Below are 110,098 nucleotides of genomic sequence, written 5' to 3'. Positions count from 1 at the left end.
CTCGGCGGGCATGCCGTCGTCACCGGTTCGCGCCTCGTCCGCTGGCCCTCGGCGGCGGCGCTCCTCGCCGATGTCGCGGCAGGGACGGTGTTGGAAGACCGAAGCGAAGAGTGGCGGCACCTGTCGCTCGGACGCCGTGAGGAGACGCTCACGCGGTTGCGAGCCTTCCTGTCACGGTGTCCGACGTGTGGGGAGCCCCTTTCGCGGGGAACGAAGAGCGTCGGTTCCTGCTGTCAGCCGTCCCGAACCGTCTTCTCGGCGGTCTGTGACCGCTGTGATTCCCACATCGTCGAAATCGACGTCCCGGAAACGGAGCGGGCAGACGTGACGGCGAAACGATGAAGCCACCGAACGACATCGTCGGGTATGCTATTGGGACGTTCCGGTGGTCGTCGTACCGCCGTTTCCACCGTTCCCGCCGCCTTTGACCACGATTTTCCCGTTCGACGACGAGTAGTTCTCGGCGAAGTACGCGGACATGTTCTTCGACGCGGTGAACGTCACCGTCTGCGAGGTGTTCTTCTTCAACAGGAAGTCCGAACGCAGTATCGCCGGACCGTTCGGGTAGTTGGACGTGAGTACGAGGTTCGGACGGTTCGCCGCCCGCGAGTACGACGCCATATTCGTCCACTCGATGGCGTAGCGCTGGCCCTGCTGGAGGCGCAACGTCGGATTCGTTTTACCCTTGATTCCCGAGGACTGGCCCTTCCACTTTCCGTTTTTGAACCCGAGTTGGAACGTCTTCGACGGACTCCCCTGGGTCGTCTGTGTCGTACTGGATTGGGTCGTTCCGTTCCCGCCGCCCGTGCTGATGCCGCCGCGCATCTCGACGGGGTGGACCTCACAGTAGTACTCGTTCGTGTTCTGCTTCGGCGTGAACCGAACGGTCTGTGTCGCACCCTGTTGACTCATAATGGGCGAGCGAACCACCGTGCTTCCGTAATCCCCCGTCTGCGGATTGCCGTCCCCGCTCATGGCGATGAAGTTGTGGTCGAACCCGTCCCAGTTTATCCAGATGACCTCGTAGGGTTGCCCCGCCTGCAGGTTCAGGGTGGGATTCAATTCGTTCTTTATCGATTCGGGTTCGATTCCGACCCATCCGGTGGACTGCCCGCCCAACTTTATCTGTTTCGCGGGTTTCTGCGACCCGCCGTTCCCTTGCGACTGTGTCGTCGTGTTTTCGGACGTGGTGCTGGTACCACCACTCCCTCCGCCCCCACCGCCGCTCGTACCGACCTTCCCCTTCATCGTGGTCGGATGCACGGTACAGAGGTACGTCGCCATGTTCTGCTTCGCCGTGAACGTGACCGACTGCGTCTTCCCCCGCGTGTTCATTATCTTCGTCTTGACCAACTGTTTCCCGCCCTTGTCCCGAATCACGAAGTCGTGTGGCTGGCCGTCGAGGTTCTTCCAGACGACGGTGTACTTCTTGCCCGATTCGAGTGGCAGCGTCGGGTTCTTCTGTCCCTTGATGGAGTTCGGGGCCATCCCTTGCCACCCGGATACCTTTCCGCCGAGACGAATCGTCGTCCCGCCGCCCTGCGCGAGCGTCCCCGTGAGTCCGGCGAGCGTCCCGCCCGCCACGGTTCGTTTGAGGACGGAACGACGCGACACCCCGTCGTTCCCGCCCGATTGCCTGTCCGTCCGTCGTGTTCGTGCGTTCTCGTTGTTCGAGGTGAATCCCATCCGAACTCACTTCCCCTTCATGGCGAAAACGGCAACCGTGCTGCCACGGCGGCCGTGACGGAGCCACCCGCTTCCGCCGACCTGCACGGCGATGTACTGTTTTTTCGTTCCCGGGTCGTACCAACCGCTCGGCGAGGAGCAGATGGGCGCACCCAACTGCATCTGCCAGAGTCGGTCGCCCGACTTCCCGTCGTAAGCGACGAAGTTCCCCTTCTGCGTCCCGAGGAACGTCAACCCGCTGGCAGTCGTCATCGACCCGCCCCAAATGTAGTTGTCGTCCTCTATCCACTCGCGCCAGACGCGTTTTCCCGTCCGCGGGTTCACCGCGACGATGGCGCTCGTCTTGCCGTTCCAACCGTCGGGTTCGTTCACGTGCGGCCAGTCGTGGAACTGTCCGCCGAAGTAGCCGCCACCCGGACTGTACTCCTGATGTTCCCACCAAATCTCCTGTGGCGTGTTCTGCTGTTTCATGTAGACGAGGCCGGTTTTCGGGCTGTAGGACGGCGGCTGCCAATCGTTGCCGCCCTGTGCTCCGGGGACGAACGAAATTCCCTGCTCGCCCACGTGCGGCACCTGTTTGAACGTGTTCAGGTGCTGGACGGTCGGTTCGCTTCGCTTCAACAGTTTGCCGTTCGTGGCGTCGAGCGTCTGCAACCATCCCGTCTTGCCGGGGCTGACGACGATGTCCTGCTTTTTCCCCTCGACCTGCTGGTCCCGGATGAGGATTTTCGGCGAGGAGGAGTCGTAGTCCCACGTGTCGTGCGGACTCTCCTGATAGTTCCACTTCGGTTTCCCGTTGTTGGCGTCGAGCGCTAACGTCCCGACGCTGAAACGGTTCGGGCCGGGACGCACCGCCCCGTCGAAGTCCGGGCCGGGGTTGCCGACCGGCGAGAAAATCACGTCGTTTTTCGTGTCGATGGTTCGGGACATCCACGTCGTCGTCGCCCCCTGTTTCCAACTGTCGCCGACCCACTGGTCTTTCGGTCGCGTCTCGGTCTTCCAGAGCTGTTTTCCGCTGTTGACGTCGAGCGCGGTGACGAATCCGCGAACGCCGTACTCGCCGCCCGCGCTACCCGTGATTACCTTCCCCTTGTACGGGGTCGGTGCCCACGTCGCGGAGTAGCCGTCCTGCCACTTGCCCGTGGACGTGTACCACTTCTGCTCGCCGGTGTAGCGGTCCAACGCCACGACGCCCGAGTCGAGCGTGGTCATGAACAGCGTATCGTTCAAGATACCGAATCCGCGGTTGTTCGTGTCACAGCAGAGGATGAGTCCGTCGGGGTTCGCGTACGTGTAGCTCCACAGCACCTCCCCCGTGCGGGCGTTGATGGCCTTCCCGTGGTCCGGCCCGTTCGTCTGGTACATGATGGGCGGGTCGCCCGGAACGATCAGCGGTGTCCCTTCCATGCTGTCGGCGACGCCCGTCTCGACCAGATACTCGATTTCCAGGTTTTTCACGTTGTCAGGCGTGATGACGTTCGCCGTGGAGTGGCGCTGTTGTTCGTACCCACCTCCGTAGGTCAACCAACTGGTCTGGTCGGTCGTCGTCTCGTTCAGCATCTCCTGTGTGACCTGCTTTTTCGGGATTTGGTTTACGTCGTACTGCTGAGTGATGGACTGACTCGGTGTCCCTTGCAGTTGATACCCCTCCTCGATTTCTTTCAGTTCGTGATTCTGTGCCGCTTTCACGGCGTCGTCGTTCTCTATCCGTGTCATCGTGCTTCCTCCCACGAGTGCGGTGCGCGCATCTCCTCCGTGATGCGGAACACCTCGTTGTTCAAATCCTCCTGTCCGACGATCATCGCGGCCGTTCCGGCCGTCAGCGCCGCGGTCAACTGGCTGTCGGTTACGCTCCCATCGGTCACGCCGTGGGCGGCAGTCGTCAGCAGGTGGAACCCGCCGAGCATCGTCTTCACGTTCCAGATGCCGTCGTCCAACATCTCATCCGTGAGGAGGACCTCGTTCTGCCAGAGGTGCGTGTCCATGTCGTCTATCCACAACAGCGACCCCTCCGCCGCCCGGTGTTGCAACGGCGCGACGTGTTCGACGTTGAACTCGACACCTTCGGGGATGTCCTTCGTTGGCATCCACAGCGCCAACCGCCCGGTGTTGTTCACCACGTTCATCGTCAGCGCGGTTTTCTCCCGCTCGCTGAATCCGAGGTCGGACAGCGCGTTCGAAAGCAGTTCCGTCTGAATCAGTTCGCTCGCGACGTTCTCGATGTGGTTCTCGCTGAACGCCGGGAGATGTGACTCGACGCTCTCGTAAAAGCCGACGTCGACGAGGTGGTCGTTGACCGTCCACGCCGGTGCCGCGAGGTCCCGATAGAGACGCTCGTTCTCGCCGGGAATCCCCGCTGCCCGAACGTCTTCGAGGGCCTCCATCGCCGTGCCGATTCCTCCGAGTCCGCTTCCCAACAGGTCGGCGTCGAGTTCGCCGCTCACGTCCTCACGAATCGCATGCCCCATCGTGGACAGTTCCTCGGCCGGGTTTCCGTGTAACTCATCTCGAATCCCGTCGAGCGTGAGTTCGCTCCCCACGGCGGCAGCACTGGTGAGACCCAGTACCCGTAAAAACTGTCGTCGCTCCTCGTCGTCTATCTCCGGTGCATAGTTTGTCATCTCGTGTTCTCCCCCCGTCCGGGACGGCCGTCCCCCTGTCCCGGTACCGAAAATCGGTCGGGTTATTTGTTAACATTTGGATGGAAATCGCGCGACGGGTCAGTAAGATGTGAATCCGGTAGCTGGAATACCAACTCCAAAAACGGAAACGTCATCCCGAAAACCGTATCCCGAACGTAGCTGATAAAAATGGTTTCGTGAATCCTTTATAAGTAAACCGCTTCGAACGCGTTCCATGGCTGACCGATGGAAAACCATCGACAGTCGTTTCATGATTCGACCCGTCCAATCGTGATATCGATGTGACTTATAAATGAACTGGAAAAACCTTATGAAACTGTCCGTCGTTGGTCCCGTTCCACATGGTGGGGGAGAAAAAAATGGGCAGACGAGAAGCGATGCAACTGATGGCGACCGGACTCGGCCTCGGCGTTTCCGGGACCGCGGGCGGAACGCCCGGGAAAAAGGAAAACGCCGTTCGCGTCATGCTGAATTGGAAAGCCAACGCGACCCAAGCGGGCTACTTCGTCGCCAAGCGAAGGGGGTTCTACGACGAACAGGGGGTGACGGTTCGGGAGTTCGTCCCGGGACAAGGTGGAACCTTCGCGGCAAAACAGGTCGGGTTGAAACGACACGCGTTCGGCCTGAGCGACGCCGCATCCGTCCTCACGGCGCGAGGGAAGGGTCTACCCGTTCGTTCCTTCGGCACCAGCCAACAGCGAAGCGACGGCGTCGTCTACACGGTCGAAAAGGCCTTCGACGGGACGCTGAACCGACCCAAGCAACTGAAGGGAAAGACCGTCGCGGTCCCGAAGGATTCGCCGATGACGACGCTGACGAAGGCGGTGTTGAAACGCGCCGGGGTCCTCGACAGCGTGGAGTTCCTCGGCGTCGCGCCCGAACAGCAGACGCCGATGTTGCTGTCGGGTAACGCCGACGCCGCGGTGGCCATATTCGACTCGCCGACCGCACTCCGGCGGAAGGGCTACGACGCCTCGGCGATTCGACTCGCTGACTACATGCCCACCGTCGGACGAACGGTCGTTTCGCGCCCGGAATTCGCCCAGCGAAACCCCGAAACGGTCCGCGGATTCCTCCGGGCGACGGCGAGAGGATGGGCGTGGGCCGCTAACAACCCCGAGAAGGCGATGGACGTGATGGTCGCGGCGAAACCGAGTCTGAAACAGGAACGGGGGATGGGCGTGTTCAAAATCAAGTACACGACGGAGAATCTCATCGCGGCCGGGAAGCGAACGCGCTGGGGCTGGCAACACCCCAAATCGTGGCGTACCGTCAGCAACGCGCTGTTCGAGACGGGCGTCGTGCCGAAGACCGACGTGGGTGCGGCGTGGACGAACAGGTATCTCGATACCGACTACAGATACGTCGGCGACTACGCCGCTCAAATCGTGGCCGACCGGTAGCCCGATGGAGTTCAGCCAAACCGCAGAATCGGAGTCCGATACGAACCCGAACGCTGACTCCGAACCTGAACGGCCGGAAATCTCCGCTACCCTCCCGCTTCGGAGTCGCTCCGGTCCACTGGCGGCTCTCACGGGAAGCGTCTTCCTCGTGCTCCTCTCGTGGCAGGCCGCCGTCGCCGTGTCGAACGTTCCGACGGTCATCCTCCCGTCTCCGGGCGAGATTTGGGCTACTGCCAGCACCAATGCCGGGTCGATGTATCCGCACTTCGTCTACACTGGCACGGAAGCGTTAGCGGGATGGACCGTCGGCGTAGGGAGCGGTATCCTTCTCGCCACGACGATGGCGGCGTCCGCGCGGCTTCGAGCCGTCCTCTATCCGACGCTCCTCGCGGTTCGAATCGTTCCAGTGGTGGTGTTCGCGCCGTTGTTCATCCTCGCTTTCGGCGCGACTGTCACCACGCGCGTCGGCATCGCGGCCCTGCTGACGTTTTTCCCGGTGACGGTCACCACCCTCGACGGACTCCGCTCGGTGCCGAAGCGACACCTCGACCTCGGCCGTCTCGTCGGCGCGTCACGGTGGCGATTGTTGGTTTCCGTCCGCCTTCCACACGCGCTCCCGGAACTGTTCACGGGTATCAAAATCGCCACGCCACTCGCCGTCGAAGGCGTCCTCATCGCGGAGTTTCTGGCCGCGACGCGCGGCGTCGGATTCGAACTGCTGGAAACGGCTAGACTGCTTCAGACGCCCCTCCTGTTCGCGTACTTGGGGGTTCTCGTTGCCGGGACGCTCGTCCTGTTCGGTGCCGTCGGAGCGGGAGAACGGTCGGTCGCACCGACGGGAGAGACGGGTTCGCTCGGCGAGTCCTTCGTCACGGGACGTCCAGTCGGCGAACTAGGCCAGGAGGCGCTTCCCGGCGCGTTCGTCGCGCTGCTCGGCATTCTCGTCGTATGGCAGGTCGCGGCAGCGGTCCTCCCGAACGCCTCGGTGTTCCTGCCCCCGCCGAGCGACGTGCTCACGACGCTCCTCTCGTCCCCCGGCCTGTTCGTCGCCGCCGGCTATGCGACCGCCAAAAAGCTTCTCGTCGGGTGGCTCCTCGGCGCGGGGGTCGGCATCGCACTCGGCGTCTGTATCCGCTTCGTGCCGTGGCTCCGAACCGTCCTGTACCCGTATCTGGTCGGCGTTCGCGTTATGCCCCAAATAGCGGTCGCACCGCTCCTGCTCGTCTGGTTCGGCGTCTCGTTCGAAGCGGCGGCCGTCGTGGTCGCGCTCTCCACGTTCTTTTCACTCGCCGTCGGTACCGTGGACGGACTCGCCGCCACGCCGAACGAACACGTCGAACTCCTCCGGTCGGTCGACGCGCCCCGTTGGCGGGAGGTGCTGTTCGTCCGGTTCAGACACGCCGTGCCGTCCCTGTTCGCCGGCGTCAAACTCTCGGTCGTTACGGCGCTCGTCGGCACGGTCATCGCGGAGTGGTTCGTCGCCGAGCGCGGGTTGGGCGTACTCGTCCTCCAGGGGATGTCGGACTTCGCGCCCGAACTGACCTTCGCGGCGGCGGTCTGCTTGTTCGCCCTCGGCGGTGTCGTCTTCGGCGTCGCGGCCGCGCTCCAGCGATACGTCTCGTGGTGACGTGGCGACGGACAGGGGCCGCCGGGAACGGGGAACAGAGTTTTACCGTCGGTCATTGCACGTCTTGTGGATGCGGGTCCGGGAGTTTCCGGTGTTAGGGGAGGACGACCGACCGGTCATCGACCGACTGACGGGTGGGCTCGGGGAGCCGTCGGCGACGGTACTCGCGTATCTGTTGCTCCGGAACGAGGAGTTCTCGACCGAAGCGGCGTCCCTACTCGCGATTCGGGTCGGAACCGGTTTGAACCGCAAGGCCGTCCGGGACGCGCTCTCGAGACTGGAAAACCGGGAGTTGGTCGAGACGGCGACGGTTCGTGACGAGACGCCCGGCCGCCCGCCGACGGTGTGGCGGACGCCCCGAAACGTACGGGACACGGTCGAAGCGGTGTACGAACGCCACGCTCGAGGTTTGATTGGCCGAGCGCGGCACTTCTCCGATTCGGACACGCCCACGTCCACCACCGCTGTCTCCCCGGGATACCCGACGAACGCCGACGTTTCGCTGGCGCTGAACTGGCGACCCAACGGGCTTCACGCGCCGCTTTTCGTCGCCGAGAAAAGTGACGCGTACGAGGAACGCGGTCTCTCGCTTCGATTCGACGTCAACCGAGGGTCGCGGAACGCACTCGATGCGCTCCTCTCGGGCGAGGCCGACATCGCCGTCAGCGGTGCGGCGACGGTCCTCCGGGCGAGAGCGAACGGGGAACCGGTCGTCCCCATCGCGTTACTGTTCCAACACGCAATGACGGCACTCTACGGCCTCGAATCGGCGTTCGACGGCCCGTTCGAACGCGTGGACCAACTGCGAGGCTTGCGAATCGGTACGCCGCCCACTTCGGAGACGGACCTCCTCGGACGGCTGTTCCTCTCGCAAGCGGGCGTGCTTACCGACGTCGAACTCGTCGAACTCCGCGGCGAGGAGCGCGACGCCCTGTTGTCCGGTACCGTGGACGTCGTCACGGGGTCGTTTTCCGACCCTCGCCACCTGCGTTCGGACGGCATTCCGGTCGAGTCGATACTGGTCGCAGAACAGTTCCCCCTTCCCGGTCCCGCGCTGGTCACGACGGCCCGGAACCTCTCCGAACGCGAATCGGAACTCGTCGCTTTCCTCGCCGGAACGACCGACGGGTGGACGGCCGCGAGGACGAATCCGACGCACGTCCGTGATGCTATCGCGGAGCGAAACGAGAAAGCGAGGGACGGCGAGGGCGACGGGAACGAACTCGGCGCTGACCGCGAACGTCACACCTTCGAGGAGGCCGTCGCGGAGTTCGGTATCACCGACACGGTTCGGAAGCGGGGGTGGGGCCGGAGTCGAATGGAGGGGTGGGACCGACTGGAAACCGCACTCGAACGAGTGGGTCTCCTCTCACCCGAGGAGTTCGAACGGTGATCGACCTGAGCAACGTGTCCGTCTCGTTCGGGGCCATCGACGCGCTGAGGGATATCGATATGCACGTCGAGGAGGGAGAGTTCGTCACCGTCATCGGGCCGTCAGGGTGCGGGAAGACGACCCTCCTCCGAACCGTCGGTGGTCTTCGAACGCCGACACGCGGGCGGGTTCGATTGGACGGGCGCCCGCCAGACGAGGCCAGAAGCGAGGGGGAGGTCGGCGTCGTCTTCCAGCAACACACCCTGTTGCCGTGGAAAACCGCCGTCGAAAACGTCGTCTTCCTCCGCCAAATGGCGGGGAAACCCCCTGATTCCGACGGCGCGCGGGAACTCCTCTCGACAGTCGGACTCGACGGGTTCGAGGACCGCCGTCCCGCGGCACTCTCGGGTGGGATGAAACAGCGGGTGGCTATCGCCCGCGCGCTTCACCTCGGTGCGAACGTGTTGTTGATGGACGAACCGTTCGGCGAACTCGACGAACTCACCCGCGACGAAATCAGTCTCGAAGTCCTCGAACTCTGGCGGCGGGAGCGAAAGACGGTGTTGTTCGTCACCCACAGCGTCCCCGAAGCGGTGTTGCTCGGGGACAGATGCATCGTTATGGATGACGACCCCGGAACGGTTCGTGCGACGTTCGACATCGACCTGCCCCGTCCTCGCGACGGGACGACCTTCGAAACCGACGACTATCAGCGCTCCGTCGCGGCCATCCGTCGGTCGCTTCACGGCCGGTAGCTCAGCGTACCGAAAGGTCGCCGTCCGATTTCGCCTCCGTGAACTCCACTTCGATTTCGAGCTCGCTCTCCCGCCCCCCGGTGAACTCCACTTCGACCTCGATTGGTTCGTCGTATTCGAAGGGGATTTCCCACTCGCTCGTCGAAACCGTGAGGCGTGTGTCGTCCGCGATTTGGTCCGCGAGTTCGTGGAGGAACGTCGCGGTCTGTTCGCGGGACAGTTGGACTTCCCGCTCGAAAAACCCGTCCGTCACCCTCGACCGTTCCGAACTACTGCTCGTGGGAAGTTCGACGTCGTCGCCCATACGACGTCCTCGACGGGTAGGTCATTAAGTCATCGTGCCCGACACGACCCGACCTCGTGGCGTACTTCTTTGACGACCGCTGTCGTATTCCGTGTGATGTCACTGCTCGACATGCTCGGGAGCAAGCCGCGACTCGAGATCCTTCGCCGTCTCTCGCGCGAACCGATGTACGTCTCCGAACTCGCCGAGGAGGTCGGGATGGACGGAAAGACGGCCGTCCATCACCTGACGGCACTGGAGGAGGCGGACCTCATCGAACCGTACCGGCGGGGGAACCGCAAGTACTACCGACTGACCAAGGTCGTTACCCTCCGTGCCGCACCACAACCCGAGCGGACGTTCATCGTCCAAGCCACCGACGTCGACGACGGAACGGCATAGACACCGTCGCACGATCGATTCACCACTTCGGGAGTCGATTACGGAGACCGAGAGAGAGATTTTATTTACCCGAGCGTTGCATCGTACGAAGTGACAGACGAATACGACGCCGTCGTGTACGACCTCGACGGAACGTTAGTTCGACTCGCCGTGGATTGGGCCGCCGCCGCGGAACCCATCAAACCGATACTTCGGGACCACGGGGCCGGTGGGGACGCGGATGCGGACGACGCCCTCGACCTACTACCCGTCGCGGAGTCGCTGGGCGTCGAAGCGAAGATAGAACCGCACCTCGCGGCGGCCGAACGCGTGGGTGCCAGGGGGTCCGAACGACTACCGCTGTTGGACGAGTTGGCCGACGCCAGCCTCCCCGTCGGCATCTGCTCGCTCAACTGCGAGGACGCGTGTCGCCTCGCGCTGGACGCCCACGGCGTTCCGAACGCGACGGACGTCGTCGTCGGCAGGGATTCCGTCGAGGAGCGAAAACCGCATCCGCAACCGCTGCTCACCGCGGTCAGAGAACTCGGTGCGACGCCCGAGCGTACCCTCTTCGTCGGTGATTCGGACAGCGACGCGGTCACAGCGGAGAGGGCCGGAACCGCGTTCCGGCGAGTATAATAGCGACAACACGGGGAACTGGTTCTCCCCCGACTTCGGAACAGTTCGTCTCCGTCTCACCGTAGTACCCGTGATGGTATCGCGACATAGGATATACACCTCTGCTGGTCGACACGAACCGTTCTCGAACTCGACGGTACACGTCTCTTCTATCGCAGCGTTCGGAACACCGGAGATGCGGTTCGACGGTTAAAGTGAAGATACCCGGTTTCGTTCGGAGCGTCTGTTGGTGCGTCTCGGATGAGGATACGAGGCTGGAAGGCGTGGATGACACGACGGTTCGGAACGCTTTCCATCGGCATCCAAAGGTTCCCGAGAATCGACTGTGATTCTCAACTCCTTCGGGACGGAATTCACTCCGGAATCTACCGCCACTTCCTTCGGGAACTGTTGTCGCCTCCAGTGAGAAACGGCCACGAGACACCACCAATCGTGACGGGAAAAGTGAATAAACAGGTGTTCCTATCGGCTGCCCCTCACTAATAGTTGGAAAAACAACCATTACGTCTCTTGCTCTCTCAAAATATTATCGTCTTTCGTATGACCAAAATGGGCAGTAGTACAGTCCCACTAAACGAGATATTGTTCCCATTAGCCACGATATGGGGTGCTATATCTGAAGATAAGTTCGCTTATCACTCTCTGTGGGACAAGTTAATGTACTCGGAGTGTGACGGAAAACTATGACCGACGAGGGGACGGAACGAACGGTCGTCAAAACGTACATTCCGAGATACCAGAAGGACGAGTGGCAGGCCCACGCCGACGAACTCGATATGAGCCAAAGTGAGTTCGTCAGGGCCATGGTACAGGCCGGCCGACGGGGGTTCGAGACGAACCCCGTGGAGGACCATTCTAGGGGGTCGAACCCTGGGGGGAACGACCTCGAAACACGGTTGCTCGAAATCCTCGCTCGGGAGGACAATTTGTCGTGGGACGAACTGATCGAGCGACTCGCCGGGAACTTCGAGGACCGGTTGGACGACGTGTTGAACGACCTCCAATCGAGAAATCGAGTTCAGTACAGCGGCCGCCACGGCGGATACGTCCTCGTCGGAGGTGTCGATGGCGACGAGTAGCCCCGCTAATCCAAATCCGGACGACCCGGTGGGGTACTTCCTTCAGGACCTCCTCTACCACGGGAAGAGCGAACGCACTCGCGGCGCGTACGAACGCGTGTTGCGACGGTTCGAGACGTTCCTTTCCGACCCCGACCGAAACCCGTCGGGCCGAAGCGTTACGCCGGGAGAGGCGACCCAACGGGATTGCATGGCGTGGATTCACACCCTCCGCGGAAACAATGCCGAAAGTACGATAGCGACCTACGCATCCTACCTCCACCGATTTTACGCCTATATGACGCAGGTCGGCGCGTTCGAATCCAACCCGATGGCACTCGTGGTCGAGGAGATGCACGAATCCATCGACAAGGACCCGACCCGCCGCGAAATTTCTATCGAGGACATGCGCGGGTTCGTGGGGGGAATCACCCACCCGCTAGAGCGCGCCGTCGTTTGCACGCTGTTGAAGACGGGGATGCGTGTCGGTGAGGTGAGCAACCTCGATTTACGGGACGTGAACCTCGCAGACGAGGACGTTCGGTCGGCGTACACCCTCGGAACGCGCCCGCGACTCGACGGCCGCCCGGATTCCATCTTCGTCGCCACCGACGCGGTGCGGGGACAGGCGATTAACGGCGAAGAGCGTACCGCCTCGAACAAGCGAAAGCGCGACACCGTCGTTCCGGTGGACGACGAACTTCGGCGAGTACTCGTCCGGTGGTTGGCGATTCGACCGGACTCACCCTCTCCCGCGGAACCGTTGTTCGTCAGTACGAGCGGCGATTGGGGGCAACGACTTACGCCGAAGATGATTCGAAACGTGGTCGAGCGCCACGCTCGCGACGCCGGGTGGTATCGGACCGGCGGCGGCGCGGAGGAGAACGTCACACCCCACTATTTCCGGCACTTCTTCACGACGCACCTCCGCGACAGGACCGGGGACCGGGGTATCGTAAAATATCTCCGTGGTGACGTGGCGAGCGACATCATCGACACCTATACGCACAACTGGGGCGACAGGGTGCGGGAAGTGTACGAGGAGAACATCTACTCGCTGCTGTAGCCGCGAAGCGGTCGGCAACGGGTGGTGATTGTGTCGGGAACGCTTCTCGACGGCGATTTTCTCACTTATCGGTTAGAAACGCTCATCGCCTGTCGTGCTGTTGCATCGTCGGGTAAAACCGGGTGTTCTAACCGAGTTGACCCACATGAGATGTCTGATTGAATTCATATAAGATTATTGGGACGGCCCATTTCGAACTGATAAATCACATCTCGCTATATAGAACTGTGGCGAGATTCCCGGAGATTTCGGAGAGTGTTTTTCAGCACGAGACCTCTCGGTCTATGCTTCCCGCAAAAATCGTCGGTCCGTGAAAGCGGACCTATTCGCTCCCGGTGGCGCGTTCGAACTTCCGCGAGGCGACCATTCCGAGGGCGATACCCAAACCGAGGACGACGAAGCGAGGCGGTCCTCGCCGCGGCTGCCGTCCGTACTGTTCTCCCGATTCCCTTCGACCGCATTCGGTGCCATCCAACTTCGACTGAATGGGGCATGATGTTCGAGCCATCGAGTAAACGAACGGGTCGGCACTCCCTCAAGATTCGTTCGAACATGTTCACCCCGGCGGAATCCGGGGGTTTCGTCAGTTGGTTCGATACGTCCCACGAAAACGTCAACCCGACTCGGCGAAGAACTCCTTTATCACCGTCTCCTCGGCGCGGTGGAGAACGACGCTCAGCGTCGATTTACTCACGTCCAACTCGTCTGCCAACTCCGTGAGTGAACACCGCCTCGGCGTGTCGTAGTACCCTCCTCCGATGGCTCGGGTGATGAACCGATGCTGACGGTCGGTGAGGAGGTCCTCGGGGTCGGCCGACTGTCGAATCCAGTCGATGACGAAGGTGAAACCGCTGCGTTCGAGTTCGTCCTTGAACTGGGAGAGGCGCTCGTGTGTGGTCGTGAGTTCACAGACCATCCAGCCGTCTTCGAGTGTGTAGGGAAACTGCGGTAAGTTCCCGGAAGCGAAGACGGCGCGGTACGCCGACGGAACGAACGGCAACTGAAACTGGAGCAAGACGGTCCGTTCGTCGCGGTGTATCACCTCGGAGAACATCTCGACCGGAACGTCGTCGAAGATGCGAACGACCTTTTCCGGGTCCGTCGTCGTGGCCTCCAACACGACGACCAACCCGTCCTCTCCCGGATACGCGCTGAGGATTCGAAGCCCATCGTTCGGATGCTCGACCGAGTGGTTGAACGGCCCACCGGGCACGCTCATCGGCGGCTTGAACTTCACTCGTGCGCGGGGCATACGTCCCCTTCGCTGGCGGCGCATATCGGTGTGGCTACGAACATGTTCGAGCGAAAAGCGACGGTTCTCCAAGAGCTACTGCTGTCGAATCTCCGCTCGCTGGCCCTTCTCTATCGGCGCACCGACCGTGTTTCCCCACTCGACCCACGACCCGTAGTAGTTGCGAACGGCGTCGTAGCCGAGGAGTTCGTGGAGGACGAACCACGTCAGAGCGGAGCGCTCCCCGATACGGCAGTAGGTGATAACTTCCTCGGTTCCGTCGATGCCTCCGTCTTCGTAGATGGTTCGAAGGTCCTCTTTAGGTCTGAAACGACCCTCGTCATCGACGACTTGGCTCCACGGGATGTTGACCGCGCCGGGGATGTGGCCGCCGCGTTGGACCCCCTCGTTCCATCCGGGCGGCGCGAGGATTTCACCCCGGTACTCCTCCGGCGTTCGAACGTCGATGAGCGAGGCGTCTCGCGGTATCGCGTCCAGCACGTCCGGTTGGTCGGCGCGGATGCTCGCGTCCGGGTCCGCCGCGTCGTACGACTGTTCCGTGAACTGTGGCACGTCGTCCGTCATCGGTACGTCGCGGCCCAACCAGCTTTCGCGCCCGCCGTTCAGCAATCGCACGTCGTCGTGCCCGTAGTACGTGAGGAGCCAGTAGGCGTAGGCGGCGAACCAGTTCATCATGTCCCCGTAGAGGACGACGGTGGATTTCTCGGTGACGCCGTGCCCGCCGAGCAGCGCCTCGAAATCGCCCTTCGTCGGTACGTCGAACGTCGTGGAATCCTGTAGTTCGGTCTTCCAATCCACTTTCGTCGCACCCGGAACGTGGCCCTCGTCGTAGTTGCTCGGGTCGATATCGACTTCCAAGAGCCGAAACGAGGGGTCGTCGCGTCGAAACTCGTCGAGCCGGTCGACCACCCAGCCGACGGAAACCAGCGCGTCGGTGGTTTCGTTGGTCATCGTGCTACGTTGTGGTGGGAACCGCATTAATCCCATGCCGTCCCCGACCGTTCATTCGAGCCACCGATTGCCCTCGTCGCCGCCGACGTAACGGTGAGCGAGTTGCGCTTCGGCCTGTCGAAGCCGATAGGAGAGCGTCGAGCGGGGGACGTCGAGGTCCGCGGCGATTTCGTCCAGCGTCGCCTCGCGCGGCGTCTCGTAGTAGCCCGCTTCGATGGACGCGCGGAGCGCCGCTTCCTGTTCTTCCGGCATGGCGACGGTCGCAATCGAGTCCTGTCGCCACCCGCTCGCGTCGCGGAGGTGCCCCATCCGAAACGTGAGGCCGGTCCCGAGTCGCGCCCCGAGGTCGTCGTAGAAGACGCCGACGTTCTCGTCCGAGCGCATTAGGACGCGCCACCAGTGGGTGGACTCCCGCCGCCGCGTCTCGAATATCAACCCCGTCGGGAGGTGTTTTCCCGCCAGCGTGTGGACCGACTCACAGCCGCGGATGTCCGTCAGATAGGTGTAGAGGACGAGTTCGTTCGAGGACCGTTCGAGAACGTCGTGGTAGCGGGTAGCATCGCAGTTTCGCTCGGTTACCGACTCGCCGCAACACGAATCGTCGAATCGAACCGCCTCGATGCGGTCGAGTGCGGACTGTGGCCCGGAGATGCGCTCGATGCGCCAGAACCGGTCCTCGGTCACGAACCCATCGAGCGAGTGGGCGACGGCGGACGGGTGGTCGATGAAGACGTCCGTGACGGGGTCGGCCCCTTCCTCGTACTCGATGGCGAACGTGAACTCCCGCATTCACCCCGATGAGGTCGGCCCTCGGGCAAAAAGACTGCCATTGGTGGGTCGTCGAACCGCGGTCAGAACAGCGCCTGTACGACGACCAGCATCGCCGTGGCCACGACGAGGAGGGCGAGAAGGACGACGAGTATCGGCTCGTAGCCCGTCGAACGGAGTTCGTCGAGTCGCGTTTCCAGACCCAATCCAGCGAACGCGAGGAGGAACGCCCAGTCGGAGGCGTTCGAGAGGGAGGTTATCTGTGCCTCCGAGAGGAGGCCGAGGTTGGCGACGAGGAGGACGGCTACAAACCCGAGGACGAACTTCGGAAACGTGTTCCAGAGGAATCGCCAGTCGCTGGGCGCTTCCGCGGCGGTTCTATCGCTTCCGTTGATTTCGTTATCCCCGTCGGTTCGTGACGGTTCGCCGGTACGGCGGGCGTAGTACAACGCGTAGGCGATGGCCGCGAGTCCGATCATCGAGTTCCGGGTGAGCTTCACGAGGAGCGCCCACTCCCCGGCGGTCTTCGAGAACGTGAACCCGGCGGCGGTCACGGGTCCGGTGCTGAACATGGTCAGTCCGGCCCATATTCCGAAGACGGTGTTCGAAAGTCCGAGCGCGTGACCCACGAGCGGGTAGACGAAGAGGGTGGTCGAGTCGAACAGGAGGACCGTCGCCGCCGCGTACGCGACGTGCGTCTCGTCCACGTCGATGCTCTCGGCGATGGCGACGACGGCGGACACGCCACAGATTCCCGACCCGGCAGCTAACAGGGACCCGGTCTCCTCGTGAATCGAGAAGACCACCCGGGCGAGGAGTTCGACCGCTAAAATCGTCGTCGCGACGGTCACGACGACGAGGAGCAGAATCGTCGGCCCGGCGGCGACGATGCGGTCGAGGGCGACGCTCGCCCCCATGACGACGATTCCGGCTTCGAGCCAGACCTTGTGGGTCTCGACGCCGGGTCGCGCCCAGTCGGGAACCCCGTAGACGTTGCCGATGAGCAACCCGAGGAGTATCGTCACGATGAGGTAGTTGAGTCCCACGGCCGACGCGACGAGACGGGCGAGGAGGCCGACTCCGAGGAGAACCGCGAGCCCCGGAACGAACGTCCGTCGCATCGTCACCACGGAATCGAGACGCCGAGCGAGACGGCGAGCAGGAGCACTAATCCGAGACAGACCGCCTGCCAGTCGTTTTCGAGGTTCGTCCACCACCGCAACAGGGTTTCGGAGGGAGGAACGGTATCGCTCACAGTGGACGATACTCCGGACGGAACCGAGATACGAATTCGGTTGGCGCACGACAACTTTGTCGCACGCCAACTTTCGGGAGTGGAAAATCCTCCCCCGATTTCGGAACGGACGAGGGAGAATCCGTGGTCGTTCGGCTTCGTTCACCGAGAAAATTCGTCACGGAAAACATATTACGGGGCTTCCGAAACAGTGGTCGCATGCCCGGCGCACGCATCGACGGCGACGAGCGAATCACGCTCAGAACGGTGGAAGAGGAGGACGTGCCGTTCGTCCAGCGCGAGGCGACGAACCCGAAAATCCGCTACCCGATGGGGAAACCGCTCAGGACTCGTGGAGAGGTCGAGGAATTCCTGGAAGAGGAAAACGCGGACCGATTTCTCGTCTGCCTCGACGGGGACGATGCCGGTCCGGATTCTCCGGAAGAGGGAGACACGCGACGAATCGGGTGCGTGGGTGTCGAGGACGCGGCGTGGAAACGCCCGGAACTCGTCTACTAGTTGGTTCCCGAAGAACACGGAAACGGTTACGGCAAAGCGGCCGTCTCGTTGGTCATCGATTACGCGTTTCGGACGTACGACGCTCCCGCCATCGGTGCCGGAGCCTTCGCGTTCAACGACGCGTCCCGCGGTCTGCTCGAATCGCTCGGGTTCGCCGAGGAAGGCCGCCGCCGCAAGTTCATGTTCATCGACGGAAAACACCGCGACATCGTTCAGTACGGCCTGCTCCGCGAGGAGTGGCGAACTGGAGAACGCGCGTAGCGACTACTATTCCGCCTTCGGCGGTCGTTCGTGCCACCAGAATCCATCGACCGGTTCGAACGCGGTTCGTTTCCGACCGGTTCGGAACCGCTCCGCGTGAAGAATTTCGGTTCCGTTCTCCGCGCCCTCGGGGAACGGCCAGCGCTGACTGTCGTGTCCGATTCCGTCGTACGACATCCCTGCATACAGCGGGTTGACGCGCGTGAGTTCGTCGAAGATGTCACTCGGTCGGTCGTATTCGAATCGAGCGTCGGTGATTCGGCGACCGATTTCGACGAGGATGTCGCGGTCGTGTCGAACCCCGTCCGGCGGTGCGGTCATCGGACGCATCCGCTGGACCTGTCGGTCGAGGTTCGTCACCGTACCACTCTTTTCGGCCCACAGGCTCGCGGGAAGCACTACATCGGCGTGTTCGACCGTTTCGGTCGGGAACGCCTCCTGAACGAGCAGGAAGTCGAGCGATTCGAGCGACCGGGCGACCGCCTGTGTCTCCCGCTTGCTCACCGCGGGGTTCTCGCCGATGACGTACGCGCCGTGAATCGAATCGCCGAACGCTCGAACCGCGTCGAGTTCCGAAAGGCCAGGGTCGGACGGTAGAGGCGTTCCCCACTCCTCGGCGACGGCTGACCGTGCGTCGGAGTCCGACACGGGTCGGAAGCCCGGTAGTGTCGATGGACGACAGCCGACGTCGTTCGCGCCCTGTTCGTTCGTGAGGCCGCGAAGGAGGTTCATCCCCGTTCCGCGCTTGCCGATGTTGCCCGTCACGAGGAGGAGGTCGATGAGCGCGTCCGCCGTCGCGGTTCCCCGGTGGTCGTCCTCCTCTGCCCCCGTCCCTGCGATGACGGCGGCCCGGTCTGCGCTGCCGAAGGCTTCGGCGACGCCGCGAACCGTTTCTGCATCGATGCCGATTCGGTCGGCACACGCCTCGGCGGAAAGGCCTTCGAGCGACTCCGCGAACGCATCGAAGTTCGTCGTCCGCTCGGCCACGAACTCCTCGTCCACTAACTCCATGCCGAGGAGTTCGGCGACGACGGCTTTCACGAACAGCGCGTCGGTGCCGGGGGCCGGTGCAACGTGGAGGTCGGCGAGTCGCGTGGTCTCGTTCTCCCCCGGGTCGGTCTGAATCAGCGTCGCGCCGTCGTTGACCGCCGGGCGAACGTACGAGTTGAACGCGATAGGCTGCTGTTTGGCCGGGTTCGCACCGACGACGAGAAAGATGTCCGCCTCGGAAAGGTCGGAAAGCGTGTTGGTCATGCCCGGCGAACCCAACCGTTCGACCATCGCCTTGACCACCGACCCGTGACAGATTCGAGCGCGGTTGTCGACGTTGTTCGTTCCGACGACGCGAGCGAGTTTCTGGAGGAGGTAGTTCTCCTCGTTGGTACAGCGCGGCGCGCCGAGGAACGCGAGCGCGTCCGGTCCGTGAGCGTCGAGGATGCGCTCGAACTCGGCTTCGATGCGGGAAAACGCCGCCTCCCACGTCGTGGACACGAGTTCGCCGCGCTCTCGAATCAACGGTTGTGTCAAGCGATTTTCGGCGTCTAACCCGTCGAACGCTTGAATCCCGTTTCGACAGAGCCGTCCCTCGGTGTTGACGGGTGCGCCGTCACGCCCGACCGCTCCGTCGCGTCGCTCGCTGTACCGAAGCCGACAGCCCACCGAACAGCACGGACAGACGCTTTCGACGGTTTCGTCGGGCGCTTCTCTTCGGCTCATCCCTTCGGAACGTTGCCCTTGAGGACGTTGTAGGTGACGCCCAACCCGGCGAGGGCCATGATGATGAGCAGGGTGAACAGCGCGTTCGGAACGACGGTTTTCGTCCGGAAGAGGTTGCTTCCGCACTCCGGGCAGGTGATGCTCATCGTCTCGAACTGCGCCCCGCAGACGGTACACTCGTGAACGTCGTGTTCACGGTCGCTTTGGACGCCGACGAGGCCGTTGTCGATGCCGAGCAGTCGTTTGACGGCGTACGAGCGGTTCATACTGATCCCGTGTGCTGTTCGCTGATGTGGTCGCGGAGTTCGTCCTCGGTGTCGAACGTTTCGTGACAGAACTGACACTCGTTGTCGGATGCGGTTGGATTGTCTGGCATGGTGTGATGGAATGTGGTCGATTTTACTCAGTCGTCGTCATCCGCAGCGACTTTTCGTTCCTCCGTTCGTTCGTCGCCCCCCGTCGGGAGGACCCGAACGTCGGTGACTTTGTACTCCGGAACGTGCGCCTGTGGGTCGAGGTGTTCCTCGTCCGTGAGTTTGTTGGCGACGTCTCCTCCTAAGTAGTGCATCGGAACGAAGACGTCCTCTCTGCCCGGTCGCTCGGTGATCTGTGCGATGGCCGTAATCGAGTTCTTCCGGGAGGTGATTTCGACCTCCTGTTCGTCGATGATTCCGAGTTCGTCCGCGGTGTCGGGATGGATTTCGACGAACAACTCGTCCGTGTAGGAGCGGATTCCCGGTTCCCGGTTGGTCATCGTCCCGGTGTGATACTGGTAGAGGACGCGACCGGTCGTCATCGCCAACGGGAACGCCTCGTCGTCCATGTCCGACTCGACCGGACCGGAGACGGTGGTCGGGAACATGTGGGCCTTCCCGTCCTCCGTGTTGAACTCCTCCATGTAGAGGTGGGGCGTCCCCGGATGGTCCTCGTCCCAGCAGGGCCACGGGATGCTCCCCTCGGTTTCGAGGCGTTCGTGGGTGATGCCGCCGTAAATCGGCGTGAGGTCGTTGATTTCGTCCATTATCTCGCTCGGGTTCCGGAATCCCCAGTCGTAGCCGAACCGTTCGGCCAGTTCCTGCGTGATGACCCAGTCGGGTTTCGCGTTTCCGGGCGGGTCGATGGCCCGCTTGACGAGTTGGACGTGGCGCGTCGAACTCGTGAACGTCCCGTTCGTCTCGACGGGAGCGTTCGCGGGGAGGACCACGTCCGCGTACTTCGCGGATTCGGTGAGGAAGATGTCCTGTACCGCGAGGAACTCCAAGTCGTCGAGGATTTCCTCGGCGTGGCTGACGTTCGGTTCCGAGTACACCACGTTCTCGCCTTGGATGAACATCCCCCGAATCTCGCCGCGGTCGGCGGCGAGGAACTGTTCGGTGATGGTGTGGCCCTCCTCGTCCGGGAGGTGGTCCACGTCGTAGGCCTCCTCGAACTTCTCGCGCGCGTCCTCGTTCGTCACCTTCTGATAGCCGGGGAAGTTACCCGGAACTGGCCCCATGTCGCCGCCGCCACCTTGCACGTTGTTCTGGCCGCGGAACGGTGCCAGACCGGACTTTTCGGTTCCGACGTGACCCGTCACGAGTGCGAGGTTCGCCATCGAGATGATGTTCTCCGTCCCGTGGCTGTGTTCGGTCAACCCGAGCGTCCAGCAGAACGTACACGAATCCGCTTCGGCGATGGTTTCCGCCGCGCGTTTCAGTTCCTCCGGTGGGACACCCGTCTTCTCCTCGACGAACTCCGGCGTGAACTTTTCCAAACCCTCCTTTACGTCCTCGAACCCGACGGTTCGCTCCTCGATGAACTCCTCGTCGTGGAGGTCGTTCTCGATGATGTGCCGGGTCAGTCCGTTTATCCAAACGGTGTCGTACCCCGGTTTGATGCGGGAGTACTGCGTGGCGAACTGCGCGATTTGGACCTTCCGCGGGTCGAAGACGAACATGTCCGCGTCGTTGTCCTTGACGTTCTGTTTGATGCGGGTCGCCAATACGGGGTGAGCCTCCGTCGTGTTCGACCCCGTGATGAGATAGCAGTCCGTGTTTTCGAGGGCGTCGGTGCCGACAGACCCGGCACCGAATCCGACCGTTTGGGACAGTCCCGAGACCGTGGGCGAGTGACAGAGTCGGTTGCAGTTGTCGATGTTGTTCGTTCCGAGCACCTCCCGGGCGAACCGCTGCATCAGGTAGTTCGCCTCGTTCGACGTCTTGGACGAGGAAACGAGACTCAATCCGTTTCGTCCGTGTTCGTCCTGAACCTCCTTGAGTCCCTCCGCGACGCGGTCGAGTGCTTCGTCCCACGACGCTTCCCTGAACTCGCCGTCCTCCTTGACGAGCGGTTGTGTAAGCCTGTCGTCGCTGTTCGCGTATTTATAGCCGAACTTCCCCTTCACACACGTTGAAATGCCGTTTATCGGCGCTTTCTCGGGGTTGGGGCGCACGCCGAGGACTTCGCCGTCCTTCGAGTAGATGTCGAATCGGCACCCGACCGCACAGTAGCCACACGTCGTGTCGGTGACGTCGACCTCGCTGAGTCGGTAGTCGCTCAAGGCGTCCGCCATGTCGAACAGGCGACCCTCGGACATGGTGTTCGCGGCGACGCTCTCGGCGACGTGTTCGACGGGTTCGAACGCCCCGCTTTCCCCGACTTTCTTGCCCGCGGTTTGGGCCTGTTCTTTCGCCCGTGCCATGAATCCCGCGACTCCTTCTTTTTCGGTGCCGTCCTCGGCACCTTTCGTTCCCGGTGTTTCGTCAGTCATCGTCGGATTTCGCACCTCCTTTGCGGCCCTTTCGGCGTTCTTTCATCGGCGTCATCTGCCGAGGTTGATGCTCGTAGTCCTCGCCGATCGCCTTGCCGATGCTGTTGTGTTGGTTGAATCCGGGCACCGGTATCGTGGCGATGTCGGTCATGTTCTGTTCGACGAGCGCACCCGTCGGACAGACCGTCGCGCAGTGACCACAGGAGACGCAGGTCGATTCCATCATCGTCTCCGCGCCGTTCTGGAAGCCGATACGCGTCTCGCCCGCGTTGCCTTCCATGCGCAGGACTCCCTCGACCTGTACGTCGTTACAAGCCTCGACGCACCGGTTGCAGAGGATGCACTTGTTGCGGTCTATCTGGATGAACGGCGAGGACTCGTCGATGGGTTCGTACTCGTCTCGGTCGTCGAAGACGCCGTATCGCGGTTCCACGACGTCGTTTTCGATGGAGACGTCCTGTAGGTCACAGCGACCGTTCTTCCCGCAAGTGGTACACCTGAGGTTGTGGTCCGAGAGGAGGAGGTCCAAGTTCACGTCCCGAGCGTTCGCGGCCTCCTCCGCGTCCGTACTGATGGACATTCCGTCCTCCGCCGGGAAACTACAGGACGGGACGATACCGTGTTCCTCGGTTTCGACCATGCACGTCCTGCACTCGCTTCGGGGACCGATTCGCTCGTCCTCGTCGTACGAACAGAGCGCCGGGACGTAGCCCTCCGTCTCCACCTGTTCGACCGCATCGAGGAGCGTCGCCCCTTTCTCCACCGATACCGTCTCTCCATCGACAGTGATGGCGGCGTTGTCTGCCGACCCCACGTCGGGGTCGTTCGCCGTCCCCGTGTCGATGTAATCGTTCAACGGAAGGTCGGGACCACCCTCGTCGCGTGAGTCCTCCCAAATCGGGTCGGTACTCATCTCTGCCTCGGTTTGGGGGCCTCTATGGCCGTTTTCTTATTACAAATCGTGCGACGACGCATTGAATAACACACCGCATACGCGTATCACGAGATTCCACTTAGTCCTGCTGGCTGATCTGGTCATTTCCCCAACACCACCGACGCCGAACGGGCAACGACGTTATATCCCAGAAGGCCGAGTTCGTAATCCATGCCTGTCGTCCGATACCCCGTATCCGTGGGAGGTGTGGACGGATGACCGACGAATCGACCGGCACCGGGCCACGGTCCGTCGAACGCGAGAAGTTGGAAGCGGACCCCGGCGTGTTCGACTGGCCGTACGACGTCGAGGAGACGAGCGTCTGGCCGTTCGTCTGTGCGTCCGGCGTCGGAACGATGTATCTCGGTGCGGCCATCATCATGCTGACGTTCGGGAACGACGCGCTCCTTCCGCGTTGGCCCGGTTTGATACTCTTTCTCGCCGGGATGGGTGGGTTCGTGACCGGACTCTTCGGCTGGGTGTATCAGGGGTTCATCTACCGATACTGGTTCCGCGGGACCGACCGCCACGACACCATGACGCTCCGGACGGCGATGGTGTTGTTCCTCCTCACCGAAGTCGGCACCTTCGGCGGCGGGTTCACCTACTACTTCTACATCCGCGCTAACCCGTGGCCTCGGGGAACCGTCCCCGAACTGTTGAGTCCGGTTCTCCTCATCAACACGGTCCTCCTCGTGACGAGCAGCGTGACGATGCATTACGCCCACCGGGCGATTCAGGAGGAACGTCACGAGCGGTTCGTTCGACTGCTCGGTATCACGGTCCTCCTCGGGGCGACGTTCATCGCGGGACAGGTGTACGAGTACCACGACTTCATCGTCGAGAAGGGGTACACGATTTCGAGCGGTATCTTCGCGAGCGGCTTTTTCGGCCTGACCGGACTGCACGGCCTCCACGTCACGCTCGGCGTCCTGTTGCTGACCATCGTCCTCGTTCGCGGCTGGTTGTTGGACCAGTACTCCACGGACCGAATGACCTCGATAAGCACCGTCTCGATGTATTGGCACTTCGTGGACGCCGTTTGGCTCGTCCTCGTCACGGCCCTCTACATCGGTGCCTCGCTCGACGTGCCGAAGTAGGTGCCCTCGTCCGCCGCCAATAGGCTATTTACGAACCACGATGAACGTCCTGTGGAGCCGTTCACATGCTCGGATTGACCCGCGAGCAGCTATCGGACAGCGTGCCAAACGTCGTTCCGTTGACCATCATCATCGCACTGACTGCCCTCTTCATCGCGTACAACCCGTGGGGGTGGGGGGATTGGTTTCTGATAACCGAAATCTTCGGTCTCCATCTCGTCCCGCTGGTCGTACTCGGGCCGGTGACGTACGTCCTCGTCAAACTCGTCAGCGAGTCCACCGACGGCGAGTCGGAAACCGCGGAGCAGATGAAAAAGTGGTTCGCCGCGGAGTCGGCGGAGTCCGAAGAGGGAAGCGAGGAGTCCGAGGAGAAACACGACACGGGGGTACCGGCGAGTCGTTGAGGGGGCGTACAGTGTTAATACTTCGTACAGAGGACGGAACCGGTCATCTGCACGGAGTAGTACGGGCAGATGTAGGTCGTCATCTCTTGGCTCGACTCGAACGTCATCGACACCGTTTCACCCTTCCTCGAGGATACGGCGGACTCTTCGAGCGTGTCTTCCATGCTGTTCTCGATGACGAGTTTGTGTCGGACGCCGTCGAGGTTTTCGAACTGGACGCGGATGGATTTGCCCGGACGGAACTTGAGTTCGGGGTTCAACTCGCCGTTTATCTCTTCGGGTGCGATGCCACGCCATCCGGTCATCTTCGCACCGAGTGTGTACTCTTCGTGGGAGAACGCACCCGAGGCAGGATTTTCCGGCGTGTTGAAGTTGAAGCACCCGGCGAGGGAGGAAAGCGTCGCGGCCGAACCGCCGCCAACGAGTCTGAGCATTTTCCGTCTGCTCGTCGATGTGGGCCGAACCATTGTGAGCGGTACTTCCGCGAGATGCAAAAGGACTGTGGCGGTGTGGTTCCATCGAAGACGGCCGGTCGGAAGGCGAAGGTATGATTAGCCTCGATACCGTCGGTGTGGCAACGGGAAGCATGGGGCGGAAAATCGCACCGAAAATGGATACGAACCACCGATGCACAGGATAGTACGCGCGACCGGTTCCGGAATGATAGCAACGACAGTGATGATATTCGCGCTGCTCATCATCGACGTAGAAACGCGGTCGAAACTCTCGCTGTTCGAAGCCCTCGCTCGATTCTTCGGCGTTTCCGGTCACGTCGGCTTGGGCGTCATCTTGTTCCTCGTCTTCGGCATTCTCGTTTGGCCGGTCGTCTTCGTCTACGTCAACGGGTATCTCCCGCCCGAAAACGACCCCGCGGTGAAGGGGATGCTGTTCGCAACCGTTCTCTGGGTTGCCTTCATCCTCATCGGGAGCGCACAGATGGACGTCATCTTGGTGTTGTTCTATTTGGTCGTGACCCTCCTCGCACATCTCGCGTACGGGTTCACGTTGGGACTGCTGTACGGATGGACCGAACCGACACCGACCGCTCGACCCGCGAACAGCGGTGTGTGAGTTCGATTCCATCCACGCCGACGGCGAGCGAAATCGCTTGCATCAACGTCGTCATCGCTTCCACCAATCGCTCTCATGTGGTAATTCATACCTGTCCCCTAACCTCGCAACAAACTTTATGTGCTCAGTTCAGGTCACTAGGCACGTGATTTTCATGGCATTCGAAACCACTACCGGGGGAATGACGCGGTGACGAGCGTCCCGTTGATACTCGTCGTCGTGGCCCTCGCCGGGGGAACGACGGTGTTCCTCCGCCGTTTTTGGACTGGTTCACGCGGAGCGCGTGCGGACGGTGGAAGCGTCGTAACCGAATCGGAGGTGGACATACCGAACGTCTCGGACCTCCTCAAGTGGCTGTTGACCATCAATCACCGTCGAATCGGCGTTCTGTATCTCATCTTCGGAACCGTCGCGGGGTTGTGGGGGGCTACCGACGCGATGATGATGCGGACGGAACTGCTGAACCCCGAAGCGACCGTGTGGACGGTCGAAACGTACAACGCCCTCTTCACGACGCACGGGTTGACGATGCTGCTGTTGTTCGTCACGCCGGTTTTCACGGGTATCGGGAACTACTTCATCCCCATCCTCATCGGTGCCGACGACATGGCGTTTCCCCGGTTGAACGCCATCGCGTTCTGGTTGCTCCCTCCCTCGTTGCTCCTCGTCCGACTGGGTCTCACGTCCGAAATCGTCGGGCGACTGTTTCACATCGTCGGTATGGACCTCGGATTTCTCTTCGCGATTCGACCGCCGGAACTCGGGTGGACGCTGTACCCGCCGCTTTCCACGATGACGAACAACCCCGAGACGGACATCCTCCTCCTCGGGATTCACCTGTCCGGTATCGCGACCACGTTGGCCGCCATCAATTTCATTATCACCATCCTGCTCGAACGGGACGACGACGTCCCGTGGGCGCACGTCGATATCTTCTCGTGGGGCATCCTCACGATGAGCGGCATCATCCTGTTCGCGTTCCCGTTGCTTGGGAGCGCCGTCATCATGCTGCTACTCGACCGGAACTTCGGAACAACATTCTTCTCGGTACAAAGCGGCGGGCCAATTCTGTGGCAACACTTATTCTGGTTCTTCGGTCATCCCGAGGTGTACATCATCGTCCTTCCGGGACTCACGCTCGTCAGTCTCATCCTCCCCAAGTTCTCGGGGCGGAAGGTGTTCGGCTTTCGCTACATGGTGTACACGACGTTAGCCATCGGCGTCCTCTCGTTCGGCGTCTGGGCCCACCACATGTTCGCCACGGGCATCGACCCGCGCCTTCGGATGTCCTTCATGATAGTCTCCGTCGCCATCGCGATACCGAGTTCGATAAAGACGTTCAACTGGATCGCGACCATGTGGAACGGAAACATCCGCTTCACGGCACCGATGTTGTTCTGCATCGGCGGCGTCAGTACGTTCATCGTCGGCGGGATTACCGGCGTGTTCCTCGCGTCGATACCGGTGGACCTCCTCATGCACGACACGTGGTACGTCGTCGGTCACTTCCACCTCGTCATCATGGGCCTCATCATCTTCGCGATGTTCGCGGGAAGCGACTACTGGTTCCCGATTCTCACCGGCAAGATGTACAACGAACGACTGGCGCTCGTCCACGTCGTATTGACGTTCGTCGGCGTCTGGACGACGTTCTTCCCGATGTTGTTATTGGGTGCGTTCGGGTTGCCGCGGCGATACGCGACGTATCCTCCCGAGTTCACGTTCCTCCAACAGGTCGCGACGGTCGGCGCGTACATCATCGGACTCGGCGTCATCGTCTGGCTCTGGAACATGGTCCAGTCGTACCGGATGGGCGACCGGGTTCGTGATGCCGACGTGTGGGACTTGAAGGAGACGGACCAGTTCTCGCGAGAGTGGCAGTGGTTCGAAAAGCGATTGGAGGAACGGGAGGGAGAACGATGAGACGGACTCGACTGTGGGGTTTCCTTCCGATTCCGCTGGTGGTCGCCGTGGTTTCCGTCTTCGCGCCCGCCGCGGAGTACAACTCCGCCACCGAAAGACTGCTCCGTAGCCTCCATCACGAACTGCTCTGGGTCGCGGTTCCGCTCGCCGTTATCGTCGAGGCCGCGCTGTTCTACGCGATGATAAAGTTCCACGACAACGACGACCCGAAGCCGACCAAACAGAACCGCCGCCTCGAAATCACGTGGACCATCGCGACCGCCGTCGTCTTGCTGTTCGTCGGTGCGTCGTCGTACATGGTGCTCGCTAGTCCGATGGTTTCGACCCAACCCGGACAGAGCCACGTGGGAAGCGATGCCGTCGACGTTCACATCGTCGGGCAGAACTGGTTCTGGAGGTTCGAATACCCCGACAGCAACGTGACGACGACGAACACGCTCGTCCTTCCCGCGAACCGAACGGTGTTCTTTACCATCACCTCGAAGGACGTCGTTCACTCCGTTCACATCCCCGCACTTGGAATCAAGGAGGACGCGTTTCCCGGCCGGACGAACACGTACAGAACCCATCTCACCGACACTGGAACCTATCGTCTCTACTGCGCCGAGTTCTGCGGAACGGGCCACTCGAAGATGCTGGCGACGGTCAAAGTCGTCAGCCCGGAGCGATACCAGCAGTGGCTCCGCAAGCAGAAACGCGACGCTTCCGGGAGTTCCGGTAACGCGTCCTCGAAGAACGCCACCACGGGTTCAGCGTGAAGACGGCGAGCGAGTACGACTTTCGGTTGAACTATCCGATGGAGGATATATTTTCAGGGGAGAATTTGTGCACACAAAGCATTTACCGAACAGCTATGTCGGTAGGGTATGGTCCGACAGTCCCTCCCCCGCCGTCGCGTCCTCGCACTCACCGGTAGCGCCCTCCTCGGTGGCTGTCTCGGTTCGACACCGGAGGGGACCGACCCCTCGGAATCGACGACGGACGACGAAAGCGATGCCCCGATGACGAACGGCCCACCCGCGGCCGAAGGGTCGTGGGCACAACTCGGCCGGGACGCGGGCCACGACGGCTACAATCCGTCGGTCCCCTCGACCTGCTCCGATGTCCGGTGGACGGTGGAGACGGAAGGGCCGTTGACGACACCGACGGTCGCCAACGACACCGTGTACGTCACGCGCGGTAATTTGACCGGCGGGGCTCCCGAAGCAACGCTCGAAGCGTACGATTTGTCCTCGGGCGACCCGAAGTGGTCCGTCTCGCTGGACACGACGTACGTCTTTCACGCGCCGCTTTCGGACCTCCGTCCCGTCTATCACGACGGAAACCTCTACCTCAACGTGGACGAAGCGTTCGTCGTCATCGACGCGGAAACACGGCGAACGCGGTGGAAAACCTCGTCGTTCGACGGGTTCATCAACGACCCGCCGGTCGTGACCGACGACGCCGTCTACGGGGCCGGGCGAAAGGGCCTCGTCTGCTTCGAACACGACGGGAGCAAACGGTGGGAGTTCGAACCGGACGGTCGCATGTCTCACCCGTCGTTTCCGGCGGTGCTAGGCGATACCGTCTACACGGCGGTCAACGGCGAACTGTTCGCGCTGGATACGGAGACCGGGTCGGTGTCGTGGCGAAAATCGGACGGTGACTTCATATCCGCCGTCGTCGCGACGGAGAACGAAGTGATTCAGTCCGGGCGCACGGTTCGCGTGTTCGACCCGGACGGAACCGAGCGTTGGCAGGAAAAGGGTGCGGAAAAGGCCAGCATTCGCCCCGCCCTCGACGAGGAGACCGTGTACTGTGCGGACCTCAACGGCAACGTCCTCGCGCGGGAATTAGACTCCGGCGACCTGCGATGGGAACGAAACCTTCCCGAGCGGGAATGGGCGCAGGGAACGATTCCAACCGTGACGGACGGGGCCGTGAACCTCCTCCGAACGGGCGAGGAGAACACCACGGTGTACTCGCTCGCCGCGGCGGACGGGAAGACGAACTGGAAGATATCGAAGAAGGGGAATCGCGCTCGCGGACCGATTCCGGCACGCGAGACGGTCGTCTTCACCACCGAGTACACGCCACCGAGTCAGCGCGAATCGAAAACCGTCTCGGAAGGGTTAGACACGACCAGCCAACTCCGGGCCTTCGATGTCTGAACCGTCCCGTATTCGTGCGGCTCCGACCCGAGCAAATGACGTTCAGGCTCCTCGAAACTCCTCGTAATCGCCAATATCGCCGGTTTAACGTAGAACGTTCCGGATAAACCGACGGTAGGATATGATTGGTAAACTGAAACGTCTGTGCCCTTTATCAGCGAGTCCGGCATAGACCGGAGGCGAGGTAGCAATGACCGAAAGTGACACACAAGAACACGTCGAATCGAAAGACCGACGCTCGTTCATGAAGAAAGGTGCACTCGCGACGGGTGCGCTCGCATTGGGATTGGGGAGCGCCGGAAGCGCTTCGGCGCAGTCCAGCAACGTACTGGTCTACACCTACGACTACCACCCGGACGTCGAGTTCCGAGTCGTCAACACGTTGGAAGCAGCGACGACGGTTCGCCTGCTCGAACGACCCGGCGGCGGCAACGTGCCGGAGATCAGCCAGCCGGACAACTACAACGGCTACATCATCCGCTACTTGCTCGGCGGGAGCAACGGCGGACAGGGTCAGATAACCACCTTCATGTTCAAACAAGGTGGCCAGTCCCTGAGCCAGGGCGACACGCGGCGGTTCAGCGGTAATGCGTCCATCTTCAGCAGCGAACTCAACCTGCTTAGCACCAACATCGGTAGCGGTAGTGGTGGCGGAAATACGACGACCAGCGGCGGCAATTCGTCGGCGTAATCCCCCCATCCCACAACATCGTTTTTAGTACGAGCGCGTCGGAAATCGACACTTCTCGAATTTTTGTAAAACAGGGTCGTCAGTCGCCGATTGCGCCCGGAAACCCCGTTTCCGTCCGATCTCACACCATCGTAGTACTCACTGCCCGCTCGTTCAACATCCGCTTCCAGCGTGGAATACGCGGAACACGTCCGAATCTCTCAGTGACTTCGTCGTTCACAGGTACGTTGACGTTCTCCGTACGCAGGACGAGTCCGTCGTACCCCATCGGGTCGATGCTGAACGACGCCGCGACGTTACGTCTCACCGATTCTGTAACGCGTCTCGACCGGCGAACGTTCGGAGCGAAAGAGCGCGAAGTGAACGGCGAGCGCAACCGCGAGCAAGCCGAAGTTCCAGATAGGCGAATCGTAGTAGATGACGTCGATGATTATCGGCTTGGTGTACACCGGCCAGAGTGGCGACAACGGCGGGGCGATGTCGGGTGCCGAGAGGAGATCGGCGAACAGGTGGCTCATGCCGCCGGTCAGAAATCCGGCGGTGGCGAACACGAACACGGTTTCCTCAGCGATACTGTCGCTCCGTATCCACCGACTCGCTTCGAAGTGGGACGTGAGGAGGCGCGCCGCGACTGCACCGGCCACGACGCTGGCTACGGTGACGAACAACACCGTGTGCGTCACGCCGTGGTGGTGAACGGTCGAGAACACGTGTCGAAGCACGAGGTCCGTGTCGGGTAGCATCGCAGTCACGAGGGTGAACGCCGCGAACGCGAGACTTCCGCGCCGTCCCCACAACAGCCACGCGGGAGCGGCGAACAACAGTGCCATCGCGAGATGTCCGCTGACGTCGACCATACTCACACAACGGATGGTCGGTCGCTTATACGTTCTTGCCGAGAAACACGTCCGAAACGGGTGCCACGCTCTGCTGGCGAGCCGGCGAAGCGGGGTTAGGCTCGCGTTTCGTGGAGCACAGCTACTGCGGCGGTGGAAAATCGAACTAGTTACGCATCCGTTTGTACCGCTCGCTGAGGACTAACGGGAGGAAGAACCCGACGACCAACAGGACGAGCACCGAGAGCGGCCGGTTGTGAAACACTCGATTCGCGAGAATGGCAGAGACGACCGCGAGAATGACGGTGAGAACGGTTATCTTCGGTGCGAACTCCATTCGTTTCGCAGTAGATCGTCCGAAGGCATATAATTTCTCACGAACGTTCGAAAAATATGGTCGATATTCGTCTGAAACGCACGCCTACTACCACCGCTGGTCGTCCGGGATGGTCACGGGAGGACGAGTGTCGAAACCGGACACGAATTCGAGACCGGCGAGCGCGACTCTCCGGCGAATCGTCACCGATCACTTCCCGTCTTCGGCCGGTTCCACCTGCTTTCCGGTCTCTTTGGGAATGACGCGCTGTTGGGCGTCCTCCCACTCCCGGTCGAGTTCTCGCCCGTCGAACAACCGGTCGAGGAAGACGGCGAGTCCGGCGACCTCGGAGTGGGGTTGATTGGTCACGCCGACGTTCCAGTCCGCCGCCTCGTACACGTCGAACGGGACCTTCTCCGCGCCGACGACGACGAGGAGGGGTTCGTCGGCGTGTGCGTCCCGAACGTCCCCTTCCACGTCCTGTACGCGCTCGCCGTACATCGTGAGGTGGACGACGTTTCCCTCCCAGTTTCGGATAAGCGCCTTTTGACTGCCGGATAGTTCGACCTCGAACGGGCCACCGAAGCGGTCGGTGATGTCGCGAATGGTCTCCTGTGACTGGGCGGCGTTGTCGGGAAGGACGACGCGGTCCGCACCGAGCGCGCGGGCCGTGAGTCCGACGTGCGTGGTCATCCGTTCGTCGCGTCCGGGTCGGTGGCCGAGACGAACGACCGTGACCGACGGTTCGTCGTGCATACGTGTCGATGTCGTCCGGACGGGTTAGGAGGTTTCGAATCGCGGATTCCAGCGATACCGGAACACACTTGCCGGAAACCCGCACAGATTGGTGCATGCAACTCTCCGGTAAACGAGTTCTCGTAACCGGCGGTGCCGGTTTGGTTGGTTCCCAGATGGTCGACGACCTCGTCGCGAACAACGAGGTGGTAGTCGCGGACGACCTCTCCAACGGAATCGAGTCCTCGATTTCCGACGACGCCGAGTTCGTGCAGGCCGACTTGACCGACGAATCGACGGTCGCGGAGGTCATCGACGACTCCTTCGACGCCGTCTTCCACTTCGCGGCGGCGGACAAGTACGTCAACACCGACGACCCGCGACCGCAGTTCGAGGAGAACGGCGAGATGACGTACAACATCCTCGAACGTATGGACGAGGTCGGGGTGACGAACTTCGTCTTCACCTCCTCCTCCACGGTATACGGCGAGGCCCCGCGACCGACACCCGAGGATTACGCGCCGCTAGAACCCATCAGCATCTACGGCGCGGCGAAACTCTCCGAAGAGGCCCTCCTCTCGACGTTCGCTCACTCCTACGATTTCACCGTGTGGAACTTCCGTTTCGCCAACATCGTCGGCCCGCGGTTCGGCGCGGGCGTCGTCCCGGATTTCGTGGAGAAGTTGGACGAAAACCCCGACGTGCTGACCATCCTCGGCAACGGGCTTCAGGAGAAGTCCTACATGCACGTCACCGAGTGCACCGAAGCTATTCGCTACGTCGTCGAGAACGCCGACGATGCGATGAACACGTACAACCTCGGTACGCGGACGACCACCTCGGTCAACGCCATCGCCGACATCGTGGCCGACGTGATGGACCTCGACCCCGAGTACGAGTACACCGGCGGCGACCGCGGTTGGACCGGTGACGTCCCGAAGATGCGCCTCTCCATCGAAAAACTGTCCGCGCTCGGGTGGACGCCCGCACAGAGCAGCGACGAGGCGGTTCGGACGGCGGCCGAACAACTGTACGATAGACTCGACTGACCGACTTCGGTCGAATCGCGGTTCCGAAACTCAAATCGAAAAATCAGTTCTCGCTTCCACGTCCTCTTCCACGATTTCGAGCGTCGCGACGACGGTGTACTGGCCCGGACGCGGGTCCGGCCACGCTCCCTTGAACGTCTTTTCCACGTCCAGGTCGAACGATTCGGACTGTAGCGCCTGCGTGTACATCCGCCCGTCGCTCGCGCGCCAGATTTCGGCGTCGTCTTCGAGGACGGCGAAATCCGCCTTGAGTCCGCTCCTGAACGTCACGTTTCTCGACTCCGCGTCCGGGTTTCGAACCGTCAGTTCGAACTCGACCGTTCCGTCCGTCGTCGCCGTCACGTCGCTTTCCAGCGTCATTATTTTCTTTTCCCCGCCCTGCCTCGAAAAGGTTGCCCTCCCCCCGTGGCAATCAGTTGTCGCTGGAGTCGAGGCCGAGCGACGCCGCCACGTCGAGGAGACCCGACCCGCTCTCGTTGCTCGCCAGACCGATGTCCTCCGCCGTGCTCGTCAACTGACTGCGGGCACCGGAGTTCGAGTACCCCTGTGCCATCAACTGTCCTGCGGCACCCGCGACGTGCGGGCAGGCCATCGACGTCCCCGAAAGCGTGTTGTACGTCTCGTCGGGGTAGGTGGAGTAGATGCTGCTGCCGGGCGCGGCGATTTCGACTTCGGGGCCGGTGCTGGAGAAGTACGAGAGGCCGTCCGAGTCGTTCGTCGACCCGACTGCCATGACTTCGGAATAGGCCGCCGGGTAGCCCACACAATCGGTACACGGTCCCGAGTTACCCGCCGCTGCGACGAGGAACACGCCGTTGTTCACGGCGTACTGACATGCGTCCTGAAGCGCCGCCGAACCGGACGACCCACCGAGGCTCATACTGCCGACGTCCCACCCTTGGTCCGCGACGTACTCGATTCCGGCCGCGATGTCGGAGAACGACCCGCTTCCCTCCGAGTTGAGGACCTTCACCGCGTGGAGCGTGATGTTCGGGCCGACGCCGACGACGCCCTGCGCGTTGTCGTTCGCCGCCGCGATACCGGCACAGTGGGTACCGTGGCCGTTGTCGTCGTCCCAGCTCTGTTGGCACTCGCCGGACGAACACGAAACCGCATACGCACCTGTTCCGAGGTAGTCCTGCAAGTCGGGATGGTCGGAGTCGATACCGGTGTCGATTATCGCCACGTCCGCCCCGCCGCCGAGGTAGCCGCTCGAATGTGCCACTTCGGCGTCCACGCGGTCGATTCCCCACGGGAGGTCTTCGGCTAACGCGTGCATCGTCCCGTTCTCCTCCACGTAGCGGATGTTCGGGTTCTTTTCGAGCGCCGTCGCCGCGCGCTTTCGGACGCGCATCGTCATCGCGTCGAACTCGAACTCCCGAATTACGTCCTCGGCAGCGTCGCGGGCCATCGCACGGCCGTGCTCGCTGTTGAACCCGACGTTTACCTCCACTTTATCCGTCGGTTCCGCCGAGGCCAGTCCCGAGACGGCGAGACCCGCCGTCGCTCCGCCGGTCGCCTTGAGTACGTTACGTCGTGACACGCCACTTTCGTTGAGTCGCATTGCTTGTGAAAAAATAGCATGGGCTACCTTAAATTTTTTTCTTATTGAAAAGAATAATAATATCTCTCTCGTATATGGAATAATATTTGAAAAGGCCTCTCTTCCTCAGTTATCGCTGGAATCGATGCCGACCGCCGCGGCGACGTCGACGAGGCCGTAGCCCTGTTCGTCTCCGGCCAATCCGATGTCTTCTGCGGTGTCACGCAACCGCTGCCGTGCGCCCGTGTTGGAGTATCCCGCGCCCATCACCTGCGCTGCCGCTCCGGAAACGTGTGCGGTGGCCATCGACGTCCCCGAGAGCGTCTCGTACGTGTCGTTCCAGTACGTCGATTCGACTTGCACGCCGGGTGCGGCGAGTTCGATTTCGGGACCCGTACTCGAAAAGCTGGCAAGGCCGTCGTTCTCGTTCGTCGCGCTGACCGCGATGACTTCCGACGCCGAGGCCGGATAGCCGACACAGCCGTCCTCTCCGCACGGTCCGGAACCGCCCGCCGCACCGACGAGGAGGCAGCCGTTGTCGTACGCGTACCGGATTGCAGCTTCGACGGTCGAGGAACTAGACGACCCACCGAGGCTCAGGTTGATGACGTCGTGACCTTGATCCGCCGCCCACTCGATACCTGCCGCGATGTCGGAGTAGGACCCCGACCCGTAGCTGTTCAACACTTTCACGGCGTGAAGTGTCGCTTCGGGAGCGACGCCGACGACGCCTTGCGTGTCGTTTACAGCCCCGATGACGCCAGCGACGTGCGTGCCGTGACCGTTGTCGTCGCTCCACGAACTGCCGACGACCGTCTTCCCCGTTCCGAGATTCGCCTGCAGGTTGGGGTGGTCCGCGTCGATGCCGGTATCGACGACGGCCACGTCCACGCCCGTGCCGGTGTCGCCGTGTTCTATCGCCACGTCGGCGTCGATACGGTCGATGCCGTGGGGAACGTCCTGAAGAAGGGCGTGCATCCTTCCGTTCTCCTCGACGTAGGCCACTCCCGCCGCGGATTCGAGCGCGGGAATCGCCTCCTCCGGTACGCGAATCGTCGCCGCGTCGATTCCCGAAAACTCCCGAACCACGTGACTCGCCGATTCGAGGGCCATCCGCCGACCGACGTGACTTTCGAATCCGACGTTCACCTCTCGAAAGTCGCCCGTTCCGGCGGCGACACCGCTCGCACCGACCCCGACGATGGATGCACCGGTCGTTTTCAACACGCTTCGTCGCGTCGTGTTCCGTATTTCTTTCGCCATCACCATACATAGAAAACACACCATCATAATATTTACTAATAATTGTTCGGAATAATATCGGACGGATTTGGAATGAGCGATTGGTAGTATCTCTCCGCGGTGTCGTCGAAAAAAGCGAAAATACCGTCGTCTGCACGTCGTTCTGACGTCGGTTTCTCAGTTGTCGCTGGAATCGAGGCCGAGCGCCGCGGCGACGTCGAGGAGGCCGCTGCCCTGTTCGTTGCTCGGGAGGCCGAGGTCCTCGGCCGTATCGAGGAGTCGGCTTTCCGCGTCACGGGCCGAGTAACCCTGTGCGATGAGCTGACCGGCGGCACCGGCGACGTGCGGCGTCGCCATCGACGTGCCGGAGTAGGTGTCGTAGCCACCGGGGACGGTCGAATAGATGTCCGTACCGGGCGCGATGATGTTGACTTCGGGACCCTGGCTGGAGAACGAGGACTGCTCGTCGTTGCTGTTCGAGGATGCGACCGTGATGGTCTCCTCGTACGCCGCCGGGTAGCCGACGCAGTCGGTACACTGGCCGTCGTTACCCGCCGCCGCCACGAGGACGACGCCCGCGTCGTAGGCGTACTGAATCGCGTCGTGAAGCGCCTGCGAACCGGACGACCCGCCGAGGCTCATGCTGCCGACGTCCCACCCTTGGTCCGCGACGTACTCGACACCCGCCGCGATGTCGGAGAACGTTCCGCTGCCGGAGCAGTCGAGAACCTTCACCGCGTGGAGCGTCGCTTGCGTCGAGACGCCGACGACGCCCTGACTGTTGTCTACGCCGTTCGCGATACCGGCGCAGTGAGTGCCGTGGTTGTTGTCGTCGGACCACGAATCGTTGCAGGAGTTGCTGTTACCGTAGAAGATACAACTCCCGGTGTATCCCCCGCTACCACAGGAGACGAACGACTTTCCTGCGCCGACGTTCGCCTGCAGGTCTGGGTGGTCGTCGTCGATACCCGTGTCGATGATGGCGATGTCGGCACCCGCGCCCGTATCACCATTGTCGTGTGCGACGTCGGCGTCCACGCGGTCGACGCCCCACGGCGTCGTCTGGGCGAGCGCTTCCATCGTCCCGTTCTCCTCCACGTAGCGGATGTTCGGGTTCTTTTCGAGCGCCGTCGCCGCGCGCTTCGGCACGCGAATCGTCATCGCGTCGATGGAGTTGAACTCCCGGACGATGTCGTCCGCGCTGCTTCGAGCCATCGCTCGCCCACGTGCGCTGTTGAATCCGACGTTCACCTCCACTTTGTCCGTCGGTTCCGCCGAGGCCAGACCGGTTGCACTGGCCGCTGCGAGCGAGCCGCCAGTTAGTTTGAGAATGTTACGCCGTGATACGCCATTGGCTTTCCTTGCCATACCAATTGTTAGATGATAACATAGGATTAAAAGATTATCTATTCTACGTAATATAAGTAATATCTATAATGGGATTAAATTACTACTAAAAAGAATGAATATATGGTACTACTGAAGAGTACCGTTCAGTTGTCGCTCGAGTCGAGACCGAGTGCCGCCGCCACGTCGAGGAGACCCGCACCGGTTTCGTTGCTCGAAAGGCCGAGGTCCTCCGCCGTCTGCGTGAGCGTGTCGCGTGCTTGCGCGTTCGATGCGCCGTTGGCCATCAACTGCCCTGCAGCACCGGCGACGTGCGGACAGGCCATCGACGTTCCCGAAAGCGTATCGTAGCCACCGGGAACGGTCGAGTAGATGCTACTGCCGGGCGCGGCGATTTCGACCTCGGGGCCGGTACTGGAGAAGTACGAGAGGCCGTCCGAGTCGTTCGTCGACCCGACCGCCATGACTTCGGAATAGGCCGCCGGGTAGCCCACACAATCGGTACACGGTCCCGAGTTGCCCGCCGCCGCGACGAGGAATACACCGTTGTTCACCGCATATTGACACGCATCCTGGAGCGTGGCGGAGCCCGATGACCCGCCGAGGCTCATGCTGCCGACGTCCCACCCTTGGTCCGCGACGTACTCGATTCCGGCCGCGATGTCGGAGTAGGTACCACTTCCGCGGGAGTTGAGGACCTTCACCGCATGGAGCGTCGCTTGCGTCGAGACGCCGATAACTCCCTGGCTGTTGTCCACGGCATCCGCGATACCGGCACAGTGGGTGCCGTGTTCGTTGTCGTCATCCCAGTCGTTGCGGCATTTCTTCTTTCCACCGCGGCAACTGACGAAGGCTTGGCCGGTTCCGACGTTCGCTTGCAGGTCCGGATGGTCGGAGTCGATGCCAGTGTCGATGATGGCGATGTCGGCACCCGCGCCCGTGTCACCGTTGTCGTGTGCGACGTCGGCGTCCACGCGGTCGATTCCCCACGGGAGGTCTTCGGCTAACGCGTGCATCGTTCCGTTCTCCTCCACGTAGCGGATGTTCGGGTTCTTTTCCAATGCCGTCGCCGCCCGCTTCGGCACGCGAATCGTCATCGCGTCGATGGAGTTGAACTCCCGGACGATGTCGTCCGCGCTGCTCCGGGTCATCGCTCGCCCACGTGCGCTGTTGAACCCGACGTTCACCTCCACTTTGTCCGTCGGTGCCGCGGAAGCTAGCCCAGTCGCACCGGTTGCCACCAGTGAACCGCCGGTCAGTTTGAGAATGTTACGTCGTGATACGCCATTGACTTTCCTTGGCATGCAATTACAACAAATAATCATGCAGTAATATATTTTTCTATTGTAATATCGAATAAAATGCCGCCGCAACGCTAATGCAGTTTGCGTCCACCGCCCCGGCACCGACTTATGCCCCGGACTGGCCGTTCTCCTCGATGTACCGTATTTCGGAATGACCGTCGAGTTCCGACCACTTCGCACGCGAAATCCGAACCGTCACCACATCGAGCGACTCGAACTCCCGAACGACGTCGATTGCGGCATCCAGCGCCGCTTGCTTGCCGTCCCTGCCATCGTATCCGATATTGACTTCGACGGTGTCCCGTTCGCAGTCCCCCACGTCATGATTCGACACACCACACAACTCGTCTCGCGGGTTATTAATAGGTTCACATTACTTTCAAATATTCAAATATTATATTGTTTTAATATCTTATACAAACAAATCCAAAATGCGACACACTCTGCAGTTCCGTCGAACGACACGCCTTTTACCCGGTACGACCCAACTAGACCCGTGCAAATCGTCGGGTACGAGACCGGTGCAGGTTCGGAGGAACGACCAGCGTTGCTGGTAGACGATGGCGGTTCCCTCTCGCGCGAAACGCTTCGACGTGGCGACGAACTCGAATACACGCTCGGCGACAGACACTGTGCGGGAACGTTCGACGGGTCGACGCATATCGCGTGCCCCCGACCCGACGCGCCATACTGCGACGTTCACACTCACACGTGGGTGTGCGCCCGCTGTACCGGCACGTGTCTCAAGGACGAGATGGACTGTTACGAGGACCACGCCATCTACCTCGCGGCGTTCGCGCCGCGGACGTTCAAGGTCGGCGTCACGCGCGATTGGCGACTTCACACCCGACTTCGGGAGCAGGGTGCGGACCATGCCGCACACCTCAAAACAGTGAAGAACGGCCGAATCGCCCGCGAACTGGAGGCGGAAATCGCGGAGACGTTCACCGACCGCGTTCGTGTCCCGACCAAGATTCGAACGCTCGACCGATCGGTGGACGACGCGGCGTGGCAGGACGCACTATCCCAGTTCGACCCGCTCGATACCTTCGAGTTCGATTACGGATTCGAACTCGAGTCGGCACCCGTCCACGAAACCCTCGCCAGCGGCACGGTCCTCGGGACGCAAGGCCGCGTCCTCGTCCTCGAACGCGGCGGGACGGCCTACGCCACCGACATGCGCGACCTCGTCGGCTACGAACTCGAACGCGGTGCGACCGACCGAAACCTGCAGGCCAGCCTCGGCACCTTTTAGGCCGGAGACTTCCCACTTTCGGTGTGGCAGACGTGACCCTCTCGTTCGAGAACGGTACCCTCCGCGTCGAGAGCGAGCACGACGTTCCGTTCGCCGAATCCGACCCTCGCTCGAAGACGCTCCGTGCCCCCGCCTACCGTTACGCCGCTATCCGTGACTTCTGCGACGAACACGGGATGTCCGTGGCCGATAGCGTCCTCGACGTGCCGGACCTGCCGCCGCTTTACTCCGCGTACGAACTCCGGGAGTACCAGCGGGACGCGCTCGACGCGTGGGAAACCGCGGGGCAGCGCGGCGTCCTCGAACTCCCCACGGGGAGCGGAAAGACGGTCATCGGCGTGAAGGCCATCGAACGCTGTCAGGCGGCGGCCCTCGTCGTCGTCCCGACCATCGACCTGCTCGAACAGTGGCGACGAGTCCTCGAAACCGAGTTCGACGTGCCAATCGGTCAACTCGGCGGCGGCGAACAGAACGTCGAAGGGTTGACCGTCTCGACGTACGATTCGGCGTATCTCCGGGCCGACGACATCGGCGACCGGTTCGGTCTCGCGATTTTCGACGAGGTTCACCATCTCGGCGGCGAAGGCTACCGCGAAATCGCTCGACTCCTCGCCGCTCCCGCGAGAATGGGACTGACCGCGACGTTCGAGCGACCTGACGGTGCCCACGAAGTCGTGAGCGAACTCGTCGGGGAGAAGGTCTTCGACGTTCACGTTGACGAACTTGCGGGAACCCATCTCGCCCCCTACGACGTGAAGCGAATGACCGTCGAACTCACGCCCGAGGAGCGAGAACGATACGAGGCGGCCCAAGGCGTGTTCACGGATTACCTCGCCCATTCCTCCATCCAAATGCGGAGCGGCAGCGATTATCAGGGACTCGTCAAACGCTCGGGGAGCGACCCGAAGGCCCGCGAAGCCCTGCTCGCGAAACAGCGGGCACGCGACATCATGATGAACAGCGAGGGGAAAGTGGCGCTCCTCGCGGACCTCCTCGACACCCATCGTGACGACCGGATACTCGTCTTCACCGCGCACAACGACCTCGTCTATCGCCTCTCCGAACGGTTTCTCATCCCCGCCATCACCCACCGAACGTCGGTACCCGAGCGACGGGAGATTCTGGACCGTTTCCGCCGCGGCGAGTACTCCCGCGTCATCACCTCGAACGTCTTGGACGAAGGGGTAGACGTTCCCGACGCCAACGTCGCTATCGTCCTCTCCGGGAGCGGGAGCGAACGCGAGTTCACCCAGCGCCTCGGGCGAATCCTCCGGGCGAAAGACGACGGCGGACGCGCACTCCTCTACGAAGTCGTCACCGAGGAGACGGCGGAAGTCCGCGTCGCAAATCGACGTCGGTAGTTCCCCCCAATCGCTCGTCGATTCGTTCTATCGTTCCCCGGGCACTGTTTTCTCACTGATCTACCGATATCGTTTTCTCCGTATTCACGATAGTTTGTTTCTTTTTTATACTATCTACTGTATCTCTGTTTTTGATAGTATAGTGGTAGTACTCAATATACCCGGCCGCATTCACTCGAACGGGGACGCCCACTTCCCTCTGACATGGCTCTTGGGGCGTCCCCGTTCGACGTTTCAACCAGGAGGCCGACGATGACCGACCTATCCACCACTTCGACCGAGGAGTACGAACTACTGACCGCGAAACAGAAGGAGCGACAGGGGAACACCGAGACGGCGACCATACAGGACGTTCGTGTAACCCGAGTGCAGGTCAACCTCTCGCTCAGCTTCGACTGGACGGCCGACTCGACCCGACTCGTGTACGATTTGGACGACGAGCGGGACGTGCGCAAACTCGAAGCGTTGGCCGACGAACACGGCTTCGATTTCGCACAGGTCGGCCACCTCGAGGGCCTCACGGTGCCCGTTCGGTACACGAGTCAGGGATGGGTTCCGACGACGTACCTCGCGTACACCGAGGGCGAAGGCACCATCCCGGAGACGTTCCGAACGGAACTCGAACTGTTCAGTCGGGAAATCGCGCGGACGCCGGATTCTCTCGGCCGGTTCACCTCGTGGCTCAAATCCCTCTCCACGAAACAGCTCATCATCGGCGTCATCATCGTGAAGAAACTGCTGATAGTCGCCATCCTCGTCGGGATGGTGCTGTAGTTACACCAAGTTGATGCTGATGGATGATTTGTTCGCGTTATCGTACTTCTCGTACGTCACCTCGAACGGGACGTGAACGTCCTTCGATTCGTTTCCGGGAACGGATATTTTCGGTTCCATTTCGTGAACGGCGCCGTCAGTGGTGGCCGTCACTTTCAGCGTGGCGGACTGCTTCTTGCTCCCGTGATTTTGTACCGTGACGACGACCACGAGATTACCGTTTTCACCCTCTTTTGGTCGTATTTTGATGCTTTCCAGATCTCCTGATCGTTTCTTATCGCCGTCGTCGGTGTTACCGCCGCGCCCACCGAGGATGGCGGCACAACCGCTGGTCGCCGCGAGGGAGGCGACGAGGCCGAACTGTTGGAGGGCATCTCGTCTTCGCATACTCGGTACCGATTCGAGCGGTCGGAATGAATCTTCTCATTCCGTCGGCTTTTGTACACTGCACGTGTAGTGTCAGGTGTGCTTACGAAAGACCTGCTCCGGGTGTCCCGCGCCGGAGGAGGGTACCACCCGCAGTTCGCCGACCGTTCCCAGCGGCCGCTCGCAGCACGCGTCCTCGGAACGTATCAGGGTCACGTCGGCGAACCGTTCGGGCAACTCCAGTCCGCCCTTTCCGAACTCGAAACCGACGCGCCCGACTTCAAACTCGTCCGCGGGTTCGCCAAACTCCTCGACCGCGAAGCGACGTTCGAAACGGAGGCCGCCATCCCGCCGGACCGCGCACGAACCGCCGCCTTCGAGGCGGCCGAAGCGGTCGGCGTCGTCACCGAAGCGGAACGGGAAACCGCCCTCCTGCGGGCGGCAGACCGCCTCGCTTCGACGCCGGACGACGTCGCGGAGTCGCTGTACGCCGACCTCGAAGAGCGACAACCCCTCGTCTCCTTCGACTCGCGGTGGGACCCGGACGAACTCGTCTCCCAGTACAACCTGTCGCTCGCCCAAACGGCGCTGTTCGACGCGACGGAACTCCGCGTTCGGAGTTCCGACCCGCGAGCGCTCGTCTCGGCCGTCAAGCGACTTCGGTTGATGTACGAAATCCACGAGACGGACGACGGACGCGAAGTCATCGTCACCGGCCCGGACGCGCTGTTTCGCTCGACACGACGGTACGGGACACGCTTTGCGAGACTGCTCCGAACCGTCGTCAAAGCCGACGATTGGCGACTCGTCGCCACCATCGACGACCATGGAACCGAACGCGAGTTGGTTCTTACCGATGAGGACCCGATTCGACCGCCGGGAACGGAGCCCATCGCGGACGTGTCGTTCGACAGCGAAGTGGAGCGGTCGTTCGCGACCCGGTTCGAGGCCCTCGATTTGGACTGGGACCTCGTGCGCGAACCCGAACCCTTGGCGGCGGGCGCGCGAGTGATGATACCCGACTTCGCCTTCGACTATCGACACGCCGACTTTCGGGTGTTCTTCGAAATCATGGGCTTCTGGACGCCCGAGTACGTCGAAAAGAAACTCGCCCAATTGGATTCCGTCTCCGACGTGCAACTACTCGTCGCCGTCGACGAAAGCCTCGGCGTCGGCGAGGAGATAACCGCCCGCGACCATCGCGCGATTCCGTACTCCGGGTCGATTCGGCTCAAGGACGTTCGGGACGCCCTCCGACGGTACGAGGAAGAACTCGTCGCGGAAAGCGTCGCGGCGCTACCGGACGAACTCGTTCCCGACACGGACGTGATTTCGCTGGCCGACCTCGCCGTGGCACACGGCGTGAGCGAGGAAGCGCTGAAAGGTGCGTCCTTCCCCGAGCATCGGCGGGTCGGAAGGACGTTGATTCGTCCTCCCGTCCTCGACGCCATCGACGACGAAATGGAGGACGGAATGGCCTATTCGGCGGCGAAGTCCGTCCTCGAAGAACGCGGTATCGAGGACGACAGCGCCCTCCTCTCTGAACTGGGCTACGCCGTCGAGTGGGAGGGGTTGAGCGGCGGCGTGATTCGGACACGGGACGGAGAGTAGAAAGTTCGGCCGTTTCAGAGGTCCCGCTGTCGTCCCTGCGGGACGAGCGACTGCAGTTCGCCGTGGAGGAACAGTCCAACGCCGAGCGGTTCGACTCCTCCCGCGATTTCGTGTGCGGCGATGAGGTAGCCCCAATCGCCCTCCCACTCGATTTCTTGGTCCTCGCCACGGGCGAACCGCCGGGCCTGTTCGTGGTCGAGTTCGACGACGTTCTTCGTCGCGTGCCGACCGAACCGCTGGGCCGCGTTCGTCGTCGGTTTCCAGTGTCGCTGTCGCGTGCGGAGGAACGTCATCCCGAGCGCTTCGATGTGAACGGGGGACTCCAAATCGCCGTCCAGTATCCAGATTTTACCCTTCCCTTTCTCCCAGAAGGACGCTCCCTCGAACGTCTCCGGTGGAATTCCGAACCGGTCTTCCCACCAGTCGAGTACTTCCCTCCTGCTCGCGCGTCCCGAAACCTCGCGGTCGTCTTCGGTGTCCGGCAGACGGTCGAACCGCTGGCCGTCGTTCGTCGTCAGTTCGTCCCCACCGTTGTCGCCATCCTCGCTCATCGACCTACCTCCAGTTTCGCGCAGAAGAACCCGCCCGTGTCGTTGTGGTGCGGATAGAATCGCTTCGCTTTTCGAATGCTCTCGTCGAACTCGTCGCCCTTCCACTCGGTCAGTCCCGGTTCCGACTGAAGGCCGATGTCGTACTCGATTAGGCGGCAGTCCTCACGGGAGAGAACGTAATCGAGGACCGCCTCGTTCTCCTCCGGTGCGAACGTGCAGGTGGAGTACACCACGGTTCCACCGTCCCGCGTTGCCTGCACCGCGCGGCGAAGGATTCCCTTCTGAACGCCGGCGACGCCCTCGATGTGGTCCAAACCCCAATCGTCCAACGCGGTCGGGTTCTTCCGAATCGTCCCCTCACAGGAGCACGGCACGTCCACGAGCGCCGCGTCGAACGCGGAGAGACCGAACGGTTTGAGCGAGAAGTTCCGGGCGTCCTGATTCGTCACCGCGGCGCAGGTGATGCCCAGACGTTCCGTGTTGAACCGGAGCGCCGAGAGGCGACCGAGGTTGCTGTCGTTCGCCACGACGAGTCCCGTGTCGTCCATTAGCGCCGCAAGTTGCGTCGTCTTGCTCCCCGGCGCGGCACAGGCGTCCAACACGCGTTCGCCGGGTTCCGGGTCGAGCACGAACGCCGGAATCGAGGAAACCTCCTCCTGTCCGTGCGTCCACCCGTGAAACGAGGGCCACGTGTTGCCGGGTTTCCCCTCGATTTCCAGCACGTTCTCGTTCCACTCGCGCGGCGTCCACTCGACGTTCCCCTCGTCGAACGCCCGCGTCACCTGCTCTCGGGTCGCTTTGATGCGGTTTACCCTGACGACAGAGGGAAGCGGGCGCTCGCACGCCGCGAGAAACGCCTCGAAATCGTCGAGGATGGGTTCGTAACGCTCCAGTGCGTCCATTGCTCGAGTATGCGGGGGAGAGGTGTTTGTGGGTTTCGGAGCGCCGCCGAGGGTCGCCCTCGTTTTTAAGACGTATCCGTCCGAAACCGATGGTATGACCGACATCGCCGTGGTCGCGGATGACATCGAACTCGACGAACCGACGTTGGTCGAAGGGCTCCCCGGACTCGGGTTGGTCGGTAAAATCGCCACCGACCACCTCATCGAGCGATTCGACATGACCTACTACGCGGCGGTGGACTGCAAGGGCATCCCCCAAATCGCGGTGTACGAGGACGGCGACCGGGATTTGCTCCCGCCGGTTCGACTGTACGCTGACGAGGAGCGCGATTTGGTCGCGCTGCGAAGCGACGTTCCCATCTCGGCGGACGCCGCACCCCAGTTCGCGAACTGCGTCACCGCGTGGGTCGAATCGAACGACGCGACGCCGCTCTACCTCAGCGGCCTTCCCCACCAGAAACAGGCCGAGACCGTCCCCGAACTCTACGGCACTGCCACGGGCGACTTGGGACAACTGCTCGACGAGTACGACATCGACTCGCCAAGGGAAACGGGGGCGGTCAGCGGCCCGACCGGCGCGCTCCTCCACCGGGCCAGCAGAACCGGCGTTGGCGCTATCGGCCTCATCGTCCAGTCCGACCCGCAGTTTCCCGACCCCGCCGCGGCCAAGGTCCTCCTCGAAGACGGCATCGACCCCATCGCCGGTATCGACGTGAACACCGACGAGTTAGTCGAGAGTGCCGAGGAAATCCGCCAGCAGAAAGAGCAGTTCGCTCAGCGGATGCAGGAAACCGAAGAGGCGGAGAGTTCACAGGCGAAACCGCTCCGGATGTTCCAATAGCACCTTTTTCTGCACCAAAAACCTCCTCCCTCGCTTCGTTCCACTCCGCTCGGTCGTCGGCCCGGAAAATCGGAGATTTTCCGGCGAATGTGCTAGCGACCGACGATTGTATCGATTGCTCGTTTTTGCCAATCGTGTAACTGCACCGGTTCGACGGTTGCATCGGCGGGGAATAACCGATGTTTATATCGAGTCGAAGAGAACGGACGAAATACACGATTCGAATGAGTAACGTAATCCTGCGGTTGTACGGTCACGCGGCCCTGTTTGCAGGCGTCGTCGGGGTCGGATTTGCGGTGATGGTGCTGACGGTCAATCCGACCAAGCTTGTCACGTGGAGTGCCGGATTGGTCTGTCTCCTGCTAGTTGTTCTCGGTGTCCGGACGATACAGGCAGCTTAGACGCCACTGTCGGATTTTTGCTTTTGTCGTTTTCGGTATCGTAGCCGACGCCGGTTAGTTTCGAGGCAAAAATTCGTCGTTGGGGGACCGCCCGGGTGCGCTTCAGATTCCGCTGTAATCCTTCGGAATCGCGGTTCCGGCGGTGACGTTCTGGCCGTCGGCACCGGGAATCGACGCGTGGCCGCTACTGGTCTCGATTTCGAAGTGGAGGTGCGGGCCGGTCGAGTTCCCGTCCTCCCCCATGCCGCCGATATAGTCGCCCTGACTCACCGCCTGGCCGTCCGAGACGGCGGTGCTGTTGAGGTGGCCGTACTCGGACTGGTAGCCGCCGCCGTGGTTGATGTAGATGTACGTTCCGTAGCCGCCGGGGTCTTCGGCCGTATAGGCCGTCCCGCCGTGGGCGGCGTAAATCGGCTCTCCGATGTTACCGTTGGCCCCGATGTCCACGCCGTAGTGGTAGCCGCCGTCGCGCGGACCGTACGGCGACGTGATGTACCCCGTAATCGGCCACACGAAGTCCGAACCGCTGCCGCCACCGGACGTGGACTGGAGGTACCGCTCGACGGACCAGCCCCAGACGTTCCGGTCGAGCCAATGGACACCCCACCACGTGTAACCGCCCTTGTCCGTCGGTCCGTTCATGATTTCGCCGACCTCGCCGTCGTTCACGGTGGCGACGACGGGTTGGTCGGTTCCGGGTTGTTCGCGCGTGTTCAGCGCCGTGGTCGCTGCAACGCGCTCGCCGACCCGGTCAGTACCGCCGTTCCGGTGAGGGCCGTCGCGGTGGTACCGAGCGACTTCAGGACCGATCGCCGTCCAAATTTGCGTGACATAGCAGCTCTAGTAACCCTGTGCAGGGAATTAAATTTTACTAATTTCTATAAGAATAATATATTGTGCTATAGAGTCATGTGCATTCGAGCTTTAGAACCACCTTCACCGTCCCGTCGGTCGGTTCGGTCGATACGAAATGCAACCACGACGCTTTTGGGTGCGAACCGCTTTCCCCAAATCATGAGCGACACGGACGACGTTGATTTGGACCAGTTCTTCCGCGACGTGGACAAGGTGTACTCCGAGTACGACAACGGCTACATGGACGCCGACGCGGCACTTTCGGTCATCGACGACCACCTCGAAGCGCTCCGGGGACAGGTCGAGTAATCGAAGCGAAGAATTATCCTCCCCCGTTGCGTGCGTTCGGGCGTATGACCGGCTTTTCGGACAGGGTCGAACACGTATCGATAAGCGGCATTCGGAAAGTGTTCGAAGCCGCAGGTGAGGACGCTATCAATCTCGGACTCGGGCAACCGGACTTTCCGACACCGGACCACGCACGGGAAGCGGCGCTCGAAGCCATCGAATCGGGTGCGACGGACGCGTACACGTCGAACAAGGGAATTTCCCAACTTCGGGAGGCCATCAGCGCGAAGCACGACCGGGACAACGACCTCGTGGTCCCGTCGGAGAACATCATCGCCACGGCGGGCGGGAGCGAAGCCCTCCACATCGCCCTCGAAGCGCACGTCTGCGCGGGCGAGGAGGTCATCTTTCCCGACCCCGGGTTCGTCGCCTACGACGCCCTGACGCACCTCGCAGGCGGGACGCCGAAACCGGTTCCCCTCCGCGAGGACCTGACGCTCGACCCGGCGACTGTCGAGGAGAACATCACCGAGAACACTGCCGCCTTCGTCGTCAACAGCCCCGGGAACCCGACCGGCGCGGTGTCGGGCGAGGAGGACATGCGCGAGTTCGCTCGTATCGCCGACGAACACGACGTGCTCTGCATCTCCGACGAGGTGTACGAACACATCGTCTTCGAGGGGGAACACTACTCGCCGATGCAGTTCGCCGAGACGGACAACGTGGTCGTCGTCAACGCCTGCTCGAAGACGTACTCGATGACCGGCTGGCGACTCGGGTGGGTCGCCGGAAGCGAGCGCAGAATCGAGCGCATGCTCCGCGTCCACCAGTACGTGCAGGCCTGTGCGAGCGCCCCGGCGCAGTTCGCCGCGTTGGGTGCTCTCTCCGGCTCACAGGACCCCGTGGACGAGATGGTCGAATCGTTCGAGGAGCGCCGCGACGTGCTCCTCGACGGTCTCGCGGACATCGGTCTCGAAACGCCGACGCCACAGGGCGCGTTCTACGCCATGCCGAAGGTCCCTGAAGGGTTCGTGGACGAGGTTATCGAACGCGGCGTCGTCGTCGTCCCCGGCGAGGCATTCGGCGAACACGGTACAGGTTACGCTCGCATCTCCTACGCGACGAACATCGAGGAACTCGAAGCGGCGCTCGAAATCATGGGCGAGGCGGCCGACGCGGTTCGCTGAATTTTTCCGATTTTTCGCGGCCTGAGACTTTATCATGGGCGACGTTGTGGGTCGATTCGATGCCCATCGCACGCCGCGGTTCCGGCGTGGTCCCCGCAGCACGTGCAGTCACATCGCAAGTACATCCGGTGTTCATGCTCCCTCCCGTCGCCGCATCGTGGTTCGGGAGCATGTTGGCCGGACAGTTCTCGCTCGTGACGGGGCTACTCCACATGGTCGCCATCTTCGCCGCCGTCTACACGGCCCACGTCAAGGACGGGTACGTCGATTTCTACGTCCGAGGTGAGGACGACGACCACCCGCTCACCGAACGCGGGTGTAAACTCCTGCTCGTCGCCGCCGCCGCACTCTTCGCTGCCTGTCTCGCGGGACTGTGGCTCACCGTCGGTATCGGCGCGGTCCTCATCACCCTCCCGACGTGGTTCATCGGCTACCTGCACGCGCCGCAACTCGATACGAACCCCGTCAGCACGACCACCGGTTATCCGCTCGGTATCGCGCTCTCCATCCTCGGCGGTTACTACGTCCAGACGGGGACCCTCTCGCTCGTTTCCCTCGCGTTCGCGTTCGTCTTCCTCGTCCTCCTCTCGGGTGTGAAAGTCATCGACGACGCACAGGACTACGACTACGACCGCTCCATCTCGAAGCGGACCGTCGCCGTCGCGCTCGGCCAATCCCGCGCCCGGACGGCGGCCTACGGTCTCATTCTGACCGCGCTCCTCTGCGTGCTCGGACTTTCGGTGGCGCAGGTGTTTCCGCCGAGTTCCGCCGTCGCGGTTCTGGCGTTCGGCGTCGTTGCCGCAATCGCGTACCGAAGCGGGCCGGAACTCGCCACCATGTTGCTCATTCGCGGGTCCTACGTCTTCCTCGCGCTGTTGCTGACGGCGGTGTGGTTCCGGCCGCTGTCGTGATTAGTACCAACTCGGGCGACCAGCGGGCCGTATCCACGGCACCCGATACGTCCTACTGACTCACGAACGTCTCCATTTGCACCGTATCCATATCAGAAATGTCCATCTCCAAATCGGACATTTATCTGAAATAACGCTTACGCCCCCGCTCCCCGTTTTGTAATCGTATACGTGACTGACCGACCAGTAGCTGAAGACAAAGCCTACGCCTATATCACTCGCAGCGCCGCTCATACCCGACAACTCCTCGTGTTCGAACACGCCAATCAAGACGCAGGTGTGCAAGTACCGAAGGGAACCATCGAGGACGGAGAGGACCCCCACGATGCCGTCATCCGGGAGGTCAAGGAGGAGAGCGGCCTGACCGAATTCGAGGCCGTTCGACCGCTTTCTACCGACGTATGGAACCACCACGAAAAGCCGAAGGCGTATCGTCGCCACTTTTTCCACCTCGTGGCCGACGAGACGCGCGACGAGTGGCGACACACGGTCACCGGAAACGGCGATGACAACGGCGTCATCTACAGTTACTTTTGGGTCCCTCCTGGCTCGTGTTCGCTTGCACGAGACATGGACGACTACATCGGGCGGATTGTGGACTGATTCGGTCGAATCCGCGAGTGGTCACGAGTCGAGCGACTGGCACCGGTCAATCCACCGCGTTTTGAAAGCTTCATTTGTAATGACGTGTCCCACGAGGTCGGAGATCGCCGTGATACCCTCGTCTCGACACCACGAGACACATAGTTCGTATTTCGACACCGAAATCCCGTCAGTATCGCGGACGACGCGGAGTTCCTCCGCGCCGGAGAGGTGGGCGACGAAGGCGCGCGTGTGTCCGTCCGTGAGCGTCCACCTGTCGTCGAATTTCCGCACGGGAAGCGGGTCGTAGTTCGGCGCGTCGAAGTCGAACCACCCAGTCACGAGCGAGAGTTTCGCCCCATCGAGGTACAACTGACTGGGCTGGACCGCGGTCAGCGGGAGGGTGAAGGGTTCCGTCATGGACACATATCAACGCTTATCCACGAAAATACCGTGGGTGAAACCATGCCCGAACTGACCCACGACGATGCCGTCGTCAACGGTGTGCGTCTCCACTATGTCGAAAGCGGGAATGGCCCGCTCGTCCTCCTGCTTCACGGTTTCCCGGAGTTCTGGTACTCGTGGCGCGAACAGATTCCCGCACTCGCGGCGGAAGGATACCACGTCGTCGCACCCGACATGCGCGGCTACAACGCCTCCGAGAAACCACACGGCGTCGACGCCTACCGAACCGACGAGTTGGTCGCCGACGTGACCGGCCTTATCGACCACTTCGGCGAGGAGAACGCCCAAGTCGTCGGCCACGACTGGGGCGGTGCGGTCGCGTGGCAGGTCGGAATCGAACGCCCCGAGCGCGTCGACAAACTCGCAGTACTGAACGCACCCCATCCGGCACGATTCCGTGAGGAACTCCGAACGCCGTCGCAACTCAAACGCTCGTGGTACATGTTCTTCTTCCAACTGCCGTGGCTCCCCGAACGGTTCCTCTCTGCCCGCGGGTACGAGTCCATCGAGAACATTTTCAGGGACAGCGCGAAGAATCCGGAGGCGTTCGGCGAGGAAGACGTTCGGCGCTACGTCGAGGCGGCCGCACAACCCGGCGCGTTGACCGGTTCCATCAACTACTACCGGGCGTTGTTCCGGGAGAACGTCCCGGCGGAACTTCGGTCCGTCCTCCGTGGGGATGAGGGGTCCTTCGACGTGTCCGTCCCGACCATGCTGATTTGGGGAACGGAGGATTTCGCACTCGGCAACGAACTGACCGAGGGGTTGGACCGGTGGGTTCCAGACCTTCGAATCGAACGGCTGTCCGACGCTAGCCACTGGGTACAAAACGACAGACCGGAACGGGTGAACGAACTGTTGGCCGACTTCCTCGAAGAATAAGCACGTAGCTTTTTAGCGTCGTCGAACCGATACACCGCCGATGCTGCTCGTACTGGAAAACGAGGTGAACTCGGACTATCGCTATTTCGTCCGCTCGATGGAGTCGTTTCTCCCGGACCACGAGGTGTACGATTACGTCGCGGCGGACGAACCGCCGTCACTCTCGAACGTCGATGGCGTCATCGTCGCCGGGAGCACGGCGGGCGTGTACGAGCGGGACGAGAACCCGTGGATGGACGACGAGGCGGCGCTCGTTCGCGAACTCGTCGAGCGGGAGGTTCCGACGCTGGGCGTCTGCTTCGGTCATCAGTTGGTTAACTACGCGCTCGGTGGTTCCGTCGAACATCGCGGTCTGAGGAACGAACTCGTCCGCGCCGACTTGGCGAACGACCCGCTCTTCGACGGCGTTTCGCCGGTCGTTCCGGCGGTCCACGGCGACCACGTGGTCGAACTCGGCGACGGGATGGAACCCATCGGTTCGACGGCGTACAACGAGTACTTCGCCACCCGACACCGGGAGATGCCGCTGTGGACGACGCAGTTTCATCCCGAATTCACGGACGAACTGCACCCGCAAATCGCGGCGGACTTCGGGTGGGAGGAGAACGGACTGTCCTTCGATGACGTGAACGGGGAGCGGGTTTTCGAGAACTTCGTCGAACTCGTGGACGGGTCGTGACGAACGCTATTCTCACTCTTGTCGCTTTCTGGCCGCCGCGCGCGCCGCCGGTTCGTGGTCCTTGTGCCAAACCGGGACGTCGTTGATGTCCCAGTACCGAACGTCCTCGCCCTCGTGTGACACCCGGAGTTCGCCGCCCGTGACGGAACAGAGGTAGGAGTGCCGAACGAGACAATGTGGACCGTGTTCTCCGGGCGTTCTCGTGTAAATACCGGCCAACTCGTCCACTTCGACCGTCAGACCCATCTCCTCACGGGTTTCCCGCACGGCGGTTTCCGCCGGGGATTCGTTGGGGTCGGTGTACCCGCACGGAAAACACCACGTCCCGTCGTCGGTTCGTTTCTGGAGCAGGAGTCGTCCGTCGGAATCGAAGATAACGGCCTCCGCACACACCTTCGGGGTGACGTATCCGACCTCCTCGGCGAAGCGCCCTCGAACTTCCTCCGGCGGCAGGTCGTACGACCGGCCGTACCACTCGCTCACGAGGGTCTGGATTCGCTCGTAGCGCTCCTCGTCGTACGGGTCGTCGGCGTATTCGAGGCCGACCTGTGCCATGATTCGGAGTTCGTCGAGGAGGGCGGTGAAGTCGTCTTCCGCGGCGTTAGACATCGAACCCTCCGGCGCGAGCGCGATTTCGTGCCATACTCATCGTATGAAAGAAACCGGATCGATATCAATCAATGGGTGGCGAGCGGGGTCGAAACCGGAAACGGGGACGTGAGGAAGTGAGCAAGTGAGGAAATACAACGGGTAGACGAACGGCTCACTTCGCGGTGCTGACGATTTTTATCACGTCGCCCTCTTCGAGTTCGTAATCGTCGCTGATGTCGCGCTTCGATTTGGCGTTCACGGCGTGGAGGTAGCCGTCGCCGATGTCGCTGTGGACCGCGTAGGCGAGGTCACGCGGTGTGGAACCGCGTTGGAGGAGAAACGCGTCCGGAAGGACGTTTTCCTGCCCGTCCGTCCACTTCGATTCGTTCTGGACGGGGTAGGCCGTGATGCGGTCGAGGAGGTCGTAGGCTGCGGCGTCCAAGCTTTGCTGAACCCCGGTGCCGCCCCACTCCTGCATAACGTCCCGAATCCGTTCCAGTCCAGCCCGCTGTTGGTCGCTCAGGTCGTCGATTACCTCGAAGTCGTCGTCGCCGGGGTCGTAGTCCACCACGCCCGCCTCGACGCCCTGTCGGAGCGCGAGTTCCCCTTCCGCCGTCGCCGGGATGACCATCTTCCCCGTCTCGTGGAGTCGCTCGATGTTCTCCTCCGGCGCGACGTCGGCCTTGTTCGCCACGAGGATGATGGGCTTCGTCCGGGCGCGGATGTCGCGGGCCAACTCCTCGCGGTTCCCGTCCGTCCACTCCTGCGGGTTGCCCGGATAGTCGAGTCCGCGGAGGCTCGTCGTCACGTCGTGTTCCGTCGCGCCGAACCCCGTCAGCATGTCCGCGAGCGCCTCGTCGATGTCGAATCCGGGCGAGCGGGACTGGCGAACGATGCCCTCCCAGTTACGGTCGATGATGCCGGTCAGCCACTGGTCCATCTCCTCCTCGATGAAATCCACTTCCTCCACCGGGTCGTAGCTCCCGACTTCGACGGGTTCGCCCTCCTCGTTCGTCCCACCGGAGGCGTCCACGACGTTGACGATTGCGTCGGCGTTGGTCAGCGCGTCGAGGAACTGGTTGCCCAACCCCCTGCCCTCGTGTGCTCCCGGCACGAGTCCGGCCACGTCCAGCAGTTCGATGGGGACGTAGCGCTTCCCGTCGTGGCAGTTGTCGTTCCCGCAGCGCTCGTCGCGTTCGAGGCAGGGGCAGTCAGTGCGGACGTAGCTCACGCCGCGATTGGCGTCGATGGTCGTGAACGGGTAGTTCGCCACGTCAACGTCGGCCATCGTGGCGGCCTTGTAGAAGGTGGACTTCCCGGCGTTCGGTTTGCCCGCGAGCGCGATAGAAATCATGTTCGTCCATACCATGGAAACCCGGAATTGTCTTTCGGTTTTTCCGACGAGGATACGTGCTTTGAGTCGAGTGACGGGGTGGGACAGGAGTCGGATTTTGATTTTGGATGTTCTGTGGTAGCAGTGACAGAGGATCGAACTTCGAACGCTCCCGCTCGCTACGACGTGATACTGGCTTTTAGAACGTCGAAACTGCCGGGGTGTTGTCTTCGAAAGCCCTCGCCACGCTCGCGGTCTCCGGAAGACGTTCCGGCTCACATCCGTTCGCGGGCATGCGACTTCCGTGGTCACACTCACTCCCGTTCGCGTGACCGCCGGTGCAGGATATTCTGGACGCTCCGCAACGTCGGCCAGAATAGGTGCCTACACAGCAACCACGTGAACGCGAGCGGGCGACCCCTTTCGGTCCACCCACACACCGCACCGCGACAGCCACGCCCTCCCCAACCGATTCGCTTCGCTCATCCCTCGCGTGATAGCCAAACAGACCCTCGGCATGACGCCTCGGGCCTGCTGACGCACGCGCCGAGGACGTATGGTCAATTTCGATTAGACCAACTTTCGGCCGTGGCGTGCGCTGACGGTGGATGACCGGAGGAGCGAAACGGGGGAGGGTGTGGACGGTGCGGTCGTGTGCCGCCAGTATTCGCCCACGAAAATACCCCAGAGGTTCCAGTTCAGCGGAGACGAACGCACCGGAATGGAGTGACTTCTCCGACGAGAACGCCGACTTTCTGCTACTTTCCATCCGGCCGCAACAGGCTATATCGACCGTGGCGTAGGGCGCGTGCCATGCCAGCAGTGAAAGTCATCAAAGTGCTCGGAATCTCCGAGGAGTCGTGGGAGGACGCGGCCAAAGAGGCGTTCGGGAAGGCGAGCGAGACGGTCGAAGACATCTCGGGAATCGAAGTCGAAAGCTGGACGGCGAACGTCGAGGACGGGGAAATCAAGGAGTACCACGCGACGGTGGAGATGGCGTTCCCGGTTCACGGGATGGAGTAGATAGCAGAAGAAAGCGACTACTCGTCGGCGAACGCGCCCGCGACCAGCATGGGGACGACGAGGGTGGCTTCGGCCTCGACCTGCACGTAGTTTTTCGCTTCCTGCTTGATTTTGCCCCACGAGACGGCTTCGTGCGGCGGAGCACCGGAGAGCGACCCGTCGCCCTCCATGCCCGTCGAAACGTAGACGGCGTAGTCCGCACCGCCGCGGAAGAGGTTGGTCATGATGGCGTGGTGCTTGGGGACGCCGCCGCCGAGGACGATGAGGCCGGTCTTGTCCGCCAACAGGCCCTGCTCGATGAGGGTGTCGTAGTCGTCCACGATTTCGATGCCGATGTCCGAGTCGTAGCCCTGTCGGTAGTAATAGAGGAAGTTGCCGACCTCCGCGTCGGTCAGCGCGGGACAGAAGATGGGGATGTCGTTGTCCGCGGCGTTGGAGAGGATGGAATCCTCGTCGTCCAGCGTCTCGCCGAGTTCGCGCGAGAACTCCATCGGCGTGCGGACCTTCTCCTCGGCGAAGAAGTCCTCGAAGAAGTCGTTCAGGTAGGACTCCAACCAGACGTAGCGGTCGGAGGGAACGAAGATGTTGCCGAGGCGGTTGATGCCGCGCTCGCGCATCTCGGCTTCGTCCACGTCCCACTCGCCCATCTTGAACGGCTTTTCGGTCTTGATGACGTCCTCGGTTATCGACCCGGAGGTGGTGATCATCACGTCGACGAGGTCCTCGCGGGTGAGGTAGGCGAGCGTCTCCCGCAGACCGGACGAGACGATGTTCGAAGTGAAGGTGAGGTATATCTCCGCGCCCTCCTCGCGCATCGCCCGAATCAGTTCGACCGCCTCGTAGAGGTGGGTCGCCTGAAACCCGGTCGTCTCGTACGACGACAGCATGTCGAAGAAGTCGAAGTCGCCCCTGAAGTCGTAGCCGGCAACGTCCTCGGAACCGAGGGCTTCCTCGCTCCCGGGAACGACGTGGTCGTGGCTTTCGTCACTCATGGTCCGTTCTCATCACCGAGCGAAAATGAGTCTTCAGTTTCGTCCACCGATTTGCTAGGTGCTAGCAGACGCATTCACTACGTGTTTTCAGGTGACGTGCCGTCCGAGTGACGAGGACGGCGAAGGTTCGGGAACCATCGATAGTGACCCATCGAAAGCGCCTCTCGAAGACTGTTGAAAAAAGCAAGCGGCCGATGCTGTCCCGGTGTCTCTGAACCCCGCGATGACCGTCGTTCGTCGTCCCGCCTACAACTTGACGGCCATCATCACTTCGTCCACGTACTCGCCGTCTATCTTGTAGTGGTTCTTCCGCACGGCCTCGGTTTCCCAACCGTGTGCTTCGAGGAAGTCGATGGCGTTTCCGTTGGTCGACGGCGCGCTCTGGTACACCTTTTCGTAGCCGTTTGCGCCCGCCCACTCCAATCCGCGTTCGAGGAGGTGGCTGCCGATACCGTGGCCCTGATACTCGTCCAGCACGCCGACGGTCAACTCGGCGGTGTGGCTGAGTTTGTCGAGTTCGGGCGCGTTGAGGTGGACCCACCCGACCACTTCGTCGCCGACGGTTGCGACGAAGAACATCCGCGATTCGAGGTCGTTGTGGCGGAGCAGGGCGTCCTGATGGTCGATTTCGTCGGCGACGGTTTCCGCGACGATGTACGACCCCTCTTGGGCGACTTGCCGAATCGCACCGATGATTCCCGAGAGGTCTTCCTGTCGCGCGGGTCGGATGATGAACTCCACGTCGTCGACGTCGAATTCCTCCTCCGCGCCCGTTTCGAGCGCGACGGAGAGCGTCTCCTCGTCCTCCGAAAGGTAGCCATCCCGGCGGAGGATGGCGACGTGATGTCGGAACCCGCTGGGGTCGATGCGGAGCGAGTCCTGCACATCGTTTACGTTCGCTGTTCCATGGCGCTCGACGTACTCGTAGATTCGGCGGCGGTCGTCGTGGCCAAACTCCAGTTTCTCGGAGAACTCCATGCACTCTGTTACCATCTATCTGTACTTATTATTAACGATGGATTTGACACCCCGCTGGGAGTTTCCGATGCCGTCCGGCGAATCATCCGCCGAATTCGCCGCGCGATACTTGTAGCATGGTGTCGTGCTATCTCTCTGGGGGAATCATGGATTACAGCGATTTCATCGGACAGGTACAACACCGACTCCAGTTGGGCAAACAGGGGCAAGCGGTTCGAGCGATTCGCGCCACGCTGACCACGCTCGGGGAACGATTGCAGGAAGGGGAGGCGAAAGACCTCGCGGGGCCGCTCCCGATGGAAATCGACTGGTATCTCCTGCAGGCCGATTCGGGCCAGCGATTTCACTTCGACGAGTTCGTCTCCCGGGTGGCTGAACGTGAGAGCATCGACGGGGGGGACGCGCTCTTTCACGCGAAGGGTGTACTGTCGCTCGTCGCCGAGGTCATTCCGGAGGGCGAGTTCGAGCAGATACGCGGGCAACTCCCCGAGGAGTACGACCCGCTCTTCGAACTCGTCGGAAACGAAGACGCGTTCGGCTAGGACCCCGCCCGCCGCGTTTTCCGGTCGGGAACGCAGGTCAGCAACTGCACGGTGTCGTGCAGGTCGTGGGTCTTTATGACGAGTTCCGCGACTTCGCGCACCGTGAAGTCCGTCTCGATTTCGTAGCCGTAACAGCGCGCGTACAGCGCCAACCAGTCGTTGAGTGCCCGTTCCATCCGTTCCATCTCGTCCGCGTCGAACCGCACGAACTCGCCGGTTCGCCCGTCGATGTACACGGAAACGACGTCTCCCACACCCTCACGGAGGTACGACACCGCCATCTCCTCATCCGACGGGTCGGCGGGGGCGTCGAACGATTCGCGTTCGTCCCGCGCCCGCTCGGCGAGTTCCGCGATACGCTCGCGGTACTCGCTCATCCTTCGCGGAACTCGACACCCTTACCGCCGCGGGGATGCTCCCACTCCGTATCGGCGACGAGCGCACACGTCCCACACTCGACGCAGGGTTGCGTGTCGAGGCTGACGATTTTCTCCTCGTGGCTGTTCTCCTGTACCGTCTCCTCGCGGTAACAGCCGCCGCCGAAGTCCTTCGCGCTGACCGGGCAGGCCGTAACTGCTGCGCCGCTGGCCTCGTAGGAGTTGTCGCGCAGTCTGATGTGCGGGTTGCCCACGTCGGTATCGTAGGTCAGGTCGCCGATACGGTCGGCGAGGCTCTTGGGTTCGACCTCGTTTTCGTCCGTGATTTCGGTTCCCAACTCCTCCGCGATGACCGTCGGCAGCGTGACGTACGGCGTCCGCGTGTCTGGAATCATCGAGGAGAGGTACGGCGAACCGTACAGGCGTTCGAGTTGCCCCGACATCACGCCGGAACTGAGTACCGCTCGGCCGAGCGACGAGGAGAGGACGTTGTCCACGAGTTCGCTCATCCGGTCGTTCTCGGCGATGCCGCGAGTCGCGCGGTACTGGCTGGGACGGAGTTTGCCCATCACACCCTCGTCTTCGAGTTTCTTCTCGTAGAGTCGTCCCGCCTTCTCGGGGTCGCCGCGCATCCGCGCCTCCGCGAAGGCTTCGGCTGCCAGCGCTCCGGCGGTCACGGCGTGGTTCATTCCCTTGATGATGGGACCTTGTGCCTGCATCTGTCCACCGGCGTCGCCGACGAGGACGAGTCGCCCGCGGTGCGGTGCCGGGTGGGCGACTTTCTTCGAGTCGGGGACGAGCTTCGCGGAGTACTCCACCTCGTCGTAGTGGCCGTTCAACCACTGGGCGAGAAGCGGATGGGTGAGCAGGTTGTCGAGCAGTTTATGCGGTTCGGCTTCCTCCGCGACGAGGCTGTCGAGGTGGAAGACGGACCCGATGGAGAGCGTCCCGTCGTTCGTGTAGAGGAAGCCACCGCCGCGAACCTCGTCGAACAGGTCGCCCGAGAAGAGGTGTGCCGCACCCGTGTCCGGACCGACGTCGAATCGCTCGTCGATGACGTCCTCGGGCATGTCGATGACGGCCTTGACGCCTTGGAACCACTCCTCCGGTTCGTCCCAGTCCATCAGTCCGGCCTGGCGTGCGAGTTCGCTGTTCACGCCGTCTGCCGCGACGATGAAGTCGGCTTTTATTGGGTCGAGTTCGTCGCAAGTGACGCCGACTATCTTTCCGCGTTCGCGGAGCAGGCCGTTCACCCGAACGCCGGTCAGCAGGCCGCCGCCCGTCTCGTGGGTCATCTCGTGGACCTGCTCGGCCAGCCACGAATCCATCTCCCGTCGGAGAACCGCGTCACACCACTCCGTGTCGTGCTCGTGGAGTCGGGTGATGTCGAACGATTTCACCTTGTTGCCCGCCACGTTGTGGATGTTGTAGTCCGTAATCGGCCGTTCCGTCGCCTCCTCGCGGAAGTCGGGGAACAGCGAGTCGATGGTGTAGGGTGACGTCTCCTCGGCGTAGATGAGGCCGCCGGAGACGTTTTTCGACCCGGCCTCGACACCGCGTTCGAGGACGAGCGTTTCGATTCCGTTGCGTGCGAGCGTCGCGGCGGCGGCGGCCCCACCGGGTCCGGCACCGACCACGACGGCTTCGTAGTGTTCGTATTCCTCGCTCATCGTTCAGTCATCGTCCTCCGCTACGACCGCGTCCAGTTCGCCCGCCCGTACCGCGTCCGTCAGGCGGGGAAGCACGTCGAACATGTCCCCTTCGATGAAGAAGTCGCTGAAGTCACGGATGTCCGCGTCCGTGTCGGTGTTGATGGCGATGATGGTGTCCGACTCGTCCATCCCCACCTTGTGCTGAATCGCGCCGCTGATACCCGCCGCGATGTACAACGGTGGTGCGACCACCTGTCCCGTTTCGCCGATCTGACGCTCCTCGGAGACGTACCGCTCGACGTGTCCTTCGACGCTGTAGGAGGCCGTCACCACGCCGCGGGACAACCCGAGGTCGGCGTCCTCGAAGGCGTCCACGAGGTCCAGCGCGAGTTCGATTCCCTCCGTCGGGTCGTCGCCGATGCCGCGCCCGATTGAGACGATGACTTCCCGTCCGGTCAAATCGACGCCGGTGTCGAGCGTGTCCCACTCGGTGACTTCCACGCGAAACCAGTCGTCCGGGAGGTCGATGTCGTGGGAGACGACCTCGCCTTCGCGGTCCCCGTCGGGTTCCATCGCGTCGAAACTCCCCGGAATCACCGAACAGCCTTGCGGGTGGAACTCCCGGTCCGGGTTGTCGATACAGAGGATGGTCGAGTATTCGAACCCGGAGAAGTCCGGGCGTTGCATGTGCAGGATGCGCTCGAACTCGATTTTTTCGCCGGGTTCGCCGGTCTTCACCGGGTTCGAGATGAGTTCGTCCGTGATGGTCAGGCCGGAACAGTCGCTCGCCAGTCCCGAGTCGAGTTCGCCTTGTACCTGCGCGGAGAGGTCCCGCCCGTTGTTCGTCGCCGGGAAGAGGAAGTATCGCGGCTTGTCGTAGTCCTTCCAGTCGGACGTCGTTCGCGCCATGTCCGCCACGATTTCGGTGTACGGCTTGTGGCGGAACCGTTCTAATCGGTCGTCGTCGTGATAGACCGCCACGTCCGCGCCGAGGGTGATGCATTCCGCCGCGAGTTCTTCCATGTCGTCGCCGACGAGGACCGCGACGACCCGTTCGTCGTCGCCGTAGTCCTCGGCGTAGCCGTCCATCAACTCGCGGGCCTTGCCGAGCATCTCCTTCGATACGTCGAGAAGTTCGCCGTCCTGCGTCTCGCAGTACACCCACATGTCGCGGTAGACGCCGTTTTCGAGCGCCCGGACGTGCTTTTTATCCGCGGTTGCCTCCCCTTCGTCGGGGCTTTCCACGTCCTCTTCCGTCGCCTCGTACTCGCCTTCGGTTTCGGTGTCGTCGGTTGCTTCGTCGGACCCCTCCGCCACCTCGTCGATTCGTGCCTGAATCACCTCCTTGGCCGTCTTTCGGTCCTTCCCTTCCTCCTCCGCCGAAAGGAAGTCGGACAGTTCTCCGGGGTCCTCGATGGTTCGTACGTCGTCCTCTATCTCCTCGACGGTTCGGTCGCCGGGGTTTGTGTCCGTCATGGTCAGTCACCCGCCGCGAAAGGTCGCATCGTTTCGAGCACCTCGGTCATCGCTTCCTCGTCGTCCAACGTCGCCATCGTGGCTTCGCGCTCGGCCGGAGCCTTCGGAATCGGGTCAACCGAGGAGACGATGGTCGGCGACCCGTCCAGCCCGATGTACTCGGAGTCGAGGTTCAGGTCCTCGTGGTCCCACGTCGTGAGGAACTCCTCGTACTCTTCGGCGCGCTCTTCCGTCTCGGATTGCAGTTGTTTTCGCCGGAGTCGGTGTGAGGCCTTCCGATAACTCGCTTCGTACTCGGGGTCGGTGACGATGAACGCCGGGAGCGGGGATTCGACCGTCTCGATTTCGTCCACGTCGCCCTCCACCAATCGCTTGGCGCGGACCGTACCTTCGTCCTCGTCCACGTCCATGGCGATGACGTGCGTGATGACGGGGTAATCGAGACACCACGCCGTCTGCGGACCGGTCTGGCCAGTCTCGCCGTCCGCCGTTTTGAATCCCGCGAGCACGAGGTCCGGTCGACCTATCTTCTCGATACCGGCGGAGAGGGTTATCGCCGTCGCCCACGTGTCGGCGGCGGCCATCTCGCGGTCGGAGAGCAGGTAGAGGTCGTCGGTGTACGTCTCCATCGCCTCGCCCAATACGTCTGCGTAGCCGGGCGGTCCCATGCTCATCGCGCTCACCTGCCCGCCGTGTTTCACCTTCGTCTGGAGGGCGGCGTTCAGTGCGAACCGGTCGTTCGGGTTCATCACCGTCGGGGTTCTCCCACGTTCGAGGTGGCCGTCTTCGTCGAAGGACACCTGCCCCTCGCGGAAGTCCGGGACGCCCTTGGTCAACACGACCGAGTGCATCGGTACCTCCTCCCGTGAGTGTTTTTAGTTTGCATACGTCAATCGTTACCAATACCGTCTGTCGTTATTATACTGTCGGAGGTATAACAATTATCTGACATACGGCTTCGATTCAATCGGCTGTTGATGGCTATCGCTCGGCGGTCGTCTCCACGAAAAGGTATCATTACTCAGGCTTGTGGTGCGGGTCCGTCGGACCCGCTTCGGTCCCGATGGGTCGTCTCGACGGCCTCCGAGGCGTCCTCGTCGTCGCTTTCGTCTTCGTCCACTTCTTCATCGGTCGATTTCCGCGTGTCGGCACGTACCATCGTCATCTCGCCGCGGGCGCGCATGGTCCCGTCGGCGGTGGCGTTCTCGTGAAATTCGAGGTCGGTACAGGAAACGTCGCCGAGTACCTCCGCGCCGTCTTCGAGGACGACGGTACCGTTGCGCGTCGTCACGTCGCCGTGAATCCGCGTTCGGTCGCCGACCACGATGTCGCCGCGCGCACGGAGGCTTCCGAACAACTCGTCGTCCGCGCCGACGACTATCTCCTCCGCGCGGATGTTGCCGTGGAGCCGACAGCCGTCGCCCACCGTCGCGGGCGTCGAAACACGCCACGCGTCGTCGCTGACGTGGGCGCTCCGCGGAATCGTTACCGGTTCCGCCTCGCTCTCGTCAACCACCTCGTCGATGATTCCTTGGGCGGCCTCCTCCTCACCGAGTCGGAGGAGTTGCGACAGATAGACGAACAGGAACACGACGGTCGGCATGGGGTTGCGGATGACGATCCACCCGTTTGCCTCGAACCCCTTGTCGATCTGAACGTCGTCGCCGATGTCGAGGTCGCCGCTGACCATCAGTTGCCCCGTGACGTGGACGCGCTCGCCCAAATACGCGTCCTGTCCGACGAGTACGTCGCCGTCCACGTCACACCAGAGGTCGAGTCGGCAGTCCGCTTCGGCCTCGATGTGACCGCCGAAGGTCGCCCGTTCGCCCGCGATGACGTTGTTTCCGCGGACACCGAACTCGACGGTACTCTGTGCACCGACGATGATGTCCCCGTCGGTAACGAGGTCGTGTTCTTCGACGGTGGTCCCGTCGGGAATCGAGAGTTCATCGAGAGGGTCGGAACGGAGCGGCACACATCCTACCAGCAAGTCGCTCGTAATAAAACCTCCCGAGACCGTCAGACGTTCGTCTGTCACGTTTCAGATTCCCGGCGAAAAATTCGGACGAGACGTGACAGTGGAACGGTTTCACGTCCTTCGACGTCGCGGCGTTCTCCCCTCATCGTGTTCTGTAGCTTTTTTACCTGCCCACGGCGAACGCCGTGGTATGACCACGCTCTCGTTCGATGACGACGGTGTCGATGTCGTCTACGAAGGAACCGAATTTCGTCTCTCCAAGGACCTCATCGAGGAGGCGACCGAAAAATCCTACTACGACGTCACGGATCACCAAGTCCTCCACATCGTGGAGAAGGACCCGGCCACGGGCGGGCAGGCGCGGCGAATCGGCGACATTCTCCGATAACGGTCGAAACTCCAGTAGGGTTTAGACGAGGGAGAAAAAACGTGACGTATGAATCTCCCCGCCGATTTCGAACACCCCGCATGGATGACCGCTGCGAGTACGGTTGGCTCGTACCTCCTCGTCCTCGTTGCGATGACCGTCCTGCTGTTCGGCGTTCCCTACCTGATTTTCACCGTACTGGCGTGAGTCGTCGTTCCAACCGAACCGCGACCGACTGTTTCTCGCGTCGGGAAGTAGCGACGACGTCGCCGCTCGTTGCCGTAACTACACGCTGAACGAGAATACGACGAACGAAAGAAAACCGAACCGTGGTGGTTCACAGGAACCGCGCCGAGTTCGGGGTCCGGCCCCGAACGAATCAGGCGAACGTCTTCGAAACCTCGTCGTTCTCTTCTTCTTCTTGCTCTATCTTCTCCTGGGCGTCGACGAAGTCCTGCATCGTGATTTCGGTGCGGTCGTCGCGGATGGCGAACATCCCGGCCTCGGTACAGATGGCCTTGATGTCGGCACCGCTCGCGTCGCCCGCTTCGACGGCGAGGTGTTCGTAGTCCACGTCGTCCGCGATGTTCATGTCGCGGGTGTGGATACGGAATATCTGTTCGCGGCCTTCCTCGCCGGGGTTCGGGACTTCGATGAGGCGGTCGAAGCGACCGGGGCGGAGGATAGCCCGGTCGAGCATGTCGAAGCGGTTGGTCGCCGCGATGATGCGGATTTCGCCGCGGTCCTCGAAGCCGTCCATCTCCGAGAGCAGTTGCATCATCGTGCGCTGCACTTCGGCGTCACCCGACGTCTTCGAGTCGGTGCGCTTCGACGCGATGGCGTCGATCTCGTCGATGAAGAGGACGGCGGGTTCGTGCTGGCGTGCGACCTCGAACAGGTCGCGGACGAGTTTCGCACCCTCGCCGATGAACTTGTGGACGAGTTCGGACCCGGCCATCTTGATGAACGTGGCGTCGGTCTGGTTCGCGACGGCTTTTGCCAACATCGTCTTCCCGGTTCCGGGCGGGCCGTAGAGGAGGACGCCGCTCGGCGGTTCGATACCGACCTGTTCGAACATGTCGGGGTTTTCGAGCGGCATCTCGACCGTCTCGCGGACCTCGTTCATCTGTTCTTCCAAGCCACCGATGTCCGCGTAGGTGACTTCGGGGCTCCTCGTGACCTGCATCACGCGAGCGCGAACGTCGGTTTCGTCGTCCAGCGTCTTTACGATAGAGAGGGAGTTGTTCACGGCGACACGCGCGTCGGGGTCGAGTTCATCACGCATCTCCTCGGTCACTTCCGTAACCGCCTCCTGATTGTTGCCGTGCTGTTTGATGATGACGCCTTCCTCGGTTATCTCCTGAACCGTGGCGACGAACAGCGGCGACTGTTTCAGCTTCTTGTTCTCGTGGGTGAGCCGTTCGAGTTTCTGCTGATATTTGTTGTTCTCCGCGTTCGCATCGAGAAGTTTGTCCCGCATCTCCTCGTTCTGGGATTCGAGGACATCGAGACGCTCTTGGAGAGCTTCTATCTGTTCCTGTTGTGACGTACTCTCCTCGTCGTAGGGGAGTTCTACGTCATCCACAGTATCGGTCATCAACTCGGGGATAAGGGCCTGCATCTTAAGAGGCTTCGGGTGCCCGACCTGTTGGTACGAGCAAATATGCCGCGTATTTAATTCCCAACAGTAATACAAAAGAATGGGAAATATTATTACCCTGTATTCAAAATGTGGAGGTGATGAGTGCCCCAGAGCTTTCACGAACGACCGAAAATCGGCTCCAAGACGTGGATTCGACCGCGACCATCCGCGACTTGCCGCCGAGCGCGAAGCTAGTCGCAAAGGTATTGGAATACAACGAGACGATGACCCAAAGTCAACTCGCTGAAGAGACGCTGCTGCCGCCGCGAACCGTTCGCTACGCTCTGACGCGTCTCGAAGAGGAGGACCTCGTGGACTCGCGGTTTTCCTTCTCCGACGCGCGAAAGCGCCTCTACACGCTCGACCTCTGAATTCCGAGCATTTATATCTCATGCCGCGGCCAACAGCGGCAAACCGTGGTCGTTTCCCTTTCCCCCGTTTCGCAGTGTTCGCCCTCCCCCACATCCTTCCATCGCTATCTGTCGTGTTCCCTTCCACTGCGGTCAACGCATCACGTTGGGCGTGACCTCCGGGTAGTCACGGACGAAGGACACCATGCTCCCGAGGCAAGACAGCGGCGTGTTCTCCTTCGATTACTCACGCTCGGCCGTCCGTCGATATTTCGGTTGGACGAGACAGGTGACGGTTCGCCCGCGAGCGACCAACCGCTCCGTCAGCGCGGAGCCGAGAAATCCGGGGAATCCGGTGAGGAAGACGCCCATCTACCGAGCCTCCTCGATTCGTTTGAACAGTCGCATCACGCCGGTCATCGCACGGGCGTACCACTTCGTTGGAACCCGCCGAGGCGGTGCGAGCGAGGCGACCCGCTGTTCTGCGACCGTTTGCGATTCGGTGTATTTCCGAATACCCTCCCGTCCGTGACGACGGCCGATTCCCGAGTTCTTCATCCCGCCCATCGGCGCATCGACGGAGGCCCACGTCGCGTGGTACGGGTCGTTGATTCCCACCGTTCCGCAGTCGATTTGGCGGGCGATGCTCCACCCTCGGTCCGTGTCCGTCGTCCAGACGCTCGCGTTCAATCCCCGGTCGGAGTCGTTGGCGAGCGCGATTCCCTCCTCGTCGTCGGAAAACCGGGACAGAAAGACGACCGGCCCGAACGTCTCCTCGCGTGCCAGCGTCATCTCCTCCGTCACGTCCGTCAGAATCGTCGGTTCGAAGAAGTACGGCCCGATGTCGGGACGTGCGTTTCCACCGACGACGACCGTCGCACCCTTTTCCACCGCATCGTCCACGTGTTCCCGTACCTTCTCGAACTGCCGTTCCGAGACGAGCGACCCGACTTCCACGTCATAATCGAGCGATGGTGCCATCGAAAGTTCGCGAGTCCGTTCCGCGAATCGACGGCGAAACCGGTCATACAGGTCGTCCTGAACGTACAGCCGTTCGAACGAGAGACAGAGCTGTCCGGCGTTGGTGAAACAGCCCTGAATCGCGCCCTCGACCGCGGCGTTCACGTCCGCGCCATTCAGTACGAGCATGGGGTTCTTCCCCCCGAGTTCGAGCGAGCACCTCACGAGATTTTTGCCAGCGCGTTCCGCGACGGTTCGACCCGTTTCGGTGCTGCCGGTAAAACTCACGAAATCCACGGCGTCGATGAGCGCCGAACCGGCCTCGTCGCCTCGCCCGGTAACGACCTGAAAAACGTCCGTTGGCAGTCCCCCTTCCCGGAGGAGTTCCGCGACCAGCAGCGCGGTGAACGGCGTCTCCTCGGCGGGTTTCAGCACGACCGTGTTTCCGGCGAGGAGCGCTGGAATCGCGTCCGAGACGGCGAGCGTGAGCGGGTAGTTCCACGGTGCGATAACGCCGACGACACCCACTGGTCTCCGGTACTCCATCGTCTTCGTGGCGAGCGGAATCGCCCCGTCGCGCCGTCGTGGCCGGAGCAATTCTTCCGCACGTGTGGCGTAGTATCGGGCGTTGGTCGCCACGTCGAGGACCTCTTCGTAGCCGTCTCGTCGGGGCTTCCCGCTCTCCAGACTCATCACGTCGAGGAGTTCGCCCCGTCGGTCCAATACGAGGTCGTGAAATCGCAGGAGGACGTCCGCCCGTCGGTTCACCGACCACGACGACCAGTCGTCCTGTGCGGTTCGAGCGCGCGAAACCGCCGCCGTTAAGTCCGAAGGAGCGCAGACAGGGACTTCGCCGATTCGTTCCCCCGTGAACGGCGCGTCGACCGGGATCGACTCGTCGCGTTCGTCGGCGGAGACCTCGTGGGCGAGGTCGTCCAACGTGCCGGGAAGAATGTGAGTCGTCTGAAACGTCATGTGGATGTAAACGCGACAGTCACGGAAACAATTTATGAGGCTGGAACGTATCGCTGAATCAATGACACGGGTGATTCACACGGGCGACACTCATATCGGGTATCGTCAGTATCATTCGCCCGAGCGACGGGACGATTTTCTTGCCGCGTTCGACCGGGTCGTCGAGGACGCCATCGAGGACGAGATGGATGCGGTCGTCCACGCCGGCGACCTGTTCCACGACCGCCGACCCGGACTCGTGGACCTCCACGGGACGATTTCGGTCCTCCGGAAACTTCGTCGGGCGGACATCCCGTTTCTCGCGATCGTCGGGAACCACGAGAGCACGCACGGCCAACAGTGGCTCGACCTCTTCGAGACGCTGGGGCTCGCGACGCGACTCGGACCGTCCCCGGTGCTCGTCGGCGACACTGCTTTCTACGGATTGGACCACGTTCCGGTCTCGAAGCGCGACGACCTCGACTACGAGTTCGAGGCACACGACGCCGACGCCGCGGCGCTCGTCGCACACGGCCTGTTTCAGCCGTTCGACTTCGGGGACTGGGACGCCGAACACGTCCTGACCGAGGCGTCGGTCGATTTCGACGCGATGTTGCTCGGCGACAACCACAAACCCGACAAGGAGCGGGTCGCGAACGCGTGGGTGACGTACTGCGGTTCGACCGAGCGCGCGAGCGCGAGCGAGCGCGACGACCGGGGGTACAACATCGTCCACTTCGAGGAGGACGTGACCATCACCCGGCGTGGCATTCCAACCAGGGATTTCGAGTACGTCTCCGTCGCCCTCGCCGAGGAGGACGGCATCGACTTCGTTCGGGAGGCGATTCGTGAACACGACGTGGACGACTCGGTCGTCCTCGTCTCCATCGAGGGAGAGGGAACCGACGTGACGCCCGCACGAGTCGAGGAGTTCGCGCTGGACGAGGGCGCGCTCGTCGCCCGCGTGACCGACCGGCGCGAAATCGAAGCCGAAACCGAAGACCTCTCGGTTTCGTTCGCCGACCCCGACGACGCGGTTCGTGAGCGCGTCCGTGAGATGGGACTCAGCGAGACGGCCCACGCGGTGGACGAAATCGTCCGTGCGAGCAAGGTCGCGGACGCGAACGTCCGAGACGCGGTCGAAGAACGCGTCTCGACTCAGATATCGGAGGATATCACGGCGTTCGAACCGGCGGAAGGGGAGGAAAACGAATCCGACACGGACGACACCGAAGCGGTCGAGTCGGACGGAGAGACCCTCTCGGTTTCGGTGCGTTCGGACGGAGACGACACGGAGAGCGAGGACGAATCGACGGAGGAGTCGCCGTCCGAGGACGTTCCCACGGAAGAGCCAGCGCGGGGGGAAACGCCACCCGCGGAGGCCGTCGCGGATTCGGAGACAGCTACCGAAGAGGCCAGTGCCGCGGTGGACGACTCGGCCGCCGCTACCGACGAGGAGGCCGACACCGCAGACACCGACGACGCCGAGATTGACGGACAGATATCCATGGAGGACTACCTGTGAAGTTCGAGCGCGTTCGGCTGTCGAATTTCAAGTGCTACGAGGACGCGGACCTCTCGCTCGACTCGGGAGTCACCGTCATCCACGGACTCAACGGAAGCGGCAAATCCTCCCTCCTCGAAGCGTGTTTCTTCGCGCTGTACGGCGCACGGGCGCTCGACAGAACGCTCGAGGACATCGTCACCATCGGCGCGGAGGACGCGGAAGTCGAACTCTGGTTCACGCACGCGGGCGGAAGCTATCACATCCATCGCCGGGTTCGTGCGACGGGCGACTCGGCTCAAACCGCAAAATGCGTGCTCGAAACGCCCGACGGAACCCTCGACGGTGCCCGCGACGTGCGCGCCCACATCGTTAGCCTGTTTCGCATGGACGCGGAGGCGTTCGTCAACTGCGCCTACGTCCGACAAGGCGAGGTGAACAAACTCATCAACGCCACCCCGGCACAGCGCCAAGACATGATAGACGACCTCCTCCAACTCGGTAAATTAGAGGAGTATCGGGAACGCGCGAGCGACGCCCGCCTCGGCGTCAAAAGCGTCCTCGACGACCGACGGGGAAGCTACTCCGAACTCGAATCCCAAATCGAGAAAAAGGAGGAAAAGAACCTTCACGGCCTGTTGAACGACCTCGAATCGAAGCGAAACGACCTCGAATCGAAAGTCGGGAACTACGAGGACCAACGCGACAACGCCCGGAAAACCCTCGAAGACGCGGAAACGGTCCTCGAAACGTCCGAGGAGAAGCGGGAAGAGTTGAACTCCCTCGAAGCGGACATCGAGTCGCTTCAGGACGAGATAACCGAGACGGAAAGCGAACGCGAAACCTGTCGCAAACGGGCCAGCGACGTGCGGGAGACCATCGCGGAACTGGAGTCGAAGGTCGAAGAACTCCTCGCCGAAACGGACCTCGAAACCGCCGACGAGGAGGTTCTCGATTCACGGCTCGAAGCACTCGACGACGAGGACGAGTCGCTCGCGGGAAAACTCGAAGACCGGCGGATGAAGGCGAAGATGTTCGACAATCAGGCGTCGAACCTCGGCGAGCGCGTGGCCGACCTCGAATCACGGGCAACGGAGAAGCGAGAGCGGGCGAACAGACTCGACGACGAAGTCGAGGAGGCGACGGCGGAACTCGAAAACCGCCGCGAAAAGCTAACCGAAATCGACGACGAAATCGAGTCCTACCGCGAACGCTTCGCGGACGCACCGGTCGAGTTCGGGGAGACCGAGGAGCACCTCGAATCGCTCCGTTCGGACCTCGCGGACTGCCGCGAGGCGGAGACGAACGCCCGTGCAAGCCTTCGGACCGCGAAAGAGGGTGTCGAGGAAGCGGAGCGTCTCCTCGACGCCGGGAAGTGCCCGGAGTGTGGGCAATCCGTCGAGGAGTCGCCACACGTCGATACGATAGACGAGGACCGGGAACGAGTGTCGGAACTGCAGGACGAAGTCGAAACTCTTCGTGAGAAACGGACGCGTCTCGAAGCGGGAATCGAGGACGCAGAGGAACTCCTAACGGCTGAAAACCGCGTTCGAGAGCGTCGGAACAACCGGAAGAACGTCGAACAACTCGTCGAGGACCGGGAGAACGCGATTCGGGAAAAACGCGAGGAGGCCGAAACGCTCCGGGAAGAGGCGGAGACGCTCCAATCCGACGCGGCCGAGCGCAAGGAGTCGGCGGAGGAACTGGAAGCGAAAGCCGAAGCGCAGCGCGAGGAGGTCGAACGTTTGGAAGGGAAACGAGAGGAAGTGGATGCCCGTCGAACCCGAATCGAGCGGATACAGACGATACAGGAAAAGAAGGCGGACGCGGAGTCCGAACTCGACCGACTCGCCGAAAAACGAAGCCATTTGGAAGAGCTCAACGACCAGCGCCGCACGACACTCTCGGACAAACGCGCACGTCAGTCGGAACTCCGCGAAGCCTACGACGAATCCCGCGTCGAACAGGCGCGAAACGATAAGGAGCGGGCCGAGAACTACCTCGAACGGGTGACGGACGAACTCTCGTCGCTGCGTGAGCGGCGGGACGACCTCATCGACCGAATCGGCGGCGTCCGCGGCGAAATCGAGGAGTTGGAGGAACTTCGTGACCGTCGAGACGACATCGAAGAACGGGTTTCCGCGCTCGAATCGCTGTACGACGAGGCTGCCGACCTCCAGTCGATGTACGGCGATCTCAGGGCGGAACTTCGCCAGCGAAACGTCGTGAGTCTGGAGCGGATGTTGAACGAGGTGTTCGACCTCATCTACCAGAACGACTCGTACGCGCGCATCGCGCTCGACGGCGAGTACCGACTCACGATCTACCAGAAGGACGGTGAACCGCTCGACCCCGAACAGCTTTCGGGCGGGGAGCGAGCGCTGTTCAACTTGAGTTTGCGGTGTGCGATTTATCGTCTCCTCGCGGAAGGTATCGAGGGAAGCGCTCCCATGCCGCCGCTCATTCTGGATGAACCGACGGTATTCCTCGATTCGGGGCACGTCTCGCAGTTGGTGGAACTCGTCGAATCCATGCGCGAGTTGGGCGTCGAACAGATAATCGTGGTCAGCCACGACGACGAACTGGTCGGCGGTGCGGACAACCTCGTACGCGTGGAGAAGGATTCGACGACCAACCGGTCGCACGTCGAGGACAGGGAGTCACTCCTCGGCGTCGCCGACTAACGACGCTACTCCATCCGTTCCGATATCCGTCAAGCCGTAGCCGCGTTCGCCCGCAATTTTTCGCTCTTCGATGAGTCCCGCCGCACGGAACTCCGCGAGCAATCCGTGCAGGTCGCTTTCACAGAGGTCGTACGCCGAGACTATCGACCGCGCCGGAACGGGACCGCGGTCGTAAAACTCGACCAACAGGCCGAGTGCCCGGTCGTTCGGGACAGCAGTGAGAATTCGTCTGACCGGCGACGAAACCCGTCGTGCCGACGTTTCGAGCGGTGACTCGCCCGAAACCGAATCGAGGCGGTCGTTTTCGAGATAGCGTTCGTCCCCAGTACGCGGGTCACGGACGAGACTCGATTCGCCCGACTGCTTGACCAGCAAATACCGGCGTCCCGATTCGTCGCGGACAGTTCGCATGCCTCGGAGTAGCGCTGGCGAACGGTTAGTCCTTCTGGACGGAACGGTACCGGCGGTAGCCGCGTCCGAAGGTGAACAGGCCGACGATGAGGAGGCCGCCACCGAACGTCCACTGTCTCCGGAACACGAGGAGCATGATGCCGAGACTGAGACAGAAGAGGGCGATGTTGAAGAGGAGGACTTGCGACCAAAACTCCTTTTGGAGGTCCGGGTCGGCGTCCACCTCGCTGTAGTCACGGACGGAGGGGGCATCGACGCGAAGCCGTTCCGACGGATCTTCCACCGTCGGAATCATGTCGGCTTCCGGGGCGTCACCCGGGTCTTCGGACCCCTCATCGTCGTGACCGAATTTGTCGAACACCGTGGGTCGTCGTTCTACTGTAAAAGGGAAAAGCGTTCGGAGTCGATTCAGACGTGTTTTTCTAGCGTGACCGTGCTGGACGCCTTCAGCCATCCAAGGGGATTGTTAGCGTCGTAGAATACGACGCCGTCTTCCGTCTCATAGGCTTCAATCGAACTCATCGGTTCGTCGGGAACCGGAAGTTCGGTTTCTGCGCGGTCCAGCGTTCCGTCTTCTGTTGCACGGTCAGACATTGGCTTGACCTCATCCTGTGCTATGAGTTAACACATTAAATCTCTTTCCCTCCCCCGACTGGCGCAAACGGGAGGGTTTTTACCCAGAAGCGCCAAAAACAATCGACATGACTCAATCTGGGCTTGGTGACTTCGCGGGTGGAAACGAGCGTCCCGCGGCAGAAGCCCACGCCGTTGCGGGGAACGAATCGACGACGGCGAACGTCGTGGACGCCGACACGGATTGGCTCCCCGAATCACAGGGGACCATCGAGCTAGCGGTGACGCAGGTCGATTACACCATCGACGGCAGTGGTGACGAAGAGGAACCCATCATCCACGTGTTCGGGCGGACGCCGGACGACGAACAACAGCACGTTCGCGTCGTCGGGTTTCGGCCGTACTTCTACGTGCCGACGGAGACGCTGGACGACGGGAAACTGAACGACGGGCGAATCACCGGGTCCGAGGGGGGCTACGAGAGCATCCGTGGCGAGCGATTGACCAAAATATTCGGTCGGACGCCGCGGGACGTGGGGAACATCCGCGACGAGTTCGACCACTTCGAGGCGGACATCCTCTTTCCCAACCGCTTCCTCATCGACAAGGACATCAAAAGCGGGATTCGGCTTCCCGAACGCCGCCGCGAGGACGGGGCAATCGTCGTGCAGGAGGGCGAGGTCGAAGCGGCCGACGTACAGGCGAACCTCCGCGTCCACACCTTCGACATAGAGGTCGACGACCGTTCGGGATTCCCCGAGGACGGGGAAGAACCCATCATCTGTCTCACCAGTCACGACTCCTACCGCGACGAGTATATCGCATGGCTGTTCGACGCACCCGACGGCGATGGCGACCTGCCGACGGACCTCCCGGACTACGAACCGCTTCGGGACGGTTCGGACATCGACGTTCGGACGTTCGACGAGGAGGAAGCCATGCTCGATTCCTTCCTCGACTACATCGACGACACCGACCCGGACGTACTCACGGGCTGGAACTTCGAGGACTTCGACGCGCCGTACTTCCTCGACAGGCTCGAACGGTTGGAGGGACCACACCACGACTACGACCTGAATTACAATCGACTCTCTCGCGTGAACGAGGTCTGGCGGAGCGACTGGGGCGGCCCGACGGTGAAGGGCCGGGTCGTCTTCGACCTGCTCTATGCGTACAAACGAACCCAGTTCAGCGAACTCGATTCGTATCGCCTCGACGCGGTCGGAGAAGTCGAACTCGGCGTCGGGAAGGAACGCTATGCGGGAGACATCGGGGACCTCTGGGAGCAGAACCCGATGCGACTGTTGGAGTACAACGTTCGTGACGTGGAACTCTGTGTCGAACTCGATAGAAAGCAGGACATCGTCTCCTTCTGGCGGGAAGTCGCGTCGTTCGTCGGATGTAAACTCGAAGACGCGACGACGCCCGGCGACGCGGTGGACGTGTACGTCCTGCACAAGGCTCACGGACAGTTCGCGCTTCCGTCGAAGGGGCAGTTCGAGGCGGAGGATTACGAGGGCGGCGCGGTGTTCGAACCGATTACCGGCGTCAAGGAGAACGTCACGGTGCTCGACCTCAAATCGCTGTACCCGATGTGTATGGTGACGCTCAACCTGTCGCCGGAAACGTCGGTGAACCCCGACGAGTACGATGGTGACACGTACGTCGCGCCGAACGGGAGCCACTTCCGGAAGGAACCGGACGGAATCGTTCGGGAAATCATCAACGAGACGTTGAGCGAGCGCGAGGAGAAGAAGGCGCTCCGGAACGAACACGACCCGAACAGCGCCGAGTACGAGATTTACGACCAACAGCAACAGGCAGTGAAGGTCATCATGAACTCGCTCTACGGCGTGTTGGGGTGGGAACGATTCCGCCTCTACGACAAGGAGATGGGTGCGGCCATCACCGCCACCGGTCGGGAGGTCATCGAGTTCACCGAAACCGCGGCGAACGAAATCGACTACGAAGTGGCGTACGGGGACACCGATTCCGTCATGCTCGAACTCGGTGGGGACATCGAGAGGAAGGACGCTATCGACCAATCCTTCGAAATCGAGGACCACATCAACGCCCGCTACGACGAGTTCGCGCGCGAGGAGTTGAACGCGAACGAACATCGCTTCCAAATCGAGTTCGAGAAACTGTACCGACGCTTCTTCCAAGCGGGGAAGAAAAAACGCTATGCTGGCTACATCGTCTGGAAGGAGGGCAAGGACGTCGACGACATCGACATCACGGGCTTCGAGTACAAACGCTCGGACATCGCACCCATCACGAAGGAAGTCCAGCGAGAAGTCATCGAGATGATAGTCACGGGAGAGGACCTGGACGACGTAAAGGAGTACGTCCACGACATCATCGTGAACTTCCAAGGCGGAAACGTCGATTTGAACGAAGTCGCCATTCCGGGCGGCATCGGGAAGCGACTCGACAACTACGACACGGACACGGCACAGGTTCGCGGTGCGAAGTACGCGAACCTCCTCCTCGGAACCAACTTCCAGCGCGGGAGCAAGCCCAAACGCCTCTACCTGAAGAAGGTGCATCCGTCGTACTTCGAGAAAATCGAACGAGAAGGCGATTTCGACGCCCGTCCGGACACGCTGTACGGCGAGTTCAAACACGAACAGGACGTCATCTGTTTCGAGTATGCAGACCAGATTCCGGAGGAGTTCGAAATAGATTGGGACAAGATGCTCGATAAGACCCTCAAAGGTCCCATCGAACGGGTGCTGGAGGCGCTCGACATCTCGTGGGAGGAAGTGAAGACGGGCCAGCAACAGACCGGCCTCAGTAGTTTCATGTAAACGACAAGTACCGTTTTTACACCTATTAAAGGGGGAAATGAACTACTGTGCTTTCATACGGGAAAACAATTTTTTCCTTTCCGAAAACCGATTGCACAGGAATGCGAAACGGTTATGGGACAACCTACCCTTGCTCCAAATGACTTAGGTGAACCTAACAATGGCAACGCTCGAACTGAAAAATCTCCACGCAGAGGTCGTGGAAGAAGGCGAAAAGATCCTCAATGGCGTCGATCTCGAAGTCAAATCCGGAGAGATTCACGCATTGATGGGACCGAACGGTAGCGGCAAATCGACGACGTCGAAAGTCATCGCGGGCCATCCCGCGTACGAAGTCACCGAGGGTGAGGTTCTGCTTCACATCGAAGAAGGTGAGTTCGGAGACATCGAGATTCCCGAGGACATGCGCACGTGGAATCTCCTCGAACTGGAACCGAACGAGCGCGCGGCGCTCGGTGTCTTCCTCGCGTTCCAGTACCCCGCCGAAATCGAAGGGGTCACGATGTCCAACTTCCTCCGCACGGCGCTCAACGCGAAGCTCGAAGAGCGCGAAGACCTCTTCAGTGAGGAGGACGAAACTGAGGACGAGGAAGAAGAGTCGGGCTACGACACGAGTCCGATGGAAGGCCCAGCGGACGAGGGCGAAGTCGGCGTCGCCGAATTCCAGCAACTCCTCAAGGAGAAGATGGAGCTTCTCGACATGGACGAGAAGTTCGCGATGCGCTACCTCAACGCCGGCTTCTCCGGCGGTGAGAAAAAGCAGAACGAAGTGCTGCAGGCCGCCATCCTCGAACCGTCCATCGCGGTGTTGGACGAAATCGACTCCGGGCTGGACATCGACCGCCTGCAGGACGTATCGAAAGGAATCAACGCGCTCCGCGACGAGCAGGGAACTGGCATCCTCCAGATCACCCACTACCAGCGTATCCTCGACTACGTGGAACCCGACACGGTCCACATCATGCTCGACGGCGAAATCGTGAAGGAAGGCGGCCCGGAACTCGCCGAGGACCTCGAAGACAAGGGGTACGACTGGGTCCGCGACCAGGTCTACGAGACCGCATAAGGTGTTAGTATGAGTTCAGATCAGGATCACTTGAAAGAGACAGATACGGAAGAACGGTTCGAGTTCAAGAAAGAACAGCGGGCCGCGGTCAAGTCCGACAAGGGGCTGACCGAAGAGGTCGTCCGCCTCATCAGCGATGACAAGGACGAACCCGAATGGATGCTCCAGCGGCGTCTCCGCGCACTGGAACACTACCAGAACATGCCCATGCCGACGGACTGGCCCGGCCAGCCCGACCTCTCGGGACTGGACGTAGAGGAGATCGTTCCCTACATCCGCCCCGACGTGGACAAGCGCGGCGGCGCGGACGACTGGGACGACCTCCCGGACGACATCAAGGACACCTTCGACAAACTCGGTATCCCGGAGGCGGAGCGAAACGCGCTCTCCGGCGTCGGTGCCCAGTACGAGTCCGAGGTCGTCTACCAGAACATGCAGGAACAGTGGGAGGAAAAGGGCGTCATCTTCTGCAACATGGACCAAGCGGTCCAGGAGCACGAAGACCTCGTCCGAGAGTACTTCATGACGAAGTGCGTGCCGCCGAGCGACAACAAGTTCGCGGCGCTCCACGGTGCGGTCTGGTCCGGCGGGTCGTTCGTTTACGTCCCCGAGGACGTCACCGTGCAGATGCCGGTGCAGGCGTACTTCCGCATGAACTCCGAGGGGATGGGGCAGTTCGAGCACACGCTCATCATCGCGGAAGAGGGCAGCGAAGTCCACTACATCGAGGGCTGTTCCGCTCCCAAATACTCCGCGTTCAACCTCCACTCCGGCGGCGTCGAGGTGTTCGTCGGCGACGACGCTCACGTCCAGTACTCGACCGTGCAGAACTGGTCGAAGAACACGTACAACCTCAACACCAAGCGCGCCATCGTCGAGGCCGGTGGCCGCATGGAGTGGGTCTCGGGAAGCATGGGGTCGAAATCCACCATGCTCTACCCGTGTTCCATCCTCAAGGGTCGCGGGGCGTCCGCGAACCAGATATCCATCGCCTTCGCGGGCGAAGGACAGAACATCGACACCGGTGCGAAGGTCTACCACAACGCGCCGAACACCAACTCGACCATCGAGTCGAAGTCCATCAGCAAGGACGGCGGCCGCACGAACTACCGCGGCCTCGTCCACATCAGCGAAGGTGCGGTGGACTCGTCCACGTCGGTCGAGTGTGACGCGCTGATGTTCGACAACGAGTCCACGTCGGACACGATGCCGTACATGGAGATCAACGAGAACCGCGTCAACGTCGCCCACGAGGCGACCGTCGGGAAAATCGGTGACGAGGACGTCTTCTACCTCCAGAGCCGCGGCCTCGACGACGACGACGCAAAGCAGATGATCGTGAGCGGGTTCATCGAACCCATCACGGAGGAACTGCCCATCGAGTACGCGGTCGAACTCAACCGCCTCATCGAACTCGAAATGGAGGGCAGTCTCGGATGAGCACGCAGGTTCACAGCACCCTCTCGGAGGAGACCGTCCGCGAAATCTCGAGCGACCTCGACGAGCCCGACTGGCTGCTCGAAACGCGTCTCGACGCGCTCGATGCGCTTTCCGAACTCGACATGCCCGACGTCATCCGGACGCCGGGACGCGATTGGACGAACCTCGACGCGCTCGATTACGACAGCTTCGTCGACCCGCTGTCGGCCGCCGAGGAGAAAGAGCGCGTCGAACCCGAAGGCGTCTCCGTCCTCTCGCTGTCCGACGCGCTGGACGAACACGAGGACCTCGTCGAGGAGTACTTCGGCTCGGTCATCGACCCACAGGAGAACTACCTGACGGCGCTCTCGGCGGCGCTGTTCACGTCCGGCACGCTCGTCTACGTCCCCGAGGGCGTTGACGCGGAGGACGTGACGATTCGGACGACGATGCAGAGCCACTCGCTCTTCAACTACACGCTCGTCGTCACCGAGAAATCGAGTTCGGTGACGATTCTGGAGCGCCAGGAGAGCGAGGAACTGGACGGCGAGCGCTACTACAGCGGACTGGTCGAAATCGCGGCCGGCGAGAACAGCCACGTCCAGTACGGCTCCCTGCAGGACGTCGACGAGGAGACGTACACCTACACGCTGAAGCGCGGCACCGCCGCGGACCACGCCTCCGTCAACTGGATCGAGGGGAACATCGGGTCGCGTCTCACCAAGTCCTCCGTCGAGACGACCCTCGACGGCGAGGGCTCCGAGACGAAGACCGTCGGCGCGTTCTTCGGTCACGACGACCAGCACTTCGACGTCGCCGCTCGCGTCTGGCACAAGAACGAGCACACGACGGCCGACCTCGTGACGCGCGGCGTCCTCGACGACGAAGCGCGCTCGGTCTACGAGGGCGTTCAGGACGTCGGCAAGGAGGCATGGGACACGAGTTCCTACCAGCGTGAGAACACGCTGATGCTCTCCGACCGAAGCGAGGCCGACGCGTCACCGAAGCTCATCATCAACAACCACGACACCGAGGCCAGCCACTCCGCGACGGTCGGACAGGTCGACGAGGAGGACCTGTTCTACATGACCTCGCGCGGCGTGCCGGACTCGTTGGCGAAGAACATGCTCGTGGAAGGGTTCTTCGTCCCCGTCTTGGACGAGGTCGAAGTCGAGGAACTCCGCGAGGACCTCGAAGCGAAGATCGTCGAGCGACTCGACTACTGACGACGGCCTTTTCGTTCGAACTCACTTTCGGTCTTTTTCGCGCGGTCACATCAGGGAGTGTTAAGTTTCCCCACCTCCTTTCCCCAGCCATGAGTGTGAGTCAGCGCGTCTCGTCGGACCGCCAACTCGCGCGCTTGCTCCAGATCGGCGTCGTGTTGGAAGAAGTCGTCGAAGCACGGGCCGCGCGCCATTTCGAAACGCTCCCCTCCGAGGAGCGAAACGAACTCCACGAGGACGTGCGCGAACTGCTCGAGGAAGCACGCGAGGAATCGGCAGAGCACCGAGAACGTCTCGAATCGCTCATCGACGAACTCGATGCCGAAACGATCCCGTTCGAGGAGATAGAGTTGTTGGTGGGCGAGCAGTACGCCCAGACTGCGCCCGACGATTTCGACGGCGTGCTCTACGACCAACTGCACGGCGAGGAGACGGCGTACAAGTTCTACGACGACCTCATCGTCGCCATCAAAGCGAGCGAGACGAAGTTCGGGGTCGACAACGACCGACTGCTCGAGACCCTTTCTTCGATTCGAGCGGAAGAGGCAACGGGCGTCGAAGAAGTCGCGAACCTGATGGAGGCCAGCAAATGAACACAGCAGACCAATATCTGAAGGCGATATACCTCGTTCAACGTATCAACGACGGGCCGGCGGCAACCGGAGCCCTCGCGGATCGACTCGGGGTGAGTCCCGCCAGCGTCAACGAAATGGTCGGCAAACTCCAAGAGCGTGGGTTGGTCGAACACGAGAAGTATCGTGGTGCAACGCTCACCGAGGAAGGCGAAACGCGCGCCAGCGATGCCCTCCAGACCTACTGTATCTTGGAGCGCTTCCTCGCCAACGTCCTCGAAGTGGACGAGTTCCGTACCGAGGCGAAACAGCTCGAAAGCGTCATCGACGAGACGGTGGCGGCCCGACTCGACACCATCATCGACCGGGAACCCCAATGTCCCGAGTGTTTCCACGCCGACGCGGACATGTGTACATACTTGGTCGAAGACGGGCACGCGGACTGATTCGAGCGTCAAGTTGTGGATCCGAGTTCGAATACTATCCTACGAACAAAGAAGGTGTGTATTGTTCGGACTGTGTCCGGGAAATCAAAGGACTACTCCAGCCAATCCATCAGAGAAAGGCGAGCGAATCCGAACAGAACGTTTGTACTTGCCACCGTAATGTAGAAGACGGGAACGCTTCTCCCTCGAACTAACAAAGAGAAAAGCAACACACTTGTACGAGGAAGCAGTACCCGAAAATGCATAACTGCAGTCCCGTGGTGTAGCGGCCAATCATAATGGCCTTTGGACGTGACTGGTGTTCCAGTTGCGGAAGACAGCCATTGACGGCGGTTCGAATCCGCCCGGGACTATTCTGCGACGAACGTGAGGAGCGGATAGCCCGCGGATTCGATACCCAGAGGGCGAGCGGTGTTTTTTGGCCCAATTACTTGGTGCCACGCCGTTCTTCGAGCCAGCGACCGAAGCGGAGTTCGAGATCGTCGAATCGAACGAACCCAACGGTGGTGTAACTGGGATTGGGTGACGCTCCGGTCTTCCGTCCAAGTGTAGCAAAAACAAACTTCGAGTGGCCCAATCCGGCTACTACATTCTACTCAGTCGAAGAAAGGACTATACGAAGTCATTGACACGTTCTACAGAACAACCCATGGTTGAGAACAAACCGGGCGAAACACGGGGCATTCCGGACGAGCCAGTCTCTTCGGGGTCGAACTGGGGAACCCCGGCTTGGCCATCGATGACGGTATTGACGCGGATATAGTCACTTCGAATGAAATCACACACGTACTCATCGACGGTAAGGACACCGAACAGTTCCTCATCGTCACTTCCGCCTGATTCATGCAACCATTACTCAACTACCGGACGAATCGCGACCTGTTTTCGAACTCCCCCTCGGGACAGTGGTCTGGGGTGAAGCGGACGACGAGGAGTACAGATTCCCTGATTTGGTCGGCAATTCTCCACCGAGGAACCCGACACGACCATGAAGACGAACCTCACCGGAATGGCAAATGATTATTCGATTGTCGGGGGAAGGTATGAACAAGTCCGGAGAGAGCGAAGTGAAGGAAGTTATCAAATATATGGATAATGGCTGACGCAATGGAGTATCCACGTACGTTGGACGCCACACCGAAATCTAGTACTGCGGATGGTTACGGGTACGATTACCTCGTTGATGCGGGGTACTTTGAAGAACCGACATCGAACACGGTGACGTACGATTCTGACCACGATGTCAAATACCGCTTCAGTATCGAGGGGTCGGTTCGGATTGCGTACTTCGAATTCCAAATAGCGGATGTCCCAAGTGATATCCCGAAGAAAATCACGCAAGAGTTGAAACGGAGAACCCATCTGCAATACTTCTGGTTCTTCGACCCGGAGACGAACAGAGTTCAAGTATTCCGCTCTTCCCGCGGGAACTTCCAGTTCGTTTACAACCCCGAACTTCACACAGGAGCGACCGCGGGAAGCAAACGGGACAAGTTGGAACAGGTTCCAGAGGATATCAACGCGCTCTTCGATTACAAGGACGTTGTCGACCGTTTTTACCGAGAGTTGTGGGACCATCGCTCCGACCTCGCCAACTCGCTTACGACCAAGAGCGGATACACACTCGGTAAACGGGAAGAGCTCCTGTCCGCCCAACGGATCATCGATCGGCTAATCTTCCTCTACTTCCTCGTCGAGCGTGGTGTTGTCGTTCCCGTGAACGACGCAAAGGAGATGGTTCCAGGGAAGACAGACCGCGTGTTCGATACGCTCGTACGGGAGCACGATGACTTTTGGACGTTTCTCCGAACGGTCTTCTTCGACCGGTTGAACTCCCGAAGCACCGTGGATATCGAATTCACCGGGCCCTATTGGCTTCATGTCCCATATCTCAATGGTGGACTCTTCCAACCCGAAGACCTCACGACGACTGATGGGACAGTCGTCTCCGAAGACGAAGAACTCGTCGTAGAGGACTTCGACTGGGAAGACCTCATTAGCGAGCTCAACGAGTACAATTGGCTCTTAGATGGGTTCGAAGGAACGGATGAAGACGAAGCCAACACGGTCGGAAACCTTACCCCTGCGGTTCTCGGGTACATCTACGAAAAATTCATCATTTCAGTGAGTAAAGTCGGTGACGACGTTCGGCTTAGTGACTTGGACGCCGCTGAACGGAACGACTTGCTTTCGGAGGGCAACAGCGAGGTCGGTGCGTACTACACGGGGGAGGACATAACCGATTTCAAGGCCCGACGTGCGTTGTGGGAAGGCCTACTGGAAAAGGTCGACGAAGATTTCAGTGACGGGATAGAACCTAGTGAGCTGAATCAGGACGACTTGTACAGACCTGGTACGATTCAGTCCGACGAAATCGAGGCAAACCAGCGGGATGGATTCGATATTCTCTATGAGGAAACCAAGAACTTCCCGGATGTTCTGGAGTACTTGGATTCGAAGTTGAAGGAATTGAAGGTCTGTGACCCTGCTGTTGGCAGCGGCTCATTCGCCCTCGCGGTGGCAAACACGTTGTTCGAGTGGCGGTCGATGTGTAGGCCAGACACTGACGAGTACGTGCTCCGTCGGCAAATCATCGCACAGAACATCTTCGGTGTCGACATCTTGGAAGGAGCGACGGAGATTTGCAAGCTACGTCTCTGGCTGTGGCTGATTAGTGCGACTCCGGTGGACACGACTGAAGGGACGCCTGTAAACGCACGTGACGGGATTCCGCCGTTACCGGACATCACGTTCAATATCCGGACTGGAAATAGCCTCCTCGGGTTCACCGAAACCGCTGCTGTGGCTGGCAACCAACAAACACTGGAGTCCTCGACTTTGGAGGAGCGATTAGAACAGTACGGGAAAGACGTTCGTGACTACAGGGAGTCCACTAACCCGGAACAAGAAACGAAGCGCGAACTCCAGCGTCGACACGACGAACTGAAAGGGGACCTCGACGAGCGGTACGCGGCGCAAAGCGATTCGAGCAACAATTGTCTCACGATCGCTGACCACGTTGAGGATGTGGGTGCAGCATGGGATAGTATGAACGCCGCTCCGCAATCGTCTACCACGCTCAGCATCGAAATCCCAGACGGAATACCGGAATCGATTGACGAGTATTTAGAGCGGCAAGGGTTTACCACGTACAAGTACAAGGCTCGGTTAGATTCCCCGACACTTGATAAGCGGGGCGTTGAGGCAGTGTTCGAGCAACTTCGGCAACACTTTTCGAACTCGGATAATTGGGGTGTCATCATCGAGCGAGAATACGCCGGACAGGACTTCCGGAAGGACGAGTTAGACGCTTGTCACTGGCCGCTCGAATTTCCGCTCGTGTTTATGAACAACGACGGATTCGATGTCGTTATCAGCAACCCTCCATACGGCGCGTCCCTCGGTCCAGAAGAAGAGCCGTTGCTGAAGAACGAGGCTAATTACGAGTGTCAAGGGACGAACGATTCGTGTGAATGGTTCTACGAAAGAGCGCTGGACCTCGTGCATCAGCGGGGGGTAATCTCCTATATCGTCAGCAAGAGCATCGCCTTCTACAGTTCGTGGTCCGACATCAGAGAAAAATTGTTGGAGGAAACCGAATTTAAGCACATCTTCGATGTCGGTCTCGGATTCGTGGGAGTGAATCTGGAAACCGTTGCCATGATTAGCACTCTTGGTAGTGACGGCCATCGAAGTGTCCCGACAGTACACCGAAGTCGGGATCTTCGGAGTACGACCACGAACCAACCGGTCCACCTCGGTTGGGTCGACCAGGAGTTTATGCTGGATTCGAAAAACATCATCTTCCGTCCCGTGACTGACGGGCAGAGCGATGTCTTAGAGCGCCTTCTGACCCACGAACGGCGTCTCGGTGACGTGATGTCGACCGAAGACACGACGAGGCAGTTGTACATCCCGGATAGCAAAAAGAAGAACCTCGACGACGGGGACGACCACTACATCAATAAGAATCCGTGGGTTCAGGAATTCCACTTGGAGGACATCTGGCACAAGGATCTTAGCGATTACCGTGACTCCGTTGACAAATATGCGGTCCCTCGTGTCATGCTGAAAGTTCTTCGTGGAACTCGGCTTCGAGCTTGGATCGACGCGGATGGGGAAGTCGTGGGTACGGAGAAGCTCGTCAACGTCCCGCTTGAAAACAGTAGTCCGAAAGAGGTCGCGTTCATTTATGCAGCGCTAAATCACCCGTGTGCTTCTTACTACCTTCAGAAAGCGATTTTCTCGGAAACTACCGAGACCGCGCGGGTGATGGATGGGCAGTACTCCAAGCCGATTCCGATTCCAGACGTCTCTTCGGATGTAGAAACGGCAGTAGCACACCTCACTTGGACTCTCACCATGGTCAGACAACTGGATAACGACTCGAATCGCGACCTCAGGGAAAACGTAAACACGCTACAGTCCGGGCTCGATGCGATTCTAAGCGCTCTGTACTTAGATATACGGTCCGAGATGGTTTCCCAGTGGTGCGGCACGGAAGACTGGAAAAAGTCGGAGACTGAACGCGTTCGTGCGCTGTTTGGACGCTTCTACACCGAGCGGTTTGCTACTCGGAACGGGAGCCCGGACAGGTACTGGGATGAGATAGAGACAGTGACGGAAGAGGCTGTGAACACGGTTTCACGATGGGACACAGAACAAATCTCGAACTCACGTGAGATGGTAGTTGTCGAGGACGTTCTCTAAGGAGAGTCGGTGCTACTGAAAGGGTTTCGAGGGTCACTACCGCTCTCGCGGATGTTGTGGTGCATTAGCCGCACTTGCCCACGTGGCGAGAACGGACCATAGTGAGCCGACTACCTTCGCGAATGCAAGGAGTAGGCTATCAGCAGAACGCCGAGGAACTGAAACAGTCGCGTGACGAGCGTGAGCGGTTGTTGATACTGCAGACCGAGGTAGCCCTCGCGGAGGAGCAGCGAGCCGACGAAGGCGACGCCGAACGCGACGGCTGTGAGGAAAAACAAGCCCATGGAGAGTGCTCGCATCGTCCGGCTGTCGTGGCGGCGATACCCGCGGTAAGCCTGATATCCCACGTAGCTACCGACCAGCGTGGACCCGAGAGCGAGTGCGACGATAAGCCAGTCGATGATAGCGACCACGGGAGCCATCTCAGAGGTCCTCCCACATCTTCTTGAAGCGGTCGGCGGTGTCGCTCTCCCGTTCCCCGGGGAACGATTCCTCGGTGCGCGTCACGGCTGCTTCGAAGGACCCGGTGTCCAACTCGATAGAGACCTTCGATAACGTGGCCGTATAAACGCTGTAGTGATTGTTGCTGGTCCGAATCTTGGTCTGTTCTTCGAGGAGTCCGTGCGCTTGTAATCGTTCCACTCGGCGGTAGACCGTCGGTTGGGACATCTCGCATTCGTCGGCAAGCTGTTTTGCGGACATTGGTTTGATACTCGTTGCTGCGAGGATTTTCCGGGCATACTCGTCGCTGAGGACGTCGAGAAGCTCACCCAGCGCAGGATCCTCACTCACGTTTCAGTCGAATGACTATCGGTCGGACTAATAGGCCCATGGGTTTTGAACGCGGACGGTCGCGGCGACCGGTTCCGAGTGTGTGGAGGGGCTGTCGATGCAGTACAGCGCGATTGTGGAGGGCTGATGCGTCAACGGTGACCGCGATGGGGGGCATCGTGCTGTCAGAGGCCACATCACCATACTACCGGTGTGGGAGCACGTTGTCAGTTCGTCGGAGCCCATCGCATTTTAACGGAGGGTCCGTTGGATAATATAAAAAGGGGGCGAGTTTCTGACCCAGAAATTCGCAGGGTTTCAGGCTGGACAAGCCACCGACCGGCCGACTTCGATCAACCGGTCTATTTTGACGCCGGTTCCCCGAACAGTGTAGCCGTAGCCGTTGCAGTCCCACGAGAGCGAGACGGTCGGTCCGTGGTCGATGGTCGCCGGACGACCATTGATCGTCACGTCACGTTCGTCGGGGTCGATGTCCAAGGTGTAGTTGAACTTCGCAACCGTGAGTTCGCGTCCGTCGGCGGCGTAACGGAGTCCGACTCCGTTGATGCGGCCGGTCGTTCGTGTGGCGTAGACCAGTTCAAACGCGGGCGGTAGGGTCGGATTCGGCACCGAAATCGAACTCTGTGCTTCCAAGTCGGCTCTGCTCTGGTACCACTCCGTCTGTGGAGTGTCCGGCCGCCGAACTTTCGTGTTGGAACCTATTTCGGGTCGGAACGCGTCCCCCGACACTTGCACGTCGAACGTCATGTTCGTATACGTCGTCGTCACCGACCGTCGAGTGTCGTCAGCGGTCCATGCCGTCCGCTTGCGCAGCGGATAGAACCGTTCGGAGTCGACCCACAGCCGTTGTCTGTAGTGAGCCTCGCTCTGGTTGGTTGCGGTGATCTCGAGCACGTACGCGTCTCGTCCGCCGACAGTATCGGTCTCGACGAACTCGACGGCGTAGCTACGGTTCGCGTCCATTTGCGGGGCGGCGCCGGTGTGCCGCGGCAAGACGGGTAACGGCGACACGCCGACGGATTTGGGCCGCCCCGCGTCGTCGGTCAGCCCCGCGGCCGCGACGAGTCCTTGGAGCCTGACGCCCGCTTCCGAATCGGTCGGTGGTCCCGTTAACTCGACAGCGGTAACGGTGTTCCCGTCGATATCGTGGAGCCAGAGCGTGGACCCGTTCGAGACCTGCAATTCGTACCGCCGGTCCGACGCGTTCTGGAAGCGGATCCGCTTCCGGTTGGTACCCGGAACGAGCGTGACGGTGGCGACGTTTCGAGATATGACGGTGCCGTTAGTCCGCATCGTGACCGTCTGCGTGCCGGTGAACGCGTCGATGGAGCGGTAGCGTTCGGTCACGTTGGCGTTGACCGAGGGACTCGCGTCCCCTATCGTACCTCCCGCGGCCCAGAGGACGGCGGAAAGCGCGACGCCGAGGAGCAAGAGCGCAGCGAGTGTGCGTCGATTAAATCGGAATCGTGGGCGGCTCATACTAATAGCAAGCTGAGTGAAGGTTTAATTGTGTATCGGAAAACTGGCCGGAAAACACGTCCGAACGTTCGACGTCCTGATTCGGCCGGAACTTTACGACGAAAGTGCCAGTGAGAACCGCTCCGTGCGTGGACTTCTTACGGACCACTAAAAATCACAATACCAACGGGCGACTGTCGTCACTTCGAACTGTACTTGACCGTCCCGGTCCATTTACCGTAGATGTCGTCGTGTTGGTGGTCCTCGTCGAGCATGTAGACGGTCACGGTGAGCGTCCCGTCGTTGAACTGCTCGAAGGCACCTTCCTCGATTTCGACGGAGTAGGTCCCCTCGTCGTGCTGGAAACGGACGCCGGTACGCCCGACGTTCTTGCCGTTGATCTGGACGAGGAAGTACGGGTCGCCGTCCACCAGCGGTTCGGGGTCGACGTTGGGCAGGCTTGTGTTGGCCACGACTTCGACGTTGAAGTTGGAGTAGCCGTTTCCGTTCTTGGCTTTGACCTTGTCCACGAGCGTGACCTTCTTCAAGCGGCCCATTTTACCGCCCTTCCGCTTGTCGTCGAGCGGCGTGTTCGGCGACTTCGGCGGCGACCAAGATTCCGCCGTCGTCGTAGTCGTGGTTTCCGTGCTCGTCGTCGTCGTAGTCGTCTCCGTGGTCGTCGTTCCACCGTCCGACGACGTCGTTGTCGTCGTTGCTGACGTACTCGTTGCCGTGGGTGCGTCCGTGGTGGTTGTCGTCGTAGTCGTGGTCGTATCCGTTCCACCGAGTCCGGCGCAACCGGCGAGGAGAACGGAGAGAACGAGGACGACCGCGATGGATCGATGGCGATTCATACGTAGTGCGTTACTATTGGTGCGAGAAGACATAAATATCCTTTTACTGGTTTCAAGACCCTATTACCTCGTATCAAGCCGCCCCACATCGAGGGTAACGCGAGAATACTACCACGAATAGTCGAGGCAGGGGAGTATGTTCAATGACGTTCTAGCGGTCCCTCGATTTCTTCGAGGAAGTTTCGAATCGGTTGATTACTTCGCGGGGTAGGAGAACCGTCCGTCGAGAAGGAAGAACATTCCGAGGACGATGACGGCGCTGTACGTTCGCTCACAGCAATAATAGATAGGATGGCGAAAACGGTAAAAGTCAGAGACGGTCGCGGCCGTTACCGCGAGAGGTGAAACGGGTCACGTCGATCCGCTGAACCCCTCGTGCGACCGACTGGAGATACCGACGAATGTCGAACCCCGTTTGCCGGTTCGTTCGGCGTCCGCGGGAGCGCGAGCGGGTCGACTCCGAACGACTCACCAACCGTTTCACCTTCCGTTGGATTTCAGGTGAGATGAGTGGGTCGTCCGGCGAAATCAGTCGCGACAGCACTACGCAAATGGCGGCGATGACGACCGAGTAGTAACCGAACGTGGTCAGTATACTCGACGAAAAGAACGCCACGTAAATGCCGTTTATGAAGAAAAACAGTCCCACTAGTTGCAATCCCCTATTGAGATAGGAGAACGACGAATTCGTCGCCGTCGTTGTTGTTCCGATTCCTTGGAAGCTTCTCGTACTCATCCTCGTCCATCGTTTCGACGTGCGACGTAATGAAAGTCAGTCAGACACGTGTGTTTGACATGACGTGACTGAAATCGGAACGTTTGCCGAGAGCTATATAGACTATGGTATTAGATATATAAATTCGTGGTTAGACTTATAGTCGTTGGAGGAGTCTACACACGTGATGATCGAAGACGGGATACAGGCAGGATTTCAGAACGAATCCCACCCGGCCGAGGCCGTCAGCGAATCACCGACCGAGAACGCCACTGCAGGTCCCCTTTTCGCTCGGTTTTCCCATCCGCGAAGCGAGACACGGACGACTATCGCCGTCGTCTCCGACATCCACGTTTCGACCGAAAAACGTGGCACGTGGAAGGTGTTCCATCGAACCCGCGAACGCCTTCGGACCGTAATCGCCGACGCGAACGCCCGCGACGTGGATGCGGTCGTGTTCGCGGGCGACCTCACCGAGGACGGTTCGGTCGAGGATTTCGGAACCGTCCGGTCCGTTCTGGCCGACCTCGACGTACCGTACGTCGCCGTTCCGGGCAACCACGACGTTCCGAAGTCATTCGACAGCCACGAGACGCCGTCGCTCTCGTCGTTCGAATCGGAGTTCACCCCCGGTGGATTCCCGTTCCACGAACGTGCCGGTGGCGTAGATATCATCGGTTTGAACAGTGCCTCGACACCCGACGGAACGCTTTCCGACTGCCACGACGGTTGTATCTCCGACGACCAACTCGCGTGGCTCGAGGAAACGCTCCCGAAGACCGACGCACCCATCGTCGTCTCACACCACAACCTTCCGGGACTGTCCGATGGAAAAGACCCCCACTCGTGGCGCTCGTCGTTTCCGATGCGCAACGCGACGGAATTGGCGGATATCCTCTCCGAGCACGACGTTCCGTTGCACGTCTCCGGCCACCTGCACGTCCCCGCAGTCGCGGAGACGATGGGTGTGCGCGAATTAGTCATGCCGTCGCTGTGTTCGTTCCCGCAGGCCTACCTCCTGTTCGAGACCGGGCCGCTCGGAACCGCCGTTCGATTCGTTCCGACCGCCGACGAAGCGGGCACGATGGAAGCGTACATGCACGCGAAAAAGGACTCCGCTCGAAGCGACGCGCTCGCGGAGATGACGCTCGACAGAATAGACACCTTCCCGCTCGAAGACGAGCAGTTGCTCGTTCCGAACAAACCCGCTTAGTAGGAGCTATCCAGGTCGCTCGTTCCGTCCGCTCGGCCTCATTCGAGGACGAATTTCAGACGCTCCTCGTCGCTTCCCTTCGTCTCCCGACCGGTGATTCGGAACTCCCCGAGTTCGTCGGTTCGTTCGACGTGGGTGCCAGCACAAGCGGTTCTATCCGTTCCCTCGATCTCCACGATGCGGATTTCGCGGATGCTTTCGGGAAGTAGGTGAATTCGGGTTCGTTCCGGGTCGAGAGACGATTCCGCCTCGTCGCGGTCCATCTCGTACCAACTGACCGTCAATCCCGCGTCGATGCGGTCGTTCATCACCGACTCGATGTGACCGAACTCCTCGTCGGTGAACCGCTCGTAGCCACAGTCGATTCGCGCGCGGTCGGCGTACAACTGGTTGCCCGTCGTCTCCGCGTCGTACTCCTCCAACAGCACCGCCGAGAGGAGGTGTTGGGCCGTGTGGTATCGCATGTGGGCGTACCGTCGGTCCCAGTCGATTCGCCCGGTGACGGTCGTTCCCTCCTCGGGCGGCGTCCCGTCGAGCGTGTGGTAGACGGTGTCTTTCTTCTGTACGTCCGTGACGTTCAACGATTCATCCTCGAATTCGAGAATGCCGGTGTCGTACGGTTGGCCGCCGCCTTCGGGGTAGAACAGGGTTCGGTCGAGTACGACGCGGTCACCCGCGACGCGTTCGACCGTGGCCTCGAACTCCCGTTCGTCCGTCGCGTCGAGATACAGCGTCTCCGTCATACACGTGGAGAAGAGCACCCGTCACTTAATGACCTCGTCGTAACGCTAAAGAGCGAATCGTGCGTTTGTATCAGTAATGAGTACGAACGCTGAACAACGGAGGGAGTTCTGTGGGTGTCGAGATTAAGGGGTCTCCCGTCTCTGAATCGGAATTCGAGGACATGAAGACGTTTGTGTACGAGTATCTCGCGGCAAGCGTAAAGAACGAGGAGAGCGGGGGACGCATGCGGTGGTATCCGTGGCACTCCGCCGATTACCGGTTCAATCACATCCTCAACGTCGTGAACCTCGCCGAGACCATCGCGGAACGGGAGGGTGCCGACGTGGACGTCGCCCGGGTCGCCGCGCTGTTCCACGACATCGCCAAACTCGACGCGGACCAGGAAGTCCACGCCGAGGAGGGCGCGCGCGTCGCTCGAGAGTATCTGGAATCACACGGCGAGTTCCCCGAATCGTTCGTGGACCAAGTGTGCAAAGCCGTCGAGGACCATTCCTATCAGGGCGACCTGTCGCGCCTCTCGAAGGAGGCACAGAGTCTCATCGAGGCGGACATGCTGGACAAGGTCGGCGCGAACGGAACCGCCCTGATGTTGCTGCGGATGGGCTACGAGGCACGGACGCACATGGCCGCCGCCGAGATGGTGGACCGGGTGTTACAACGCGGAAAGGACGCATCCTCCCGCGTCCAGAGCGATACGGCACAGGACATCGCCCACCGTCGGCTCAAACGCGTGAAATGGTTCCGCGAATGGCTCGAAGAGGAGGTTCCGGAGATGGACGCCGAACCGTCGGGGTCGCCCCGCGGCGGCGAACGCTGACCGACGACCGTCGAGTATCCGATCATAGAAGCGTCGTCGCGGCGTCGTAGACGAAGGAAACTCCGGCGAGCGCGAGGACGCCCGCGCTCACGTACGCGACGGCGGGCGCGAACGAATCGACGCGTTTTCCGGCCGCCGACAGCGCCGCCGGAAAGCCGGTTATCCAGCAGGCGATTCCCGCGAAGAAGCCGACGATGATTATCGGCCCGCCGGTCGAAACCGTGAGACTGCCCGGCAGTCCGGAGAGGACGTCCAACCGTCCGGGGTCGAGCAGGCCGACGCCCGCGGTGAGCCACCAGATTATCTGATACGGGTTCGTGATGGCGAGTGCAAACGCCTTTCTGAACCCTCTAGCTTCCTCGTCCACCGTGTCGGCGGTGAACGTCGAGGTCGCGTCCTGTGCCGTGCCGTAGGCGAAATACAGCATCAGCAGACCGCCGACGCCGACCATGAGGCCGCGCACTATCTGCGCTTCCCTGACGACGGCGACGACGCCCGCGAGCGCGAGGACGAAAAAGCAGGCGTCCGCCGTCATCGCGCCGAGACCGGCGAAGAACCCCGACCGCCATCCGCGGAGAACGCTCTCCTCGGCGATGACGGCGTTCATCGGTCCGGGAGGTGCGGCGAGCGAGAGACCGAGGAGGACGCCCGCGAACGCCGAGACGAGTGACTCTAGCATCTGCCGTTCGTTTTGCCCGGAACCAGTAAAAGAGCGCGGTTAGAGCAAACCCTGCCATTCGGCGAACACCAACGCGCCGAAGGCGAGGAAGACGAATGCAGCGACGAGTTCGAGCCACTTCGTGGGCAGGACGCGCTCGAACCGTTCGCCGATGACGGCGTCGAGGCCGGTCCTGAGGCCGAGCGCCGCGATGACGCCGACGAATATCGAGAGCGGCGAGTTCGGAAACGTCGTCGCGAGGTTGATGGTCAGCAGTTGGGTCTTGTCCCCGAACTCCGCGAACAGGATGAACACGAACGTCGTCAGGACGCCGCCGTAGGCACCCATCCGAGTCAGCAGACCGTCGGGAATCACCGCGCCGGTCAAGCCGACGTCCATCCCGCCGCCGGTCAACAGCGGTCGGTCGTCGGACTCCTCAGTGAACTTCGCAACTGCACTCCGTAGCGTCCAGAGGCCGAAGACGACGAACAGGCCACCGGTCAGGACCGTGATGACGGTTCCGGGCAGGACGGTGACGATGACGTGACCGAAGACGATTTCGACGGTACTCCAGAGGGAGAATGCTGCCATCGCGCCGACGAACACCCGCTTTGCGTCGTAGCGCGAGGCCAACGTGACGACGACGAGTTGTCCCTTATCTCCGAACGTGGCGAGGAGGTTGGCGAGGAACGCGGCCGCTACCGGACCGTAGCCGTCGTACCGATGGATGACGTGCTGTAGACCGGCCGCTAACGGGGTGGCTGTTCCCACCATCTCACGCGAGTTCTTCGACGACCGCCCGGACGCGAATCGATCGGGCGATGGTTTCCGGAAGGCTCTGTTCTCCGCCGGTCACCGCGACCGTCACCATCCCGAACGGGGCCACGTCCACGATTTCCATCTCCGTTCCGGGCGTGATACCCGCGTCGGCCAGATAGCGCAGCTCCTCGTCGTCGCGGTCGCTCACGCGTGCGACGACGACACGCTGTCCCTCCTCGTGTTCGGTCAGGGGCGTCGTGTCGTCCTCGTCGATGGGAGAGAGGTTCGCGTCGGGGATGGGGTCGCCGTGCGGGTCGACCGTCGGGTTCCCGAGCGCGTCGGCCACGCGTTGCTCGAACTCCTCGCTGATGTGGTGTTCCAGACGGTCGGCCTCCTCGTGGACTTCGCTCCACGAGTAGTCCAGGTGTTCGGTCAGGTAGGACTCGAGCAGTCGATGGTGCCGAAGCACTTCGAGGGCGACCGTCTCGCCCTCGGGCGTGAGTTCCACGCCTTTGTACTTCTCGCGGTCGAGGAGTCCGCGGTCCGTCAGCTTCTCCACCATGCTGGTGACCGTGGGCGGCGTCACCCCGAGATACTCCGCGATTTCGGAGGTCGCAACCGGTCCCCCATCCTCCTTCTGAAGCGTATAGATGGCTTTCAAGTAGTCTTCCATCACGTCGCTTAGCATCACTAGGCGGAATTAGACAGTTCTAAACCTTCAATTTGTCGTGTGCTTAGGCCGGTTCGGTGACCGCACTACCGTCGGTCGGACTCCACCAACGGGAGGAGTACGTCCGCGAGTTCGGTCATGTCGACGGCCGAGACGGGGGCGTTCGGTCGGGCTTCGTCGCCGACGTACACCGTCCGGAACCCCTGTTCGCGGGCGGGGACGATGTCCTCCTCGAACGTGTCGCCGATGTACATGAAACCGTCCGCGTCGAGCCGTCGTTTCGCTTCCTCGAAAATCGCGGGGTCGGGTTTCCGTGCGCCGACTTCGTTCGAGACGACGACCGTATCCACGAGGGATTCGAGGCCGTGTGCGTCGATTTTCCGACGCTGTGCCCGCCCGTCCCCGTTCGTGAGGACGCCGGTCGGACACCGAGCGGAGACGGCTTCCACGAGCCGTCTCACGGGTCGCCGAACGCGCGTGGCTTCGGCCTCGTTTTCGATGTGCGTGGCCGCCAGCGCAACCGGGTCCGCTTCGAGGTCGTATCTCTCACAGACCGCAGTGAAAGCTCGTTCGTACGGCTTCTCCCGTAGTTCGGTAATTCCTTCCAGCACGGTTTCGGAGTACGTCACTAGCATCTCTTCGGTCGGCTCTCCGGGAAGCGACCGCGTAGCAATCTCGTCGAACGAAGCGGTGTATTCGAGGAGGGTATTGTCGAGGTCGAAATAAATCGCGGTTGTCATACGTAAAAATGTGATTCGATTGAAAAATATGCTTCGGGAAAGGGAACTCCCGTTCGTGATGACGTTCGAGAAACCCGTTTGAATCCGACAGAAGCCAATGTTCGGAAGCCAATTCGTGAGAGGTCGATTCTGCGTTCAGGGCCAGTTGCCGCTCTCGGTGTAGGCGTCGATGACGCGCTGAAGGGAGACGACGTAGGCCGCCGTACGGAAACTCGGCAGGTCGTGTTCCTCGTAGGCGCTCGTGAGGTCGTCGAACGCGGAGACGATGATGTCTTCGAGTTCCTCGTTGACGCGGTCTTCGGACCAGTAGAAGCGCTGGCGGTTCTGTACCCATTCGAAGTACGAGACCGTGACGCCGCCCGCGTTGGCGAGGATGTCGGGGAAGACGTGCACGTCGCGCTCCGTGAGGACGTCGTCCGCATCCGGCGTGAGCGGCCCGTTCGCGGCTTCGACGATGACGTCGGCCTGCACGTCCCGTGCGAGGTTGCCGTCGATGGCGTTTTCGAGCGCGGCGGGAACGAGGAGGTCCACGTCCAGCGTGAGGAGGTCCTCGTTGCTGATTTCCTCTTCGGTGCCCGCGTAGCCGACGACGCTTCCCGTCTCGTTCTTGTGGTCTTTCACGTCGCGGGCGTGGAGGCCGTCGGAGTTGTAGATGCCGCCGCTGGAGTCTGACACGGCAACGATTTTCGCGCCGAGGTTTTCGAGGAGCTTCGCGGAAATCCATCCGGCGTTCCCGTAGCCCTGCACGGCGACGGTCGCGCCCTCCATCTCCTTGCCGAGGTAGTCGAACGCCTCGCGGGCGGTGAGCATGGTCGAGCGGCCCGTCGCCTCGACGCGGCCCTCGCTGCCGCCGCTTTCGAGCGCTTTACCGGTGATGACTCCCGGCTCCGTGGTGTTTTCGAGCTTCTCGTAGGTGTCCTTTATCCAGTTCATCTCGCGCTGCCCAGTGTTCACGTCGGGTGCAGGAATGTCCTGGTCCACGCCGATAAACGGTCGGAGTTCCTTTGCGAACGACCGCGTCACGCGCTCCAGTTCCGCTTCGCTGTACTGATCGGGGTCGATGATGATGCCGCCTTTCCCGCCACCGTAGGGGATGTCCACCACGGCGGTTTTGTACACCATCCACCCGGAGAGGGCCTTCACTTCGTCGCGGCTGACGTTGGGGTGGTAGCGGATTCCACCTTTGTACGGGCCGCGGTCGCCGTTGAACTGCGAACGGAAGGCTTTGAACGTCTCGATCGAACCGTCGTCCATCTCGACGGAGAGGTTCGTTTCGAGTATCCGCTGGGGGTGCTTGAGCCGTTCGAGAACGTCAGGGGACGCGTCGAGGTACTCCGCCGCGTCGTCGATCTGTTCCTGTAAGCTCTCGAACGGATTGGCTTGTTCGGACATCGTCTGTCAATGACACCCACCCACTGTTAAGCATGACGAAATAAGGATGAGCTATTACCCCTAAATGTGATATAATGTCACGGATCAGTCATCAGCGCGAGCGTATTCCATCACTCGTTTTGCTTGTGCGATAAGCGGTGCATCTATCATCTCACCGTCAACATTGAACACTCCCCGTCCCTCCTCGTCAGCTTTCGCTTTGGCTTCGAGTACCGACTCGGCCCATTCGACCCGTTCCGGGTCGGGCGTGAACGCCTCGTTGATGGGCGTCACCTGCGCGGGATGAATCGCCATCTTCCCGTCGTACCCGAGCCGAATAGCGAACTCGGTCTCCTCGGCCAATCCGTCCGTGTCACCGAAATCGGTGTACACCGTGTCGATGGCGTCCACGCCCTCCGCGCTCGCCGCGATGACGACGTGTTCCCGCGCGTAGAGGACCTCCGTCCCCTCGTCGGTCCGCGCCGCCCCGATGTCGGCGGAGAGGTCTTCAGCGCCGAACACGAGCGCGTCCGTCTCGTCCACGGCGGCGATTTCGGCGGCGTTGAGGACGCCGCTCGCGGTTTCGATTAGTGCGAGGACGGGTACCAGACAGTCGTGTTCGTCGAGGAGTCGGGCCAACGTCTCCGCGTCGGTCGCGGACCCCGTCTTCGGGAGCATGACGGAGTCGATAGTCTCCGCGCCGTCCGCGATTCCGCGGAGGTCGTCGTCCGCCGCGATTCCCGTCGGGTTGACGCGAACGCACACCTCACAGTCCGGGTCGAACGCCGGGTCCGTGAGTACCTCACGAACCGCTGTTCGCGCTTCAGCCTTCCGCTCGGGGGAAACGGCGTCCTCCAGGTCGAACACTATCACGTCGGCCCCCGCTCCGGGCGCTTTCCGCATCATCTCGGGTCGGTCGCCCGGCGTGAACATGACGCTTCGTCGTGGCATAGACGAGGCGACGGGTGGCGTCGATTTCAAGCCACCGGAGAGGCAGACCGCCAGTTCTCCCAGATATCTTTATCTCGTCCCCCATCAGTGAGTTGGCATGGCTCCAACGAAAGAAGTCGAGGCGAACTCGGAAACCGGTTCGGACTCCAACATGGGACTGGGTATCGGCCTCGGTGTCGCTCTCGGTGCCGCACTCGGCGTCGTCATGGACAACATCGCGCTCGGAGTGGGAATCGGAATGGCAATCGGGGTCGCAATCGGGGCCGGACTGTCCAACCGGTAGCCGTCACTGCTTTCGAATCCCATCCGTACATGCGTCAGTGGAACGGTTGTCTTCGACCCGAAAAGATGACTGCCCGTTTTCGGTCCGTCTCGTTCGTTTCGTGTATTCGACTCGATTCGACTGCCGACCCCGAGTTAGGGCCAGAGTCCGCGGGCCTTGTGGGCTTCCGCGATACGCGAGAGGCCGACGATGTACGCGGCGTCACGCCACGTCACGCCGCGCTCCTCGACTTCGCTGCGCACGCTGCTCCACGCGTTCAGCATCTCGGATTCGAGTTCCTGGTTGACGCGTTCGAGCGACCACTGACGGCGGTTGATGTCCTGCAACCATTCGAAGTACGAGACCGTGACGCCGCCCGCGTTGGCGAGGATGTCGGGGATGACGTGGATGTCGCGGTTCTCGAATATCTCGTCCGCGGTAGTCGTCGTCGGGCCGTTCGCACCCTCGACGATGATGTCCGCCTGTACGTCGCTGGCGTTCGACTTGGTGAGGACGTTGCCGATCGCGGCGGGGATGAGGACGTCCACGTCGAGTTCGAGGAGGTCCTCGTTGGGAATCGGGTCGTGGCCGTCGAACGTCGTGACGGCTTCCGGCTTCTCCTCGTGGGTCGGTATTCGGTCGATGTCGAGGCCGTCCTCGTCGTAAATCGCGCCGTTCACGTCGGAGACGGCGACGACGTTCGCGCCCCATTCGTGAAGCGAGAGCGCCGCGTTCGCGCCGACGCTCCCGAACCCTTGAATCGCGATGCTCGTGTCCTCCAGCGGGTAGTCGTAGTACTCACACGCCTCGCGGGCGATGATGGCCACCGAGCGACCCGGCGACTCCTCGCGGCCGTACGAACCGCCGATAACCGGCGGTTTGCCGGTGACGACGCCGGGTTGGGTTTCGCCCTCTTGCATCGAGTAAGCGTCCATGAACCACGCCATCGCCTGCGCGTCGGTTCCCATGTCGGGGGCGGGAATGTCGCGCATCGGTCCGATGAAGTCGCGCAGTTCCTCGGCGAACCGGCGGGTGAGTCGTTCCTTCTCCTTCGTGCTGAGTTCCTTGGGATTGACGACGATACCGCCTTTCGCTCCCCCGAACGGGAGGTCCATGACGGCGCACTTCCACGTCATCCACATCGAGAGACCGATGCACTCCTCCTCGGTGACGCCGGGGTGGTAGCGCATGCCGCCCTTGAACGGCCCGCGCACGCTGTCGTGCTGTGCTCGGTAGCCCGTGAATATCTCCGTGTCGCCGTCGTCTCGCTGCAGCGGAACCGAGACGCGGTGCACTTGGTCGGGGTGCTGCAAGCGCGCGATGACGCCGGGGTCGACGTCGAGGTGCGCCGCGGCGCGCTCGAGTTGTCGTCGTGCCGTTTCAACTGCCGTTTCCGGTTCGTCCGTGGTCTGCTTCCCAGTAGATGCCATGGTGTGGACGCCTCCGACAGGCTTGCCCGTTTAGTCGGGAGCGCCGTGAGAAAGACCTTACCATCCGTCACCGCGTCGCCATGCAATACCACGGCACGATTTTAGCGAAAGAACATGATGAACGAGAGGGTTGACGTGGTGCATGCGAGCGACGAGAGTAAGCGGGAGGACGAAGGGAGGCCAAGAAACGAAGGGTACAGGGGAATGGAAAAGGACGAAGAAAGGAGAGGCGGGGAGTCGACCGAGGAAGGATTACAGGGGGAGTGCGTACACCGTCCCGGCCACGTCGCCGACGTAGACGGTGTCGCTGCCGACGGCCGGCGACCCGACCAGCGAATCCCGTGCGCGGAAATACCACTGAACGTCGCCGTCGGAGCGGTCGAGTGCGACGAGCAGTCCGTCGTCGTTGCAGGCGTACACTACTTCGTCCGTGACGGCGAGCGACCCCCAGACGTGCGCACCGGTTTCGACGCGCCAGCGTTCGGTCCCGTCCGCCGCGTCGAGTGCTAAAACGTCCCCGTTCGCACAGCCGACGTAGACGGTTCCGCCGACGACGGTGGGAGACGACCAAATCCCGGCGTCGGCCTCGTATCGCCATTCCGTCTCGCCCGTTTCGGCGTCGAGCGCATAGATTCGGTCCCCGTCCACAGTCCCGACGTACACCGTATCACCGACGACAGCGGGCGCACCCGCGATGGCGAGGGAGGGGGCAAAGCGGAAGCGTTCGTCCCCGTCGGTCAAGCGGTGGGCGAACAGACCACCGTCGAGACCGGTCGTATAGAGTGTTCCCCCGGCGATATGTATCGACGTGAGCGCCCGTGTCGGGGTTCTGAACGACGACGTTTCAGCGCCGGTTGCGGCGTCGAGCGCGGACACCCGTCCGTTCCGCGCCGCGACGTAGAGCGAATCGCCGAGGAGTATCGGCGACTCTTCGACGCCCGCATCGGTTTGGAAGGTCCACTCCCGCGTTCCGGTCGCCCCGTCCAGTGCGAACAGGTTCCCGCTTCGGTCGCCGACGTAGGTGAACTCCGCACCCGGAACCGGCGAGCCGACCGCGTTCGGTGCCTGAAACAGCCAGTTACTCACGCCGTCCAACCGGTCGATACTACAGACGAAGCCGTTCTCCGTCCCGACGTACACCGAGCGATTCCTGATGACGGGGGCGGTTTCGACCGGTCCACCGACGTAAGCGAACCACTGTGCGTGGGCACGTCTGCCCTCGCCCATCGGCATCGTCGGGGCGGCCGGTTCCTCCTCGACACCGGGTTCGCCGGCTCCGGTTCGGACGTTCGGCCCGGAATCGATACCGCCGTCGGCGATGAACGTGACGTCGGGCGTTACCACTTGTTCGAACTCGCCCGTCGTATCCGTATCGACCCTGCCATTTCGTGTCCGCTCTGCTCCGTCACGACGCTCCTCCCTTGCCTGTCGCGTGTTTCGTTCTTTCATATTTTTCCTGACCTGACTTTGGCCTGAGTATCACCTCGTTCGAATACTACCCTCTTTGTTATGAACTGCTTACGCCCCGGTATCGCACGTACAACGGTCGAAAGCCGTTGCAACAATCGCCGCCAGACCGACAGGATTTTTCCCTCGCTCGACGCAGACGTTCGCATGACGGGGCTGTACTACGAGGAATTCGAAGTGGGTGAAACCATCGAACACGAAAAGCGACGAACCATCAGCGAAAGCGACAATCAGCGGTTCTGTGATATGACGATGAACCAACAGCCGCTCCATTTGGACGCCGACTTCGCGGCGGACACCCAGTTCGGCGAGCGGTTGGTCAACGGACTGTACACCATGAGCGTCGCCGTGGGTGTGTCGATACCAGACACGACTGATGGCACCATCATCGCCAACCTCTCTTACGACGACGTCTCCCATCCGGAACCGGTGTTTCACGGAGATACGGTTCGCGCCCAGTCCACCGTTACGGACAAGCGCGAGACGAGTGACGGCGAACGCGGCGTCGTCACGATGAAAGTCGAGGTCTTCAAAGTCGATGGCGACGACGAGACGCTCGTGTGCGAGTTCGAGCGGACGGTTCTCTCGCTCAAAAAACCCTAAGGCAGGAACACGGAGACGTTCACGACCACGGCGAATACCCACGGGGCGGCGAGGCCGACCGGAACGAACGCGACGTATTCCCGCGGGACGAGGGTCCGGCCGACGAATCCGACGGTCAGTGCGAACGCCTTCAGTCCGACGAGAGAGAGGAAGCCGTATCGGCCGAGCGCGTGGCGCGCGACCGGATTCGATTCGACGAGTCCCGCACGTAACCCGACGTACGTCGTGAGCAGATCGCCCACGAGCGCGAGGAGAACGACGGCCCAGAGCAGTCGCTCGATGTCGCCGAAATCGAACCAATCCGTGCGCTGATACCGAAACGAAAAGGGCTGGTGACTCATGGATGGTGGCGCGGATATTCCACGTCATCCACGGAGACGCCCGAACGGGGCTTTATTATGAACCGGCTTACCCGGCTTAGACAGGGGCTAAGACGCCGCTTCCCGTCTCTATAGAATCGTGCCGTGTTTCTTGTCGGGGAGGTCCTTCTCCAAGCCCGCGTAGAAATCGTAGCGTTGGACGAGTTCCTCGCGGAGGGTACTCGGCGGAACGATGTCGTCGATGACCATCTCGCTCGCCATGCGGTGGACGTCGATGTCCTCGCGGTACTCCTCGCGGAGTTCCCGTTCGCGCTGGGCGCGTTCCTCCTCGTCTTCGATGTCGTTCAACTTGTTCGCGTAGACGGCGTTGATGGCCGCTTCCGGTCCCATGATTCCGATTTCACCCGACGGAAGCGCGATGATGCTCTGTGGGTCGTAGGCCGGTCCGGACATGGCGTAGATTCCCGCGCCGTAGGCCTTTCGCACGACGACGGAGAGTTTCGGAACGGTGGAGGAGGACGTGGCGTAAATCATCTTCTTCCCCTTCTCCAGAATCGCGTCCTTCTCGACCTGCGACCCGGCCATGAAACCCGGCGTGTCACAGAGGTAGAGGAGTGGAATCTCGAACGCGTCGCACTTCCAGATGAACTCGGCGGCCTTCTCGGCGGCGTCCGGGAAGATGGCCCCGGAGCGCTGTGCCGGTTGGTTGGCGACGATACCGACGGGTCGCCCGTCGATTCGCGCGAAAGCGGTGATGATTTCGCCGCCGAAGTCCGGCCTGAGTTCGAAGTAGGAGTCCGCGTCCACCACGCGCTCTATCAGGTCGGTCATGTCGTAGGCGCGGTTCGGACTGTTCGGGATGACGCCGTCGATGCCCTCGGGGGACCGTTCGGGCGCTTTCGGTTCGCTCCGCGGCGGTTTCTCGTGGGCCTTGTCGGGCAGATACGTGATGAGGTCGGCGACGAGTTCTCGGGCGTGTTCCTCGTCGCGGGCCACGAGGTCCGCGCTTCCCGAGTGTTCGGCGTGCATGTGTGCGCCGCCGAGGTCCTGCATACTGATGTCCTCGCCCGTCACCATCTGCACCATCCGTGGGGAGGCGATGGCCATCGCCGACATCCCTTCGACCATGATGGTGAAATCCGCGAAGACCGGGGTGTAAGCGGCCCCGGCGATACACGGCCCGTAGAGGACGCAAATCTGTGGGACGCGTCCCGACAGCATCGAGTGGTTGTAGTAGTACTTTCCGATGCCCTCGCGGTTGGCGAAGAAACCGGACTGCTGGTCGATGCGGCCACCCGAGGAGTCCATCAGGTAGAGGACGGGTTTCCCGTTCTGGAGCGCACGCTGTTGCATGCGGAGGAACTTCTCGACGCCCTTCGCGGCCATGCTTCCGGCTTTGACCGTGAAGTCGTTCGCCATGAAGTGCAGGTCTCGGTCCTCGAACTCCGCCGCGCCGGTGATGAGACCGTCGGCGGGCAGTCGGTCGTCCGCATCGAACTCGGCGAATCGGCCGTCCTCGAACTTCAGACCTTCCTCCCCGAACCAGAGGTCGAGTCGGTTACGGACGAACAGTTTGCCCTTCTCCGAGAGGCGTTCTTTGTACTTCTCCTTCCCGCCCGACTCGATGTCCTCGATTTCCTGCCAGAGGAGTTCCTCGCGTTCCGTCGGTCCGAGGTCGTCTTCCGGCGGTTCGCCGGGGTCGTTCCACGTGGCCGTCGGTTCGTCCGCGTCGCCGACGAACACCTCCACCTCGCTTCCGACGTGTTTTGCGAGCGCGCTGGCGATTGCCGAGGCTTCCTCCTCGGTTGCCTCCGTTCCGATACGAACTTTCATGAATGAGAATCCGTGAGGAGATTTCAAACCGTTTTCCCTTTCTATCGCGGCAACATTTCCTCGGCGATTCGGCGAAAAAGCGGGAAGATAAAACGTGAGAGGGAGGGTCAGAAGCGTCTGCGGGGGTGGCAGTGCGGAGTGAACTCGAGACGCGGTTACTGGTCGGGAAGTTCCATGGCCGCGACGTGCTCCGCATACTCTTCGAGTACGGGTTGACCCCAGTACCGAAGTGATTCGCTCCGTGGGTCGTAATCGATGATGTTCGCGTCAGCGAGTTTCGGGAGGTGTGTGTGGTGAAGCGATGCCTCGACACGTCGTCGGTAGTCGTCCGGGACATCGTTGGCCGACGTTTCGGTTTCCCACGTGACGACCTGGTCGACGAGATCAGAAAGCGTCGCTACGCCGTCTGCCGTGGTCGAAAGATAGTGGATGGCGTATCGCCGTCGCTTGTTCGACAGCAGTTCGAAGATGTCATCGAACGACGGTCTGCTCACTGCCGGTTCGGCGCGAAGTACGTGGGAGGGTTGTCCCGATGGGCGGTTCCCCGTGTCATCACGGTATGGTGACTCGTTGCTCATGCGACGCTCAACAGCAGTTGACCAGCATGGATAAAGAAGGGTGAATCTAGACACCTAGAAAACTGGCAGTGAAAGTGAAATCATCGGCCCCAAGAGTTTTATTTCCTATAATTGAGACACCGATTATATTCGGGTCGGTGTGCAAACAATCCCGGCCGCTCGAAACATGGATTTCCCTGTCGATTCGCTTTCACTACTCTCGGTATTGGTCGTTTCGGATTCAGCAATCGAGGCCGGAATAGGCCGGTGGTTCCGAGAACGGAATTAACGATGGCCGTAGTTAACGTGTGATATTCTCGTGTGAGTCGTATCCGATGACTCGATTCGCACGGGCCACACTCGCCCTCTTCCTCGTACTCCTCGTCAGCACCGTGAGCGTTGGCGTCGTTTCGGTTTCGAACCCGACCGACTCGGCTTCCGCCGCGTCCGCCGAACCGCCAGCATCGAACGCCAAGCTTCCGCTGTTGCCGGCGAGCGAGGGGAGCAGCGAGTTCCTCCAGCAGACGGAAACGAACCAGTCGGCCCGTGAACAGGCCGCCACGCTCGGTGCCGTGCAGGGTGCGTCGTTGGCACAGAGACAAGGTGTCACGATCACCCAACAGCAGCGTCAAGCTGCCGTACAGGGCGCAGCACAGGCCGTCTCCCAGAACCAGCAGGCGACCGTCACGCAGATTCAGGCGGCGGCGCGCGGCGCGGCGCACGGGACCCTCCTCCAGAGTCAGGACGTGAACGTCACGCAGATTCAGACGGCGACGCAGGGTGCGACCACCGGTGCGACCACACAGGTCCAGCAGGCCACGGTAACGCAGATACAGTCCGCCGCGTTCGGCGCTGCACACGGCGCGACGGCGGGGAGTCAACGAGCGACCGTCTCGCAGGTGCAGGCCGCCGCGAGAGGCGGTGCACAGGGCGCAGCAACCGGCGCGACACAGAACCAGCAAGCGAGCGTCTCACAGATTCAGGAGGCAGGACAGGGGGCCGCGTTCGGTGCGCTCGACCAAAGTCAGAGCGTCTCGGTTGCGCAGATACAGGCCGCGACGCGAGGGGCCGCGAGCGGGGCGGTCCAAGCGCAGCGTGCGAACGCGAAACAGGTCCAAGTCGCCGCAATGGGAGCAGCGCGCGGCGGCGTCACGCAAGTGCAGCAAGCGACCGTCCAGCAAGTGCAAGCGGCGTGCCACGGTGCCGCAGCGGGTGCCGTCTCGCAGGTACAGCAAGTGTCCGTAACGCAGATTCAGGTGGCGGCACAGGGTGCCGTGACGGGCGGACTCACGCAAGTCCAGCAGGCGACGATCAAGCAAATTCAGGCGGCGTGCCGCGGCGCGGCCGCCGGCGCGTTGAGCGTCACCCAGATTCAAGTCGTGAACATCGTCCAGATTCAGGTCGTCACACAGGGGTCGGCACAGGGTGCGGTGCAGGGTGCCGTCCAAAAGCAGGTCGTGAACGTCGAACAGATTCAGGCGGCCGCGAAAGGGGCGTCACAAGGTGGCATCACGCAGGTTCAGACCGTCCGAATCACACAGATTCAGTCGGCCTGCGTCGGGGCGGCGACGGGTGCCGTCACACAAAGCCAGCAAGTGAGCGTCACACAGGTCCAAGCCGCCGCCCGAGGGGCGTGTGCGGGTGGCGTCGTGGCGAGCCAACGCCAGCAAGTCTCCGTTAAACAGGTGCAGGCGGCCACGCAGGGTGCGTCGAGTGGTGCTGTCTCACAGAGCCAGCAGGCGACGGTGACGCAGTTGCAGGCCGCCGCGCGGGGGGCGGCACTCGGCGGAATCACGCAGGTCCAACAAGCGACCGTCCAGCAAGTGCAGGCGATATCGTTCGGCGCGGCCGCCGGTGCGACGCAGGGAGCGACCGCGGGAAGCGTAACCGACCCGGACCAGATTCGACAGGCAGCCCTCTCGGGGACGTCACAGGCGGCGGACGAGGTACAGCCCGGAACGACCGTCCCGCCCGATACGCTTCAGTCGATCGCCCAAAACGAGTCGAGCGGCGGGGGGCAACCGACGCAGACGGCGCAACCGTCGACATCGACGACTCCACCAGAGACCACTTCACAGGGTCCGACGACGACACCGTTGCCGACGTCCACGGAAGCACCGCCACCGACCACCACGCCGAATCCGGTCACTACGACCCCGGCACCGCCCACTGCGACCACGACGAACGCCACGGCCCCAACTACGACGCCGAACGGGACGACTACCACCGTTGCGCCGCCGACGACTACGACGAACGCCACCACGACTACGACCACCGCACCGCCCGCTGCACCGGCCACCGTGAACCTGACTTGCACGCGAATTACGGTGAACGCGACGCAACCGGCCGACTATCGGATGCAAGCGGTGTTGGTGGACGCCTCGAATCCACAGTCGGGCGTGTTAGTGACACAGGACATCTCGGCGGCGGACTTCGAGCAGCAACCGGACGGAACCGTCTCGTGGACGAACACGACCGACGATTTCGACACACCGGGATACGTCTTCGTCAACGCGACGGTCTTCGACGCGAACGGTCAACAGGTCGCGACGACACAGCAGGGTGACTTGCAGGCATGTATCCGGCAAGTCGGCGGCCCCGGCCAGACCACGGTGCCGCAGACGACCGTCGGCGGTCCGACCGCGACATCCGGTCCCACGACGGGGGGACCGCAAGCGACACCGGCAACCTCCGGTTCGACGACAATCGTGACGACGGGACCGCAGACGGTGCCAGCCACGTCAGCGACGAGCGTGACGGTTGGAACGGGCGCACCGGTTGAAACGAATCCGTCGGTCAGAACGTAGTCCGTCGTCTGCGAGTGGAAACGTGAAACTCGTCCGAAGCGTCGAAAGAAAAACGAACGGTCCGAATCGCTACAGCGTCGATTCGAGGCGGTCGATGAGTTCCGCGTTACCGATGTGTAGCGGCACTCGCTGGTGGAGGTCCTCGGGCGTCACGTCGAGAATCGACGTCTCGCCGTCCGAGGAACGGCCGCCCGCGGACTCGATGATGTACGCCATCGGGTTCCCCTCGAACTGGAGTCGGAGTTTGCCTTCGGGGCGCGATTCGAGGCCCGGGTAGGCGAACACGCCGCCGTAGGTCAGTACTTGGTTCACGTCGCCGATCATCGCGCCGCCGTAGCGCAGTTTGAGTTCGTCCTCTATCTGGCGTGCGTAGGCCGTGAACGTCTCCGGCCAGTCCGGGACGCGGCCGCCGAATCCGTAGACGGTGGGGTCGTCCGGGAGCGTCACGTCCTCGGTGACGACTCTTCGTTCCCCGTCTCGCGGCGCGGAACTCGCGGTGCCTTGCACCGCGCTGTCCTCCACGACGTATTCGGTCACCGACCCGTCACGGGCGACCATCATCGTCGTGATGGGGCCGAAGAGGACGAACGCCGCCGCGACGAGGTCGGTTCCCTTCGCCGGGAGCGGCGCGTCGTAGACGCCGACGATGGTCCCCATCGAGTTGTTCGACTTGAGGTTCGACGACCCGTCGAGGGGGTCGATGGCGACCGACAGTCCGTCGCCACACTCGACGACGTGTTCCCGTTCTTCGCTTGCGAACTCGCCGACGCCCTCGATGGCGGTCAACTCGGTTTCGAGGTGCTCGTCGGCCCACACGTCCGCCGCCATCTGGACTTCCCCGCTGGGATTCTCCTCGTCCGCCGTTCGACGGCGGCCGGTGAGACCGCCGCGGATTTCGGGCGCGGCGGCGGCGACGGTCGAGATGATTTGGTCAACCGTATCCATCGTTAGAGCGCTTCGTCGGCAGTTGCACCCTCGAAGATGACCTTTTCGAGGGCGTCGAGGATTCGCTCGGGGTCCTCGCGTTGCCAGACGTTGCGGCCGACGGCGAGTCCGGCACCGCCCGCGTCCATCACGGCTTCGACGCTGGAGAGGAAATCGTAGTCGCTGGTCTTCGAGCCACCGCTCATGACGACGGGCATGTCCGCGGCGGACTTGACCGCCCACTCCATGGATTCGCGGGAGCCGGAATACTTCACCTTCGCCATGTCAGCGCCGATTTCGAGGGCGATTCGGGTCGCGTAGGCGATGGTGCTCTCCTTCGTGTCGTTCTTGAGGCCCTGTCCACGCGGGTACGACCACATGACGACTGGCATGTCGTATTCGCGGTGTGCTCGCTCCTGCACGTCGCGGAAGTCCTCGTACATCTTCGTCTCGTGGTTCGACCCGGAGTAGACGGTGTAGCCGACCGCATCCGCGCCGATTTCGGCGGCGTAGTCGACCGTCCAGTTCTGCGGCGAGTACGGTTCGCCCATCCAGAGGTTGCTCGTCCCGTTGAGTTTGGCGAGCAGGTTCACGTCGTCGTCGTAGGAGGGGTAGTACGTCTCGGCGATACCTTTCTGAACCGCGAGGCAGGTCACCGCGTCGTGGGTCGCGGTTTCGAAGATCTCCTCCGGATTCAGGGTGTCCGGTACGGAGCTAAAGTCGGCGGACGGTCCGTGTTCCAGACCGTGGTCCATTGCGAGGATAAGTGCTTTGCCGTCTCGCGTCACTTGCGAGTCAGTCAGCGGAATCATCATCCCGAACTGCGCCGAGGACGTATATGAGTGTACTGGTAACCAGTGAAGCAAACACCCGTTTTCGGCCATCTCGGTAGTTCTATTGTGGGAATTGAAAACTATGATAGTAGTAAATTCACAGTAGTTCGTGGGCGGAATCACGCCACGTCGTGACACGATTTTGGTCGAGCGCGAGCGAGTCAGCGACGCGTTCCGGGTTCGCGATAGCTAAACTCCGAACCGAGGTGATACCCGCCTCCGCGAGTTCCTCGGCCAGTCGCTCGTCGATTTCCGGTACGTCGGTCACCGGGTCGGGACTGCTTCGGTCGCGCCACGCCGCTTCCTCCGCCTTCGCGTCTCCGCTCCCGTCGGTCGTCGCCGTTCCCGGCGTTTCGTTCTCCCAATCGCCGGAACTGGCCGCGATCCACGCACGTTCCTCGTCCCGAAGACCGCGGACTTGCGTGGACCGGTCCCGAAGGTCGTTGCCCGATTCGAACGACCACGAAAGGGAGTGTTCGCGCCGCAGACGCCCCGCGACGCCCGGATTGACGCCCGCTTCGCGGAGCATCTCGTAGGAGACGGTTCGGTTCCGGATATCTTCGACGCCGAACGACGCGTCGTCGAGAACCGCCGCGGTCGCTGGCCCGACGTATTTCACGTCCGTCAGTTCGGTCCCGTCCTCTTCGCCTGTCTCGTGTTCCCTCACGACCCTCACCGATTCGTTTCTTTCTCCCACTCACTCATCTTGAATGTTTCGCCATTCGACCTGTTCGAATAGTTACTGTGTCAACAGATTTCGTTCGGCACTTCCGTTCCGCTATCCTTACAACCGCTCCCGAAGCAGTCGCCACTATGCGGACGATTTCCGAAATCGACAGCATCGGCGTAATCGGGGCAGGCACCATGGGCAGCGGTATCGCGCAAGTCGCCGCTACGAACGGTTTCGACGTGGTCATGCGTGACATCAAAACCGAGTTCGTGGAAAACGGGTTCGACACCATCGAGGACAGTCTCGACCGGTTCGTCGGCAAGGAGAAGATGAGTCGGGAGGAGGCCGACGAGGTACTCTCGAATATTACGGGCACGACCGAACTCGACGACCTCGCAGACTGTGACTTCGTCGTCGAGGCCGCCGTCGAGAACATGGACATCAAACAGGACATCTTCGCGGAGTTGGACGACGTACTTCCCGAGAACGTCGTCCTCGCCACGAACACCAGCACGCTCTCGATAACGACCATCGCCAGCGTGACCGACCGCGAGTCCCAAATCGTCGGCCTGCACTTCATGAACCCCGTCCCCATCATGAAGGGCGTCGAGTTAGTCGTCGGCGAGAAGACGGACGAGGACGTCGTCACCCTCGCCCACGACCTCGCGGAGGAACTCGGCAAGGAGACGTGGGAGTCCGACGACAAACCCGGGTTCGTCACCAATCGCATCCTCATGCCGTGGATAAACGAAGGCATCCGCGCCTACGACGAGGGCGTCGCCGACAAGGAGGACATCGACAAGGGAATGACGCTCGGAACGAACGTCCCCATGGGTCCGCTCACGCTCGCCGACCACATCGGATTAGACATCTGCCTCGACGCCAGCCAAACCCTCTTCGAGGAACTCGGCGACCGATACAAACCCGCCTACCTGCTGAAGCGCAAAGTGGACGCCGGTGACCTCGGCAAGAAGACGGGCAAGGGCTTCTACGAGTACTGAGACGACTTCGGATTCCTATTTTTCCATCGTTTCCGTCGGCGTCGGCGGCGATCTTCGCGAGAGCGAGGACGATTCCTTGAGGTGATTTGATGATGCCA

114 protein-coding genes, 1 tRNA gene and 2 pseudogenes (1 of these 117 running past the window's edge) are annotated in these 110,098 nt (G+C 61.4%); 51 read left to right on the top strand and 66 right to left on the bottom strand.

Going from position 1 to position 110,098, the window contains the following annotated elements; translation table 11 throughout:
• Positions 1–342, top strand: partial view of a DUF8054 domain-containing protein gene (locus AC1XDK_RS13540; RefSeq protein WP_483350428.1) — the end only. 465 nt of this gene lie to the left of the window's left edge; the window shows 342 of its 807 coding nt (coding positions 466–807); its start codon lies off the left edge, out of view; its stop codon occupies positions 340–342.
• 27 nt (positions 343–369) lie between these two features.
• On the opposite strand, the gene AC1XDK_RS13535 is transcribed toward AC1XDK_RS13540, so the two are convergent.
• Genes AC1XDK_RS13535 through AC1XDK_RS13525 form a run of 3 tightly spaced genes read right to left on the bottom strand, consistent with a single transcriptional unit; the run spans position 370 to position 4,307 of the window.
• Positions 370–1,686 carry a cupredoxin domain-containing protein gene (locus AC1XDK_RS13535; protein ID WP_483350427.1) on the bottom strand — a complete coding sequence of 439 codons (1,317 nt, stop codon included), beginning with the start codon at positions 1,684–1,686 and terminating at the stop codon, positions 370–372.
• Positions 1,687–1,692: 6 nt separating this feature from the next.
• A complete protein-coding gene (locus AC1XDK_RS13530) occupies positions 1,693–3,402 on the bottom strand; it encodes an outer membrane protein assembly factor BamB family protein (protein ID WP_483350426.1) in 1,710 nt (569 codons plus the stop codon).
• On the bottom strand, positions 3,399–4,307 hold the full coding sequence (locus AC1XDK_RS13525; RefSeq protein ID WP_483350425.1) for a hypothetical protein: 909 nt from the start codon (positions 4,305–4,307) through the stop codon (positions 3,399–3,401). The genes AC1XDK_RS13530 and AC1XDK_RS13525 overlap by 4 nt, the downstream gene beginning before the upstream one ends.
• Positions 4,308–4,687: 380 nt before the next feature.
• Between AC1XDK_RS13525 and AC1XDK_RS13520 the strand changes: the two genes are divergently transcribed.
• From AC1XDK_RS13520 to AC1XDK_RS13505, 4 genes are all read left to right on the top strand, one after another.
• Positions 4,688–5,731 carry an ABC transporter substrate-binding protein gene (locus AC1XDK_RS13520; protein WP_483350424.1) on the top strand — a complete coding sequence of 348 codons (1,044 nt, stop codon included), beginning with the start codon at positions 4,688–4,690 and terminating at the stop codon, positions 5,729–5,731.
• Positions 5,732–5,735: 4 nt separating this feature from the next.
• Positions 5,736–7,358: an ABC transporter permease gene (locus tag AC1XDK_RS13515; protein ID WP_483350423.1), complete on the top strand. Its 1,623-nt coding sequence runs from the start codon at positions 5,736–5,738 to the stop codon at positions 7,356–7,358.
• Between the two features lie 70 nt (positions 7,359–7,428).
• Positions 7,429–8,751: an ABC transporter substrate-binding protein gene (locus AC1XDK_RS13510; protein WP_483350422.1), complete on the top strand. Its 1,323-nt coding sequence runs from the start codon at positions 7,429–7,431 to the stop codon at positions 8,749–8,751.
• Positions 8,748–9,485: an ABC transporter ATP-binding protein gene (locus tag AC1XDK_RS13505; RefSeq protein ID WP_483350421.1), complete on the top strand. Its 738-nt coding sequence runs from the start codon at positions 8,748–8,750 to the stop codon at positions 9,483–9,485. The genes AC1XDK_RS13510 and AC1XDK_RS13505 overlap by 4 nt, the downstream gene beginning before the upstream one ends.
• Position 9,486: 1 nt before the next feature.
• Here AC1XDK_RS13505 and AC1XDK_RS13500 read toward each other — a convergent pair whose 3' ends face one another.
• Positions 9,487–9,789, bottom strand: a complete 303-nt coding sequence (locus tag AC1XDK_RS13500) for an amphi-Trp domain-containing protein (protein ID WP_483350420.1) — start codon at positions 9,787–9,789, stop codon at positions 9,487–9,489.
• Between the two features lie 96 nt (positions 9,790–9,885).
• On the opposite strand from AC1XDK_RS13500, the gene AC1XDK_RS13495 reads away from it, so the two are divergent.
• The 4 genes from AC1XDK_RS13495 to AC1XDK_RS13480 all read left to right on the top strand — a co-directional run bounded on the left by AC1XDK_RS13495 (position 9,886) and on the right by AC1XDK_RS13480 (position 12,912).
• Positions 9,886–10,170 carry an ArsR/SmtB family transcription factor gene (locus AC1XDK_RS13495; RefSeq protein WP_483350419.1) on the top strand — a complete coding sequence of 95 codons (285 nt, stop codon included), beginning with the start codon at positions 9,886–9,888 and terminating at the stop codon, positions 10,168–10,170.
• 90 nt (positions 10,171–10,260) lie between these two features.
• Positions 10,261–10,788 carry an HAD family hydrolase gene (locus AC1XDK_RS13490; RefSeq protein WP_483350418.1) on the top strand — a complete coding sequence of 176 codons (528 nt, stop codon included), beginning with the start codon at positions 10,261–10,263 and terminating at the stop codon, positions 10,786–10,788.
• A gap of 683 nt (positions 10,789–11,471) precedes the next feature.
• Positions 11,472–11,867, top strand: coding sequence for a DUF5805 domain-containing protein (locus AC1XDK_RS13485; protein ID WP_483350417.1), 396 nt, complete (start codon positions 11,472–11,474; stop codon positions 11,865–11,867).
• A complete protein-coding gene (locus AC1XDK_RS13480) occupies positions 11,854–12,912 on the top strand; it encodes a tyrosine-type recombinase/integrase (RefSeq protein ID WP_483350416.1) in 1,059 nt (352 codons plus the stop codon). The genes AC1XDK_RS13485 and AC1XDK_RS13480 overlap by 14 nt, the downstream gene beginning before the upstream one ends.
• A 322-nt stretch (positions 12,913–13,234) precedes the next feature.
• On the opposite strand, the gene AC1XDK_RS13475 is transcribed toward AC1XDK_RS13480, so the two are convergent.
• From AC1XDK_RS13475 to AC1XDK_RS13450, 6 genes are all read right to left on the bottom strand, one after another.
• A complete protein-coding gene (locus tag AC1XDK_RS13475) occupies positions 13,235–13,420 on the bottom strand; it encodes a hypothetical protein (protein WP_483350415.1) in 186 nt (61 codons plus the stop codon).
• A 105-nt stretch (positions 13,421–13,525) separates the two neighbouring features.
• Positions 13,526–14,164, bottom strand: a complete 639-nt coding sequence (locus AC1XDK_RS13470; protein ID WP_483350414.1) for a helix-turn-helix domain-containing protein — start codon at positions 14,162–14,164, stop codon at positions 13,526–13,528.
• Between the two features lie 75 nt (positions 14,165–14,239).
• Complete coding sequence (locus AC1XDK_RS13465) at positions 14,240–15,115, bottom strand: sulfurtransferase (RefSeq protein WP_483350413.1); 876 nt, start codon at positions 15,113–15,115, stop codon at positions 14,240–14,242.
• Between the two features lie 51 nt (positions 15,116–15,166).
• Positions 15,167–15,904: a helix-turn-helix domain-containing protein gene (locus AC1XDK_RS13460; protein ID WP_483350412.1), complete on the bottom strand. Its 738-nt coding sequence runs from the start codon at positions 15,902–15,904 to the stop codon at positions 15,167–15,169.
• Positions 15,905–15,966: 62 nt separating this feature from the next.
• A complete protein-coding gene (locus tag AC1XDK_RS13455) occupies positions 15,967–17,004 on the bottom strand; it encodes a YeiH family protein (protein ID WP_483350411.1) in 1,038 nt (345 codons plus the stop codon).
• A 2-nt stretch (positions 17,005–17,006) separates the two neighbouring features.
• Complete coding sequence (locus AC1XDK_RS13450) at positions 17,007–17,138, bottom strand: hypothetical protein (protein ID WP_483350410.1); 132 nt, start codon at positions 17,136–17,138, stop codon at positions 17,007–17,009.
• A 198-nt stretch (positions 17,139–17,336) separates the two neighbouring features.
• Here AC1XDK_RS13450 and AC1XDK_RS13445 point away from each other — a divergent pair.
• A pseudogene (locus AC1XDK_RS13445) lies at positions 17,337–17,897 on the top strand (GNAT family N-acetyltransferase).
• Positions 17,898–17,903: 6 nt separating this feature from the next.
• Here AC1XDK_RS13445 and AC1XDK_RS13440 read toward each other — a convergent pair.
• Genes AC1XDK_RS13440 through AC1XDK_RS13420 form a run of 5 tightly spaced genes read right to left on the bottom strand, consistent with a single transcriptional unit; the run spans position 17,904 to position 23,275 of the window.
• On the bottom strand, positions 17,904–19,613 hold the full coding sequence (locus tag AC1XDK_RS13440) for a molybdopterin oxidoreductase family protein (protein ID WP_483350409.1): 1,710 nt from the start codon (positions 19,611–19,613) through the stop codon (positions 17,904–17,906).
• Positions 19,610–19,879 (bottom strand): FmdB family zinc ribbon protein, encoded by a 270-nt coding sequence (locus AC1XDK_RS13435; RefSeq protein ID WP_483350408.1) that lies wholly within the window; start codon positions 19,877–19,879, stop codon positions 19,610–19,612. Before AC1XDK_RS13435 ends, AC1XDK_RS13440 begins: the two co-directional genes overlap by 4 nt.
• On the bottom strand, positions 19,876–19,989 hold the full coding sequence (locus AC1XDK_RS13430; protein WP_483350407.1) for a C2H2-type zinc finger protein: 114 nt from the start codon (positions 19,987–19,989) through the stop codon (positions 19,876–19,878). Before AC1XDK_RS13430 ends, AC1XDK_RS13435 begins: the two co-directional genes overlap by 4 nt.
• A 27-nt stretch (positions 19,990–20,016) precedes the next feature.
• Positions 20,017–22,362: a formate dehydrogenase subunit alpha gene (gene fdhF / locus AC1XDK_RS13425; RefSeq protein WP_483350406.1), complete on the bottom strand. Its 2,346-nt coding sequence runs from the start codon at positions 22,360–22,362 to the stop codon at positions 20,017–20,019.
• Positions 22,355–23,275, bottom strand: coding sequence for a 2Fe-2S iron-sulfur cluster-binding protein (locus AC1XDK_RS13420; protein ID WP_483350405.1), 921 nt, complete (start codon positions 23,273–23,275; stop codon positions 22,355–22,357). The genes fdhF and AC1XDK_RS13420 overlap by 8 nt, the downstream gene beginning before the upstream one ends.
• Before the next feature lie 236 nt (positions 23,276–23,511).
• On the opposite strand from AC1XDK_RS13420, the gene AC1XDK_RS13415 reads away from it, so the two are divergent.
• Both AC1XDK_RS13415 and AC1XDK_RS13410 read left to right on the top strand, forming a co-directional pair.
• Positions 23,512–24,396: a cytochrome c oxidase subunit 3 gene (locus AC1XDK_RS13415; protein ID WP_483350404.1), complete on the top strand. Its 885-nt coding sequence runs from the start codon at positions 23,512–23,514 to the stop codon at positions 24,394–24,396.
• 65 nt (positions 24,397–24,461) lie between these two features.
• On the top strand, positions 24,462–24,800 hold the full coding sequence (locus tag AC1XDK_RS13410) for a DUF6684 family protein (RefSeq protein ID WP_483350403.1): 339 nt from the start codon (positions 24,462–24,464) through the stop codon (positions 24,798–24,800).
• 14 nt (positions 24,801–24,814) lie between these two features.
• Here AC1XDK_RS13410 and AC1XDK_RS13405 read toward each other — a convergent pair whose 3' ends face one another.
• Positions 24,815–25,234, bottom strand: coding sequence for a cupredoxin domain-containing protein (locus AC1XDK_RS13405; protein WP_483350402.1), 420 nt, complete (start codon positions 25,232–25,234; stop codon positions 24,815–24,817).
• Between the two features lie 193 nt (positions 25,235–25,427).
• On the opposite strand from AC1XDK_RS13405, the gene AC1XDK_RS13400 reads away from it, so the two are divergent.
• The 5 genes from AC1XDK_RS13400 to AC1XDK_RS13380 all read left to right on the top strand — a co-directional run bounded on the left by AC1XDK_RS13400 (position 25,428) and on the right by AC1XDK_RS13380 (position 30,635).
• Positions 25,428–25,871, top strand: a complete 444-nt coding sequence (locus AC1XDK_RS13400; protein ID WP_483350401.1) for a DUF6789 family protein — start codon at positions 25,428–25,430, stop codon at positions 25,869–25,871.
• Between the two features lie 189 nt (positions 25,872–26,060).
• A complete protein-coding gene (locus tag AC1XDK_RS13395; RefSeq protein WP_483350400.1) occupies positions 26,061–27,794 on the top strand; it encodes a cbb3-type cytochrome c oxidase subunit I in 1,734 nt (577 codons plus the stop codon).
• Positions 27,791–28,552 carry a cytochrome c oxidase subunit II gene (gene coxB, locus AC1XDK_RS13390; protein WP_483350399.1) on the top strand — a complete coding sequence of 254 codons (762 nt, stop codon included), beginning with the start codon at positions 27,791–27,793 and terminating at the stop codon, positions 28,550–28,552. Before AC1XDK_RS13395 ends, coxB begins: the two co-directional genes overlap by 4 nt.
• 108 nt (positions 28,553–28,660) lie before the next feature.
• Positions 28,661–29,944, top strand: coding sequence for a PQQ-binding-like beta-propeller repeat protein (locus tag AC1XDK_RS13385; RefSeq protein WP_483350398.1), 1,284 nt, complete (start codon positions 28,661–28,663; stop codon positions 29,942–29,944).
• A 190-nt stretch (positions 29,945–30,134) separates the two neighbouring features.
• Positions 30,135–30,635, top strand: a complete 501-nt coding sequence (locus AC1XDK_RS13380) for a twin-arginine translocation signal domain-containing protein (protein ID WP_483350397.1) — start codon at positions 30,135–30,137, stop codon at positions 30,633–30,635.
• 121 nt (positions 30,636–30,756) lie between these two features.
• Here the strand turns inward: AC1XDK_RS13380 and AC1XDK_RS13375 are convergent, their stop codons facing one another.
• The 4 genes from AC1XDK_RS13375 to AC1XDK_RS13360 form a co-directional block, all read right to left on the bottom strand.
• The gene (locus AC1XDK_RS13375) at positions 30,757–30,942 is read right to left on the bottom strand and encodes a hypothetical protein (RefSeq protein ID WP_483350396.1); all 186 of its coding nucleotides are present in this window, start codon (positions 30,940–30,942) and stop codon (positions 30,757–30,759) included.
• Positions 30,932–31,492: a metal-dependent hydrolase gene (locus AC1XDK_RS13370; RefSeq protein ID WP_483350395.1), complete on the bottom strand. Its 561-nt coding sequence runs from the start codon at positions 31,490–31,492 to the stop codon at positions 30,932–30,934. Before AC1XDK_RS13370 ends, AC1XDK_RS13375 begins: the two co-directional genes overlap by 11 nt.
• A 145-nt stretch (positions 31,493–31,637) precedes the next feature.
• Positions 31,638–31,808 (bottom strand): DUF7987 family protein, encoded by a 171-nt coding sequence (locus AC1XDK_RS13365; protein WP_483350394.1) that lies wholly within the window; start codon positions 31,806–31,808, stop codon positions 31,638–31,640.
• Between the two features lie 189 nt (positions 31,809–31,997).
• Positions 31,998–32,543: a tRNA (cytidine(56)-2'-O)-methyltransferase gene (locus AC1XDK_RS13360; protein ID WP_483350393.1), complete on the bottom strand. Its 546-nt coding sequence runs from the start codon at positions 32,541–32,543 to the stop codon at positions 31,998–32,000.
• Between the two features lie 95 nt (positions 32,544–32,638).
• Between AC1XDK_RS13360 and AC1XDK_RS13355 the strand changes: the two genes are divergently transcribed.
• Positions 32,639–33,571 (top strand): NAD-dependent epimerase/dehydratase family protein, encoded by a 933-nt coding sequence (locus AC1XDK_RS13355; protein ID WP_483350392.1) that lies wholly within the window; start codon positions 32,639–32,641, stop codon positions 33,569–33,571.
• A 30-nt stretch (positions 33,572–33,601) separates the two neighbouring features.
• On the opposite strand, the gene AC1XDK_RS13350 is transcribed toward AC1XDK_RS13355, so the two are convergent.
• The 6 genes from AC1XDK_RS13350 to AC1XDK_RS13325 all read right to left on the bottom strand — a co-directional run bounded on the left by AC1XDK_RS13350 (position 33,602) and on the right by AC1XDK_RS13325 (position 39,341).
• Positions 33,602–33,931, bottom strand: a complete 330-nt coding sequence (locus tag AC1XDK_RS13350) for a BsuPI-related putative proteinase inhibitor (protein ID WP_483350391.1) — start codon at positions 33,929–33,931, stop codon at positions 33,602–33,604.
• A 52-nt stretch (positions 33,932–33,983) separates the two neighbouring features.
• Positions 33,984–35,135, bottom strand: coding sequence for a S8 family serine peptidase (locus AC1XDK_RS13345; RefSeq protein WP_483350390.1), 1,152 nt, complete (start codon positions 35,133–35,135; stop codon positions 33,984–33,986).
• A gap of 105 nt (positions 35,136–35,240) precedes the next feature.
• On the bottom strand, positions 35,241–36,377 hold the full coding sequence (locus AC1XDK_RS13340; protein WP_483350389.1) for a S8 family peptidase: 1,137 nt from the start codon (positions 36,375–36,377) through the stop codon (positions 35,241–35,243).
• Positions 36,378–36,533: 156 nt separating this feature from the next.
• A complete protein-coding gene (locus AC1XDK_RS13335) occupies positions 36,534–37,724 on the bottom strand; it encodes a S8 family peptidase (protein WP_483350388.1) in 1,191 nt (396 codons plus the stop codon).
• Positions 37,725–37,849: 125 nt separating this feature from the next.
• A complete protein-coding gene (locus AC1XDK_RS13330) occupies positions 37,850–39,007 on the bottom strand; it encodes a S8 family peptidase (RefSeq protein WP_483350387.1) in 1,158 nt (385 codons plus the stop codon).
• 106 nt (positions 39,008–39,113) lie between these two features.
• Entirely contained in the window at positions 39,114–39,341 is a 228-nt protein-coding gene (locus tag AC1XDK_RS13325) for a hypothetical protein (protein WP_483350386.1), read from the bottom strand.
• Between the two features lie 162 nt (positions 39,342–39,503).
• Here AC1XDK_RS13325 and AC1XDK_RS13320 point away from each other — a divergent pair, with 162 nt between their 5' ends.
• From AC1XDK_RS13320 to AC1XDK_RS13310, 3 genes are all read left to right on the top strand, one after another.
• On the top strand, positions 39,504–40,262 hold the full coding sequence (locus AC1XDK_RS13320; RefSeq protein WP_483350385.1) for a DUF2797 domain-containing protein: 759 nt from the start codon (positions 39,504–39,506) through the stop codon (positions 40,260–40,262).
• A gap of 23 nt (positions 40,263–40,285) precedes the next feature.
• Positions 40,286–41,623, top strand: coding sequence for a DEAD/DEAH box helicase family protein (locus AC1XDK_RS13315; RefSeq protein WP_483350384.1), 1,338 nt, complete (start codon positions 40,286–40,288; stop codon positions 41,621–41,623).
• Positions 41,624–41,875: 252 nt separating this feature from the next.
• A complete protein-coding gene (locus tag AC1XDK_RS13310) occupies positions 41,876–42,397 on the top strand; it encodes a hypothetical protein (protein ID WP_483350383.1) in 522 nt (173 codons plus the stop codon).
• Here the strand turns inward: AC1XDK_RS13310 and AC1XDK_RS13305 are convergent, their stop codons facing one another.
• The gene (locus tag AC1XDK_RS13305) at positions 42,398–42,784 is read right to left on the bottom strand and encodes a hypothetical protein (protein ID WP_483350382.1); all 387 of its coding nucleotides are present in this window, start codon (positions 42,782–42,784) and stop codon (positions 42,398–42,400) included.
• A gap of 78 nt (positions 42,785–42,862) precedes the next feature.
• On the opposite strand from AC1XDK_RS13305, the gene AC1XDK_RS13300 reads away from it, so the two are divergent.
• The gene (locus AC1XDK_RS13300; protein ID WP_483350381.1) at positions 42,863–44,374 is read left to right on the top strand and encodes a DUF790 family protein; all 1,512 of its coding nucleotides are present in this window, start codon (positions 42,863–42,865) and stop codon (positions 44,372–44,374) included.
• 14 nt (positions 44,375–44,388) lie between these two features.
• Here the strand turns inward: AC1XDK_RS13300 and AC1XDK_RS13295 are convergent, their stop codons facing one another.
• Together AC1XDK_RS13295 and AC1XDK_RS13290 are read right to left on the bottom strand one after the other, a co-directional pair.
• On the bottom strand, positions 44,389–44,925 hold the full coding sequence (locus tag AC1XDK_RS13295) for a DUF7122 family protein (protein ID WP_483350380.1): 537 nt from the start codon (positions 44,923–44,925) through the stop codon (positions 44,389–44,391).
• Positions 44,922–45,827, bottom strand: a complete 906-nt coding sequence (locus AC1XDK_RS13290) for an RsmB/NOP family class I SAM-dependent RNA methyltransferase (protein ID WP_483350379.1) — start codon at positions 45,825–45,827, stop codon at positions 44,922–44,924. The genes AC1XDK_RS13295 and AC1XDK_RS13290 overlap by 4 nt, the downstream gene beginning before the upstream one ends.
• 94 nt (positions 45,828–45,921) lie before the next feature.
• Here AC1XDK_RS13290 and AC1XDK_RS13285 point away from each other — a divergent pair, with 94 nt between their 5' ends.
• Together AC1XDK_RS13285 and AC1XDK_RS13280 are read left to right on the top strand one after the other, a co-directional pair.
• The gene (locus AC1XDK_RS13285; RefSeq protein ID WP_483350378.1) at positions 45,922–46,668 is read left to right on the top strand and encodes a proteasome assembly chaperone family protein; all 747 of its coding nucleotides are present in this window, start codon (positions 45,922–45,924) and stop codon (positions 46,666–46,668) included.
• Between the two features lie 224 nt (positions 46,669–46,892).
• Positions 46,893–47,069, top strand: coding sequence for a hypothetical protein (locus AC1XDK_RS13280; protein ID WP_483350377.1), 177 nt, complete (start codon positions 46,893–46,895; stop codon positions 47,067–47,069).
• Positions 47,070–47,171: 102 nt separating this feature from the next.
• Here AC1XDK_RS13280 and AC1XDK_RS13275 read toward each other — a convergent pair whose 3' ends face one another.
• Positions 47,172–47,738 carry a M23 family metallopeptidase gene (locus AC1XDK_RS13275; protein WP_483350376.1) on the bottom strand — a complete coding sequence of 189 codons (567 nt, stop codon included), beginning with the start codon at positions 47,736–47,738 and terminating at the stop codon, positions 47,172–47,174.
• Positions 47,739–48,083: 345 nt separating this feature from the next.
• Here AC1XDK_RS13275 and AC1XDK_RS13270 point away from each other — a divergent pair, with 345 nt between their 5' ends.
• The 4 genes from AC1XDK_RS13270 (at position 48,084) to AC1XDK_RS13255 (ending at position 50,913) form a co-directional block, all read left to right on the top strand.
• Entirely contained in the window at positions 48,084–48,233 is a 150-nt protein-coding gene (locus AC1XDK_RS13270; RefSeq protein WP_483350375.1) for a hypothetical protein, read from the top strand.
• A 44-nt stretch (positions 48,234–48,277) separates the two neighbouring features.
• Positions 48,278–49,399 carry a pyridoxal phosphate-dependent aminotransferase gene (locus AC1XDK_RS13265; protein ID WP_483350374.1) on the top strand — a complete coding sequence of 374 codons (1,122 nt, stop codon included), beginning with the start codon at positions 48,278–48,280 and terminating at the stop codon, positions 49,397–49,399.
• Positions 49,400–49,458: 59 nt separating this feature from the next.
• Complete coding sequence (locus tag AC1XDK_RS13260) at positions 49,459–50,310, top strand: UbiA family prenyltransferase (protein WP_483350373.1); 852 nt, start codon at positions 49,459–49,461, stop codon at positions 50,308–50,310.
• 171 nt (positions 50,311–50,481) lie between these two features.
• On the top strand, positions 50,482–50,913 hold the full coding sequence (locus tag AC1XDK_RS13255) for an NUDIX hydrolase (protein ID WP_483350372.1): 432 nt from the start codon (positions 50,482–50,484) through the stop codon (positions 50,911–50,913).
• 21 nt (positions 50,914–50,934) lie between these two features.
• On the opposite strand, the gene AC1XDK_RS13250 is transcribed toward AC1XDK_RS13255, so the two are convergent.
• Positions 50,935–51,312 carry a histone acetyltransferase gene (locus AC1XDK_RS13250; RefSeq protein ID WP_483350371.1) on the bottom strand — a complete coding sequence of 126 codons (378 nt, stop codon included), beginning with the start codon at positions 51,310–51,312 and terminating at the stop codon, positions 50,935–50,937.
• A gap of 45 nt (positions 51,313–51,357) precedes the next feature.
• On the opposite strand from AC1XDK_RS13250, the gene AC1XDK_RS13245 reads away from it, so the two are divergent.
• Positions 51,358–52,239: an alpha/beta fold hydrolase gene (locus AC1XDK_RS13245; RefSeq protein ID WP_483350370.1), complete on the top strand. Its 882-nt coding sequence runs from the start codon at positions 51,358–51,360 to the stop codon at positions 52,237–52,239.
• Between the two features lie 40 nt (positions 52,240–52,279).
• A complete protein-coding gene (locus AC1XDK_RS13240) occupies positions 52,280–52,918 on the top strand; it encodes a type 1 glutamine amidotransferase (RefSeq protein ID WP_483350369.1) in 639 nt (212 codons plus the stop codon).
• Positions 52,919–52,930: 12 nt separating this feature from the next.
• Here the strand turns inward: AC1XDK_RS13240 and AC1XDK_RS13235 are convergent, their stop codons facing one another.
• Together AC1XDK_RS13235 and AC1XDK_RS13230 are read right to left on the bottom strand one after the other, a co-directional pair.
• A complete protein-coding gene (locus tag AC1XDK_RS13235) occupies positions 52,931–53,527 on the bottom strand; it encodes an NUDIX hydrolase N-terminal domain-containing protein (RefSeq protein ID WP_483350368.1) in 597 nt (198 codons plus the stop codon).
• A 154-nt stretch (positions 53,528–53,681) separates the two neighbouring features.
• Complete coding sequence (locus AC1XDK_RS13230; RefSeq protein WP_483350367.1) at positions 53,682–54,863, bottom strand: redox-regulated ATPase YchF; 1,182 nt, start codon at positions 54,861–54,863, stop codon at positions 53,682–53,684.
• Between the two features lie 792 nt (positions 54,864–55,655).
• On the opposite strand from AC1XDK_RS13230, the gene AC1XDK_RS13225 reads away from it, so the two are divergent.
• Complete coding sequence (locus AC1XDK_RS13225) at positions 55,656–55,865, top strand: dodecin family protein (RefSeq protein WP_483350366.1); 210 nt, start codon at positions 55,656–55,658, stop codon at positions 55,863–55,865.
• 17 nt (positions 55,866–55,882) lie between these two features.
• Here the strand turns inward: AC1XDK_RS13225 and AC1XDK_RS13220 are convergent, their stop codons facing one another.
• Complete coding sequence (locus AC1XDK_RS13220; protein WP_483350365.1) at positions 55,883–56,857, bottom strand: deoxyhypusine synthase; 975 nt, start codon at positions 56,855–56,857, stop codon at positions 55,883–55,885.
• 246 nt (positions 56,858–57,103) lie between these two features.
• Positions 57,104–57,835 carry a GNAT family N-acetyltransferase gene (locus AC1XDK_RS13215; protein WP_483350364.1) on the bottom strand — a complete coding sequence of 244 codons (732 nt, stop codon included), beginning with the start codon at positions 57,833–57,835 and terminating at the stop codon, positions 57,104–57,106.
• A gap of 146 nt (positions 57,836–57,981) precedes the next feature.
• On the opposite strand from AC1XDK_RS13215, the gene AC1XDK_RS13210 reads away from it, so the two are divergent.
• Positions 57,982–58,377: a DUF2267 domain-containing protein gene (locus AC1XDK_RS13210; protein ID WP_483350363.1), complete on the top strand. Its 396-nt coding sequence runs from the start codon at positions 57,982–57,984 to the stop codon at positions 58,375–58,377.
• On the opposite strand, the gene AC1XDK_RS13205 is transcribed toward AC1XDK_RS13210, so the two are convergent.
• The 5 genes from AC1XDK_RS13205 to AC1XDK_RS13185 form a co-directional block, all read right to left on the bottom strand.
• Positions 58,374–58,754, bottom strand: a complete 381-nt coding sequence (locus AC1XDK_RS13205) for a DUF8055 family protein (RefSeq protein WP_483350362.1) — start codon at positions 58,752–58,754, stop codon at positions 58,374–58,376. The genes AC1XDK_RS13210 and AC1XDK_RS13205 overlap by 4 nt on opposite strands.
• The gene (locus tag AC1XDK_RS13200; RefSeq protein WP_483350361.1) at positions 58,751–60,424 is read right to left on the bottom strand and encodes an FAD-dependent monooxygenase; all 1,674 of its coding nucleotides are present in this window, start codon (positions 60,422–60,424) and stop codon (positions 58,751–58,753) included. Before AC1XDK_RS13200 ends, AC1XDK_RS13205 begins: the two co-directional genes overlap by 4 nt.
• Positions 60,425–60,427: 3 nt before the next feature.
• Positions 60,428–61,882, bottom strand: coding sequence for an electron transfer flavoprotein subunit alpha/FixB family protein (locus tag AC1XDK_RS13195; RefSeq protein WP_483350360.1), 1,455 nt, complete (start codon positions 61,880–61,882; stop codon positions 60,428–60,430).
• A 2-nt stretch (positions 61,883–61,884) separates the two neighbouring features.
• A complete protein-coding gene (locus AC1XDK_RS13190; RefSeq protein ID WP_483350359.1) occupies positions 61,885–62,733 on the bottom strand; it encodes an electron transfer flavoprotein subunit beta/FixA family protein in 849 nt (282 codons plus the stop codon).
• Positions 62,734–62,903: 170 nt separating this feature from the next.
• Positions 62,904–63,857: a polymer-forming cytoskeletal protein gene (locus tag AC1XDK_RS13185; RefSeq protein ID WP_483350358.1), complete on the bottom strand. Its 954-nt coding sequence runs from the start codon at positions 63,855–63,857 to the stop codon at positions 62,904–62,906.
• Positions 63,858–64,050: 193 nt separating this feature from the next.
• On the opposite strand from AC1XDK_RS13185, the gene AC1XDK_RS13180 reads away from it, so the two are divergent.
• Together AC1XDK_RS13180 and AC1XDK_RS13175 are read left to right on the top strand one after the other, a co-directional pair.
• Entirely contained in the window at positions 64,051–64,248 is a 198-nt protein-coding gene (locus AC1XDK_RS13180; protein WP_483350357.1) for a DUF5800 family protein, read from the top strand.
• Between the two features lie 48 nt (positions 64,249–64,296).
• Positions 64,297–64,434, top strand: coding sequence for a hypothetical protein (locus tag AC1XDK_RS13175; protein WP_483350356.1), 138 nt, complete (start codon positions 64,297–64,299; stop codon positions 64,432–64,434).
• A gap of 172 nt (positions 64,435–64,606) precedes the next feature.
• Here the strand turns inward: AC1XDK_RS13175 and pan1 are convergent, their stop codons facing one another.
• A complete protein-coding gene (pan1, locus tag AC1XDK_RS13170) occupies positions 64,607–65,824 on the bottom strand; it encodes a proteasome-activating nucleotidase Pan1 (RefSeq protein WP_483350355.1) in 1,218 nt (405 codons plus the stop codon).
• Positions 65,825–65,967: 143 nt separating this feature from the next.
• On the opposite strand from pan1, the gene AC1XDK_RS13165 reads away from it, so the two are divergent.
• Positions 65,968–66,240 carry a MarR family transcriptional regulator gene (locus tag AC1XDK_RS13165; RefSeq protein WP_231183205.1) on the top strand — a complete coding sequence of 91 codons (273 nt, stop codon included), beginning with the start codon at positions 65,968–65,970 and terminating at the stop codon, positions 66,238–66,240.
• A 228-nt stretch (positions 66,241–66,468) separates the two neighbouring features.
• On the opposite strand, the pseudogene AC1XDK_RS13160 reads toward AC1XDK_RS13165, so the two are convergent.
• Together AC1XDK_RS13160 and AC1XDK_RS13155 are read right to left on the bottom strand one after the other, a co-directional pair.
• Positions 66,469–66,591, bottom strand: a pseudogene (locus AC1XDK_RS13160) (SDR family oxidoreductase); the annotation flags it as partial.
• Positions 66,592–68,154: a succinic semialdehyde dehydrogenase gene (locus tag AC1XDK_RS13155; RefSeq protein WP_483350354.1), complete on the bottom strand. Its 1,563-nt coding sequence runs from the start codon at positions 68,152–68,154 to the stop codon at positions 66,592–66,594.
• 61 nt (positions 68,155–68,215) lie between these two features.
• Between AC1XDK_RS13155 and mre11 the strand changes: the two genes are divergently transcribed.
• Together mre11 and rad50 are read left to right on the top strand one after the other, a co-directional pair.
• Positions 68,216–69,658 (top strand): DNA double-strand break repair protein Mre11, encoded by a 1,443-nt coding sequence (gene mre11, locus AC1XDK_RS13150; protein WP_483350353.1) that lies wholly within the window; start codon positions 68,216–68,218, stop codon positions 69,656–69,658.
• On the top strand, positions 69,655–72,321 hold the full coding sequence (rad50, locus tag AC1XDK_RS13145) for a DNA double-strand break repair ATPase Rad50 (protein WP_483350352.1): 2,667 nt from the start codon (positions 69,655–69,657) through the stop codon (positions 72,319–72,321). Before mre11 ends, rad50 begins: the two co-directional genes overlap by 4 nt.
• On the opposite strand, the gene AC1XDK_RS13140 is transcribed toward rad50, so the two are convergent.
• From AC1XDK_RS13140 to AC1XDK_RS13130, 3 genes are read right to left on the bottom strand one after another with little or no spacing between them, the layout of a single operon-like run.
• Entirely contained in the window at positions 72,298–72,732 is a 435-nt protein-coding gene (locus AC1XDK_RS13140; protein ID WP_483350351.1) for a DUF7346 family protein, read from the bottom strand. The two genes, rad50 and AC1XDK_RS13140, sit on opposite strands and share 24 nt — an antisense overlap.
• A 25-nt stretch (positions 72,733–72,757) precedes the next feature.
• Positions 72,758–73,093, bottom strand: a complete 336-nt coding sequence (locus tag AC1XDK_RS13135) for a DUF7322 domain-containing protein (RefSeq protein ID WP_483350350.1) — start codon at positions 73,091–73,093, stop codon at positions 72,758–72,760.
• 47 nt (positions 73,094–73,140) lie between these two features.
• Positions 73,141–73,326, bottom strand: a complete 186-nt coding sequence (locus AC1XDK_RS13130; protein ID WP_231183199.1) for a DUF7331 family protein — start codon at positions 73,324–73,326, stop codon at positions 73,141–73,143.
• A gap of 107 nt (positions 73,327–73,433) precedes the next feature.
• On the opposite strand from AC1XDK_RS13130, the gene AC1XDK_RS13125 reads away from it, so the two are divergent.
• From AC1XDK_RS13125 to AC1XDK_RS13090, 8 genes are all read left to right on the top strand, one after another.
• Positions 73,434–76,115 carry a DNA-directed DNA polymerase gene (locus tag AC1XDK_RS13125; protein WP_483350349.1) on the top strand — a complete coding sequence of 894 codons (2,682 nt, stop codon included), beginning with the start codon at positions 73,434–73,436 and terminating at the stop codon, positions 76,113–76,115.
• Between the two features lie 160 nt (positions 76,116–76,275).
• Positions 76,276–77,181, top strand: a complete 906-nt coding sequence (locus tag AC1XDK_RS13120; protein ID WP_483350348.1) for an ATP-binding cassette domain-containing protein — start codon at positions 76,276–76,278, stop codon at positions 77,179–77,181.
• Between the two features lie 9 nt (positions 77,182–77,190).
• Positions 77,191–78,621, top strand: a complete 1,431-nt coding sequence (gene sufB, locus AC1XDK_RS13115) for a Fe-S cluster assembly protein SufB (RefSeq protein ID WP_483350347.1) — start codon at positions 77,191–77,193, stop codon at positions 78,619–78,621.
• Complete coding sequence (sufD, locus tag AC1XDK_RS13110; protein WP_483350346.1) at positions 78,618–79,826, top strand: Fe-S cluster assembly protein SufD; 1,209 nt, start codon at positions 78,618–78,620, stop codon at positions 79,824–79,826. Before sufB ends, sufD begins: the two co-directional genes overlap by 4 nt.
• An 89-nt stretch (positions 79,827–79,915) precedes the next feature.
• Positions 79,916–80,416, top strand: coding sequence for a ferritin-like domain-containing protein (locus AC1XDK_RS13105; RefSeq protein WP_483350345.1), 501 nt, complete (start codon positions 79,916–79,918; stop codon positions 80,414–80,416).
• Positions 80,413–80,841, top strand: coding sequence for a metal-dependent transcriptional regulator (locus tag AC1XDK_RS13100; RefSeq protein ID WP_483350344.1), 429 nt, complete (start codon positions 80,413–80,415; stop codon positions 80,839–80,841). Before AC1XDK_RS13105 ends, AC1XDK_RS13100 begins: the two co-directional genes overlap by 4 nt.
• Before the next feature lie 251 nt (positions 80,842–81,092).
• Positions 81,093–81,194 (top strand) — tRNA-Gln (locus tag AC1XDK_RS13095).
• Between the two features lie 742 nt (positions 81,195–81,936).
• Positions 81,937–85,551 (top strand): Eco57I restriction-modification methylase domain-containing protein, encoded by a 3,615-nt coding sequence (locus AC1XDK_RS13090; RefSeq protein ID WP_483350343.1) that lies wholly within the window; start codon positions 81,937–81,939, stop codon positions 85,549–85,551.
• Between the two features lie 110 nt (positions 85,552–85,661).
• Here the strand turns inward: AC1XDK_RS13090 and AC1XDK_RS13085 are convergent, their stop codons facing one another.
• The 5 genes from AC1XDK_RS13085 to AC1XDK_RS13065 all read right to left on the bottom strand — a co-directional run bounded on the left by AC1XDK_RS13085 (position 85,662) and on the right by AC1XDK_RS13065 (position 89,391).
• A complete protein-coding gene (locus AC1XDK_RS13085; protein ID WP_483350342.1) occupies positions 85,662–85,973 on the bottom strand; it encodes a DUF7521 family protein in 312 nt (103 codons plus the stop codon).
• Between the two features lies 1 nt (position 85,974).
• The gene (locus AC1XDK_RS13080) at positions 85,975–86,343 is read right to left on the bottom strand and encodes an ArsR/SmtB family transcription factor (protein ID WP_483350341.1); all 369 of its coding nucleotides are present in this window, start codon (positions 86,341–86,343) and stop codon (positions 85,975–85,977) included.
• A 297-nt stretch (positions 86,344–86,640) separates the two neighbouring features.
• Positions 86,641–87,822 carry a LolA family protein gene (locus AC1XDK_RS13075; protein ID WP_483350340.1) on the bottom strand — a complete coding sequence of 394 codons (1,182 nt, stop codon included), beginning with the start codon at positions 87,820–87,822 and terminating at the stop codon, positions 86,641–86,643.
• 179 nt (positions 87,823–88,001) lie between these two features.
• Positions 88,002–88,655, bottom strand: coding sequence for a PEGA domain-containing protein (locus tag AC1XDK_RS13070; protein ID WP_483350339.1), 654 nt, complete (start codon positions 88,653–88,655; stop codon positions 88,002–88,004).
• 310 nt (positions 88,656–88,965) lie between these two features.
• The gene (locus tag AC1XDK_RS13065; RefSeq protein WP_483350338.1) at positions 88,966–89,391 is read right to left on the bottom strand and encodes a hypothetical protein; all 426 of its coding nucleotides are present in this window, start codon (positions 89,389–89,391) and stop codon (positions 88,966–88,968) included.
• Between the two features lie 166 nt (positions 89,392–89,557).
• Between AC1XDK_RS13065 and AC1XDK_RS13060 the strand changes: the two genes are divergently transcribed.
• Positions 89,558–90,583 carry a metallophosphoesterase family protein gene (locus AC1XDK_RS13060; RefSeq protein WP_483350668.1) on the top strand — a complete coding sequence of 342 codons (1,026 nt, stop codon included), beginning with the start codon at positions 89,558–89,560 and terminating at the stop codon, positions 90,581–90,583.
• A 38-nt stretch (positions 90,584–90,621) separates the two neighbouring features.
• Here AC1XDK_RS13060 and AC1XDK_RS13055 read toward each other — a convergent pair whose 3' ends face one another.
• Entirely contained in the window at positions 90,622–91,326 is a 705-nt protein-coding gene (locus AC1XDK_RS13055) for an alanine--tRNA ligase-related protein (protein ID WP_483350337.1), read from the bottom strand.
• A 110-nt stretch (positions 91,327–91,436) separates the two neighbouring features.
• Between AC1XDK_RS13055 and AC1XDK_RS13050 the strand changes: the two genes are divergently transcribed.
• A complete protein-coding gene (locus AC1XDK_RS13050) occupies positions 91,437–92,144 on the top strand; it encodes an HD domain-containing protein (RefSeq protein ID WP_483350336.1) in 708 nt (235 codons plus the stop codon).
• A gap of 22 nt (positions 92,145–92,166) precedes the next feature.
• On the opposite strand, the gene AC1XDK_RS13045 is transcribed toward AC1XDK_RS13050, so the two are convergent.
• From AC1XDK_RS13045 to AC1XDK_RS13020, 6 genes are all read right to left on the bottom strand, one after another.
• Entirely contained in the window at positions 92,167–92,823 is a 657-nt protein-coding gene (locus tag AC1XDK_RS13045; protein WP_483350335.1) for a LysE family translocator, read from the bottom strand.
• Between the two features lie 39 nt (positions 92,824–92,862).
• Complete coding sequence (locus AC1XDK_RS13040) at positions 92,863–93,576, bottom strand: TMEM165/GDT1 family protein (protein WP_483350334.1); 714 nt, start codon at positions 93,574–93,576, stop codon at positions 92,863–92,865.
• A 1-nt stretch (position 93,577) separates the two neighbouring features.
• Positions 93,578–94,249, bottom strand: coding sequence for a metal-dependent transcriptional regulator (locus tag AC1XDK_RS13035; protein WP_483350666.1), 672 nt, complete (start codon positions 94,247–94,249; stop codon positions 93,578–93,580).
• A 68-nt stretch (positions 94,250–94,317) separates the two neighbouring features.
• The gene (locus tag AC1XDK_RS13030; protein ID WP_483350333.1) at positions 94,318–94,971 is read right to left on the bottom strand and encodes an HAD family hydrolase; all 654 of its coding nucleotides are present in this window, start codon (positions 94,969–94,971) and stop codon (positions 94,318–94,320) included.
• A 135-nt stretch (positions 94,972–95,106) separates the two neighbouring features.
• Positions 95,107–96,363 (bottom strand): Glu/Leu/Phe/Val family dehydrogenase, encoded by a 1,257-nt coding sequence (locus AC1XDK_RS13025; RefSeq protein ID WP_483350332.1) that lies wholly within the window; start codon positions 96,361–96,363, stop codon positions 95,107–95,109.
• 84 nt (positions 96,364–96,447) lie between these two features.
• Positions 96,448–97,293 carry an HpcH/HpaI aldolase/citrate lyase family protein gene (locus tag AC1XDK_RS13020; protein ID WP_483350331.1) on the bottom strand — a complete coding sequence of 282 codons (846 nt, stop codon included), beginning with the start codon at positions 97,291–97,293 and terminating at the stop codon, positions 96,448–96,450.
• Positions 97,294–97,390: 97 nt separating this feature from the next.
• On the opposite strand from AC1XDK_RS13020, the gene AC1XDK_RS13015 reads away from it, so the two are divergent.
• Positions 97,391–97,576, top strand: a complete 186-nt coding sequence (locus AC1XDK_RS13015) for a glycine zipper domain-containing protein (RefSeq protein WP_483350330.1) — start codon at positions 97,391–97,393, stop codon at positions 97,574–97,576.
• Positions 97,577–97,710: 134 nt separating this feature from the next.
• Here the strand turns inward: AC1XDK_RS13015 and gdhB are convergent, their stop codons facing one another.
• The gene (gene gdhB / locus AC1XDK_RS13010) at positions 97,711–98,985 is read right to left on the bottom strand and encodes a glutamate dehydrogenase GdhB (RefSeq protein ID WP_483350329.1); all 1,275 of its coding nucleotides are present in this window, start codon (positions 98,983–98,985) and stop codon (positions 97,711–97,713) included.
• A gap of 252 nt (positions 98,986–99,237) precedes the next feature.
• On the bottom strand, positions 99,238–100,434 hold the full coding sequence (locus AC1XDK_RS13005; RefSeq protein WP_483350328.1) for an outer membrane protein assembly factor BamB family protein: 1,197 nt from the start codon (positions 100,432–100,434) through the stop codon (positions 99,238–99,240).
• 165 nt (positions 100,435–100,599) lie between these two features.
• Between AC1XDK_RS13005 and AC1XDK_RS13000 the strand changes: the two genes are divergently transcribed.
• Positions 100,600–101,055 (top strand): MaoC family dehydratase, encoded by a 456-nt coding sequence (locus AC1XDK_RS13000; RefSeq protein WP_483350327.1) that lies wholly within the window; start codon positions 100,600–100,602, stop codon positions 101,053–101,055.
• On the opposite strand, the gene AC1XDK_RS12995 is transcribed toward AC1XDK_RS13000, so the two are convergent.
• The 3 genes from AC1XDK_RS12995 to AC1XDK_RS12985 form a co-directional block, all read right to left on the bottom strand.
• Positions 101,052–101,396, bottom strand: coding sequence for a DUF5658 family protein (locus tag AC1XDK_RS12995; RefSeq protein ID WP_483350326.1), 345 nt, complete (start codon positions 101,394–101,396; stop codon positions 101,052–101,054). The two genes, AC1XDK_RS13000 and AC1XDK_RS12995, sit on opposite strands and share 4 nt — an antisense overlap.
• Before the next feature lie 108 nt (positions 101,397–101,504).
• A complete protein-coding gene (locus tag AC1XDK_RS12990; RefSeq protein WP_483350325.1) occupies positions 101,505–103,208 on the bottom strand; it encodes an acyl-CoA carboxylase subunit beta in 1,704 nt (567 codons plus the stop codon).
• Positions 103,209–103,363: 155 nt separating this feature from the next.
• Positions 103,364–103,702, bottom strand: coding sequence for a DUF7344 domain-containing protein (locus AC1XDK_RS12985; RefSeq protein ID WP_483350665.1), 339 nt, complete (start codon positions 103,700–103,702; stop codon positions 103,364–103,366).
• 398 nt (positions 103,703–104,100) lie between these two features.
• Here AC1XDK_RS12985 and AC1XDK_RS12980 point away from each other — a divergent pair, with 398 nt between their 5' ends.
• Positions 104,101–106,572: a hypothetical protein gene (locus AC1XDK_RS12980; protein WP_483350324.1), complete on the top strand. Its 2,472-nt coding sequence runs from the start codon at positions 104,101–104,103 to the stop codon at positions 106,570–106,572.
• 69 nt (positions 106,573–106,641) lie between these two features.
• On the opposite strand, the gene AC1XDK_RS12975 is transcribed toward AC1XDK_RS12980, so the two are convergent.
• The 3 genes from AC1XDK_RS12975 to AC1XDK_RS12965 form a co-directional block, all read right to left on the bottom strand.
• A complete protein-coding gene (locus AC1XDK_RS12975; protein WP_483350323.1) occupies positions 106,642–107,517 on the bottom strand; it encodes a class 1 fructose-bisphosphatase in 876 nt (291 codons plus the stop codon).
• Between the two features lie 2 nt (positions 107,518–107,519).
• On the bottom strand, positions 107,520–108,308 hold the full coding sequence (locus tag AC1XDK_RS12970; protein ID WP_483350322.1) for a class I fructose-bisphosphate aldolase: 789 nt from the start codon (positions 108,306–108,308) through the stop codon (positions 107,520–107,522).
• A gap of 118 nt (positions 108,309–108,426) precedes the next feature.
• A complete protein-coding gene (locus tag AC1XDK_RS12965; RefSeq protein ID WP_483350321.1) occupies positions 108,427–109,005 on the bottom strand; it encodes a DUF7409 domain-containing protein in 579 nt (192 codons plus the stop codon).
• Between the two features lie 137 nt (positions 109,006–109,142).
• Here AC1XDK_RS12965 and AC1XDK_RS12960 point away from each other — a divergent pair, with 137 nt between their 5' ends.
• The gene (locus AC1XDK_RS12960; protein ID WP_483350320.1) at positions 109,143–110,000 is read left to right on the top strand and encodes a 3-hydroxyacyl-CoA dehydrogenase family protein; all 858 of its coding nucleotides are present in this window, start codon (positions 109,143–109,145) and stop codon (positions 109,998–110,000) included.
• Positions 110,001–110,098: the final 98 nt, after the last annotated feature.

It is taken from the genome of Haladaptatus sp. HS23, from assembly GCF_056892285.1.
Note: the sequence above shows the minus strand (reverse complement) of the source record. Positions and strands in the feature narration are given on the sequence as shown.

Excerpts from the sequence above, each read along its gene's own strand:
- AC1XDK_RS13435 (WP_483350408.1), bottom strand. The coding sequence starts at position 19,879 with ATGAACCGCTCGTACGCCGTCAAACGACTGCTCGGCATCGACAACGGC.
- AC1XDK_RS13535 (WP_483350427.1), bottom strand. The coding sequence starts at position 1,686 with ATGGGATTCACCTCGAACAACGAGAACGCACGAACACGACGGACGGAC.
- AC1XDK_RS13230 (WP_483350367.1), bottom strand. The coding sequence starts at position 54,863 with ATGATTTCTATCGCGCTCGCGGGCAAACCGAACGCCGGGAAGTCCACC.
- AC1XDK_RS13155 (WP_483350354.1), bottom strand. The coding sequence starts at position 68,154 with ATGACGTTTCAGACGACTCACATTCTTCCCGGCACGTTGGACGACCTC.
- AC1XDK_RS13410 (WP_483350403.1), top strand. The coding sequence starts at position 24,462 with ATGCTCGGATTGACCCGCGAGCAGCTATCGGACAGCGTGCCAAACGTC.
- AC1XDK_RS13365 (WP_483350394.1), bottom strand. The coding sequence starts at position 31,808 with ATGGAGTTCGCACCGAAGATAACCGTTCTCACCGTCATTCTCGCGGTC.
- AC1XDK_RS13030 (WP_483350333.1), bottom strand. The coding sequence starts at position 94,971 with ATGACAACCGCGATTTATTTCGACCTCGACAATACCCTCCTCGAATAC.
- AC1XDK_RS13220 (WP_483350365.1), bottom strand. The coding sequence starts at position 56,857 with ATGAGTGACGAAAGCCACGACCACGTCGTTCCCGGGAGCGAGGAAGCC.
- AC1XDK_RS13270 (WP_483350375.1), top strand. The coding sequence starts at position 48,084 with ATGAGCGACACGGACGACGTTGATTTGGACCAGTTCTTCCGCGACGTG.
- AC1XDK_RS13430 (WP_483350407.1), bottom strand. The coding sequence starts at position 19,989 with ATGCCAGACAATCCAACCGCATCCGACAACGAGTGTCAGTTCTGTCAC.
- AC1XDK_RS13485 (WP_483350417.1), top strand. The coding sequence starts at position 11,472 with ATGACCGACGAGGGGACGGAACGAACGGTCGTCAAAACGTACATTCCG.
- AC1XDK_RS13515 (WP_483350423.1), top strand. The coding sequence starts at position 5,736 with ATGGAGTTCAGCCAAACCGCAGAATCGGAGTCCGATACGAACCCGAAC.
- AC1XDK_RS13020 (WP_483350331.1), bottom strand. The coding sequence starts at position 97,293 with ATGCCACGACGAAGCGTCATGTTCACGCCGGGCGACCGACCCGAGATG.
- AC1XDK_RS13480 (WP_483350416.1), top strand. The coding sequence starts at position 11,854 with ATGGCGACGAGTAGCCCCGCTAATCCAAATCCGGACGACCCGGTGGGG.
- AC1XDK_RS13295 (WP_483350380.1), bottom strand. The coding sequence starts at position 44,925 with ATGAGCGAGGATGGCGACAACGGTGGGGACGAACTGACGACGAACGAC.
- AC1XDK_RS13195 (WP_483350360.1), bottom strand. The coding sequence starts at position 61,882 with ATGACGGACACAAACCCCGGCGACCGAACCGTCGAGGAGATAGAGGAC.
- AC1XDK_RS13205 (WP_483350362.1), bottom strand. The coding sequence starts at position 58,754 with ATGAGCGAGTACCGCGAGCGTATCGCGGAACTCGCCGAGCGGGCGCGG.
- sufD (WP_483350346.1), top strand. The coding sequence starts at position 78,618 with ATGAGCACGCAGGTTCACAGCACCCTCTCGGAGGAGACCGTCCGCGAA.
- AC1XDK_RS13355 (WP_483350392.1), top strand. The coding sequence starts at position 32,639 with ATGCAACTCTCCGGTAAACGAGTTCTCGTAACCGGCGGTGCCGGTTTG.
- AC1XDK_RS13210 (WP_483350363.1), top strand. The coding sequence starts at position 57,982 with ATGGATTACAGCGATTTCATCGGACAGGTACAACACCGACTCCAGTTG.
- AC1XDK_RS13060 (WP_483350668.1), top strand. The coding sequence starts at position 89,558 with ATGATCGAAGACGGGATACAGGCAGGATTTCAGAACGAATCCCACCCG.
- AC1XDK_RS13345 (WP_483350390.1), bottom strand. The coding sequence starts at position 35,135 with ATGCGACTCAACGAAAGTGGCGTGTCACGACGTAACGTACTCAAGGCG.
- AC1XDK_RS13190 (WP_483350359.1), bottom strand. The coding sequence starts at position 62,733 with ATGCACTCGGTCGTGTTGACCAAGGGCGTCCCGGACTTCCGCGAGGGG.
- AC1XDK_RS13500 (WP_483350420.1), bottom strand. The coding sequence starts at position 9,789 with ATGGGCGACGACGTCGAACTTCCCACGAGCAGTAGTTCGGAACGGTCG.
- AC1XDK_RS13130 (WP_231183199.1), bottom strand. The coding sequence starts at position 73,326 with ATGTCTGACCGTGCAACAGAAGACGGAACGCTGGACCGCGCAGAAACC.
- AC1XDK_RS13070 (WP_483350339.1), bottom strand. The coding sequence starts at position 88,655 with ATGAATCGCCATCGATCCATCGCGGTCGTCCTCGTTCTCTCCGTTCTC.
- AC1XDK_RS13340 (WP_483350389.1), bottom strand. The coding sequence starts at position 36,377 with ATGGCGAAAGAAATACGGAACACGACGCGACGAAGCGTGTTGAAAACG.
- AC1XDK_RS13215 (WP_483350364.1), bottom strand. The coding sequence starts at position 57,835 with ATGGAGTTCTCCGAGAAACTGGAGTTTGGCCACGACGACCGCCGCCGA.
- AC1XDK_RS13400 (WP_483350401.1), top strand. The coding sequence starts at position 25,428 with ATGCACAGGATAGTACGCGCGACCGGTTCCGGAATGATAGCAACGACA.
- AC1XDK_RS13460 (WP_483350412.1), bottom strand. The coding sequence starts at position 15,904 with ATGCGGGAGTTCACGTTCGCCATCGAGTACGAGGAAGGGGCCGACCCC.
- AC1XDK_RS13250 (WP_483350371.1), bottom strand. The coding sequence starts at position 51,312 with ATGACGGAACCCTTCACCCTCCCGCTGACCGCGGTCCAGCCCAGTCAG.
- AC1XDK_RS13225 (WP_483350366.1), top strand. The coding sequence starts at position 55,656 with ATGCCAGCAGTGAAAGTCATCAAAGTGCTCGGAATCTCCGAGGAGTCG.
- AC1XDK_RS13285 (WP_483350378.1), top strand. The coding sequence starts at position 45,922 with ATGACCGACATCGCCGTGGTCGCGGATGACATCGAACTCGACGAACCG.
- AC1XDK_RS13125 (WP_483350349.1), top strand. The coding sequence starts at position 73,434 with ATGACTCAATCTGGGCTTGGTGACTTCGCGGGTGGAAACGAGCGTCCC.
- AC1XDK_RS13240 (WP_483350369.1), top strand. The coding sequence starts at position 52,280 with ATGCTGCTCGTACTGGAAAACGAGGTGAACTCGGACTATCGCTATTTC.
- AC1XDK_RS13100 (WP_483350344.1), top strand. The coding sequence starts at position 80,413 with ATGAACACAGCAGACCAATATCTGAAGGCGATATACCTCGTTCAACGT.
- AC1XDK_RS12975 (WP_483350323.1), bottom strand. The coding sequence starts at position 107,517 with ATGGATACGGTTGACCAAATCATCTCGACCGTCGCCGCCGCCGCGCCC.
- AC1XDK_RS13040 (WP_483350334.1), bottom strand. The coding sequence starts at position 93,576 with ATGGTGGGAACAGCCACCCCGTTAGCGGCCGGTCTACAGCACGTCATC.
- AC1XDK_RS13530 (WP_483350426.1), bottom strand. The coding sequence starts at position 3,402 with ATGACACGGATAGAGAACGACGACGCCGTGAAAGCGGCACAGAATCAC.
- AC1XDK_RS13525 (WP_483350425.1), bottom strand. The coding sequence starts at position 4,307 with ATGACAAACTATGCACCGGAGATAGACGACGAGGAGCGACGACAGTTT.
- mre11 (WP_483350353.1), top strand. The coding sequence starts at position 68,216 with ATGACACGGGTGATTCACACGGGCGACACTCATATCGGGTATCGTCAG.
- AC1XDK_RS13405 (WP_483350402.1), bottom strand. The coding sequence starts at position 25,234 with ATGCTCAGACTCGTTGGCGGCGGTTCGGCCGCGACGCTTTCCTCCCTC.
- AC1XDK_RS13065 (WP_483350338.1), bottom strand. The coding sequence starts at position 89,391 with ATGAGTACGAGAAGCTTCCAAGGAATCGGAACAACAACGACGGCGACG.
- pan1 (WP_483350355.1), bottom strand. The coding sequence starts at position 65,824 with ATGACCGATACTGTGGATGACGTAGAACTCCCCTACGACGAGGAGAGT.
- AC1XDK_RS13520 (WP_483350424.1), top strand. The coding sequence starts at position 4,688 with ATGGGCAGACGAGAAGCGATGCAACTGATGGCGACCGGACTCGGCCTC.
- fdhF (WP_483350406.1), bottom strand. The coding sequence starts at position 22,362 with ATGACTGACGAAACACCGGGAACGAAAGGTGCCGAGGACGGCACCGAA.
- AC1XDK_RS13260 (WP_483350373.1), top strand. The coding sequence starts at position 49,459 with ATGCCCATCGCACGCCGCGGTTCCGGCGTGGTCCCCGCAGCACGTGCA.
- AC1XDK_RS13475 (WP_483350415.1), bottom strand. The coding sequence starts at position 13,420 with ATGGCTCGAACATCATGCCCCATTCAGTCGAAGTTGGATGGCACCGAA.
- AC1XDK_RS13005 (WP_483350328.1), bottom strand. The coding sequence starts at position 100,434 with ATGAAAGAACGAAACACGCGACAGGCAAGGGAGGAGCGTCGTGACGGA.
- AC1XDK_RS13350 (WP_483350391.1), bottom strand. The coding sequence starts at position 33,931 with ATGACGCTGGAAAGCGACGTGACGGCGACGACGGACGGAACGGTCGAG.
- AC1XDK_RS12980 (WP_483350324.1), top strand. The coding sequence starts at position 104,101 with ATGACTCGATTCGCACGGGCCACACTCGCCCTCTTCCTCGTACTCCTC.
- AC1XDK_RS13075 (WP_483350340.1), bottom strand. The coding sequence starts at position 87,822 with ATGAGCCGCCCACGATTCCGATTTAATCGACGCACACTCGCTGCGCTC.
- AC1XDK_RS13440 (WP_483350409.1), bottom strand. The coding sequence starts at position 19,613 with ATGAGCCGAAGAGAAGCGCCCGACGAAACCGTCGAAAGCGTCTGTCCG.
- AC1XDK_RS13415 (WP_483350404.1), top strand. The coding sequence starts at position 23,512 with ATGACCGACGAATCGACCGGCACCGGGCCACGGTCCGTCGAACGCGAG.
- AC1XDK_RS13180 (WP_483350357.1), top strand. The coding sequence starts at position 64,051 with ATGACCACGCTCTCGTTCGATGACGACGGTGTCGATGTCGTCTACGAA.
- AC1XDK_RS13335 (WP_483350388.1), bottom strand. The coding sequence starts at position 37,724 with ATGGCAAGGAAAGCCAATGGCGTATCACGGCGTAACATTCTCAAACTA.
- AC1XDK_RS13455 (WP_483350411.1), bottom strand. The coding sequence starts at position 17,004 with ATGCGACGGACGTTCGTTCCGGGGCTCGCGGTTCTCCTCGGAGTCGGC.
- AC1XDK_RS12995 (WP_483350326.1), bottom strand. The coding sequence starts at position 101,396 with ATGAGTCACCAGCCCTTTTCGTTTCGGTATCAGCGCACGGATTGGTTC.
- AC1XDK_RS13120 (WP_483350348.1), top strand. The coding sequence starts at position 76,276 with ATGGCAACGCTCGAACTGAAAAATCTCCACGCAGAGGTCGTGGAAGAA.
- AC1XDK_RS13330 (WP_483350387.1), bottom strand. The coding sequence starts at position 39,007 with ATGCCAAGGAAAGTCAATGGCGTATCACGACGTAACATTCTCAAACTG.
- AC1XDK_RS12990 (WP_483350325.1), bottom strand. The coding sequence starts at position 103,208 with ATGAAAGTTCGTATCGGAACGGAGGCAACCGAGGAGGAAGCCTCGGCA.
- AC1XDK_RS13105 (WP_483350345.1), top strand. The coding sequence starts at position 79,916 with ATGAGTGTGAGTCAGCGCGTCTCGTCGGACCGCCAACTCGCGCGCTTG.
- AC1XDK_RS13465 (WP_483350413.1), bottom strand. The coding sequence starts at position 15,115 with ATGACCAACGAAACCACCGACGCGCTGGTTTCCGTCGGCTGGGTGGTC.
- AC1XDK_RS13000 (WP_483350327.1), top strand. The coding sequence starts at position 100,600 with ATGACGGGGCTGTACTACGAGGAATTCGAAGTGGGTGAAACCATCGAA.
- AC1XDK_RS13025 (WP_483350332.1), bottom strand. The coding sequence starts at position 96,363 with ATGTCCGAACAAGCCAATCCGTTCGAGAGCTTACAGGAACAGATCGAC.
- AC1XDK_RS13090 (WP_483350343.1), top strand. The coding sequence starts at position 81,937 with ATGGCTGACGCAATGGAGTATCCACGTACGTTGGACGCCACACCGAAA.
- AC1XDK_RS13200 (WP_483350361.1), bottom strand. The coding sequence starts at position 60,424 with ATGAGCGAGGAATACGAACACTACGAAGCCGTCGTGGTCGGTGCCGGA.
- AC1XDK_RS13310 (WP_483350383.1), top strand. The coding sequence starts at position 41,876 with ATGACCGACCTATCCACCACTTCGACCGAGGAGTACGAACTACTGACC.
- AC1XDK_RS13290 (WP_483350379.1), bottom strand. The coding sequence starts at position 45,827 with ATGGACGCACTGGAGCGTTACGAACCCATCCTCGACGATTTCGAGGCG.
- AC1XDK_RS13420 (WP_483350405.1), bottom strand. The coding sequence starts at position 23,275 with ATGAGTACCGACCCGATTTGGGAGGACTCACGCGACGAGGGTGGTCCC.
- AC1XDK_RS13470 (WP_483350414.1), bottom strand. The coding sequence starts at position 14,164 with ATGCCCCGCGCACGAGTGAAGTTCAAGCCGCCGATGAGCGTGCCCGGT.
- AC1XDK_RS13175 (WP_483350356.1), top strand. The coding sequence starts at position 64,297 with ATGAATCTCCCCGCCGATTTCGAACACCCCGCATGGATGACCGCTGCG.
- AC1XDK_RS13305 (WP_483350382.1), bottom strand. The coding sequence starts at position 42,784 with ATGCGAAGACGAGATGCCCTCCAACAGTTCGGCCTCGTCGCCTCCCTC.
- AC1XDK_RS13370 (WP_483350395.1), bottom strand. The coding sequence starts at position 31,492 with ATGGTCGACGTCAGCGGACATCTCGCGATGGCACTGTTGTTCGCCGCT.
- AC1XDK_RS13280 (WP_483350377.1), top strand. The coding sequence starts at position 46,893 with ATGAGTAACGTAATCCTGCGGTTGTACGGTCACGCGGCCCTGTTTGCA.
- AC1XDK_RS13085 (WP_483350342.1), bottom strand. The coding sequence starts at position 85,973 with ATGGCTCCCGTGGTCGCTATCATCGACTGGCTTATCGTCGCACTCGCT.
- AC1XDK_RS13360 (WP_483350393.1), bottom strand. The coding sequence starts at position 32,543 with ATGCACGACGAACCGTCGGTCACGGTCGTTCGTCTCGGCCACCGACCC.
- AC1XDK_RS13495 (WP_483350419.1), top strand. The coding sequence starts at position 9,886 with ATGTCACTGCTCGACATGCTCGGGAGCAAGCCGCGACTCGAGATCCTT.
- AC1XDK_RS13015 (WP_483350330.1), top strand. The coding sequence starts at position 97,391 with ATGGCTCCAACGAAAGAAGTCGAGGCGAACTCGGAAACCGGTTCGGAC.
- AC1XDK_RS13140 (WP_483350351.1), bottom strand. The coding sequence starts at position 72,732 with ATGCGAACTGTCCGCGACGAATCGGGACGCCGGTATTTGCTGGTCAAG.
- AC1XDK_RS13045 (WP_483350335.1), bottom strand. The coding sequence starts at position 92,823 with ATGCTAGAGTCACTCGTCTCGGCGTTCGCGGGCGTCCTCCTCGGTCTC.
- AC1XDK_RS13385 (WP_483350398.1), top strand. The coding sequence starts at position 28,661 with ATGGTCCGACAGTCCCTCCCCCGCCGTCGCGTCCTCGCACTCACCGGT.
- AC1XDK_RS12970 (WP_483350322.1), bottom strand. The coding sequence starts at position 108,308 with ATGATTCCGCTGACTGACTCGCAAGTGACGCGAGACGGCAAAGCACTT.
- AC1XDK_RS13510 (WP_483350422.1), top strand. The coding sequence starts at position 7,429 with ATGCGGGTCCGGGAGTTTCCGGTGTTAGGGGAGGACGACCGACCGGTC.
- AC1XDK_RS13265 (WP_483350374.1), top strand. The coding sequence starts at position 48,278 with ATGACCGGCTTTTCGGACAGGGTCGAACACGTATCGATAAGCGGCATT.
- AC1XDK_RS13035 (WP_483350666.1), bottom strand. The coding sequence starts at position 94,249 with ATGCTAAGCGACGTGATGGAAGACTACTTGAAAGCCATCTATACGCTT.
- AC1XDK_RS12960 (WP_483350320.1), top strand. The coding sequence starts at position 109,143 with ATGCGGACGATTTCCGAAATCGACAGCATCGGCGTAATCGGGGCAGGC.
- sufB (WP_483350347.1), top strand. The coding sequence starts at position 77,191 with ATGAGTTCAGATCAGGATCACTTGAAAGAGACAGATACGGAAGAACGG.
- AC1XDK_RS13055 (WP_483350337.1), bottom strand. The coding sequence starts at position 91,326 with ATGACGGAGACGCTGTATCTCGACGCGACGGACGAACGGGAGTTCGAG.
- coxB (WP_483350399.1), top strand. The coding sequence starts at position 27,791 with ATGAGACGGACTCGACTGTGGGGTTTCCTTCCGATTCCGCTGGTGGTC.
- AC1XDK_RS13380 (WP_483350397.1), top strand. The coding sequence starts at position 30,135 with ATGACCGAAAGTGACACACAAGAACACGTCGAATCGAAAGACCGACGC.
- AC1XDK_RS13235 (WP_483350368.1), bottom strand. The coding sequence starts at position 53,527 with ATGTCTAACGCCGCGGAAGACGACTTCACCGCCCTCCTCGACGAACTC.
- gdhB (WP_483350329.1), bottom strand. The coding sequence starts at position 98,985 with ATGGCATCTACTGGGAAGCAGACCACGGACGAACCGGAAACGGCAGTT.
- AC1XDK_RS13165 (WP_231183205.1), top strand. The coding sequence starts at position 65,968 with ATGAGTGCCCCAGAGCTTTCACGAACGACCGAAAATCGGCTCCAAGAC.
- AC1XDK_RS13245 (WP_483350370.1), top strand. The coding sequence starts at position 51,358 with ATGCCCGAACTGACCCACGACGATGCCGTCGTCAACGGTGTGCGTCTC.